The 101,375-nt window shown below is 65.0% G+C and carries 96 protein-coding genes, 2 tRNA genes, 2 pseudogenes and 1 riboswitch; of the genes and pseudogenes, 36 read left to right on the top strand and 64 right to left on the bottom strand.

What is annotated here, in order from left to right; genetic code table 11:
- Positions 1-117: 117 nt before the first annotated feature.
- Positions 118-414 (top strand): hypothetical protein, encoded by a 297-nt coding sequence (locus B0684_RS01560; protein ID WP_018650129.1) that lies wholly within the window; start codon positions 118-120, stop codon positions 412-414.
- Entirely contained in the window at positions 411-689 is a 279-nt protein-coding gene (locus tag B0684_RS01555) for a hypothetical protein (RefSeq protein ID WP_018176776.1), read from the top strand. Before B0684_RS01560 ends, B0684_RS01555 begins: the two co-directional genes overlap by 4 nt.
- A gap of 261 nt (positions 690-950) precedes the next feature.
- On the opposite strand, the gene B0684_RS01550 is transcribed toward B0684_RS01555, so the two are convergent.
- From B0684_RS01550 to B0684_RS01535, 4 genes are all read right to left on the bottom strand, one after another.
- Positions 951-1,712, bottom strand: coding sequence for an adenine nucleotide alpha hydrolase family protein (locus B0684_RS01550; protein WP_018176775.1), 762 nt, complete (start codon positions 1,710-1,712; stop codon positions 951-953).
- A 268-nt stretch (positions 1,713-1,980) separates the two neighbouring features.
- Positions 1,981-2,067: transfer RNA gene (locus B0684_RS01545), tRNA-Leu, on the bottom strand.
- A gap of 58 nt (positions 2,068-2,125) precedes the next feature.
- Positions 2,126-4,093, bottom strand: coding sequence for a M48 family metallopeptidase (locus B0684_RS01540; RefSeq protein WP_018176774.1), 1,968 nt, complete (start codon positions 4,091-4,093; stop codon positions 2,126-2,128).
- A 13-nt stretch (positions 4,094-4,106) separates the two neighbouring features.
- Positions 4,107-4,697: a LemA family protein gene (locus B0684_RS01535; protein WP_018145650.1), complete on the bottom strand. Its 591-nt coding sequence runs from the start codon at positions 4,695-4,697 to the stop codon at positions 4,107-4,109.
- A gap of 121 nt (positions 4,698-4,818) precedes the next feature.
- On the opposite strand from B0684_RS01535, the gene B0684_RS01530 reads away from it, so the two are divergent.
- From B0684_RS01530 to B0684_RS01500, 7 genes are all read left to right on the top strand, one after another.
- Entirely contained in the window at positions 4,819-5,658 is an 840-nt protein-coding gene (locus B0684_RS01530) for a motility protein A (protein ID WP_018145649.1), read from the top strand.
- A 4-nt stretch (positions 5,659-5,662) separates the two neighbouring features.
- Positions 5,663-6,493 carry an OmpA/MotB family protein gene (locus B0684_RS01525; protein WP_018650128.1) on the top strand — a complete coding sequence of 277 codons (831 nt, stop codon included), beginning with the start codon at positions 5,663-5,665 and terminating at the stop codon, positions 6,491-6,493.
- Between the two features lie 204 nt (positions 6,494-6,697).
- Positions 6,698-7,561: an alpha/beta hydrolase gene (locus B0684_RS01520; protein WP_018650127.1), complete on the top strand. Its 864-nt coding sequence runs from the start codon at positions 6,698-6,700 to the stop codon at positions 7,559-7,561.
- Positions 7,558-9,813 carry a putative bifunctional diguanylate cyclase/phosphodiesterase gene (locus B0684_RS01515; protein ID WP_018650126.1) on the top strand — a complete coding sequence of 752 codons (2,256 nt, stop codon included), beginning with the start codon at positions 7,558-7,560 and terminating at the stop codon, positions 9,811-9,813. Before B0684_RS01520 ends, B0684_RS01515 begins: the two co-directional genes overlap by 4 nt.
- Positions 9,814-10,006: 193 nt before the next feature.
- A complete protein-coding gene (locus B0684_RS01510) occupies positions 10,007-10,924 on the top strand; it encodes an HPP family protein (protein WP_026305973.1) in 918 nt (305 codons plus the stop codon).
- A 45-nt stretch (positions 10,925-10,969) separates the two neighbouring features.
- Positions 10,970-11,046, top strand: a tRNA-Arg gene (locus B0684_RS01505).
- A gap of 65 nt (positions 11,047-11,111) precedes the next feature.
- The gene (locus B0684_RS01500; RefSeq protein ID WP_018145644.1) at positions 11,112-11,438 is read left to right on the top strand and encodes a hypothetical protein; all 327 of its coding nucleotides are present in this window, start codon (positions 11,112-11,114) and stop codon (positions 11,436-11,438) included.
- Positions 11,439-11,442: 4 nt separating this feature from the next.
- Here B0684_RS01500 and B0684_RS01495 read toward each other — a convergent pair whose 3' ends face one another.
- Positions 11,443-12,129 carry an arylesterase gene (locus B0684_RS01495; protein WP_018145643.1) on the bottom strand — a complete coding sequence of 229 codons (687 nt, stop codon included), beginning with the start codon at positions 12,127-12,129 and terminating at the stop codon, positions 11,443-11,445.
- On the opposite strand from B0684_RS01495, the gene B0684_RS01490 reads away from it, so the two are divergent.
- Both B0684_RS01490 and B0684_RS01485 read left to right on the top strand, forming a co-directional pair.
- Positions 12,128-12,838, top strand: coding sequence for an ABC transporter ATP-binding protein (locus B0684_RS01490; protein WP_018650125.1), 711 nt, complete (start codon positions 12,128-12,130; stop codon positions 12,836-12,838). The two genes, B0684_RS01495 and B0684_RS01490, sit on opposite strands and share 2 nt — an antisense overlap.
- Entirely contained in the window at positions 12,835-15,117 is a 2,283-nt protein-coding gene (locus tag B0684_RS01485) for an ABC transporter permease (RefSeq protein ID WP_077276941.1), read from the top strand. The genes B0684_RS01490 and B0684_RS01485 overlap by 4 nt, the downstream gene beginning before the upstream one ends.
- A gap of 182 nt (positions 15,118-15,299) precedes the next feature.
- On the opposite strand, the gene B0684_RS01480 is transcribed toward B0684_RS01485, so the two are convergent.
- Together B0684_RS01480 and B0684_RS01475 are read right to left on the bottom strand one after the other, a co-directional pair.
- Complete coding sequence (locus B0684_RS01480) at positions 15,300-16,178, bottom strand: undecaprenyl-diphosphate phosphatase (RefSeq protein WP_018650123.1); 879 nt, start codon at positions 16,176-16,178, stop codon at positions 15,300-15,302.
- A 96-nt stretch (positions 16,179-16,274) separates the two neighbouring features.
- Complete coding sequence (locus B0684_RS01475) at positions 16,275-17,579, bottom strand: methyl-accepting chemotaxis protein (RefSeq protein ID WP_018650122.1); 1,305 nt, start codon at positions 17,577-17,579, stop codon at positions 16,275-16,277.
- A 206-nt stretch (positions 17,580-17,785) separates the two neighbouring features.
- Between B0684_RS01475 and B0684_RS01470 the strand changes: the two genes are divergently transcribed.
- Together B0684_RS01470 and B0684_RS01465 are read left to right on the top strand one after the other, a co-directional pair.
- Positions 17,786-18,223, top strand: coding sequence for an Rrf2 family transcriptional regulator (locus B0684_RS01470; RefSeq protein ID WP_018145638.1), 438 nt, complete (start codon positions 17,786-17,788; stop codon positions 18,221-18,223).
- Positions 18,224-18,239: 16 nt separating this feature from the next.
- Positions 18,240-19,940, top strand: coding sequence for an ExeM/NucH family extracellular endonuclease (locus B0684_RS01465; protein WP_018650121.1), 1,701 nt, complete (start codon positions 18,240-18,242; stop codon positions 19,938-19,940).
- A gap of 34 nt (positions 19,941-19,974) precedes the next feature.
- On the opposite strand, the gene B0684_RS01460 is transcribed toward B0684_RS01465, so the two are convergent.
- From B0684_RS01460 to B0684_RS01445, 4 genes are all read right to left on the bottom strand, one after another.
- Positions 19,975-20,847, bottom strand: a complete 873-nt coding sequence (locus B0684_RS01460; RefSeq protein ID WP_018650120.1) for a mechanosensitive ion channel family protein — start codon at positions 20,845-20,847, stop codon at positions 19,975-19,977.
- Between the two features lie 15 nt (positions 20,848-20,862).
- Positions 20,863-21,672 carry a hypothetical protein gene (locus B0684_RS01455; RefSeq protein WP_018650119.1) on the bottom strand — a complete coding sequence of 270 codons (810 nt, stop codon included), beginning with the start codon at positions 21,670-21,672 and terminating at the stop codon, positions 20,863-20,865.
- Positions 21,673-21,766: 94 nt separating this feature from the next.
- Positions 21,767-22,855: a PA0069 family radical SAM protein gene (locus B0684_RS01450; RefSeq protein ID WP_018169817.1), complete on the bottom strand. Its 1,089-nt coding sequence runs from the start codon at positions 22,853-22,855 to the stop codon at positions 21,767-21,769.
- Positions 22,852-23,226, bottom strand: a complete 375-nt coding sequence (locus tag B0684_RS01445; RefSeq protein ID WP_018650118.1) for a DnaJ family domain-containing protein — start codon at positions 23,224-23,226, stop codon at positions 22,852-22,854. The genes B0684_RS01450 and B0684_RS01445 overlap by 4 nt, the downstream gene beginning before the upstream one ends.
- Before the next feature lie 101 nt (positions 23,227-23,327).
- On the opposite strand from B0684_RS01445, the gene B0684_RS01440 reads away from it, so the two are divergent.
- A complete protein-coding gene (locus B0684_RS01440; RefSeq protein WP_018650117.1) occupies positions 23,328-25,298 on the top strand; it encodes a putative bifunctional diguanylate cyclase/phosphodiesterase in 1,971 nt (656 codons plus the stop codon).
- A gap of 10 nt (positions 25,299-25,308) precedes the next feature.
- On the opposite strand, the gene B0684_RS01435 is transcribed toward B0684_RS01440, so the two are convergent.
- The 6 genes from B0684_RS01435 to B0684_RS01410 all read right to left on the bottom strand — a co-directional run bounded on the left by B0684_RS01435 (position 25,309) and on the right by B0684_RS01410 (position 30,028).
- Positions 25,309-25,788, bottom strand: coding sequence for a hypothetical protein (locus B0684_RS01435; RefSeq protein ID WP_018169820.1), 480 nt, complete (start codon positions 25,786-25,788; stop codon positions 25,309-25,311).
- A gap of 88 nt (positions 25,789-25,876) precedes the next feature.
- The gene (gene pyrC / locus B0684_RS01430) at positions 25,877-26,908 is read right to left on the bottom strand and encodes a dihydroorotase (protein ID WP_018650116.1); all 1,032 of its coding nucleotides are present in this window, start codon (positions 26,906-26,908) and stop codon (positions 25,877-25,879) included.
- A gap of 57 nt (positions 26,909-26,965) precedes the next feature.
- Positions 26,966-27,226 carry a DUF167 domain-containing protein gene (locus B0684_RS01425; protein WP_026313051.1) on the bottom strand — a complete coding sequence of 87 codons (261 nt, stop codon included), beginning with the start codon at positions 27,224-27,226 and terminating at the stop codon, positions 26,966-26,968.
- Between the two features lie 5 nt (positions 27,227-27,231).
- Positions 27,232-27,978 carry a class I SAM-dependent methyltransferase gene (locus tag B0684_RS01420; protein ID WP_018650114.1) on the bottom strand — a complete coding sequence of 249 codons (747 nt, stop codon included), beginning with the start codon at positions 27,976-27,978 and terminating at the stop codon, positions 27,232-27,234.
- 71 nt (positions 27,979-28,049) lie between these two features.
- A complete protein-coding gene (locus B0684_RS01415) occupies positions 28,050-29,078 on the bottom strand; it encodes a chorismate transformation FkbO/Hyg5 family protein (protein ID WP_018650113.1) in 1,029 nt (342 codons plus the stop codon).
- 116 nt (positions 29,079-29,194) lie between these two features.
- Positions 29,195-30,028, bottom strand: coding sequence for an alpha/beta hydrolase (locus B0684_RS01410; RefSeq protein WP_018650112.1), 834 nt, complete (start codon positions 30,026-30,028; stop codon positions 29,195-29,197).
- Positions 30,029-30,127: 99 nt separating this feature from the next.
- Between B0684_RS01410 and B0684_RS01405 the strand changes: the two genes are divergently transcribed.
- From B0684_RS01405 to galE, 9 genes and pseudogenes are all read left to right on the top strand, one after another.
- Complete coding sequence (locus B0684_RS01405; protein ID WP_018650111.1) at positions 30,128-32,320, top strand: RelA/SpoT family protein; 2,193 nt, start codon at positions 30,128-30,130, stop codon at positions 32,318-32,320.
- 174 nt (positions 32,321-32,494) lie between these two features.
- Positions 32,495-33,486 (top strand): annotated as a pseudogene (locus B0684_RS01400) (IS481 family transposase).
- Between the two features lie 36 nt (positions 33,487-33,522).
- Positions 33,523-33,912: a transposase gene (locus B0684_RS01395; protein WP_018650110.1), complete on the top strand. Its 390-nt coding sequence runs from the start codon at positions 33,523-33,525 to the stop codon at positions 33,910-33,912.
- Positions 33,846-35,003 (top strand): IS3 family transposase, encoded by a 1,158-nt coding sequence (locus B0684_RS01390; RefSeq protein ID WP_143592435.1) that lies wholly within the window; start codon positions 33,846-33,848, stop codon positions 35,001-35,003. The genes B0684_RS01395 and B0684_RS01390 overlap by 67 nt, the downstream gene beginning before the upstream one ends.
- Positions 35,004-35,088: 85 nt before the next feature.
- Complete coding sequence (locus B0684_RS01385) at positions 35,089-36,192, top strand: polysaccharide pyruvyl transferase family protein (protein ID WP_077276940.1); 1,104 nt, start codon at positions 35,089-35,091, stop codon at positions 36,190-36,192.
- Entirely contained in the window at positions 36,192-37,136 is a 945-nt protein-coding gene (locus B0684_RS13680; protein ID WP_143592434.1) for a hypothetical protein, read from the top strand. Before B0684_RS01385 ends, B0684_RS13680 begins: the two co-directional genes overlap by 1 nt.
- A 2-nt stretch (positions 37,137-37,138) precedes the next feature.
- Complete coding sequence (locus B0684_RS01380) at positions 37,139-38,209, top strand: N-acetylneuraminate synthase family protein (RefSeq protein WP_158077140.1); 1,071 nt, start codon at positions 37,139-37,141, stop codon at positions 38,207-38,209.
- Between the two features lie 35 nt (positions 38,210-38,244).
- Positions 38,245-38,928: a cytidylyltransferase domain-containing protein gene (locus tag B0684_RS01375; RefSeq protein ID WP_143592433.1), complete on the top strand. Its 684-nt coding sequence runs from the start codon at positions 38,245-38,247 to the stop codon at positions 38,926-38,928.
- Positions 38,929-39,050: 122 nt separating this feature from the next.
- On the top strand, positions 39,051-40,064 hold the full coding sequence (gene galE / locus B0684_RS01370) for a UDP-glucose 4-epimerase GalE (protein WP_018650107.1): 1,014 nt from the start codon (positions 39,051-39,053) through the stop codon (positions 40,062-40,064).
- Positions 40,065-40,311: 247 nt separating this feature from the next.
- Here the strand turns inward: galE and B0684_RS13990 are convergent, their stop codons facing one another.
- Entirely contained in the window at positions 40,312-40,614 is a 303-nt protein-coding gene (locus tag B0684_RS13990) for a transposase (protein WP_143592432.1), read from the bottom strand.
- A gap of 70 nt (positions 40,615-40,684) precedes the next feature.
- Between B0684_RS13990 and B0684_RS01360 the strand changes: the two genes are divergently transcribed.
- Positions 40,685-41,263 carry an IS3 family transposase gene (locus B0684_RS01360; protein WP_077276937.1) on the top strand — a complete coding sequence of 193 codons (579 nt, stop codon included), beginning with the start codon at positions 40,685-40,687 and terminating at the stop codon, positions 41,261-41,263.
- 399 nt (positions 41,264-41,662) lie between these two features.
- Here the strand turns inward: B0684_RS01360 and B0684_RS01355 are convergent, their stop codons facing one another.
- The 7 genes from B0684_RS01355 to B0684_RS01325 form a co-directional block, all read right to left on the bottom strand.
- Positions 41,663-42,049, bottom strand: coding sequence for a flagellar protein FliT (locus B0684_RS01355; RefSeq protein ID WP_018650104.1), 387 nt, complete (start codon positions 42,047-42,049; stop codon positions 41,663-41,665).
- A gap of 41 nt (positions 42,050-42,090) precedes the next feature.
- On the bottom strand, positions 42,091-42,504 hold the full coding sequence (gene fliS / locus B0684_RS01350; RefSeq protein ID WP_018650103.1) for a flagellar export chaperone FliS: 414 nt from the start codon (positions 42,502-42,504) through the stop codon (positions 42,091-42,093).
- Positions 42,505-42,542: 38 nt separating this feature from the next.
- A complete protein-coding gene (gene fliD, locus B0684_RS01345; protein WP_018650102.1) occupies positions 42,543-43,904 on the bottom strand; it encodes a flagellar filament capping protein FliD in 1,362 nt (453 codons plus the stop codon).
- A gap of 504 nt (positions 43,905-44,408) precedes the next feature.
- Positions 44,409-44,834, bottom strand: coding sequence for a flagellar protein FlaG (locus B0684_RS13985; RefSeq protein WP_269844070.1), 426 nt, complete (start codon positions 44,832-44,834; stop codon positions 44,409-44,411).
- 76 nt (positions 44,835-44,910) lie between these two features.
- Positions 44,911-46,125, bottom strand: coding sequence for a flagellin N-terminal helical domain-containing protein (locus B0684_RS01335; protein WP_018650100.1), 1,215 nt, complete (start codon positions 46,123-46,125; stop codon positions 44,911-44,913).
- 121 nt (positions 46,126-46,246) lie between these two features.
- The gene (locus B0684_RS01330) at positions 46,247-48,241 is read right to left on the bottom strand and encodes a 6-hydroxymethylpterin diphosphokinase MptE-like protein (RefSeq protein WP_018650099.1); all 1,995 of its coding nucleotides are present in this window, start codon (positions 48,239-48,241) and stop codon (positions 46,247-46,249) included.
- A gap of 61 nt (positions 48,242-48,302) precedes the next feature.
- Positions 48,303-48,929 carry a YIP1 family protein gene (locus B0684_RS01325; protein ID WP_018650098.1) on the bottom strand — a complete coding sequence of 209 codons (627 nt, stop codon included), beginning with the start codon at positions 48,927-48,929 and terminating at the stop codon, positions 48,303-48,305.
- Positions 48,930-49,031: 102 nt separating this feature from the next.
- Between B0684_RS01325 and B0684_RS01320 the strand changes: the two genes are divergently transcribed.
- Entirely contained in the window at positions 49,032-49,253 is a 222-nt protein-coding gene (locus tag B0684_RS01320; RefSeq protein WP_018650097.1) for a hypothetical protein, read from the top strand.
- A gap of 10 nt (positions 49,254-49,263) precedes the next feature.
- On the opposite strand, the gene B0684_RS01315 is transcribed toward B0684_RS01320, so the two are convergent.
- From B0684_RS01315 to bluB, 8 genes are all read right to left on the bottom strand, one after another.
- Entirely contained in the window at positions 49,264-50,037 is a 774-nt protein-coding gene (locus tag B0684_RS01315; protein WP_018650096.1) for an adenosylcobinamide-GDP ribazoletransferase, read from the bottom strand.
- Between the two features lie 125 nt (positions 50,038-50,162).
- Positions 50,163-50,729 (bottom strand): histidine phosphatase family protein, encoded by a 567-nt coding sequence (locus B0684_RS01310; RefSeq protein WP_018169835.1) that lies wholly within the window; start codon positions 50,727-50,729, stop codon positions 50,163-50,165.
- The gene (gene cobT, locus B0684_RS01305; RefSeq protein WP_018650095.1) at positions 50,726-51,787 is read right to left on the bottom strand and encodes a nicotinate-nucleotide--dimethylbenzimidazole phosphoribosyltransferase; all 1,062 of its coding nucleotides are present in this window, start codon (positions 51,785-51,787) and stop codon (positions 50,726-50,728) included. The genes B0684_RS01310 and cobT overlap by 4 nt, the downstream gene beginning before the upstream one ends.
- Positions 51,788-52,102: 315 nt before the next feature.
- Complete coding sequence (cobU, locus tag B0684_RS01300) at positions 52,103-52,624, bottom strand: bifunctional adenosylcobinamide kinase/adenosylcobinamide-phosphate guanylyltransferase (RefSeq protein WP_018650094.1); 522 nt, start codon at positions 52,622-52,624, stop codon at positions 52,103-52,105.
- A complete protein-coding gene (locus tag B0684_RS01295; RefSeq protein WP_018650093.1) occupies positions 52,621-54,144 on the bottom strand; it encodes a cobyric acid synthase in 1,524 nt (507 codons plus the stop codon). The genes cobU and B0684_RS01295 overlap by 4 nt, the downstream gene beginning before the upstream one ends.
- A complete protein-coding gene (gene cobD, locus B0684_RS01290; protein ID WP_018650092.1) occupies positions 54,144-55,151 on the bottom strand; it encodes a threonine-phosphate decarboxylase CobD in 1,008 nt (335 codons plus the stop codon). Before cobD ends, B0684_RS01295 begins: the two co-directional genes overlap by 1 nt.
- 10 nt (positions 55,152-55,161) lie before the next feature.
- Positions 55,162-56,064: an adenosylcobinamide-phosphate synthase CbiB gene (cbiB, locus tag B0684_RS01285; protein WP_018650091.1), complete on the bottom strand. Its 903-nt coding sequence runs from the start codon at positions 56,062-56,064 to the stop codon at positions 55,162-55,164.
- Positions 56,061-56,834 carry a 5,6-dimethylbenzimidazole synthase gene (gene bluB / locus B0684_RS01280; protein ID WP_018650090.1) on the bottom strand — a complete coding sequence of 258 codons (774 nt, stop codon included), beginning with the start codon at positions 56,832-56,834 and terminating at the stop codon, positions 56,061-56,063. The genes cbiB and bluB overlap by 4 nt, the downstream gene beginning before the upstream one ends.
- Before the next feature lie 94 nt (positions 56,835-56,928).
- A riboswitch (cobalamin riboswitch) is annotated at positions 56,929-57,191 on the bottom strand.
- 219 nt (positions 57,192-57,410) lie between these two features.
- Between bluB and B0684_RS01275 the strand changes: the two genes are divergently transcribed.
- The 5 genes from B0684_RS01275 (at position 57,411) to B0684_RS01255 (ending at position 61,529) form a co-directional block, all read left to right on the top strand.
- The gene (locus B0684_RS01275; protein WP_018650089.1) at positions 57,411-58,247 is read left to right on the top strand and encodes a cobalamin-binding protein; all 837 of its coding nucleotides are present in this window, start codon (positions 57,411-57,413) and stop codon (positions 58,245-58,247) included.
- Between the two features lie 139 nt (positions 58,248-58,386).
- Positions 58,387-59,358 carry a FecCD family ABC transporter permease gene (locus tag B0684_RS01270; RefSeq protein ID WP_018145607.1) on the top strand — a complete coding sequence of 324 codons (972 nt, stop codon included), beginning with the start codon at positions 58,387-58,389 and terminating at the stop codon, positions 59,356-59,358.
- Positions 59,358-60,224 (top strand): ABC transporter ATP-binding protein, encoded by an 867-nt coding sequence (locus tag B0684_RS01265; RefSeq protein WP_018650088.1) that lies wholly within the window; start codon positions 59,358-59,360, stop codon positions 60,222-60,224. The genes B0684_RS01270 and B0684_RS01265 overlap by 1 nt, the downstream gene beginning before the upstream one ends.
- Before the next feature lie 5 nt (positions 60,225-60,229).
- Positions 60,230-60,595 (top strand): hypothetical protein, encoded by a 366-nt coding sequence (locus B0684_RS01260; protein ID WP_018650087.1) that lies wholly within the window; start codon positions 60,230-60,232, stop codon positions 60,593-60,595.
- A gap of 85 nt (positions 60,596-60,680) precedes the next feature.
- Positions 60,681-61,529, top strand: a complete 849-nt coding sequence (locus B0684_RS01255) for a pirin family protein (protein WP_018650086.1) — start codon at positions 60,681-60,683, stop codon at positions 61,527-61,529.
- A 327-nt stretch (positions 61,530-61,856) separates the two neighbouring features.
- Here the strand turns inward: B0684_RS01255 and B0684_RS01250 are convergent, their stop codons facing one another.
- From B0684_RS01250 to rnhB, 16 genes are all read right to left on the bottom strand, one after another.
- Positions 61,857-62,252: a VOC family protein gene (locus B0684_RS01250; protein ID WP_018176741.1), complete on the bottom strand. Its 396-nt coding sequence runs from the start codon at positions 62,250-62,252 to the stop codon at positions 61,857-61,859.
- A complete protein-coding gene (gene ispF, locus B0684_RS01245; RefSeq protein WP_018169848.1) occupies positions 62,249-62,749 on the bottom strand; it encodes a 2-C-methyl-D-erythritol 2,4-cyclodiphosphate synthase in 501 nt (166 codons plus the stop codon). Before ispF ends, B0684_RS01250 begins: the two co-directional genes overlap by 4 nt.
- The gene (ispD, locus tag B0684_RS01240; protein WP_026313048.1) at positions 62,746-63,492 is read right to left on the bottom strand and encodes a 2-C-methyl-D-erythritol 4-phosphate cytidylyltransferase; all 747 of its coding nucleotides are present in this window, start codon (positions 63,490-63,492) and stop codon (positions 62,746-62,748) included. The genes ispF and ispD overlap by 4 nt, the downstream gene beginning before the upstream one ends.
- Positions 63,485-63,892 (bottom strand): cell division protein FtsB, encoded by a 408-nt coding sequence (gene ftsB, locus B0684_RS01235; protein WP_018176739.1) that lies wholly within the window; start codon positions 63,890-63,892, stop codon positions 63,485-63,487. Before ftsB ends, ispD begins: the two co-directional genes overlap by 8 nt.
- Positions 63,893-64,082: 190 nt before the next feature.
- Complete coding sequence (gene eno, locus B0684_RS01230) at positions 64,083-65,360, bottom strand: phosphopyruvate hydratase (RefSeq protein ID WP_018145599.1); 1,278 nt, start codon at positions 65,358-65,360, stop codon at positions 64,083-64,085.
- Between the two features lie 66 nt (positions 65,361-65,426).
- Positions 65,427-66,269, bottom strand: a complete 843-nt coding sequence (kdsA, locus tag B0684_RS01225) for a 3-deoxy-8-phosphooctulonate synthase (RefSeq protein WP_018169851.1) — start codon at positions 66,267-66,269, stop codon at positions 65,427-65,429.
- A 61-nt stretch (positions 66,270-66,330) separates the two neighbouring features.
- Positions 66,331-67,998 carry a CTP synthase gene (locus B0684_RS01220; protein ID WP_018650085.1) on the bottom strand — a complete coding sequence of 556 codons (1,668 nt, stop codon included), beginning with the start codon at positions 67,996-67,998 and terminating at the stop codon, positions 66,331-66,333.
- A gap of 105 nt (positions 67,999-68,103) precedes the next feature.
- Positions 68,104-69,780: a SpoIIE family protein phosphatase gene (locus B0684_RS01215; protein ID WP_018650084.1), complete on the bottom strand. Its 1,677-nt coding sequence runs from the start codon at positions 69,778-69,780 to the stop codon at positions 68,104-68,106.
- Positions 69,780-70,586, bottom strand: a complete 807-nt coding sequence (locus B0684_RS01210) for a GGDEF domain-containing protein (protein WP_018169854.1) — start codon at positions 70,584-70,586, stop codon at positions 69,780-69,782. The genes B0684_RS01215 and B0684_RS01210 overlap by 1 nt, the downstream gene beginning before the upstream one ends.
- A 59-nt stretch (positions 70,587-70,645) precedes the next feature.
- Positions 70,646-71,038 carry a DUF1987 domain-containing protein gene (locus B0684_RS01205; protein ID WP_018169855.1) on the bottom strand — a complete coding sequence of 131 codons (393 nt, stop codon included), beginning with the start codon at positions 71,036-71,038 and terminating at the stop codon, positions 70,646-70,648.
- A complete protein-coding gene (locus B0684_RS01200) occupies positions 71,038-71,628 on the bottom strand; it encodes a SiaB family protein kinase (RefSeq protein WP_018145593.1) in 591 nt (196 codons plus the stop codon). Before B0684_RS01200 ends, B0684_RS01205 begins: the two co-directional genes overlap by 1 nt.
- The gene (locus tag B0684_RS01195; protein WP_018169856.1) at positions 71,621-72,346 is read right to left on the bottom strand and encodes a substrate-binding periplasmic protein; all 726 of its coding nucleotides are present in this window, start codon (positions 72,344-72,346) and stop codon (positions 71,621-71,623) included. Before B0684_RS01195 ends, B0684_RS01200 begins: the two co-directional genes overlap by 8 nt.
- A 98-nt stretch (positions 72,347-72,444) precedes the next feature.
- Positions 72,445-73,641 carry a tRNA lysidine(34) synthetase TilS gene (gene tilS, locus B0684_RS01190; protein ID WP_018650083.1) on the bottom strand — a complete coding sequence of 399 codons (1,197 nt, stop codon included), beginning with the start codon at positions 73,639-73,641 and terminating at the stop codon, positions 72,445-72,447.
- Between the two features lie 76 nt (positions 73,642-73,717).
- A complete protein-coding gene (locus tag B0684_RS01185) occupies positions 73,718-74,683 on the bottom strand; it encodes an acetyl-CoA carboxylase carboxyltransferase subunit alpha (protein WP_018145590.1) in 966 nt (321 codons plus the stop codon).
- Positions 74,684-74,782: 99 nt separating this feature from the next.
- The gene (gene dnaE, locus B0684_RS01180; RefSeq protein WP_018169858.1) at positions 74,783-78,256 is read right to left on the bottom strand and encodes a DNA polymerase III subunit alpha; all 3,474 of its coding nucleotides are present in this window, start codon (positions 78,254-78,256) and stop codon (positions 74,783-74,785) included.
- Positions 78,253-78,861 (bottom strand): ribonuclease HII, encoded by a 609-nt coding sequence (rnhB, locus tag B0684_RS01175; protein WP_018650082.1) that lies wholly within the window; start codon positions 78,859-78,861, stop codon positions 78,253-78,255. Before rnhB ends, dnaE begins: the two co-directional genes overlap by 4 nt.
- Positions 78,862-78,980: 119 nt before the next feature.
- Between rnhB and B0684_RS01170 the strand changes: the two genes are divergently transcribed.
- Genes B0684_RS01170 through lpxB form a run of 3 tightly spaced genes read left to right on the top strand, consistent with a single transcriptional unit; the run spans position 78,981 to position 82,295 of the window.
- Positions 78,981-79,994: a Gfo/Idh/MocA family protein gene (locus B0684_RS01170; RefSeq protein ID WP_018145587.1), complete on the top strand. Its 1,014-nt coding sequence runs from the start codon at positions 78,981-78,983 to the stop codon at positions 79,992-79,994.
- Positions 79,991-81,088 (top strand): DegT/DnrJ/EryC1/StrS family aminotransferase, encoded by a 1,098-nt coding sequence (locus tag B0684_RS01165; RefSeq protein WP_018650081.1) that lies wholly within the window; start codon positions 79,991-79,993, stop codon positions 81,086-81,088. Before B0684_RS01170 ends, B0684_RS01165 begins: the two co-directional genes overlap by 4 nt.
- A gap of 40 nt (positions 81,089-81,128) precedes the next feature.
- Complete coding sequence (gene lpxB, locus B0684_RS01160) at positions 81,129-82,295, top strand: lipid-A-disaccharide synthase (RefSeq protein WP_018650080.1); 1,167 nt, start codon at positions 81,129-81,131, stop codon at positions 82,293-82,295.
- Between the two features lie 67 nt (positions 82,296-82,362).
- On the opposite strand, the gene lpxA is transcribed toward lpxB, so the two are convergent.
- From lpxA to rpsB, 13 genes and pseudogenes are all read right to left on the bottom strand, one after another.
- A complete protein-coding gene (gene lpxA / locus B0684_RS01155) occupies positions 82,363-83,145 on the bottom strand; it encodes an acyl-ACP--UDP-N-acetylglucosamine O-acyltransferase (RefSeq protein ID WP_018169862.1) in 783 nt (260 codons plus the stop codon).
- A complete protein-coding gene (gene fabZ, locus B0684_RS01150) occupies positions 83,142-83,636 on the bottom strand; it encodes a 3-hydroxyacyl-ACP dehydratase FabZ (protein ID WP_018145583.1) in 495 nt (164 codons plus the stop codon). The genes lpxA and fabZ overlap by 4 nt, the downstream gene beginning before the upstream one ends.
- 101 nt (positions 83,637-83,737) lie before the next feature.
- Positions 83,738-84,751, bottom strand: coding sequence for a UDP-3-O-(3-hydroxymyristoyl)glucosamine N-acyltransferase (gene lpxD, locus B0684_RS01145; protein ID WP_018650079.1), 1,014 nt, complete (start codon positions 84,749-84,751; stop codon positions 83,738-83,740).
- Complete coding sequence (locus tag B0684_RS01140) at positions 84,729-85,232, bottom strand: OmpH/Skp family outer membrane protein (RefSeq protein ID WP_018145581.1); 504 nt, start codon at positions 85,230-85,232, stop codon at positions 84,729-84,731. The genes lpxD and B0684_RS01140 overlap by 23 nt, the downstream gene beginning before the upstream one ends.
- Before the next feature lie 44 nt (positions 85,233-85,276).
- A complete protein-coding gene (gene bamA / locus B0684_RS01135; RefSeq protein WP_416200029.1) occupies positions 85,277-87,610 on the bottom strand; it encodes an outer membrane protein assembly factor BamA in 2,334 nt (777 codons plus the stop codon).
- A gap of 73 nt (positions 87,611-87,683) precedes the next feature.
- Positions 87,684-89,045, bottom strand: a complete 1,362-nt coding sequence (rseP, locus tag B0684_RS01130; RefSeq protein WP_018650077.1) for an RIP metalloprotease RseP — start codon at positions 89,043-89,045, stop codon at positions 87,684-87,686.
- Positions 89,042-90,189, bottom strand: a pseudogene (locus tag B0684_RS01125) (1-deoxy-D-xylulose-5-phosphate reductoisomerase). The gene rseP and the pseudogene B0684_RS01125 overlap by 4 nt, the downstream one beginning before the upstream one ends.
- Positions 90,190-90,210: 21 nt before the next feature.
- Positions 90,211-91,047, bottom strand: a complete 837-nt coding sequence (locus B0684_RS01120) for a phosphatidate cytidylyltransferase (RefSeq protein WP_018169867.1) — start codon at positions 91,045-91,047, stop codon at positions 90,211-90,213.
- Positions 91,040-91,789 carry a polyprenyl diphosphate synthase gene (gene uppS / locus B0684_RS01115; RefSeq protein ID WP_026304822.1) on the bottom strand — a complete coding sequence of 250 codons (750 nt, stop codon included), beginning with the start codon at positions 91,787-91,789 and terminating at the stop codon, positions 91,040-91,042. Before uppS ends, B0684_RS01120 begins: the two co-directional genes overlap by 8 nt.
- A 12-nt stretch (positions 91,790-91,801) precedes the next feature.
- Positions 91,802-92,359, bottom strand: a complete 558-nt coding sequence (gene frr / locus B0684_RS01110; protein ID WP_018169869.1) for a ribosome recycling factor — start codon at positions 92,357-92,359, stop codon at positions 91,802-91,804.
- Complete coding sequence (gene pyrH, locus B0684_RS01105) at positions 92,352-93,089, bottom strand: UMP kinase (protein ID WP_018145574.1); 738 nt, start codon at positions 93,087-93,089, stop codon at positions 92,352-92,354. Before pyrH ends, frr begins: the two co-directional genes overlap by 8 nt.
- A 103-nt stretch (positions 93,090-93,192) precedes the next feature.
- Positions 93,193-94,062 (bottom strand): translation elongation factor Ts, encoded by an 870-nt coding sequence (gene tsf / locus B0684_RS01100; RefSeq protein WP_018145573.1) that lies wholly within the window; start codon positions 94,060-94,062, stop codon positions 93,193-93,195.
- A 60-nt stretch (positions 94,063-94,122) separates the two neighbouring features.
- Positions 94,123-94,899 carry a 30S ribosomal protein S2 gene (gene rpsB, locus B0684_RS01095; RefSeq protein WP_018145572.1) on the bottom strand — a complete coding sequence of 259 codons (777 nt, stop codon included), beginning with the start codon at positions 94,897-94,899 and terminating at the stop codon, positions 94,123-94,125.
- A 244-nt stretch (positions 94,900-95,143) separates the two neighbouring features.
- Between rpsB and map the strand changes: the two genes are divergently transcribed.
- Together map and glnD are read left to right on the top strand one after the other, a co-directional pair.
- Positions 95,144-95,929 (top strand): type I methionyl aminopeptidase, encoded by a 786-nt coding sequence (gene map, locus B0684_RS01090; RefSeq protein ID WP_018145571.1) that lies wholly within the window; start codon positions 95,144-95,146, stop codon positions 95,927-95,929.
- Positions 95,930-95,987: 58 nt separating this feature from the next.
- Positions 95,988-98,663: a [protein-PII] uridylyltransferase gene (gene glnD / locus B0684_RS01085; protein WP_018650075.1), complete on the top strand. Its 2,676-nt coding sequence runs from the start codon at positions 95,988-95,990 to the stop codon at positions 98,661-98,663.
- 11 nt (positions 98,664-98,674) lie between these two features.
- Here glnD and B0684_RS01080 read toward each other — a convergent pair whose 3' ends face one another.
- A complete protein-coding gene (locus B0684_RS01080; RefSeq protein WP_018650074.1) occupies positions 98,675-99,442 on the bottom strand; it encodes an OmpA family protein in 768 nt (255 codons plus the stop codon).
- Positions 99,442-100,497 (bottom strand): hypothetical protein, encoded by a 1,056-nt coding sequence (locus B0684_RS01075; RefSeq protein ID WP_018650073.1) that lies wholly within the window; start codon positions 100,495-100,497, stop codon positions 99,442-99,444. Before B0684_RS01075 ends, B0684_RS01080 begins: the two co-directional genes overlap by 1 nt.
- A gap of 391 nt (positions 100,498-100,888) precedes the next feature.
- On the opposite strand from B0684_RS01075, the gene B0684_RS13850 reads away from it, so the two are divergent.
- A partial coding sequence (locus B0684_RS13850) for a PhnD/SsuA/transferrin family substrate-binding protein (RefSeq protein ID WP_233123359.1) occupies positions 100,889-101,375 on the top strand: 487 nt, incomplete at its 3' end.

The raw sequence follows: 101,375 nt of genomic DNA, 5'->3' as shown, positions 1-101,375 counted from the left end.
GAAATCACTTGACCACCACAGGTAATCCCCCTGACGCCATACCTGGCGACCCTGCTCGACGCCCTGCCCCGCCGCAACGATTGGGTTTTCTCGAGCCCCACCTCCAAGACCGGCCGGATGGGTGGGGCGAACCAGGCGCACACCAAGGCCCTGCGCGCGGCCGGCCTGCCCCATATCACCCTGCACGGGTTGCGGCGATCCTTCGGCACGCTGTCAGAATGGGTGGAGTGTCCGGTTGGCGTGGTCGCGCAGATCCAGGGCCACAAGCCGAGCGCGATCGCTGAAAAGCACTATCGTCGCCGGCCGTTGGATCTTCTGCGCAAGTGGCTTACCAAAATTGAGGGCTGGATGCTCGATGAGGCTGGAATCCCGCAGCCCGAACCCGGCGCCGGCCGCCTGCGGGTGGCGAAATGAGCGGCGAGACGGAGTGGGCGTGGTCCTGGTTGCGGGACCGCATGGGCCGTAACGAGCAACAAGGTATCGACTTCGGCGAGACGCGGTTGATTCAGCGCATGCTCGGGCCTGGGGCGGCCGTCGAATTGGAACGAGCCATTGCCGAGATTGGCCGCAAGGTCCCCCACTTTACGCACCCGCAAATTGTCCTGACCGCAATCCTCGACGCCCTAAAGTTTCACGCGCCGGACCAGGTATCGGAGGCGCTGCGCCGTGTGGAGCAATTATCCGCATAAGCGGCGGATGCCCTGCGGACAGCGGCTGACTGCCTCCGCAAGAGATCCGCGTACCGGGCACGGCACTCAATCAATGGGGATGCTGGCCTGCATCCGGTCGAATGGATCGAGGCCGCTTTGCCATTATCCAATCAGGACACGCACTATCGGGCGAAACAATAGTTGGGGTTTTTTGGGTTGGGGTTTTTTGTGCCTACTTACCCCGGCGTTATCAGGCACGCTGACGACTATCCATCGAGGCTACGGACGATCCAGTTTTCTCTAATTCTGCCCCCGGACCGTGCGCAGAAATGCCTGACGGAGACGCCAGCTAGGCAGGTGGCATCCAATCCATTGGTAGAGGTTGGCGCGAAAACGGCGGTCTCCGGGAATGCGGTAACCCAAGCCTTCCTCGATCGTCCAGGTGCAGGGTCCGCAAAATCCACAGGGCCGGCCGTCGAGGGTTGGCTTATTGCAAAACCAGGTTCGGTCCAGAAGATCATCGAAGCCGGCATCCCTTGCCGCCCGCTGCATCCCAATTTTGGACATGTCCAAGATTGGAAAGTGGAACGTCGACAACAGTAGGCCATCCACCGCCTCCACGATCTCCGTGGCTTCTTCACGATCTCTGTGACTCTGCGCCCAGCTAATCGCCTTGTGTGCCTTGTCATCGACATGAACACAGAGTTCAAGCCGACCATCGGTCTCGTTCAAAGAGTATTGCGACAACCAGATGTATTGCGACCCGAGGCGAAACTGCTGGTTCAGGAGACGGAACCATGCCTTGACCTGTTCCGGGACCTCGATATCGGTTCGGTCGCTAAGCTTCGGGGGCAGAATTCGAGACCCGAAGCGGCGATTGGCGTGCTCGCGAATGGCCTCCATGGTTTCAACCTCGAGCTTCCACGATGCGCGATCCCGATCCCGCAGGTAATGCGGCTGGATCGTCCCATCGCACCGGGCCAAAAGGTCCAGCACGCGGAACGTCGAGTCCCATCCGCCTGTCCAGAGGATCTCAGTCGTTGCCGCCTGATCGCAGTTCATAAGAGCCTCCCGTGGCAACAAAGATGCGACGACCGCGATCCCGGCCACCTGCTTAGGTTGCGTGCTTCTCAAGTGCGAGGTAGTAGAATAGGCGCTGGACTTCTCCGCGTACAACAAAGAAGGCCGAAGAACCGTGGTGGTGGATCGTTACGCCGTCACGGGCAAGGGGCATGAGGCCCGAGTCGTTCGCTTGGGTGACACAGCGGTTACACGGAAACCCCGAAGAAACAAGGCTAGCGGTAATGCTAGCATAACGTGTTGTTTTTATTGGTGGGGACGGCCGGAATCGAACCGGCACGGGCTTGCGCCCAGCGGATTTTAAGTCCGATGCGTCTACCAGTTCCGCCACGCCCCCGGACCGGCCGCATCATACCGCGCGGCCCCAATCGTCGCACCCGCGGGAGCGGGCCGCACTATTCCGCGTCGGCGGCGGGCATCTCCGCGACGGGTAACGGCACGTGCAGCGAGGCGGCGATCGCCCGCAACAGCTCCACTTCCGCGACCACCGTCTGGCCGCCATGCGTGATCGTGGCAAGCATCGCCGTGACCAGGGTCTGCTTGTCCGCCGGACGCAGGGCATCCAGTGCCTCCAGCGCCCTATCCAGCCCCTCGGCCCAGACGGCCTCATCGGCAGTCCGCTCCAGAGCCGCGGCAATTGCCTCGTCGGTGGGATCCTCGATCGCCAGGGCCAGAAGGCCCGCGCGCAGGGCTGCCCTGGCCTTGTCGGGGTCGTCCGGGTGTCCGTGATGCGCGAGCACGGCCAGCGTGTCCTGCGCGTGGGCAGCATGGCGAGCCAGCCGGTCGCGTCCGCCCGCGCGGGCACGTTCGGGCTGCTCCAAGTCGCGCAACTGGCGCCGCAACAGACGGCCGGTCGCGTATTCGAACGCCGATACCCGGCCGTCGGCGCGGATCAGTTCGTCAATGAGGCCTTCCAGCTGCCGGCGTTCCTCGCGTGGGCGATGGCGCAATACCGGAAAGCTCATCTCCAGCAGCGGAATGCGCAGGTCCGGGCGCAACTCGGGTTCGGCCTCCAGCAGGGTGCGGACGTGGGACTCGCTCTCCGCCCCCCGCGTGCCGGCGATCCGCAGGAGCTGGTGATCGCGTACTTCCGGATCGTTACTGATCAGCAGGTACAACAAGACATCGACACCCCAGGCATCGGAATGCGCCGCGCGCTCCAGCGGCCCCGGCATCGCCGCCACTAGCAACCCCGCCCCGAGGATCTGCGAAAGCCCCGGATCGCCGATGTTTTCCATCAGCCGCTCCGGATTCAGGAGCAGGCCACCCGGGCGTTCCGTCGAGTCGCGGTCGCGTTCCTCCGCCTCGGCCTGGGCGTCCTTTTCGACACGACGCGTCTCGGCATCCTTCTGCATCTGCTCGCGGATGGTCTCCAGTTCTTCCGGCTTGAACCCCGGCTCGATCGCCTGGATGCGCTGGACCAGCGGTGGATGGGTCGAAAACATCTGACTGACGGCCCCGGAGGCGAACAGCATGTGTCCGACCTCCTCGGTGTCCGCCCCGAGCTCGGTATGGGCGGCGCCGATCTTCTTGAGCGCTCCGGAAATACCCTCCGGCTGCCGGGTGAACTGCACCGCCGAGGCATCCGCCAGGTATTCCCGCTGGCGCGAAACGGATGCGCGGATCCAGCGCCCGAAGAACAGCCCGATATAGCCCACCACGATCAGTGCCACGCCCGCGGCGACGATGCCCCCGGCGTTGCGGTTATTGCGCGACAGGCTCATGGCAAGCAGCACACGCTGGCCAATCAGGGCCATCACCAGGATCCCGAACAGCATGCCCATCAGGCGGATGTTCAGGCGCATGTCGCCGTTGAGTACGTGCCCGAACTCGTGCGCCACCACGCCCTGCAACTCATCGCGGTCCAGTTGTTCCAGGGCCCCGCGGGTTACGGCGATGGCCGCGTCGTCCGGCGAGTAACCCGCGGCAAAGGCGTTGATACCGGCCTCCTGTTCGAGCACGTAGACCTCGGGCACCGGCACGCCGGAAGCGATGGCGATCTCCTCCACCACATTGATCAGGCGACGCCGCAGCGGGTCACGGGTATCACCATCCACCCGCGTCCCGCCGAGTTCGCGGGCCACCGCCCCGCCGCCATCGCGCAGACCGAGCGTGCGGTAGAGACTGCCCAGGCCAATCAAGCCAACCGTCAGCACGGTCGTCCAGACCATCACGGCGACATTGCTGGCAAGGAACTCACGTGTCAGCCAGGGTTCGCCCGCAGCGACAGGCTCTGCCTGACCGAACACCACCAGCACGATGGCATTCATCACCAACACGATGGCGAGTACTGCCAGGCCGAACAGAAACAATAACCAGCGCGTCCGGCGCTGCGCCCGGTCCTGCTGCTCGAAAAAATTCATGACGCCCCGGGTATCAGGAGAAGTTCACTTGCACGGGCTCGCGCTTCTGCGGGTCCTCGATCTCCAGCAGCTGCCCCGGGCGGAACCCAAGGTTGTTGGCAATCAGGCTGTTGGGGAACATCTCGCGCAGGATGTTGTACTGCATGACGGCATCGTTGAAGGCCTGACGGGCATAAGCCACGCGGTTTTCGGTACTGGTCAGTTCTTCGGACAGCTGCATCATGTTCTCGTTGGCCTTCAGGTCGGGATAGCTCTCGGACAGCGCGAACAACCGCCCCAAGGCCCCCGACAACCCCTGTTCCGAGCTCGAGAGCTTGCGCACGGCCTCGGTGTTGGTTGGATCACCGCCGACCTCCTGCAGGCTTTCCTTCGCATTGTTACGGGCCTGGATGACCGCCTCGAGGGTGTCGCGCTCATGACTCATGTAGCGTTCCGCAACCTTGACCAGGTTGGGGATCAGGTCATAGCGGCGGGTCAACTGCACGTCGATCTGGGCAAAGGCGTTCTTGTACCGGTTGCGCGAGGTCACCAGGCGGTTGTACGTCCACACCCCCCAGATCACCAACAGAACCAGGATCCCCAGTACCACCCAAGTCATATCCATCCCGCCACACTCCTTGATCGTCGACGAGCCGAGTGTACGCCGGAATGCGGGTAGCACGACAAGGCAGACGCTCACGATGGCGGTGTTTTATGCTGACCCCGGTCTCCTTCCGGAAGTACGCATGAATCTCTCCACCCTCCTCGGCATCCTTGGCAGTCTGCTGGTGTTCGGCAGCGTCATCGCGTTTTCCTCGCAGAATATCGACGCCTTCCTGAACTTGCCGGGCCTCGGCATCGTGGTAGGCGGCACCATCGCGGCCACGCTGATGAGCTACCCCTTCCACGAGGTGATGCGCGTGTTTCGCGCCGGCGCCAATGCGATCCGCGAGGAACGCTACGACGTCACCCAGGATCTCGAGGAGATCGTGCAGGTCTCGCGCTACTGGTTCTCGCAGAACCTGCGGCGCATCCAGGATCGCCTGGACCAGATCCGCAACCCGTTCCTGCGCACCGGCATCCAGCTGGTGATCGACGACACGCCGATGGACGATGTCTCCGACCTGCTGAACTGGCGCATGGCGCGCCTGCGTGCCCGCGAACAGGCCGATGCGCAGATGTTCCGGACCATGGCCACCTATGCCCCGGCGTTCGGGATGCTCGGCACGCTCATTGGCCTGATCAACCTGCTGCTGACCACCGAAAACGACGATTTCACCGTCATCGCGGTGAACCTGGGCATCGCCCTGATCACCACGTTCTACGGCATCCTGCTCGCCAACCTGGTCTTCCGGCCCATCGCCATCAAGCTGGAGCGCCGGACCGAGGAGCGCGTGGTGCTGATGACCATGGTGCTGGAGGGCATCATGCTCATGCGCAAGGGGCGCTCGCCGGGCTACATCCGCGAGACCCTGCGCTCGTTCATGGAGAATCACAGCGACGAGATCCGCCAGGCGGCCCCAAATGGCGAGGAAGAACCCGAGGCGGACGAACGCGCCAGCGGCGAATCCACGGAGCGGCGCTGAATCCATGTCCGGACCCAGCCCCTCCACCGCCGAACGCGCCGCGCTGCAGGCAGAGATGGATGCCCACGCCGCCACGCGCCCGGAGCAGGCCTTTCTCGGCTCCTACCCGGGCGAACGCCAGCGCGACGACGAGCACGCCTGGATCCTCACCTATCTGGACGTTCTGACCCTGGTTATCGTGGTGTTCGTCATCATGCTCACCTTCATGGACCCGCGTGACGATGATCCGAGGGCGGTCTCGGCCAGCCCGATCGCCCTGGCCCACCCGGACCGCAGCGCCCTGATTGAACCCCTGGTCCATTCCTCTCTGCTGGGTCGGCCCGCCCTGGACGAGGCGCCGGTCGGTGAGCGCTCCGGCCCGGAGGTGGTCGCCGAACAGCCCCCGGGCCGCGAGGCCGACCGATTACGCGCGCGCACCCCCGAGGGCGTGGACGTCGTCGAGCAACCCGGGCGGATGGAGCTGCGCATCCGCGACGACATCCTGTTCGGGACCGCCGAGGCGGACCTGCGCCCGGATGGCCAGTCGCTGCTCCAGGATCTGCTCCCCATCCTGGAAGACCACCCGGGCACCATCACCGTGGAAGGCCATACCGACAACATCCCGATCGCGACCGAGCGCTTCCCGTCGAACTGGGAGCTATCCTCGATTCGCGCCAGCGGCGTCGTGCGCTACCTGGTGGCCCGCGAGCTGGACGCAGCCCAGCTCCGCGCGGTCGGGCTGGCCGACACTCGTCCGGTTGCCGACAACGCCAGCCCGGAAGGCCGCGCCGCCAACCGTCGTGTGTCACTCATGCTGGAGACCGATGCGGTGCCACACACGGATCCCGGCCAGTAGGCTCGGCTCAGGCAACGTTGCTCGACCGCGACGAAAAAGCGGGTCTTCGCCGGTGCGGCGAGCGCGCGACAGCGCGGTACGATCCACGCGTGTTTATTAGCCAACGCATGCCGCCGCAGCAGGATGCTGGTACATTGCGATCAGGGATTTTCGCTAGCGGTTTGCGTGTCAGGACAGGGGGATACAAGGATGTCTAGATGGTTCTTGCGAAGTGCGGCTGCGGTTGCGACCGTGATCCTCCTGAGCCTGAACACGGTTGCAACCGCCAAGGAAACATCCGTGATCCTGGAGATGTCGTCCGGGGATTCGGCTGAAGCGGCGTACTGGGCGGGCGAACCGGACATGCCCGCGATCCTGATCCAGCACGGTTTCCTGCAGACCCGTCACTTCCCCACCGTGCGCCGCCTTGCCTTGGCGTTAGCGGACTCGGGGTTCACGGTCCTGACCCCCACACTGACACTGGGGATCGATCGGCGCACGGCGAGCCTGCCATGCGAGGCCGTACATACCCACACCATGGAACACACCCAGGAAGAGATCGCGATCTGGGTCGACTGGCTGCACGCAAAGACCGGCCAGGAACCCGTCGTCATCGGACACAGCGCCGGCAGCATCAACCTTCTCGACTATCTTACGCACTCCCTGGGCAGCCCCGTCGCCCACGCCATCTTCATTAGCGTGACCTATTTTGGGCACGGCGAGGCCGCGTTCGAATCCCCCGAACATGCCGCTCGTGCCCGCGCTGCCCTTGCCCGTGGTGAGGCCGGGCTGGCGGAGTATGCCCTGGGTTTCTGTCGCCAGTACGTCACCACGCCCGCGGCGTACCTGTCCTACTACGACTGGGACAAGCAACGTACCAACCGGGCCTTCCAGTCGTGCGGTGTGTCTTCCACCCTGATCGCGGGCAGCGCCGATGACCGGATCGACCTGGAATGGATCGAGACCCTGCAACAGCATGGCGCAGAGGTCCGCATCGTGGAGGGTGCCAACCACTTCTTCGATCAGTTTCACGAATTCGACCTGCTGGACGAGATCGAGCACGTCCTCCAGGGATACCGCGCGCAATGATTTTCGGCCGAACCCCGTCAATCACGCACTATGCCCTGCTGCTAGCAGCGATCGCCCTGGTCACCCTCGCCAGTTTTGGCCTCTACACCTGGTACAAGGTCGACCAGCTACGCGGCGAGATCCAGGAAAGTGGCCGCGAGGCCGCCCGCCAGGAGCTTGCCGGCACGCTCGAGCACGTCCTCACGCAGGCGGCAGAACAGGCATCCAGGTTCGCCCGCTGGGAGGAAGTGCGCCAGCAACTGGGCACGCCGCACTACTATGCCTACTGGAAGAATCATCGCATGCACCAGGCGGGGATCCTGACCGACAGGATCCTGGACGCCGGGATCTATGATCACCACGGAATGACCTTGCCCGGTTCGGACAGCGACCACTTGCCCGGGAGACTCGAGCTCCCGCCACCCGCTCCACGGGCGGTACGGGGCGACACCGAGCCCTTCCTGATGGTCATCGAGCCGATTCCCGCGCCGGACGCAGCCCAGTCCCCACCCGGCTTCGTCGGTCTGAAGAGCCGGTTCCTGGATGCCCTCCGCGAGGGCCGTGTCTACCGCCATGTCGATCCCGAATCGATCCGATTCGACCTCGGCGAGCGGAACGCCATCCCCGCGAGGGAACTTCTGCAGCATGCTCAGTTCGATCTGCGCCCCAATCCCATGGCCGATCAGGTGGAGGACTTGCTGTCGGGCGCGGTGGTCAATCTCGGGGCCATCCTGGGTGTGATCACGCTTGTCCTGTTCTCAACGTTGGCCTATTTGATCGTCCGCCCCCTGCGCGACATCTCCGGCCACGTCGACCGGCTGCGCGAAAGCGCCGGGGGCCTTGTGCTGGAACGCGTCGGCGGGCTGCTGCCCGTCGCGGAGACGGAAAAGATCCGCGAATCGCTGAATTCCTACCAGGCACGGCTCCAGGACGTCCATTCCAGCCTGGAGGAGAAGAACCGCGAATTCTGGCGCATCGCGCATCACGATGCCCTGACCGGCGTGCGCAACCGCCGGGCCTTCGATGAATACTGGGACACCCTTCCGCGACTGGCCGCCCGCCACAGCTATCCTGTGTGCTTTGCCCTGTTCGACATCAATCACTTCAAGGCCATCAACGACAGCTACGGCCATCAGACGGGCGACGCAGTCCTGCAGAGTGTGGCGCGCAGCATCGACGAGGTCTTGCGGGAGGGGGAACACCTGTTTCGCATCGGCGGCGATGAATTCGCCGCGATTCTCCTCAACTGCGACGAATCGGGCGCCCAGCGCCTGGGCGAGCGTTGCCAGGAGCGGATCCGGGCCACCGATTTCACCCAGCACGGGGTGCGGGAACCCATCAAGATCAGTATCGGCCTGGCCGTTGCACCCGGCAACAACGGCCCGGCCATGCTTGCCCTGCAGTGGCAGGCCGACGTTGCCATGTACAAGGCCAAGCGCCCGGGATCCTCGCCGGTTGTGCTGTTCACCCCGGAACTGGAGAAGGATACCCAGAGCCTTTATTCGAACTGGATCAACAATGCCGTGTACGAGGCCATCACCCGGGGAACCGGGATCCGAATGGCCTACCAGCCAGTGGTTGCGCTCAACGAGCACCATCCCTCGTATGTCGAGGCCCTGCTGCGTATCGAACACCAGGGCGAGGTTATCGGACCCGCGGATATCTTCCCCGTCGTCGAGGCGCGCCGCCTGGAGATCGACCTGGACCGGGCCGTACTAACCCGCATCCTCGGCGATCTGCGAGCCTCCCTCATCCCGCCTGAGGTCGGTATCTCTATCAACCTGTCGGGCCCCACCATCGTGAATGCCGGGGTTACCCAGTGGCTGGAGGCCTTCGTCCCCTTCCTGCAGGACCGGTCAATCATCCTCGAGGTCACGGAGACCGCCCTGATCACCGAGATCGGACTGGCGACGGAAAATCTCCAGCGACTGCGCCGGAAAGGGTTTCTCGTCGCCCTCGACGATTTCGGCAGCGGCTACTCTTCCATCCGCTATCTGGCCTCCATGCCCGTGGACACCGTCAAGTTCGATATCACCCTGATACGTAGCCTGGATATCCCGGACCAGCACCACATCCTCGAGGGTCTGGCCCGGATGATCCGCGATGTGGGCTACACTACCGTGGCGGAAGGGATCGAGACCGCGGAACAACTCAGCCGGGTACGCGCCCTGAAGTTCGACTTCGCACAGGGCTATTATCTCGGACACCCCACCCCGGTTTCGCAAGGCCTCCAGCCGGTCCTGCAGGCTCATGCAGGCATTTCCCGGATGTGATTGCTCGCTCGCTGGCCGCATAGCGGAAACTGGATCTCCGGAGAAACATGCGATTAGCGTTTCCCGGGTGCGGCCGCGTTATTGACCTGCCCCGCTGACATCCTCCGCCAGTCCGTGTCAAAGCGATGCCATTTGACCCGGAGACGCCGCACGCAGAACATATACTCCGTTTTCCACTTACGAGGAGGCCGGTTTGCGCTCTGGACGCGGATCCCTGTTGGGCGACTGGCTCGATACCACCGACCACAAGGACAAGCTGATTGCCCTGATTGGCGGTGTGATCGGCCTCTACCTCTCGCTGGAAGTCGCAGCATCGGTCACCGAGAACGGGATCAACGGCTTGATCCTCGCGTCTCTGGGTGCCACGGCCGTGCTGCTCTTCGCTGCACCCCACGCGGCGATGTCGCAGCCCAGGAACGTGCTCGGTGGTCATGCCGTCGCCGCCATCGTGGGGGTGCTGGTGCGCGACGTTCTGCCCCACCCGTTGCTGGCTGCAGCGGTCGCCGTCGGGCTCGCAATCTGGCTGATGCACTACCTGCGCTGCCTGCATCCCCCCGGCGGCGCCACCGCGCTCTATGCGGTGCTCGGCGGTGACTCGGTGCAGGCCCTGGGCCCCTGGTTCCTCCTGCATCCCGTGTTGACCAGCGTGGGGGTCATGCTGGTTGTCGCGGTAATCATCAACTACCCGTTCCCCTGGCGGCGCTACCCGGCCAGCCTGACGCCGACGCCCGAAGCCCCAAAGCAAGGTCCCCTGGCTGCCCTGGAGCGAGCAGGACTGGGCCAGGACGACCTCGAATACGCCATGCGCGAAATGAACCTGTATCTCGACCTCACGGAAGACGACCTCGCACGACTGTACCTATTGGCCCGGCGCCATCACCAGCACCCCGACCCCATCACGCCGGACGCGATCCAGCCGGATCACTGTTTCAGCAATGGCGAGAGCGATGCCGACTGGGCCGTGCGGCGCGTATTACGCATCGACGACGGGCAAGTGACCTACCGCAACCTTGCAGGGCCGGACACCCCCGGCGAGGACCGCGCCACGCTGGAGGAATTCTCCGCCTGGGCCCATCACCAGCTCGACCCGAAATCCGCCCCGGGCGACTGAACCGTTTGGGGCTGCCCCTGCCCGGCGCTTATACTCTCGCGCCAGGTCTCCGTAGCTCAGCTGGATAGAGCAGCCCCCTCCTAAGGGGCAGGTCGCAGGTTCGAATCCTGCCGGGGACACCACATTCATGAGGCCGATGCCGATTTTCGATCTGGCGCCGTGCCCGCATCGGTCGTAAGGTAGGCGGATGGCCATGCTGACGACCGAACAGTCCACCCGCATGATCGACCTCCTCGCCCCGCTGATCGGCATTCAGGGCGAGGTGGACGGCTGCATGGTGGAACTGGTCGAGGTCCTGGACGAGGGGCCTCGGGGTTTGCCCGGGGTCGCCTTGATGAGCATGGGCGCCGAGCGCAGCATCCAGGCCAACCAGTACGGCAACCCCCTCTGTCGCCATTCGGAAATTCGCACCCTCTCGTTGCTGTCAGAGGTTGAACGCGACCTGCACCCGGTCCTGCGACAGCTGCTCCCGGAATCCGTCGTGGCCGAACTGCGGGGTTTGCTGACGGAGTGAGGGTTTACCCGGCTCCGTTGCATGGGCGCGATCGGGCTTCGGCCTCCTCCACCATGGGTTCCAGCCGCGACCACACAGCGTCCAGCAGATGGGGTTGAGCGGCCTCGCTGGGGTGGATGCCGTCGTCCATCAACATGCCGTCTTCCAGCAGGATGTCCTCGAGGAAGAATGGCTCGAATGCCAGCCCCCGCTCCTCGGAAAGATCGGCGAAGACCGCCTCGAAACGCTCGGTATAGCGGCGGCCGTAGTTCGGCGGGATGCGTATACCCAGCAACAGGGTGTTGGCGTCGACGGCCTCGATCGCATCGACCATGGCCTCCAGGTTTTCGCGCATGGCCTGCGGCGGCAGGCCGCGCAGGCCATCGTTGCCGCCCAGGGCCAGGATGACGACTTCGAACGCTGCGCGTTCCAGCACGTCGGGCAAGCGACTCCGTCCACCGGCAGTGGTATCACCGCTGATGGATACGTTGACCACTTTCCAGTCCTTCTCTCGCTCGGCCAGCCGTTCGCCCAGCAGGGCCGGCCAGCTGGCGGAATCGGGCATGCCGTACGCGGCACTCAGCGAGTCCCCGAACACCAGGACCCGGAGCGGCTCGGCCGAACGATTTTCGTCCGGTAGGGAATTCGCAGCCGCAACAGGACTCCATAGCAACGCGATCAAGCCCATCACGACCAACGGAATACGCAACATGGATGCATCCTCGTCATTTGTACTGGAGGCCCGGGACCTCGAGCAGCGGATCAACGGACCCAGCGGCCCGCTGGACATCCTGCGCGGCATCTCACTGGCGGTCCAGGCGGGCGAGACGGTGGCCATTCTCGGCGCCTCGGGTTCCGGCAAGTCCACCCTTCTCGGGTTGCTTGCAGGTCTGGACGCCCCGAGTGCGGGAGAAGTTCGGCTGCTCGGGCAAACCATCAGCGAACTGGACGAGGATGGCCGGGCCGCCCTGCGCGCCGGCCGGGTCGGGTTTGTATTCCAGTCCTTCCAGCTCCTGCCGGCACTGACAGCGATGGAAAACACCCTGCTCCCGCTGGAGCTCAACCCGGCCCATGCGCAAGAGAGTCAGGAAACCCTGAACCACTGGGCCTCACAGGCCCTGGAACGCGTGGGTCTGGGCGAACGTTCCGCACACTACCCCCATCAACTCTCCGGTGGCGAGCAACAACGCGTGGCGATTGCCCGCGCCATTGTGGATCACCCGGCGGTGCTGTTCGCCGACGAACCCACCGGGAACCTCGACGGGCGGACTGGGCACCGCATCATCGAGCTGCTGTTCAGCCTCGCGCGCCACTCCGACAATGATGGGCCGGCAACGGCCCTGGTGCTGGTTACCCACGACCCCGAGCTGGCCGGACAATGTGATCGCATTATCTCGATCCAGGATGGTGTGCTCGAATGATCGCAACCCGGGGAACCGACCGCAGCCATCTACGCGCCCTGCTGCGTGGCACCTGGCGTGAATGGCGCTCGGCCGAGCTGCGCGTCCTCGCCGCCGCCCTGGTCGTCGCCGTCGCAGCCGTCGCGGCGGTGGGCTTCTTCACCGATCGGGTGGATCGGGGCATGGCCCAGCAGGCGACCGCGCTGCTGGGGGGTGACCTGGCAGTCGTCAGCGACAACCCGCTGCCGGAAGGCTGGCCTGCCGAAGCGGCGAGCTACGGACTGGAAACGGCGCGTACGGCCTCCCTCCCCAGCGTCGTCTTTACCGCCGACGACGAATCGCGACTGGCCGCCCTGCGCGCGGTCGAGGCGGGCTGGCCACTGAAAGGCGAGGCGCGTATCCGTCCTGGCCGCGAGGCGGACGAGCGGGTCCGAGACCGCGGTCCGGAACCGGGTACGGCCTGGCTGGAGCCGGCGCTGCTCGAGGCCCTGCGACTGGAGGTCGGGGACCGGGTGGAGGTCGGGGACCTCGATCTGGAGGTCGCCGCGATCATCACGCACGAACCCGATCGCGGCAGCAACCTGCTGNNGATGGCGGTGCTGCTGGCCGGGGCCGCGATCGCCGTCGCGGCCCATCACTTCGCCCAGCGCCGCGCCGACCCGGCGGCGGTGATGCGCGCGCTGGGAGCCAGCGGACGCCAGGTCCTGCTCACCTACTTCGGCCGCGTTGTGCTGGTCGCCCTGCTGGCCAGCGGGGTTGGGCTCGCGATCGGCTTCGCGGCCCAGTTTGTCCTGGCGGCCCTGCTGGGCGACTGGCTCGCCGGGGACCTGCCTCCGCCCGGTTCACGCCCGGTCATCGCCGGCCTTGGGGTGGGGCTGATCACGGCCGTGGGCTTTGCCCTGCCCGCTCTGTTGCGGATCGGCCAGGTCTCGCCGCTGCGGGTCCTCCGGCGCGATCTGGGTCTGCCGCCCACCTCGGTCTGGCTGTCCGGCGCACTGGCACTGCTGGCGTTCGGCGGCCTGCTGTACTGGCAGGCCGCCGATCCCCAACTGGCCGCCTGGGTGCTGGTAGGCACGGCCGTTGCGATCGCGGTGCTGGCCGCACTCGGGATGGCGCTGGTGCTGGCCCTGCGGCCCCTGCGCAACCGCGGCGGCATGGCGCTGCGCTTCGGCCTGGCCAATCTATCCCGTCGGGGTGGCCTGAGTGCCGTGCAGCTCGTGGCCTTCAGCGTAGGCATCCTGGCACTGCTGCTGCTTGCCATTGTCCGGGTAGACCTGCTGGAGGCCTGGGATGCCAGTATCCCCGAGGATGCCCCGAACCAGTTCTTCATCAACATCCAGCCGGGACAGGAGCAGGCCTTCGCCAACCGCGTCGAGGCGGCCGGTCTCGAGCGTCCGCAACTGGACCCGATGATCCGCGGCCGACTGATCGAGATCAACGACGAGCGCGTGCGTCCGGATGATTTCGACGATGATCGCGACCGCAGGCTGGTGGATCGCGAGTTCAACCTGTCCTACGCCGAGTCGCCCCCGGACCATAACCCCATCGTCGAGGGCGACTGGTTTGGCGAGCAGGGGCAGGACCCCGATAGCGGATGGTCGGTCGAGGCCGGGCTGATGGAACGCTTCAACCTGGCACTCGGGGACCACCTGACGTTCCGTGTAGGCGGTCAGGCTATTCGCAGCCCGATCACCAGTGTCCGCGAGGTCAACTGGGACAGCTTCCAGGTGAACTTCTTCGTCATTGGGCCGCCGGGGTTGCTGGACGAGCAGCCCAGGACCTTCATCACGGCCATGCACGTCCCCGAGGCACAGCGCTCCGCCCAGAACCAGTGGTTGCGGGAATTTCCCGCGGTATCGGCAATTGACGTCAGCGCGATCCTCGCGCAGGTGCGCGACGTCATGGATCAGGCCACTCGGGCGGTGGAGTACGTCTTCCTGTTCACGCTGATTGCGGGTCTGACCGTGCTCTATGCGGCGGTGCAGGCGACGCGCGATGTACGCCGGCGCGAGGCCGCGCTGCTGCGCACCCTGGGTGCACGCCGCGACCAGATCCGCAACGGGTTGCTGGCCGAATTTGGCGCCCTGGGGCTGCTCGCCGGGCTGCTGGCGTCCGTCATTGCCACGGCGGTCGGCGCCCTGCTCGCCTGGCAGGTCTTCGAGTTCGACTACAGCGTGAACCCACTGACCTTCGTCTACGGCATCGGTGGCGGTACGCTGGGGATTGCCCTGGCAGGCTGGCTGGGCACCCGACGGGTGCTGGATCAGGCGCCCCTGGCGGTCCTGCGCGGACCGGAGTAAGCAGAGGAATCCAGGGAGCGGCTGATTCACTCACCCGTCCGCGTGGGTACCCCATTTTTTTCGAGACAAGGCGCGGTGCGCAGCGCCTTGGTCACTCTCCGGTCTCGCGTCGATCATTGGGACGCCACGGAGAGTCGGGGAAAATGGGCCCCCCTCGTGAGACTCCACACCCGGGGATCCTGTCATTTTCCGTACATGATCTCCACGTCGAGGAATCCGAACAGGACCAGCAGCGCCAGCGCCCAGAGGTAGAACGAGAAGACCTTGAGGTTGGCGCGATACAGGAAGAACAGGACCATCTTCAACGAGACGATCCCGACCAGGGCGGACACCACGAAGCCCACCGCGAGCGCCGTCCAGTTCAGGTTCCCCAGCCCGTCGCCATTGAGCACGTCCAGCGACTGCACGGCGGTGGCGGCGAGGATGGTCGGAATCGCGAGGAAGAAGCTGTACTCCGCCGCCCAGCGCCGCTTGAGCCCGCTGAACAGGGCGAAGGTGATGGTCATGCCGCTGCGCGAGAGCCCCGGGATCAGTGCAAAGCCCTGGGCCACGCCGATGATGGTGGCAATCTTCGGACTCAGCTGGCGCAGCCCCAACGGGCGCCGTTGCAGCCGGTCCGTCCACCACAGCAATACCCCGGTCAGGCTAAGCGTGCCCGCGATCAGTGTCGGGTGGGCGAACACCTGCTCGAAGCCCGCCTTCAGGGTGAACCCGACCACCGCAGTCGCGAACACCGAAAGCACCACCAGCAGGGCCAGACGCAGGAACAGCATCTCGCGCCCGGCCGACCCGCGGGCCGATGCCCATTGCAGGCTTTCGCGGGCAATGCCACCGGTCAGCCGGGTCAGGCTCTTGCGGAAGACGAAGACGATCGAGACCAGGGTGCCCACGTGCACTACCAGGTCGAACAGGATCATCTCGGGGCTCTCGGGCGCCGGTAGCGGTTCGCCCTGACGGATCAGCCAGTGCTGGGTCAGGACCAGGTGCGCGGTCGAACTGACCGGCAGAAACATAAAGATGCCCTGAACGATCCCGAGGAGGGCGGCGACCCAGACTGTCATTGCAGATACGGCTCCGTGAACCCGAGGCGGGCCGCAGTATACGGAAAACGCCAGGGAGGCGCCGGGACCCCGGTCGCACGCCCAGCCAGGCGTGGATCAGACCCGGAACTGGGTGGTCAGTCCCCGCAGCCGCTCGATCCGCCCCACTAGGGCGTCCGTCTCGCTGGCCGTGGCTTCGGCATTCCCCGCGGTGATCTGGGCCCCCTGGCTAACCTCCGTGAGGGTGCCATCCACCTCGCGCGCGACCTCCGCCTGTTGCGATACCGCCCCGGAGATCTCGTTGTTGAGATGACGGATGCGTTCCACCGCTGAACGGATCGCCTGCAGGGCGTCGCCCGCACCAGCGGCCTGGTCCACTCCGGCCTCGCCCCTTTCGCGGCTGCGCTCCATCGCGCTGGCCGCCGCCCGGGCCCCGGCCTGCAGGCGTTCGATCATGGCCTGGATCTCGGTGGTGGAGTCCTGTGTACGCGTGGCGAGGGTCCGAACCTCGTCCGCTACGACAGCGAATCCCCTTCCCTGCTCCCCCGCCCGCGCGGCCTCAATGGCCGCATTGAGCGCCAGCAGATTGGTCTGCTCGGCAATGCCGCGTATCACGTCAAGCACCGAACCGATGCTGTCCGACTCGGACTGCAGGCGCGCCACCTGCTCGTTTGCGGTGCCAATCTCGCTCGCCAGTTCGCGCATCGTGCGGACCGAGGCGTCCACCACATCGGACCCGGTACGCGTCTCGCTCTCGGCCTGATCTGCGGCTTCCGACGCGGTTTGGGCATTGCGCGCGATCTCCTCGGCCGAGGCCGTCATCTGGTTCATCGCGGTAGCAACCTGGCCGATCCGGGCTTGTTGCTGCTGCACCTCCTGGTTGGTCTCTTCCGCCACGCGGTGAAGGGTGCCGACGGACTCCCCCAGTTCCCGCGCATGTTCCACCATCTCCGAAACCATCCCCTGCAAGCGCTCGATAAATGCGTTGAACAGACGCGCCAAACGATCAATCCCGTCATTGCGCGGGGCATCGATCCGCTGGCTCAGATCGCCCTCCCCCTCCGATACCCCGCGAAACTGCGAGGCCAGCTGCGCCAGGCGCCGCCGAATCATCAACACGAACAGGAAATACACCACGACGACCACGCCGATCGCGACACCCAGCATCATCGCGTTGACCTGCCAGGCCGCAAGATCCAGCAGACGATTGATCTCGAGCGCCACCTCGGCCTCCAGTGCCGGGGTCGTCTCGTGGCCCTGCATGACGCCCGTCAACGTCGCCTCCATACCCCCCTTGAGCGTTGCGGTGTGCCAGAACACCGCGGCAGCGGCAATTAGAAAGAACACCCCTACGATCGCGCTCAGGGCCAGCGAGAACCGTCCGGCGAGTGACAGCCGGCCCAACCCCTTGATCGACTCCATTGAATTCCCCTGTATTTCGGCTTCAGAAGCCTTGTTATTAATGGCATGTAACGGCCGGGCTGTGCGGTTTCTGAACCCCGAGCACGCCCCGGCCTTCACTCAGCGGCAACGACCGAACTTGTGACGGGTGTCCGGAGCGATTAAGGTTCCAAGACATATGCGCGCATGCATATCCTTCAAAACCGCGAACCGACGATTCCTTCCCTATGCAGCTCACTCGCTATACCGATTTCTCCCTTCGGGTCCTGATGTACCTCACCGTGCAACCGCGCGACCAGCGCGTGACCGTGAGCGATATCTCCGAGCAGTTCACGATCCCGCGCAACCACTTGGTAAAGATCGTTCACCAGCTCGGCCAGAAGGGCTACATCATCACCCGGCGTGGCAAGGGGGGCGGCATCTCGCTCGCCTGCGAGCCGAACGAGATCAACGTAGGCAGTGTCATCCGCGACATGGAGCCGAACCTGAACGTGGTGGACTGCGAGAATCCCGTCTGCCCGATTCTCCCCGGTTGCCAGTTGCGTGGGGTCCTGAACGATGCGCGCGATGCCTTCCTGGACGTCCTCGACCGTTACACCATCGCCGATGTCACCCAGGCGCCGGATTATCTCTACGAACTGCTGAACCCCAGCAAGAGCGCCTGATTCTTCTCATGCGGCCATGGATCGGCTGACGCACCCCCGCCGCCACGCCAACCCGGCCCCGTGCGTGCGCCGCACGCTGGGGGGCGCACTGGTGGTTCTGCTATTCGCAGCCTCCCCGGTCGATGCCCGGGTGACCTGCCCCTCCCCCGGGGCCGAGGTCGCCCCTCTCGCCGAGCTCCGCGCCGGCGCGGTCGCCGAGGGGGATGCCGTCATCGCGGAGGGCATCGTCACAGGCGTGTTTATGGGGCCCGATCAACTCGGCGGGTTCTATCTGCAGCAGGGCGCCGGGCCCGACTCGGCCGGTATGTTCGTGTATGCCCCGCGTCGCGCTCCGGTCTCGACCGGCGAGCATGTGCAAGTACACGGGGTGTTTAGCCGCCACCGCGGACGCCCGCAGATCGCTCGGCTGGACCGCATCCAGGGTTGCGGGCGCGGCGAACTGCCGGCGCCGCTGGAGGTGCGCCTGCCTGACGACGCCAGCCGCCTCGGCGAGTACGCCGACCTCCGTGTTCGCTTTGCGCAGACGCTGGCGGTGACCGCCAACCACGAACTCGCGCGCTATGGCAGCCTGACGCTCTCGGCCGGGGGGCGGCTCATGCACCCCGGCCAAACCGGGGCCGCGGGAACCGCCCGGGACGAGAAGCGCCGGATCATCCTGGATGATGGCAGCTATCGCGCGAACCCCGACCCGATCCCCTATCGCGACGATCATGGCACGCGCCGGGTGGGCAGCACGCTGGAAGGCCTGACCGGGATACTGACCCACGCCTTCGGCGACCATCGCATCCATCCCACCCACTCGCTGGACTGGCTCGGCGGCGAGCGCCCCGAACCGCCGTCGACGCCGGGAATGGACCACCTGCGCATCGCCACCGCCAATCTGGAGAACGACTTCGTGACGCTGGGCGAGCGCGGCGCACAAAACCGGGCGGAACGCGAGCGCCAGACGGCCAAGCTGGATGCCCTGCTGCAAACGCTGGACGCCGACCTGCTGGGCGCGGTCGAACTGGAAAACGCCAAGGCGGCGCGCCGGCAGCTGGTCGAACGACTGAATGCCGTCCCTCCGCCGCGCGGCGACTATGCGGCCATCGCCCACCCGGGGCCGGGCGACGACGCGATCAAGGTGGCCCTGCTCTACCGTCCGGACCGATTGCAACTCGTTGGGTCCGCCACCGATCGAGATGCCGTGCATCATCGCCCGCCATTGCTCGGCTGGTTCCAGCAACCCGGGAGTGGCAAGCGTTTCGGGGCCGTGGTGGTGCACTTCAAGGCGAAGAGCGGTTGCCCCGACGCGGGCGATATTGACCGCGGCCAGGGTTGCTGGAATGAACGGCGCACGGCCCAGGCCGAACGTCTGGAGACATGGATCCGGGAACAACAACGCAATGAATTCGCAAATGTTCCCGTACTGATCCTCGGCGACCTGAACGCCTACGCCGCCGAAGACCCGGTGCGAACGCTGGCCGCGGCCGGCAAGCGGGACCTGGTGCATGACGATCCAGCGTCCGCCCATACCTATGTCTTTCGCGGCCGGGCCGGACAGCTGGATTACCTGCTGGGTCCCGATGCCTTACGCGACGCCGTGCACGACGGGGCGGCCTGGCCGGTCAATGCAGACGAACCCGGCTTCCTCGGCTTTGACGGTCGCGCGCCCGCCACGGGGCCCTGGCGCGCCTCGGATCACGACCCGGTCTGGGCGGATCTCCGCCTGGATTGAGGGACGGCCCAACCCCGCTCCGGCGGCCTGCCGGTCAGTCGCGCGCGGACGCTTCCGCCTCGGCCTCCGGCACGTTGTCGACGATGCGCACGGGTAACGGGCTTCCATCCAGGCTACCCAGCGTGCGCTGCGGGAACGGGATATCAATCCCCGCCTCGTCCAGCGCGGCCTTCACACCCTCGTGCATGGAATTGCGCAGGTCCAGGAACTTCTCCCGCCGCGCCCACACCGAGAGCTGAATCTTCAGCGCGGAATCACCGTACTCGAGGAAGATAAACAGCGGCTTGGGCTCCTCCAGACAGACTGGATTGCGCTCGGCCACGCCCATGAGCACGTCGCGCAACTGCTTGAGATCGGTCCGGTAGCCCACCCCGATTTGCATGTCCAGGCGGCGGATGGGGAAGCGGCTGAGATTGGTCAGTTGCGTCTTCACCAGGGTCTCGTTCGGCACGCGCACCATCAGGTTGTCGAAGGTGCGCAGCTTGACCGACAGCGGGTCGATCGACAGCACCTCGCCCGTGGCATCCCCGACCTTGATGACATCCCCCACGGAGAACGGGCGTTCGCCAATCAGGAACAGCCCCGAGATCAGGTTCGAGGCCGAGGTCTGCGATGCAAAGCCAAGCGCGACCGTCAGGATGCCGGCCGCGCCCAATAGCACGGTGAGATCGAACCCCAGCTCGCGCAGCGCCGAGGCCAGCACCAGCAGAACGATCAAGTAAAAGCTGATGCGGCGGGTGAGCATGACCTGCTGCGCGTCGAGCTTGTCCTCCAGCGCGCGCGCCAGACCGCGCGACAGCAGGCGCGCCAGCAGCAGGCCCACCAGCAGGTAGACCGCGGCGCGGATGGCGGCGAGAAAGGCCTCGCTGGTCACAAAGGTCTGAGCGGTTTGCAGCCATTCATTCATCGCGCCGGATGCTCCCTACTGAAACAGGGCGGTGAACGCCCTGACCATCAAATGCCGCCCCCCGGCCTGGCGGGGTTCGGCGATGCGCTGGGCCCCGCCGGCCACACCGGGGGGACCGGAGTCGATCTTCATGTCCGCCATGTCGCGATCTTCCTCGCGCTCCATGCGCACTGCCGGGGTCCACAACCGGTGGTGCTCGTCGGCGAATACCGGAAGGCGCGGCACCGGCAGGTTCACGCGTTCCAGGAACAGGGCATCCGAAGCCTTGTTCTCGATGGTCAGCGGCGTGATGACGCGGTGCGGGCGCATGGGCACGTCGGCCAGGTCCAGGCGAGCCTGGGTGCGGGTGGCATAACAGAGCTCCCCGTTCACGGTATTCGGGCCGAACCAGGTATCGGACGGCGTATAGACCGGAAACTCCTGCACCATGGCCTCGCCCAGATGCAGCTGCACCCAGGCCGGGGAACTCAGGTAAAGCGTGACCTGACCGCGGGCTGGCACATAGAAGGGGTTTTGCGGCCGGCTGACCATCGGCCGATCCGCCAGGGCCACCCGCAGCTCCGGTACCGAATCCGCCGGGGATCCGGCAAAACGCAGCAGGTCGTTCGCGTCGGCAGGGAACGCATCGGCGCAGGGAACATCGATCGCCAGTGTGGCATCGGCGGGGTCGCGCGGGCGTTCCAGCACCATCTGCCATTCCTGCTCGCCGTGCAGCAGCCAGAGGTCCAGGGGGCCGATGGACCAGCGTCCATGTTGCCCCGATGCAAGTGCCCGGCGCCCCCACCAGGCCGCAGCGTCGGTACTCATGGTTGGATTCTGCGGCATCGTCCGCCCTGTCGTGGTGTTGGCGTCACTGTAAACCAGAACACCCCGTCCGCGGGAGAAGCATCCTCAGGACAATGGCGCCATTCGCCGAGCGTCAGAAGAGATCGAGCTGCCCTTCGGACCGCGTCTTCTGCGGCCGCGCGGGCGGGGCAAACTGGTTGCAGTCCAGCTCCACGAGACGTCCGGCCAGCCCCGCCCGGCGCCGCGCCAGCCGGAAGCGCTGCCGCAACAGCTCCGCATACGGCCCGGCCCCGCGCATACGGTGACCGAACGTGGAATCGTAGAGCTTGCCCCCATGCGCCTCGCGCAGGCGCTGCAGTATGTGCTCCGCCTTGAGCGGGTGATGGGTGCGTAACCAGTCCTCGAACAGTGGGGCCACCTCACGCGGGAGCCGGAGCAGCACATAGCCGGCGGCCACTGCGCCAGCCGCCGCCCCGGCATCCAGCAAGACCTCCAGCTCCCCGTCCGTGAGCACGGGGATCAACGGCGCCACCAGCAAGCTGACGGGGACACCCGCCGCCGTGAGCCGCTCCACGGTCTGCAAGCGCCGTTGCGGGGCCGCCGCGCGCGGCTCCAGATGTCGCGACAGCCCGCGATCCAGGGTCGTCACCGAGATCGCCACCTGCACCAGTCCGCGCTCCGCCATCGGACCCAGCAAATCCAGGTCGCGCTCGACCAGTGCGGACTTGGTCACAATGGATACGGGATGCCCGGTCTCGGCCAGCACCTCCAGCAGCTCGCGCGTGATCCGCCATTCACGTTCGATCGGCTGGTACGCATCGGTGTTGATCCCGAGCGCCAACGGGGTCACCCGGTGGGACGGTCGCGCCAGTTCGCGCCGCAGGCAGTCGGCCGCGCCGACCTTGGCGAACAGCCGGCTCTCGAAGTCGAGCCCCGGCGAAAGGCCCACATAGGCATGGGCCGGCCGCGCAAAGCAGTAGGCACAGCCGTGCTCGCAGCCACGATAAGGGTTCAGGGACAGCTCGAATGGCACATCCGGGGACTGATTCCAGGACAGGACGCTGCGCGGGTGCTCGACCGTCACCTCGGTGCGCAGCGGCGCCGGTGCCTCGCCATCACCGACCCACCCGTCGTCGAAGGGTTCGTGGCGGGTCGACTCGAAGCGGGCATGGGGATCGATGGTCGCGCCGCGGCCCTTGGTCGGTCCATGGACCGGTTTCATTGGCTGGGGCCATCCATGCGCTCGCACAGCTGTCGGAAATAGCCGGACTCGGAGAGCATGCCCCGACCCGCATCGCTGCGGTTCAGCCGGTCGAGCAGCAAGCGCAGGCGCTTGGCCGCCTGCTGGCGCGCCGCCTCGTCGTCCGCCGCCTGCAGCAGCGCCTCCGTGGAGGCGATCTCGCCTCGCAGTTGCACGGCCTCGGGGACATAGCCGGCGTTCTTCATCATCCGGAAGGCCATGCGCAGCTCTTGCGGCACCGCGCTGTCGTCATCCAGTTCCAGGGGTCGACCCGCCCCCGGGCGGTCATCGAACTCCCCGCGGCGCGCCGCATCGGCCAGCCGGGCCTCGATCTGTAATTCGGTCAGCAACATCCCGTAGTCCGTTGTTCATGCGCCGGGCCGCGCTTGTTGAGCCCCCGCCCGATTTACCGTAACGTCCAGCCCTTCCACAAACCGTCCCCGTCTGGACCCCGATGGCACTCACCCCGCGAGACAATCCACCGGCGTCCAGCGTACGCGCGCTTGTTCCGGCCCGCGAGGCATTACGCGCCGATCCCCAGTTCGACACCTATCTGACGCGCCAGATCCCGGTGCTGGTGGCGCTGTCCCTGGTCCCCGGCCTGGGCTACATCCTGCTGGGTGCGCTGCACGGGGCCTTCACCGCGGCTGCTGCCTGGTACAGCGTGATGCTTGCCGCATCGCTCTGGGGCCTGCAGCTGTATTGGCGTTATCACCGCTCACCCTTGTCGCCGGAGCAACGGCTCCGCTGGCGGCTGCACCTCACCCTCTTCCTGTATCTCTACTTGGCGTTGTGGACCGCGATCTTTCTGATCTTTGTGCGCCTGGACTCGCACAATCTCCACTACATCGCCATTTTCACGCAGATCGGCGCCACCACGGTGGTTGCGGCGCTGCTCTATCCGGCCCCCTGGGTCTTCCGGCCGCTGATCCCGGCCATGATGGCGCCGCTGGCCGGATACTTCCTGCTGATCGGGGACTGGTACAGCTATGTCCTGGCGGCCTTCTCGGCCACCCTTGCCCTGGTCCTGTTCTACGCGGCCAACAGCAGCTTCGGGTTGCTCCGCAACAGCTTCCATCAGGCCTCCCACGATGCCCTGACCGGACTGAACAATCGCGCCGCCTTCATCGAGCATCTCGAACAAAGCCTCGAGGTCCTGCAGCATCACGGACAGCACTCGTACCTGCTGCTGATCGATCTGGACCATTTCAAGACGGTCAACGACCTGCTGGGGCACGACATCGGCGACGAATTGCTGAAGTCCGTGACGCGCGACTTCGCCAACGCCCTGCCCCCGGGCCACCACCTCGCCCGCCTGGGCGGCGACGAGTTCGTCATCGTGGCCCCCGGCAAGGAAGACCGTCAGACCTGCGAGCGCGCCGCCCGCCGCCTGGCGCATTCGCTGCTTCAGGTGGTCAAGACGCCCTCCATTATCCGCAACCATCACCTGCACGTGAGCGCGAGCATCGGGATCCGCCTGATCGAGCCCGCGCAGCCGGTCGACTCGCATCAGCTCGTGCGCGAGGCCGATATCGCCATGTACGAAGTGAAGGACCGCGGGCGCGACGGCGTGGTGGTCTTCAGCGACGAGTTGTCGCGGGCGGTGGAGCGGCATCTGCAGATCGAGCGCTGCCTGCACTTTGCGTTGCACAATCGCGAGATCGAGGTCCTGTTCCAGCCTCAGGTGGATACCACTGGGCGGATCCGCAGCGCCGAGACCCTGATTCGCTGGCACAGCGCCGAGCTGGGCGCCGTATCACCCGCCGAGTTCATCCCCATCGCCGAACAGACCGGCTATATCAGCGAACTGGGCGACGCGGTGATCGCGCGAGCGTTCCAGGCCTTGCGCGACTGGGATCGCGCCGGGTTCCCCCTGGAGCAGCTCGCAATCAACATCAGCCCACGCCAACTGGTGCACCTGAACTTCGTCCACCGCATGCAAGACCTGATCACCCGCTATCTGGGCCGTGAACATGCCCACCGCATCACGCTCGAGATCACCGAGCACGTGGTGGCGGAGGATACCGACCGGGTGATCCACATCATGCAGGCCCTGCGGCAAATGGGCCTGCGCTTCTCCATGGACGACTTCGGGACCGGCTTTTCCTCGCTCAGCTACCTGAAGCGTCTCCCGTTCGACGAACTCAAGATCGACCGGAGCTTCGTCCGCCAGGTCGACCACGACACGGACGACCAGGCCATGGTGCGCACAATCTGCGACATCGCACGCCAATTCGGTCTGGCGGTGGTGGCCGAAGGGGTCGAGACCGAGGCCCAGTACCGTTGGCTGACCACCCACGGTGACCTGCTCTTTCAAGGCTTCCTGTTCGCCCGGCCCATGGATGCCAATGCCTTTTTCGATCACTCCCGCCGCGCGCCAGCGTTGAAGCCGGACACCAATCAAGCGGCGCCGGCTGCCGGATAGGAATCCGGCCTCAGGCCCCGCCGGTCGCGGCCGGCAGCACCCAGAGCGTCAGCGACAGCAGGATCGCCGTCAGGCTGACCCCGATCAGCGGCAACATCATCACGCCGGCCAGGGCCTCGCGCCGGAACAGGCGCACGGCCATGCCACCCAGGGTCAGCGCCCAGCCCAACGCCACGAAGAACGCCAGCGCGTTCAGTTCGGCCCGCCACAGCAGGATCAAGGCCACCGGGAGCCCAAGGTTGAGGATCACCACCCCCATCTCCTGGCTGCCCGCGGCTCGTCCGGCAGACAGCGCATAGGCATACGCGGCCCAGACCATCAGCAGACCGAAGCCCAGGGCACCGGCGGCCGGCGAGCTGAGCGGCGCGCGCAGGATCGGCGCGCCGGCCGGCTCCAGCCCGACCCCAAGCGCCACGATCAGCAACGCCACCCCCAGGCTGATGGCCATCCAGAACAACAAAGTCCCGCGTTGCACATTGGGTTCGGTCATGTCTCCATCCTCGTCTTGTCCTGTTTCTCTAACTTGCTGACCGCCCGCGCGTCACAGCGTTCGCCGTGCCGGCCGCTCCGCAGATTAACTACGCCAGCTGCCAGGCGACGGTCTCGCCCGCGCGCAGCGGCACCCCGGGATCATGCCCGAACAGCACCGCCTCCGGCACGGTCCACGGGGAGCGCTCCAGCGTCAGGGTGTCGGTGTTGCGCGGCAGCTTGTAGAAATCGGGGCCGAAATGACTGGCAAAGCCCTCCAGCCGGTCCAGTGCATCTGCCGCGGCAAAGGCCTCCGCGTACAGCTCGATGGCCGCGTGCGCGGAATAGATCCCGGCACAGCCACACGCCGACTCCTTCGCGTGGCGTGGATGCGGAGCACTGTCGGTCCCCAGAAAGAAGCGCGGGTGGCCACTGGTGGCCGCCTCCAGCAGCGCCTTGCGATGGCGTTCGCGCTTCAGGATCGGCAGGCAGAAGTGATGCGGCCGCATGCCGCCCGCGAACAGCGCATTGCGGTTGTACAGCAGGTGCTGGGGCGTGATCGTGGAGCCGACATTGGCCGGCCCGTCCTGGATGAACTGCACGGCCGACTCGGTGGTGATGTGTTCCAGCACCACCCGCAACTCCGGAAAATCGCGGATCAGCGGCTCCAGGTGGCGCTCGATAAACACCGCCTCGCGATCGAAGATGTCCACGTCCGGATCGGTCACCTCGCCGTGAATCAGCAACGGCAGGTCCACCCGCTGCATCGCCTCGAACACCGGATAGCAGCGGCGGATATCGGTCACGCCACTGGCCGCATTGGTGGTGGCACCCGCGGGATAGAGCTTGACCCCGTGCACGAACCCGGAGGCCTTCGCCGCGTCGATCATGCCCGGTGTCGTGCCCTCGGTCAGGTACAGCGTCATCAGGGGCTCGAAGTCCGCTTCCTCCGGCAGCGCCGCCAGGATGCGGTCGCGGTACTCGGCGGCGGCCTCCACCGTCGTCACTGGCGGTTTCAGGTTGGGCATGATGATGGCGCGGCGGAAGCGACGCGCCGTGTCCGGCAGTACCGTCGCCAGCACATCGCCATCGCGCAGGTGCAGGTGCCAGTCATCCGGTCGAGTCAGGGTCAGGCGGTTCATCCGTAGTTCCCTTCGCAGGGGGGCCGTCCGGTACTGGGCCCCGTCACAGTGTATGAGTCATGAGGATAACGCGCGGTGCAACTCGGCCTCGGACCAGCCCTCGACCACCACGGTCTTGCTGCGCGAGGTCGCGCCGGCCACCACCTGCACGGACGACTTCGAACACCCCAGTTCCGCGGCCAGCAAGGCCACCACGGCCTCGTTCGCACGGCCCTTCTCCGGCGGCGCCTGCACCTGCAGCTTGAGGGTGTCACCCATCCAGTCACCAATGGCGTTGCGCTTGCTGCCGGGCGCCACCTTGACCTTCAACCGGCCCAAAAACCCTACCCGGCCGGGCGCGTCGCCATGTAGGCGCTGAAGACGCCGAGCTGCACATTGCGCTGCACGTCCTCGAAACCGACCGATCGCAGGGTTTCCAGGATGTCCTCCGGGGGGACGCACTGATCGATGGTGTCCCAGAAATAGCGCATCAGCAGTTGCCCGTCCGGGTCGCGGGTGAGCACCTTGCCCACGAACGGCACGAAATCGCGGAAATAGAAACGCGCCAGGCCAAACTGGAACTTCGTACGTGGCCGCGAGACCTCGAGAATGGTGCAGCGCCCGCCCGGCTTCAGCACGCGGAAGTACTCGCTGAACAACTCGTGCAGGTCGCGCACATGGCGAAGCCCATACCCCATGTACAGACGGTCGTACTGCTGGTTGCGCAAGGGCATCTGTTCGCCCAGGCTCTGGACGAACGTGGCATCCATCTTGGTTCGGGCCACATCCATCATGCCGCGGCTCGGGTCCACGCAGGTCAGATGGTCATCGCCCACCACCTTGCGGATCTCCTCTGCAACCGGGCCGGTGCCGGTGGCCACGTCCAGCACCTCCATGCCGGCCTCGAGACCGGATTGTTTCAGGACAAACCGGCGATACGACTGCCCGGTGCCGAAGAAGCCGACCCGCAGGATTCGGTCGTAATACGGGGCAGTCCGATCGAACAGGTCGTCGACGTAGGCGCGCCGACTGGCTTCATCCCCGTAGTAGTCCTTCAGGACCGGGTGTGGCTTCTTGGTGGTTGGCTGCATTGCGTGTACTCCCCAGGCAAGGGACCGGCGCCACCGCAAGTCGGCGGCCTGACCGGCCCGGCATCAATCCTTCATGGTGTCGCGAACGTCGCGGTCAGACGCTCCGAATAAAGTCCCTCGATCTCCACCAGCAATTCCTCGCGGCAGATATCCCCGTGCAGCAACAGGTACGGCACATCGTGACCGAGGCGCGCGCGCAAATGACGTTCTACGGCCGATGCATCGGCGGCATGGCGCAGGTACACCTTGAGCAGCGACAAGTCGCGCGGCCTCTCCACCCGAACCGGGTGATCCGTGGCGGCCTGTTCCAGCAGGACACCGATATTGCGCAGGCTTTCGTCGATCTGCGCCTCGAGATCGCCAACATGCCGGCTTTCATGACCGACAATACTGGCGGTGCCCGAGATGAACAGCTCGGCCGATTCCGGCCCCGACTGCCACAGACTGGCGCGGGCAAACGAAGGGCTGCGCGGCCCGTACTGAGGCGGGTAGCGATAGGCGCTGACCTGGCGCGGATTCTCGATACGCGCGGCCGCCTCGCGGGTGGCAATGAAATAGATCAGCAAGCCGTCGGAATGGGTGCCAATCGCCGTCGCCGCCGGCAGGAACTGTTCGTACTCCGGCAATGCCTCGAACACCCGCGCCCGCCCGCTACAGAAGCCACGGTAGCGCTCCTGGCCGGCGACCGGGTCATTGATCGCGGGAAGATAGTTCCACACCCGCACCAGGTGCTCGAAACCCAGCGAACGGCAGCCAGCCAGGATCTCGCGGTACGCGCGCTCGGTCAGCGGATCCGGGTCGCCTGCGGCATCCAGCGGCTGAATCCAGCAACCGATCAGGCAATCCTTGTGGCGAAGGTAGCTCAGCGAGCCTTCCACCCCGGTCTCGCCCTCGGCGCCGTCCGGCAGCGACCAGCATTCCGCCCAGTCCGACTCGACGCCCACGGGCTCCAGCCCCACGCGGATCTCCAGACGCCCGGGCTTGCATTCCACACCGCTCGCCCCGCCAAAGCGGATCACCACCGGCGCCGACGCGCATTCCGGCTGCTCATCACGACAGTAGGTAACCGTCAGGGGGGCTTTTGCGGCAGATTCGCTCATTCCGGACGCCAGGGAGATCCATTCCAGCCAAAACAGCCGCGGAGTCTACCAATCTCCCACGATCGAAACACGGGTTCTCCCCTCGACCTGCCCCATCCAGTCTCTTTGTCCGTTCGTCATTGAGGGCCGTCGACCGCCACGCCCGCATCGCGGAGGAATGCCCGCAGGCCCTCCGTGTAGTCGTGCCCCGTGGTCAGGAAGGCGTCGTTGTGGCCACCCTCCATCTCCAGCACTCGCGCATTCGTAGCGGCGGCCCGCAGGCGTTTGGCATGCTCGAATGGCACGATCTCGTCTTCGGCACTATGAGCCAGCAGGATCGGCGCGGAGATCGCGCCCACCCGGCCCAGGGTGTCGTATTGGTGCCGCAGCAGCGCCCGCACCGGGAGCCAGGGGTAATGGCGCGCCCCCAGATCGGCAGCCGAGGTAAAGGCGGACTCCAGGATCACCGCCCCCGGCTCCACGCCCGTTGCCAGTTCCGCCGCGACCGCCGCCCCCAGCGAACGGCCAAACAGCACGATCTCCTGCGGCGGAATCGAACGGTCGTCGATCAGGTACTGCCAGGCGGCGCGCGCATCCGCATAGGTGCCGGCCTCGTCCGGGCGCCCCGCACTCCGCCCGTAGCCGCGGTAATCGATGATCAGCACGGCCAGTCCCAGCTCGTGGAACTGGCGTAGGGAATGCAACCGGTGGCCGATGTTTCCGGCATTGCCATGCAGGAAGAGCAACACGGGCGTGTCGCCCCCGGGCCCCGGCAGGAACCAGCCATGAATCCGAACCCCATCTTCGGTGACCAGCTCGACATCCTCGTAGTCCAGCCCAATGCGCTCCGGCGTGCTGGTCACCGTGCTCGACGGCAGATAGATCAGACGATCCTGAGTCACGAAGATCAGCGCGGTTACCAGGACATAGCCCAGCCCCACGAGCAGCAGGATCTTGAACAAGTTGGCCATATCCCGATCCTGATCCCGGTCACCCCCGTTCGCAAGCCTCTCGCCACCTTCTGCGCTCCCGTACAATAGGGCTCTCGCTCTGTTTCGACGATTGCCTCCATGCGCCATTCGCTGCTGACCAATACCGATCTGCAGGGGCTCGACCGCGACGCGTTGCTGCGCCATTTCGCGGGCAGCCAGCCCCTGGACGACGCCACCGGCCTGCAGCTGGCCGAGGCACTGGATCAAGCACTGGAGGCCGTCGATACCGCCGGGCTCGAATCGCATCCACTGGACGTGGCCGAGATCCTGCGCCATCTCAACGTCGATCGGCAGACGCTGATTGCGACCTTGCTGGTACCCGTGTATCTGGCGGACCTGATCAAGCCGGCCGAGCTCGAGCAGCGCTTCGGTGCCGCGGTGGCCCGGCTGACCACCAACGTCGCCGCGCTGGTGCGCCGCCGCTTCGAGGCCCCGGCCGGGCGTCCGGAACAGGCCGAACGCCTGCGCCGCATGCTGATGGCCATGGTGGACGACGTGCGCGCCGTGCTGATCAAGCTGGCGTTTCGGGTGCAGCACCTGCGCCAGCTGGTCCGTGAGCCCGACGAGGGCGCCCGCATCCTCGCCCAGGAGACCCTCGACGTCATCGCACCGCTGGCCAACCGCCTCGGGGTGGGCCAGCTCAAGTGGGAGATGGAAGACCTCGCCCTGCGCATCCTGGAACCCGAAACCTACCGCGACATCGCCGTCGGCCTCGAGGAAAACCGCACTGAAAGAGAATCCTACGTCGAAGAGTTCGCCCGCACACTGAAGACGCGCCTTCAGGCGGACGGCATCGAGGCCCGGGTCTTCGGCCGGCCGAAGCACATCTACAGCATCTGGAAGAAGATGCAGCGCAAGCGCACCTCGCTGTCCGAACTGTACGATCTGCGCGCCACCCGCGTGATCGTCGACCAGCTGGCCACCTGCTACACCGTGCTCGGCATCGTCCACAACGACTGGCGCCACCTGCCCAGCGAGTTCGACGACTACATCGCCAACCCCAAGGACAACGGCTACCAGTCCCTGCACACCGCCGTGGTCGGACCGGAAGGCAAGGTCGTGGAGGTGCAGATCCGCACCCGCGAGATGGACGACTTCGCCGAGCTCGGGGTCGCCGCGCACTGGCGCTACAAGGAAGGCGGACGCGAGGATCAGGCGCTCAACCGCGCCATCAACAGCCTGCGGCAGCTGCTGGAGGCCACCGACAACAACGACCAGAACCTGCTCGACGAGATCCAGAGCGAACCGCTGCACCAGCGCGTGTTCGTGCTCACGCCCCAGGGCGAAGTGCTGGACCTGTCCCAGGGCGCGACCCCGCTGGACTTCGCCTACGCGGTCCACACCGAGGTCGGCCACCGCTGCCGCGGCGCCAAGGTCGACGGCCATATCGTCCCGCTCACCTACAAGCTGAAGTCCGGCGAGCGTGTGGAGATCCTGACCACCCGCGAAGGCGGGCCCAGCCGCGACTGGCTGAGCCCCGCGCTGGGATATCTCAATACCGCCCGCGCGCGCTCCAAGGTCCGCACCTGGTTCCGTCAGCAACACCAGGACGAACACCTGGCGACCGGCAAGCACCTGTTCGATCGCGAATGCCAGCGCCTTGGCTGCGGCCACAACCTCGACCGCCGCGCGCTGGCCGAGGCAATGAAGTATCAGACCTTCGACGAACTCCTGATTGCCCTGGGCGCGGGGGATGTCACCACCGCCCAGATCGCCGGACGCATCTCCCACCAGCTGCGCGACGCCGGAACTGGGGAACAGGCGGCCACCACCCCTGCGCCCCAGCGGTCGCGCCGCCACGAGGGCGAAGCCAAACCGGACGACATCCGAATCCGCGGCGTCGGCGGGCTGCTAACCACGCGCGCCCAGTGCTGCAATCCGCAGATCGGTGACCCGATCATCGGCTTCATTACCCGCGGCGCCGGCGTCTCCGTGCACCGCAGCGACTGCGTGAACATCCTGCACATGCCGGAAGACAAGCGCGGCCGCCTGATCCCTGTCTCCTGGGGTGAAGAGCCCGAACGCGAGGCGATCACCCTGGAGGTGGATGCCCACGACCGCCCCGGCCTGCTGGGCGAAGTCGGCAACGCCTTCTCCGAATGCGGCATCAACCTGCTGCGCGTGAATACCGAAACTAACCGCGAAGACCGCAGCGTCCGCATGGAACTGGAAGCCGAATTCAGCGACCTCGGCGAACTCAGCCACCTCTTCGACCGCCTCCAATCCCTCAGCAGCGTCCAAACCGTCCGCCGCCTGCCCCCAATCCCCTGATACCAGCCCGCCCACCGCGCCGCCCTCCCTGTCTGTCAACCTGAAGGCATACAGCCCCTGTATGGGTTAATTATCAGGTCTCAGGTGATTACCTACCGTCGGAGAAGGAGCCGCTGTTTCGAGCTCGGGAGTGGCTGACTACCCTGTTAGCAGAGCCCCACCGGAGGTGATTCGATGTCCAGTGCGATTCACGTGAACGCCCGTACCACCCCGCGGACCCGGCGCGAGATCCAGCAAGCACCGCCGTCGGTCCGTCACCGGGACCTGGCACGCCGCCTGGGCATCAGTCGCCATACGGTGATGAAGTGGCGCCACCGGGAAGACACCGAGGACCGTTCTCACCGCCCGCGCCGGATGAAGACGGCCCTGACGCCCGGAGAGGAAGCCATCCTCATCGCGGTACGCGAGTGGCTGTGGCTGTCGCTGGATGATTTGCTGGTCGTGGCCCGCGAGTTCGTGCAGCCGGACCTGAGCCGCGCCGCCCTGGACCGCTGCCTGCGCCGCCACGGCGTAGCCAGCCTGAAGGCGCTGCGGCAGCAGGCCGAGGGGGAGCCGGCGCCACCCCGCAAGGCCTTCAAGGCGTACGTCCCGGGCTTTGTGCATGTGGACGTGAAGTACCTGCCGAAGCTGGCTGAAGAGTCCTCGCGTCGCTATCTGTTCGTGGCCATCGATCGGGCGACCCGCTGGGTCTACCTCGAGGTTCGTTCATCCAAGTCCGGGGCGGCCGCGCGAGGCTTTCTGAAGCGGCTGCTGGATCGGGCACCGTTCTACATCACGCATGTGCTGACCGACAACGGCAAGGAGTTTACCGACCGTTTTGTGGTCACCGGTGAGCGCCAGCCGACCGGCCGTCACCCATTCGACCGGCTGCGCGCCGAACACGGCATCCAGCACCGCCTGACCCCGCCCAAAAGCCCCAGACGAACGGGATGGTCGAGCGCTTCAACGGGCGCATTGCCGATCTCCTGCGCACGTACCACATGGACTCCAGCGAGCAGATGCAGGACGCCCTGTACCATTACCTGTACTTGTACTTGTACAACCACGCCATCCAGCAAAAGGCCCTGGGTCACCGAACGCCCGTAGCAGCCCTCAAGGCGTGGCAGCAAACCCACCCCGACTGCTTTCGAAAACGCGTTTATAACCAGCCGAGACCTGACAGTTAATGTAGATTACGGGGTCGCGACAGCAGGAGCCGACTGATGCCGAAGGCACCGAGTGAGTTACCCGAGTCTCAGGTGAGCCCGGACCCGAAACAAGAGCAGCGGACACGCCGCCATTTTACCACCGAGTACAAGTTGCAGATAATCGCCGAGGGCGACCAGTGCCAGCGTGGCGATGTGGGCCAGCTACTGCGACGCGAGAGCCTGTACAGCAGCCAGCTCAACCGTTGGCCCCGCGAACGGGCCGCCGGTGGCCCGGAGGGGCTCGCCAAGTCCGCTCCCGACCCGACCACGAGCACGACCTCGGAGCAGCTGGAAAAGGAGAATGCCAAGCTGAGCAAGCGTCTGCAGACCGCCAAGGCATGCATCGATCTGCAAAAAAAAACGTTGTCACCGCTCGATCACGTGAACAATGGGAGCTCTGTGTGAACCAGGTCGTCACCGAACGGCCCGAGGGCCTGTCCGTGACGGCTGCCTGCCGGGCCCTCGGACTCAATCGCTGCACGGTCTACGCGCGACAGCGAGAGGGCCTAAGTGAAGAGCAACGGATCGCCAACCGCTCCCGCACGGAGTCCGTCCAACCGCGCGCCCTGAACGCCAAGAAGCGCCAACGTGCCCGGGACGTGCTGTACAGCGAGGCGTACCAGGACCAGCCGCCGGATGAGATCTACTGTGACCTGCTGGAGCAGGGTGAGTACATCGGCTCCGTCCGCACGCTCCACCGCATTTTGGCCGAGGACAGGGCCGCCCGGGAGCATCGCCACCAGCGGACGGCTCAGCACCACGCCATCCCCCGCCTGCTGGCCACGGCCCCCAATCAAGTCTGGACCTGGGACATCTCGAAGCTCCCGACCGCGGGCCAGGGACCCTACCTGTCTCTCTGCGTGGTCTTGGACCTGTACAGCCCCTACGTGCTCGCCTGGATGGTCTCACGCAAGGAGAACAGCACCCTGGCTCAGCAACTGATGACCGAGGGTGCCGCCCGCTACGCCATCGTCCACGGTTCGCTCACCCTGCACCAGGACCGGGGAGCCCCCATGACCGCCCATGGCTATCTCGATCTATTACATGAGCTGGGCATCGTCTGCAACCACAGCCGCCCGCGCACCAGCAACGAAAATGCCTTCAACGAGGGCCAGTTCAAGACGTTGAAGTACCCGCCGGACTATCCGGGCCAGTTCGAAAACGCGTCCCACGCCCGTCAGTGGTACGAGGCGTACTTCGACTGGTACAACTTCCAACATCACCACAGCGGTATCGGCGGCTACCCCCCGGAGCAGGTTTTCACCGGACGCCTCGAGCTCGTCCATGAACAGCGCCAGCAGGTGCTAGACACCCAATACCGCCGTCACCCCGAGCGCTTCGTCCAGGGTGCCCCTGTCGCCCCACGACCACCCGAGTGGGTGACCATCTCCCCGGTAACGCCCGAAGCCGCTGACACCGGTGAGTCGTTGGGCGTGAACTTCCCAACCCTGAGCGCCGCCAGGGCACCGGTCGACAACACGTCATCCTCCACGTGAGGTGTTCAAAACGGGTTGACCGGTTCCGGATTTAGAAGCGGTAATGCCGTCGCTCCCTTTGTTCTACGGAAAAGGCTAAACATTAATGTATACAATCGCAAATATCCGCCCTTTGGGTCACAATGTTGGAAATCACGCTATCCATTTCGCATTGCGGCAAATGCTGCATGACACTTTCGGGCGTTTGGTGTCAGTGATAGATTATCCTGCGACGAGCAAACATGAAAGCACAGCAAAAGCAGGCCTTACTCCAGAAACGGTACACGAACTCAATCGCTACGCGGATGGGGTCATAGTAGGCGGTGGAAACCTGTACGAAAACGACGAGATCGCTGTAGATTCTCGTGCATTAGCGGCCTTACAGCCACCGTTGTTGCTATTTTCTAATTCGCGTGGACGGATCTACGACCGGAATGGAGTTCTATCGGACCGTTCGGACGTAATTCCTGACCAAAAGATAAAAACGCTATTGACGCGAGCTAACATGTCCCTGTCGCGCGATAGTGCGACACATCGCTACCTGAGACATTTCGATGACCGCGATAAGATCGCCTGGTGTCCAACAATCAACATGGCGCGCTATACCCACCTGTTACCGGCGCTCCCTGAAAACGAGAATGTTGGGGTTCTGATATCTGTTCGGACCCCTGAGCTAATGAATCTTCCTTACCGGTTTCAAAGCCGCATACAAAGCCATCTCGAATCAGCTATAGACCACCTAAGGGCGAGTGGTCACAGCCGGATAAGACTCCTGTGTAACGACAGCCGAGATCTGGACTTTGCAACTTCCTTTCGTTATTCAATGAATGTGGATTCGATATATACCAACGATGTCTATCAGTACCTTTCATTGCTCCAATCTGCAGACTTGGTTGTAAGTTATCGTCTTCATGCTACGCTCCCCGCCGTTTCCTTTGGAACGCCTACCATTAATATCATATACGACGAACGTTCCCAGTCATTGATTGACGATCTCGGCATGACAACGGCAAGTCTCAACGTTGTGGAACTCGATAACGAGTTCATTCCAGAAATGAAGACATGGATCGATAGAGGGGGTTACTCTTCATTGGATCACGCACCACTACAAGACGACTGGAAGTCCAAAAGCGATATTCAGTTTGCGAAGCTTCAGGAATTCAAGTCCCTAATGGATACCTTTATGAAAAATGGAGTTCACCTCGATTGATGGGCTGTGCCGAACAACCGCCCGTCGTTGCATTCCACGTGCAAGCAGGCTCTAGGGTTGGGATGGGCCATTTAGCGCGCACGAGCTCGGTGATAAAAACCCTTAGTTTACTCGGAGTTGAAACAGTTCTTCACCTCGACGCTGATCGGTTAGGGTATCAAGAAGCCCGATTCCGAGGGCTCTCGCCGGTTGAAACACTTCCTGAATTACCTTCGGTGTTAGTAATTGATGCTGTGGAAGTAGATTCGGACCTGGCGAAGCAGATCCAACAGTATGAGATGCGCGTCTTGATATCTCCGGTTTTTAACCACCCAGAATTGGCTAGTCACATACTAGTTAGGAATAACCCTGAATGGCTTGATGCAAATAACCTGCCGGAAACAAAGGTTGTTGTTGACCCCGATTATTCATTCGCTACGGCGTATGGCTTGCAGATTTCTGGCCAAGACTATAAAACTTTACGGGTCGGTGTTTGCCTATCCGGGGGCGATGATGACCTAGATCTTGAACAAATAATCGACGCCATAGCGCGTGCGCCTCTTGTTTCTGAGATCAGGCTGATCGATCGGCGCACACCGGCGAAGAGCAGTTACCATGGGGTGACTGTATCTCATCAAACTCCGGACCGAGAACCCTGGAGATATTTTCAGCATATCAATATATTTGTCGGTGGGGACGGTGTCATGTTATCCGAAGCCGTAGCGCAGGGAATACCCGCTCTTTCACTCACAACGCCGGCGCTAAGCTACAAGAATCATGCGTTGATGGACGGAGGCGCGCTCCGGAACATCTCGCGTTCTCCCTTTGAATCACGTAAGTTAATCCGGATATTGTCGGATAGGTATGTCGCTCAGAGGATGCATGAGTCAGCGTTATCTCTACATGGGGTGGAGCGTTCTGATAAGTTGGCTAAACATATTATACAAATCGTAAGAGGCATGTAGTGGTGGCGCAGAGACCCGAGGTTATTGCGGAGGCTGGAAGCAATCATAATGGCGATCCGGAGAGAGCCAGACAACTTGTTGATGTAGCGGTCGAATCCGGGGCTTCGTCAGTAAAATTTCAGTTTATTTTCGCGGATGGATTGTACCTGCCAGAATTTTTCGATGGTGAGCGGAAGGTGCGTAACCCTGTATTTGATCAGCGTAAAAAAGAAGAGTTAACAGAAACTGAATGGTCTAGTATATGGGAGTATGCGCATGGGAAAGGTATACCTGTTTCCGCTTCGGTATTTTGTGAGCGTGGGGTCCAGCTTTTATACCGGCTGGGATCCCCTTACGTAAAAATTGCATCTACTGATCTTACCAATCACAATCTAATCGGAAAAGCATGCCAATGTTTTCAGCGAGTGATCGTTTCCACGGGCATGGCGAGTCTATCGGAAATTGATGGAATGGTAGCTTTCGTTAGGGAATCGTATCCAGAGACGGACTTGCAACTAATGCATTGCGTCTCGAGTTATCCATGTCCTTTGAATGAGGCGAATACTCAAAGAGTGTCGCTTTTGCGCCATTCTTTTGACCTCTGTGTTGGGTATTCGGATCATACTGAGGGTACAGAATCGGCCGTTATGGCCTTGGTTCAAGGTGCGACTTTCTTCGAGAAGCATTTTACAGTGGACCGTAATCAACCTGGCTTTGATCATGCCCACGCTATGGAAAGTGCCGAGCTTATGAACTACGTTCGCACACTCGCGGATTCAATGATCAGTTTGGAAAAACCAGCCAATCAATCATCGTCCGAGGAGCTGGTATCTAAGATACGCGCTCGCCGTGGGATTTATGCTGCGAAGGATCTACCAGCCGGGCACATCTTGACCAAGGAAGATTTGCTCTTTGTGAGGCCGAGTTCTTCGTTCTCTGGAAAAGATGTATCTTTATTGGTCGGCAAAGCTCTGGCGCAGGATGTGCCACAATATGCTGCACTAGGCGAGGGGGGTCAAGCCATGGTTGTGGAATCAAATTGGCGGGATGCTTCTGCCTATTGGAAAAATGAGATGGACGCGAAAAACATGTAAATGCGGGTTGATGAAGAGTTGAGGTGGTTTGGGCCATGAGTCGGTTTGTTTTTGTCTATGCACGGAGTGATTCATCGAGGCTGCCTGGAAAACCTATGATGACGCTTAGCGGCAGAAAGGTAATCGATATCGTATTGGAACGCGCCTCCCGAGTGGGGGCCGATGAATTTGTGCTTCTGACTAGTCAAAGAGAAGTTGATGATGTTTTGGCTGCGCATTGTACTCGGCAGGGAGTTCCAGTAGTAAGGGGGCATCCGACTAACTTGGTCTCACGTAGTCTTCAGGCAATAGAGGAAACGGGCGCGAGATTTTTTTTGCGAGTTAACGGTGACTCACCTTTTTTTGAACCTGAATTAGCAAGGCAGGCGATGGCCCACACAGAGAACGTCCAAATGATAAGCAACATCATTACTCGCTGTTTCCCGTATGGTGTGTCAGTGGAGTGGATCGAAGCAGAATTCTACAAAACGCAGGCGAGCTTTTCGACAGAAGAAGAGAATGAGCACGTGACCAGCCATTTGTATCGCCATGTTGACCCTATGCGCGTCCTTTCACTGACACAAAGTAGAGATGATAGCTGGTTACGGTTGGCTCTTGATACTCCCGAAGATTATGCGTTCCTCTCAGGGGAAATAGGAGAGTCTGTCGTGTCAGGTGTTCCATACTGGGATGCATTTGATTTAGATCATCCGGAATTGAGTGTCGGTTTTTCGGTTTAGTGTGTTAGGTAACTGTTCGAATTGCCGGAGGCTCGAAAGGTGGAATTGTTAGCCTGCACGCGTACACCAATTGCTGGAAGGTGGAACAAGGGATGTAGCGCTTTCAGCGTGCTGGGGTTTGCATGACTATTCTCGTCACCGGTGGTACCGGCTATATTGGCTCCCACACCTGTGTGGAACTCCTCGAGGGTGGCCACGATGTGGTGGCAGTGGATAACTTCAGCAATTCGCATCATGAGGTAGCCGAACGAGTGGAGCGGGTCACCGGCCGCCCACTGCCGATCATCGAACTGGACCTGCGTAGCCGCGATGGGCTGCGCGCCGTCTTTGCCGCCCACGGCATTGAGGCGGTAATCCACTTCGCCGGCCTCAAGGCGATGGGGGAATCGGTAGCCCAGCCGCTAACCTACTTCGACGCCAACATCTGCTCCATTTTGGTGCTCGCTGAGATCATGGCGGAATTTGCTGTGGAGACCTTGATCTTCTCCTCCTCTGCGACTGTCTACGGCGAACCGGATGAGCTCCCCATCCCAGAGACAGCACCACTCAAGCGCCCCACTAGCCCCTATGGTCGCTCCAAGTTCTTCATCGAGGAGATCCTGCGCGACCTACGCGTGGCCGATCCGGGCTGGAAGGTGGGACTGCTTCGTTACTTCAACCCGGTAGGCGCCCACCCCAGCGGTCTTATCGGCGAGGACCCTTTGGGGGTGCCCAATAACCTCATGCCCATCGTTGCGGCAACCGCCGCAGGCCGGCGAGAGTCGGTGTGCGTCTTTGGCGAGGATTACCCGACCACCGACGGAACCGGGGTCCGCGACTATATCCATGTGGTTGACCTCGCCCGCGCCCACGTCGCCGCCTTGGATTATCTACGCAAGAAGCCCCACGGTGAGGAGCTGACGGCGAACCTGGGAACGGGCCGGGGCTACTCAGTCCTGGAGGTCATCCGCGCTTTCGAGGCGGCCAGCGGGCGGCCTATTCCCTACACCATCAGCGACCGTCGTCCCGGCGACGTCGCCACCTGCTATGCCGACTCCGGTCTGGCCGAGCGCCTTCTAGACTGGCGTGCGGAACATGGGCTGGAACGAATGTGCGAAGACGTATGGCGCTGGCAGACATACCTAGAACAAGACTAGGCAAGCGAGAGTGTCGCTGAGCTATAACCGTCGGGCCTCGAGACTTAGGGAGACACTGATCAATTGGCCGGCATCCGGCTCCGTGCCCCGCCGAAGCTTTTTTGGAAGGGCACTGGGGCCATTACGGCCGGCCTGCCCTGTGTGTCAACCTGAATCCATACAGGCCCTGTATGGGTTAATGTAGATTTCAGGGTCGCGACAGCAGGAGCCGACTGATGCCGAAGGCACCGAGTGAGCTACCCGCGTCTCAGGTGAGCCCGGACCCGAAACAAGAGCGGCGGACACCCCGCCGTTTTATCACCGAGTACAAGTTGCAGATCATCGGCGCGGTCTCCAGGACCACCCGGAACTTGTCCTTGCTGCGCCACTGCTCCGGAGCCGATCCTCGTGATGGCAAAACCTCACCTCGCTCGCGAGCCTGTTTACGCCAATCGTACAAACTCGCCGTGGAGATCCCTTCGGCCTCCGCCACCTCGGGCACCGTCAGGTTCATCGGAGGCGCGAGCTTGCGCAGCACTGCCTCCTTGCGCTCCTCGGAATACTGCTTTATACGTCATCACCTCTGAGCTTGGATCAGGTGACAACTACGTTGACTGATAGGGCGTTCCCGATACTACTACATGCCAGCCGGCGAATCGCCGGAGAACCTGGCACAGATGCGCCGGATCGACGACCAGTACCTGCAGACGCCGTTCTTCGGCTCGCGCCAGACGACCCACTGGCTGCAGCGCGAAGGCTACCGAGTCAATCGCAAGCGGATCCAGCGTCTCATGGCGCTGATGGGTCCCCAGGTGACGGTTCCGGGTCCGCACACGAGTCGGCCGCAGCCGGAGAACCTGGCCTACCCGCACCTGCTCCGGCGGCTAAGTCTGACGCACAGCCACTTGGTCTGGTGCGCCGACATCACCTACATCCCGATGCCACGCGGCTTCATGTACCTGATGGCGGTAATGGACTGGTTCAACCGCCACGTGGTGTCTTGGTCGCTCTCCAACACTCTGGACACCCGGTTCTGCATGGAGGCGTGGAGATGGCTCTGGACCACGGCACGCCGGTCATCTTCAATACCGGCCAGGGGGCCCAGTTCACCAGCACCGAGTGGACCGAGCGACTCAAGCGCGCCGGCGTTCTCATTAGCATGGATGGCCAAGGGAGCGCCCTGGACAACGTCTTTGTCGAGCGCCTGTGGTGCACCGTGAAGTACGAGGACATCTACCTACGGGGCTATGAGAGTCCCTTTGAACTGGAGCAAGGGCCTGGAGGAGTACCTGCCGTTCTACAACCACCAGCGGCCCCACACAGCCCTTGACCGACAAACCTCGGATAACGTCCACTGGACCTGCAGGCCGGAAACATAAAACTCGACCGACAGGCCCGGGATTTTTACTTCTCATAGGCCGTCAGTGATCCAACGATCGGGGCCCACCCCAATCCCGCCCCCAGCGCAGAGCCGAGATCTCCGGCGCTGGCTCGATCTAAACGCTTGGGCGAGCCACAACGTGTAAATCCCGGATATCCGCAATGCAGCTTCGCGGAAGGCGAAGTCGGAGCATTCGGGTTCTGGTGGAAGCGAAATCGCCGACCGGGTACGGGGATCGTCAGCCGCCCGAATTAAGCGGACCGGTGCGCATGGAATGCCGGCGGGTGGTCTCGTAGGCGCTAGTACCCTTGCGGCCGGACTTCAGTTCGCGGATCTGCTGCGCGACCTCGCCGCGGCGCTGCGACAGGTCCCTTATAGATGTCTCGTAGAACCGGACGAGGTCTTCGAAGGCCGCGCGCAGAGCCGCCCCAGAATCATCACGTAGAGGCACTGGCTCGCCTCCGAAAGCTCGCTCGACGACGGCCCTCGCCTGCCGGTCCAGCTCCTGCAGTCCTTCCCAGTCTTCCTGGGCAACAGCGCGCACCATGTAGGCATGAATCGCCTCCACAGAGTCTTCCAATGAGGTGGCCGCCGTCTCCTGAATATCGATGTCGTTCATCACCATCAGGCGACTCGGGGCTTGGCGGGACAGACGATCAAGGAATTTCAGCCTGCACGGGCGGCGCGCTGTTCGGACGGGATCTCGTCCCACCCAGCCTTGATTTGGCGCAGCAGCCCTGTAACCTCGTCCAGTGCCGCCGGATCGTTTTTCGCGTTCGCCTCCAGCAGGCGGCGAGACATGTATTCGTACAGTGCATCCAGCCGCCCCGCGAGTTCGGGATTCTTGTCGTGGTCCAGTAGCGCCCGCAGGGACTCGACGATGTCGATCGCCTTACCGATCTTTTCGCCCTTCAGGCCCACGTTACCCTGCTGCACCGCACCCTTGGCCACGGCGATCCGCTCCAGCGCCCCTTCAAAGAGCATCTGGATCAGGCGGTACGGGTCCGCCACCTGGGCCTCGGCCAGTGCGCCCGACTGCCGGTACTGGTTCACCGCTCGATTCATGCCCGGTCCGTACATGCTTGGTCTCCGTTATCCGTTCGCCCAATACGGGGCGACTATCGACGAGAATTGTTCTGGGCCAGCGGCATGTTCGCCAGCTGCCCCATGAGAAAATCACTGGTCCCCTGCAACTGTGCAACAGTGCTGTCCATGCGTCCGAACTGGCGTACCAGCCGCGACTCCAATTGCTCCAGGCGCACATTCAGATCCACGCGCTGCTGACTAAGCCGCTCCAGATCGTTCTGCAGGCCTTCGGTGCGCACGCCAATCAGACCATCGGGGCCGGTGAAGCTGCTGGCCACCCCCTCCATGCGCTCGCCGATCTCCCGGACCACCGCTGTGACGTTGTCGAAACCGTCGTTCTCCAGTGCCTGGTTGAACCGGTCACTGTCGAAACCGAGCGTACCGTCGCGGTTCGACACCACCCCCAGCGATGCGAGGGTACGCGCATTCACATCCGGGATTTGCGCCGGCTCCACCAGGGCGTTCCCCAACCGGCTCCGGATGCCGCGCACCGTGCTGTCACCGGTTAGCACCGAGGCCTGCTGCTCCTCGGCGTTGTAGGCCGTCAGGTTGCTTGTCTGCCCGATCAAGCCATTGTAGGCCTCGACAAAGCCCTCGAGCGCACGCTGCAACGCACCCTGATCCTCGCTGACCGAGACCGTCACCGGGGAGTCGGAAGTGCCCCGAAGCTCGATCGACAGTCCCTCGACCGTGTCCTCTAGGGTATTCGTCGTGCTGGTTACCGTCAGGCCGTTGATCACCGCCTCGGCATCCTGTGCAGCCCGGGTCTGCACCAGGTTGGCCCCATCCAGACGAGCCAACCCGCTACCCACGGGATCCTCAGTCGCAGTGACGTTAATGGTATTGGCCTCACCGGTCGTGTTCGCCGTCAGCACCAGGCGCGCACCATCCCCATCATTCACGATTGAGGCCGTGACGCCACCCTCCGCGTCGTTGATCGCATTACGCACGTCGCGCAGCGTGTCGCCTTCCTGCACGTTGACCGTGAATGCATCGCCATCGCCCACTTGGATCGCGAGCTGCCCAGCCCCCACCTCAGCGTCCGCATCCGCGAATTCACCTGGGGCTGAGGCTAGGGCTTGCGCTTGCGCAAGCTTGGTTACCTCCAGCGAGAAATCCCCGTTCGCGGCCGTGCCATCCGCGGTAACCCGGGCCACATCGCGATTGGAGACCGACGCGTTCTGCGACAACTCGAACTCGGAAAGCTGCGAGAGCGCTCCCTTGGCCTGATCAATGGCACTCGTCAAGTTCCCGTAGGCAGAGATCTGCGCTTCAAGCCGCTGTTCCCGCTGGTTAAAACGAGTCTCTTTGGGTACTCGTTCCGCATTCACCAGATCGTTGACGATTTGGTTCAGATCCAGACCGGAGCCGATCCCCAGTGAACTAATGGCCATGATGACTTTGCTCCTCGGCGTTCGACGTCTCGAACCGTTTGCACGTGCGATATATCCCTTTACGGCAGACTAGCCGAAATCTTGAGTCCACCACAGAAAATACCGCTCAAAACCGCCCTTCAGTCCCGGCCCTCCGCGGCCCAGGCTGCCCCCCGACCTTGCACGCGCAGCAAAGCCATCTCCAACACCTGGCACCAATCCGGAAATCCTTCCGAACACCGCCATCCCGCAGCCCGTCCTCCCGAAAACTGCGCTGCAGGAATGCGGATCTCCAACGTAACAGGTGCCCCTTTCGCATGGGCATTTCCAGCAGCGGGAGATCCCGGCTCTCCGCTTCGCTGCGGATGGGACAACCGCAGCGCGGCTACGCGAAAAAATGAGGCTCCAGCGTGGCGGAAGTGGCGCTGGGGTTAGCTCGCGTTGGCACAACGAAAAAAGCCGAACCCGCTACCGGATCCGGCTCAATGAAACATACCGCGTTGAGGTGCAGTCTCGATAGAGCCCTCAGGCCTTGTCCGCCAGCCCCGTACCGCCGAGCTCCTGCTCGGTCTGGAACTGTTCCACCAGGGCCAGTACGGCCTCCGGAGGAATCTGGCGGATCACCTGTTCGCGTTCTCCGTCCATCACCGTAATCACCGTGCGGCCGCTGCTGTCGTCCACGCTAAACTCCAGCGCCCGCTTGGTGGATTGCAGGTAGGAATTGATCGACTCGACCACCTGATTCACCTCGGCCATGTCCATGGCCTCGATCGCCGGTCCGGTGGCACCAGGAGCCGTTGATTCCGAACTACTGTCCGAACGAACTACGGCCTCGGGCCGTCCCTCGCCACGAACAAGACCCGCGCCGGGACCGGGCGCCTTCGCCCCCTCGCCCCCGCGCGGGCTCACTGCAACCAGCGGTGATGTGATACTGCCGATTCCATCACTCATATCGCTGTCCTCTTCAGAAGAGGTGGATGGCAACCTCGCCATCCACCTTCAACCACAGAAGCCCGAGTGATCGAGCTTACTGCAGCAGGGCCAGCACGTTCTGCGGAACGGCGTTGGCCTGAGAAAGCACCGAGGTACCCGCCTGCTGCAGGATCTGCGCCCGCGTCAGTTCCGCCGTCTCGGCCGCAAAATCCGCGTCCTGAATCCGCGAACGCGCCGCCGACAGGTTCTCCGACGAAATCTCCAGGTTGGCGATGGTGTTCTCGAACCGCACCTGCACCGCACCCAGCTCGGCCCGCAGGCTGCTGATCTGGGTCAGCGCCCCGTCCATCGTGGAGATCGTCTGGAAGGCCTCTTCGCGGGTGCTAACACCCACCTCCGTCAGGTTCACCTGCGTACTCTCAGCAGCCGTGCCAAACAAATCCACCGCGGGACTTAACGCGGCACCGTCTGAATCCTCGATGGCACCACCGGATACATTGAACTCGGCGTCGAACGCCCCGTTGATCACGATCCCGGTGTTGCCGTCATTATCCACCCGGAGGGCCGCGGTCAAGCGCGCGCCGGAGACCTCCTGGTCATCGGAACCTGCGGTCTGGATTGCGCTGTTGATCTCGCGCACCGCATCCTCAAGGGAAGTCACTCCCTCGAGATTGACCGTGATTTGCGCCGACCCGGCACTGGCTACGTTGATGGTGATATCGCCCCCAGTAGCAGCAAATTGAATGCCGTCGTTAATCTGCGTTTGAGTAAGCGAGCCCGAGGACATCTGCTCGGCAGCCCCCAGTTCGGACGAGAGGGCGTTCACGCCACTCACTGCGATCATCTGGCCCTGGTTCGCACCCACCTGGAAAAACAGGTCATCCAAACTGCCGTCCAGCACCCGCTGACCATTGAATTCGGTCTCGTTGGCCACACGACCGACTTCCGCAATCAACTGCTGCACCTCGTCGTTCAGCGCCTGACGGTCGGACGGGGAGTTCGAATCGTTCGCTGCCTGCACCGACAGCTCGCGCGCGCGCTGCAACGCATCGCCGATCGTCCCCAGGGCACCCTCGGCCGTCTGGGAGAAAGAGATCCCGTCGTTCGCATTGCGAACCGCCTGATTCAGACCGCGAATCTGGGTGGTAAAGCGCTCGGAGATCGCCAGCCCCGCCGCGTCATCCTTCGCACTGTTGATCCGCAAACCCGTCGACAGCCGCTCCAGCGACGTCTGCAGGGCACCCTGGGAGTTATTCAGATTGCGCTGGGCATTCAGCGACAAGATGTTGGTGTTAATTACCTGGGACATGGTCATTCTCCTGAGCTATGCTGACGCCACCCTTCGGGCGGCTCTTTCGGCGGTACTCGTCCGCTCTCAGGGCCTTTAACGACCGTCCGCACGCTTCCTTTAGTCCTGCACTAGAATTTTTTCACCGATTGTCCGGTTTCGCTTCTGCCGACCCTGGGTCGCAATGCTCGCGCATGTACTGTTCCGCAATCTCCGGCCATTCGAGCGAAGCCGCCAGTTCAAGCAGACGCGCCCGTCCCTCCCGGTACAGGTCGGCCTGCGCTGCACCCGGCGCGCGCAGCATCAGTTGATACCAGCGCAACAGGACGTGCCCCATGAGACTGGCAAACACCTCGAGGCGACGGTCTTCCGGATCCCTCCGCACAATCGGACCCGAGACCTCCCACCAGTACCGGTCCAGGGCCCCCACGAAGCGGGTCCAGTCGAGCGTGTCCGGAAATTCCTGCAACGGCTCGCACAACCGAACGAGCAATTCGCGCGGGCAGGTGGCGAACGGCCGAGGGGGCACATCGCTACCGAACGCTGCATGGATCTCAGCCAAGCGTTCGGCCACCCCGGTCACGGGTGGCGGCTCGATTTTTTCCGGATAGTCCGGTATTGCCCCCTCGATCAGGGCCCCGTGCGAGAGATTCCGTACCGGGATGTCGCAGCCGACAATTGCCCGTTCTGCCGATTGTCGCGCGTTGTTCAGATACGGCGTGCTCACCCAAGTGCGCTCGGATGCCGGATGGTTGGTCTTCACCAAAGGTGCCCCAGTATCTTCACCAGAAGCTCGGAAGTGGTGGTGAGTTCCCGAAGCATGGCTGCGGTCCTCCTGCGGAAAGGCCAGGTCCAGCCCCACGAGATAAACTTCCGCCGCACGGAAACGCAGTGCCGCTGCAAGCGCCAGGTTCCCGGAGGTCGGGCCAGTGTGCTGCCACGAACAAGGAAACGATGCGACATTCGGTGTCGCCGAATCGGCGAAAAGCAGCGGCTTGTTGAAGCGAATGAGTAGATCCGGCGCTGCGTTGATCGACGCAATTAATGGGACATCAGGATCCAGAGCCATTCGTTCAAGCGAGGCATCCGAATATTCATAGTCCAGGCCACACTGAAAGTCCGGACGAATACCCGCAGCACGCAATGCCGAAACCGCGGATACCGCGCAAATGATCACCATCCGGTCGCGATACCGCTTGAGCCATTCGATTGCATCGTCCAGCGATGGCCCTGCCCCGATCACCGCCACCGGCACCTCGCCAAGGCCCTGGCGGTCATCGCTCCAGATCGCCCGTCCATCCTGCAGATTCCGGACGGCGGAATCCATGCCGCGTAACTGACGGTCCATCGGGAGATAGGTGTTTTTGCGGAAGTGCAGACGTGCGCGATCGGCAAACAAGGTGAATTCCGGAGCGTCGTAGCCCCGAAGCATTCGCACCCATCCCTGGCTAGACACCGGGAAGGCCCCCGAAACAGTCCCCAGCACCCGGTCCTTATCGGCCTCGCCCACGAACAGGTACAGGTGGCCCAGGCGTTCGTGCAGCGCGGCGTAGTCGAGGAACAGGCAGGACAGCGCGAACCGTTCCGGATCGGGTTCCAGCAGCACCAGATCCTGTACCCGAGCCCGCGTCAGGTAATACTCAATGTGCAGGCCGGTGTTTAGGCCAAGAAAGAACACGAGCGGGGAGAACACCCGAGCCTTGTCCGACGCTGGTAGTGCAAAGCGTGTCTGCGCGCCCGTCTCCGAAATTTCCGGAACCAGCCCCTCCAGCTGGTCCACCCAGTCCTGCACGATCCGCTGATGTTGCGTCTCGATTGTTGCCGATATCCGGGTGCTGGTAAGTTGGTATTCCCACCAGCCGCCATGGTTGACCTCACCCAACTGGCTCGCAAACTCCGCCAGCTTTCCCGGCGGATGCAGCAACGTACCCGCCGTCTTGTCAGTCACCGCCACTAGCGCCGCGTCCGGCTCCACCTGAAAGCGGCCGATCCCAACGCGGGAAACGTATTGGGCCAGTTCGGGAAACTTCTTTTCCAGAAACGCCACGTTCCGCCGATGCTGCCGCTTGAGGATTTGCGCGCGCTTGTGCGGCTTGGCCGCCCGTAACTCCCTAACGATCTTGGGCTCCACTGCCATAAAACACGTCCCGTTTTTCGTGGCCCCCGATTGTACGTCACCAAACGCGGACGGAGCCGTTTCAGATCAGCCAGGTGGTCCCTATACGGTGCTCGGGCGTGGCGCCGGGGATCAGGTCCATCAGGAGCCAGCCGAAGATCAGGGTAATGAAGGCGCCGCAGAAGATGGTGGCCACGAACAGGCCGATGCGGTTGCCGCGGCGCAGGCCGATGATCTCGCGCAGGGCCCAGTAGAGCAGCCAGAGGGAATACAGGATCAGCAACAACGCCGTGCCGTTGCCCCAGGGCCAGGGGAACGCGGCGACCACCTTGCCGACCCAGGCGGGCAACAGCCCGATCGTGACGGCGAGCATCGCACGGTCCGGGTGCGAGTAGCCCTGGAACAGCTCGGTTAGGTAGTGCGCGGACCAGGCCATCCCCAGCACCCCGATGCTCATCGCCATCACGCTGTAGACGCCAAAGCCCCAAGCGCCCGGCATGGCCTCGGGCGGCAGGCCGGTCGGGATCACCTGGTAAAGCCATTGGCTCGCGACCACGCTCACCAGCAGCACCGGCAACGCCAGCCCCAGGAACGTCTGCCACCACGGCGGGGCCGGTTTGATTGATCGCGCATCGCGCACCGCCCCAAGCGGGTTTACGAGCGCGCGCAGGGTCATGCGGGCCGGATTGAGTTTCGCGGGAACGTTCATCGCCGAAGTATGTGGCAATTACGTGACCATTCGATGACAGCTTTTGCTAGCTTCAGGCATGCATCATCTGGTCCTGAGCGCGGAGACGCTGCATTGGCTCGATTGACGATTCGTTTTCCGGACGACAAGTACGAACGGCTGAAGGCGTTGGCCCGCGAGCGTGGGACCAGCGTGAACCGCCTTGTGGACGAGATGGCCACGCTGATGATTGCGGAGCACGATGCCGAGACCCGTTTCCGGGTGCGCGCCCAGCGTGGTCAGGGTCGGGAGCAAGAAGGTCTGGCGCTGCTGGACAAGGCGATGGGGAACACCTCGCCTCATTGAGCGGCAGCTCCTAATGCAGGGCGAGCACTAGCGCCATGACGGTAATCGCCATCATTTCCACCAGTTCCAGGGCGGCGCCGGCGGTATCGCCGGTGAAGCCGCCGAGCCAGCGGCGCAGGAAGGCGGCGATGGCGAATACCAACGCCAGCGCAACGGCCAGGCCCAGGATCAGGCCCCAAACGCCGGTGACCAGCGCCACTAGCAGGATCAACACGCCGGTGGCCACCAGCACCATCTGGGCGGGGCTGCGCGGCAGGTGTGCGGCCATCTCGGCGCCCAGGCCCTGCTCCCGCACGTAGGGCACCAGCAGAAACAGCCCGGTGAGCGCCGCGCGCCCCAGCACGATGGCGACCAGCAACGCGATCCAGGCACCCGTCTCCACCACGGTTACCAGGGCTGCGAACTTGATCAGCAGCACCAGGATCAGCGCTGCCACCGCCATCGGGCCGCTGGTCGGGTCCTTCATGATGGCCTGGGCGCGCTCCGGGTCCTGATGGCTACCGACCCAGGCATCCATCGTGTCCGCCAGCCCGTCCAGGTGCAGCGCGCCGGTCAGGGCGACCCATAACGCGAGCACCAGCGCCGCGACCAGTAGCGGCGGCGCGCCGGGTATGGCCGCCAGCGCGATACCGACCAGTACCACGACCAGGCCCAGGATCAGGCCGACCAGCGGATAAGCCAGCACCGAACGCCCCAGGTCGGCCGGTTGCGGGTCGAGCGCGGGGGTTGGCAGGCGGGTGAGGAACTGGAGGGCCAGCCAGAAGGGTTTTAGCGCGACGCTCATTTGGGTGCCCGGTCGGACTTTGGCGGGAGGTATTCGCGGCCAGGGCCGCTCCCGCAGGGGGCTAGGCCACCGAAGGTCCTCGACATAGTTGTGGGAGCGGCCTTGGCCCACCAAGGGCAGGAGATTCATCGATAGGGCTGCCATGGCTCGACAATATGCAGGGAGGCGAGCGGGACGTCGATTCCGAGCAGCTTCTCCAGCGGCCAGCCCTCGTGCAGGGCACGGATCAGGCGGATGACGCCGCCGTGGGCGATCACGAGCACCCGGTCGCCTTCGTTGGGCGCCAGGTCGTTCCAGCCGGCGACAACGCGCTCGCGAAAAGCCTGGAGCGACTCGCCGTTGGGCGGCTGATGATTCAGCGGATCCTGCCAGAAACGGCCTAGTGCATCGGCGTCCGTCTCCATCAGCGCCGCCGCCGTGCGGCCTTCCCAGTCGCCGAAGTCGAGTTCGGCCAGGCGGTCGTCGACGGCGAGCGGTACCCCCGCCTCCTCGGCAAACACCTGTGCTGGAGCGCGGCAACGCGTCAGCGGCGAGCAGACGATGCGATCCCAGGCGGTATCTCGCGCCAAAGCGTCGCGCATTGCGCCCCAGCCGGCCTCGGTCAGCGGGACATCGCTGCCCCGGCCGCAGAACCCCTGGCCGGTGGTCTCGCCGTGGCGCAGCAGGCCGATTCGGGCCGAGCCGACGCTCACGCCTCCTCTCCGCTGACGCCGGCCTCGGCGAAGGTGGCCATGCCGGAGTGCAGCTCGCAGGCCAGGCGCAACAGGGGCACCGCCGTGGCCGCCCCGCTCCCCTCGCCCAGGCGCATGCCGAGATCGAGCAGCGGCTCGGCCTCCAGCGCCGCCAACAGGCGCTGGTGACCCGGCTCCGCCGAGGTATGTGCGTAGAAGAACCAGTCCGCCGTACCCGGGCACAGGCGCTCGGCCACCAGCGCCGCCGAGGTGCTGATGAAGCCGTCCACCAGCACCGGCAGGCCGATCTGCGCGGCCGCGATATACGCCCCGGCCAGCCCCGCGATCTCGAAGCCGCCCAAGCAGCGCAAGCTGCCCAGCGCGTCGCCCCGCACCTCGCCGTGGGTTTGCAGGGCCTGTTCGATTACCTCGGCCTTGTGCCGCACCCCATTCGCGTCCAGCCCTGTGCCGGGGCCGGCCAGCTCGACGGGCGGAAGATCCAGTAAGGAACACGCCAGCGCAGCAGCGGCGGTCGTGTTGCCAATCCCCATCTCGCCGCCAACGAATAGCTGCGCCCCACCCCGACGCGCCCGCTCCGCGCACTGGCGGCCGACGTTCAGGGCGCGTTCCAGCTGCGCTGGCGTCATGGCCGGCTCGCGTGCGAGGTTCGCGGTGCCGGGGCCGAGGTTCAGTTGCTGCACACCGCTGACGGCGGGCGGCTCCGCGACCGTGCCCAGGTTGATCACCTCGATAGAGGCGCCCAGGTACCGCGCCAGCACCGAGATTGCCGCCCCGCCCGTCGCGAAGTTCGCAACCATCTGTGCGGTAACCGCTTGCGGAAAGCGCGAGATCCCCTCGGCCACCACGCCATGATCGCCGGCAAACACCGCGATGTGGACGTTCTCCAGGCTGGGCTTTTCCTGGCCCTGCATCCCGGCCAGGCGTTCGGCGATCGCCTCCAGTTGCCCGAGCGACCCGGGCGGCTTGGTCAGCTGGGCCTGCCGTTCGGCGGCGGCCTGGCGCGCGGCGGCGTCCAGGGTCGCCGGCGGCACCTGCAGCCAGTCACAGTCTTCGGTCACTTGTTGATCCTCATTGGTCTCTCGTGCGTGCTTTGCCACTTTCCTTCATCCCGACCCATGGCTCGTCGCCATCCCGGCCGGCTACTTCCCGTCATCCCGGCCGCAGCGAAGCGGAGAGCCGGGATCTCCACGCGCCAGGGATACCCCCCCGACATCCGCCAACGATGGAGATCCCGGATAACTGCTGCGCAGTTTCCGGGATGACGAGGGTTAGGTGGCAGGGGTGACGGTTGGGGGCGGGATGCTGCGGTGGTGCCGGCCTGCCGGCGTGCTTGTCTATGGGCCTGGAGGGCGAAATGCATGTTGGCCGGTTTGTCACAGCGGGTGTCCCTTCAGGACGTGCGGGAGGCCGGCGACGGTGAGGACGACGCGGTCCATTGCCGGGGCCAAGCGCTGGTGGAGCCAGCCGGCCTCGTCGGCGAAGCGACGGGACAGTGCGTCCATGGGCGTGATCCCCATGCCGGTTTCGTTGGAAACGAACACGAGAGTGCCTGGCAGGCGGGGAACCGTCTCAATCAGGGCCTCGCGCTCGCGCTCGATCCGGCCCTCGTCATCGGTGCACAGGAGCTGGGTCAGCCACAGGGTCAGGCAGTCCACCAGCAGGCACTGCTCGGGTCCCGCGGTCTGCTCCAGCGCCCGGGCCAGGCCCGTGCCCGCCTCGACGAGGCCCCAGTCTCCGGGCCGGTCGGCGCGGTGGCGTTCGATCCGGCGTGCCATTTCGGCATCGTCCGCGCGCGCCGTCGCCACGTAGGTCACGGGCAGGCCGCTGGCCGCCGCCAGTTGTTCTGCCAGCCGGCTCTTGCCCGAGCGCACGCCACCCAGTACCAGGGTCTTCATGCGACTGGCTCCTTCGGTTCGGCTTGCAGAAGGGTCAGTATGCAATTCATATCCAGGTGTTCTTCCAGAGAATCGGCCAGGCGCTCCAGGCCGCGCTCCCGCGCCGTTGCCAGGTCTTCCCCTTTCTCCATCCCGCTACGCATTCCCGCCCATTGCAGCAAGGCCTCGCCGGCGTCCGATGTATCGAACACGCCGTGGACATAAGTTCCGGCCACCGTGTCATCCTCGCTGCGCGCGCCATCCGGGCCGTGTTCCAGCTGCAGCAGCGGCCGCTCCAGGCCCGGCCCGGTTGTCACGCCCGCATGGATCTCGTAACCTTCTACGCCGGCTTCTCGGTCCAGTACGCGATCTCCGCGAACCCGCTCCAGGTGCTTCTCGGGTGCGAGCCGGGTCTCGATATCCAGCCAGCCCAGCCCCGGCGTGGAACCCGACTGGCCTTCGACGCCATCGGGATCGTGCACGGCGTGGCCCAGCATCTGGAATCCGCCGCAAATCCCCAGCACCTTGCCGCCATAGCGCACATGCCGCTGAAGCGCGGCCTCCCAGCCCTGTTCGCGCAACCAGGCGAGATCGGCGCGCACGGACTTCGAGCCCGGCAGGATGACCAGATCCGCCGGTTGCAGGGCTTCGCCTGGACCGACAAAGCGCAGGTCCACTGCCGGATGCAGGCGTAGGGGGTCGAAATCGGTGTGGTTGGAGATGCGCGGCAATGCCGGCACGGCCACCTTCAGCGCGTCCGCGGACTTTTCCGGCATCGCCTCGCGCGGAAGGGCGTCCGCGGACTTTTCCGGCATCGCCTCGCGCGGAAGGGCGTCCTCGGCATCCAGATAAAGCCCGTGCAGGTACGGGATCACGCCGAGCACCGGCTTTCCGGTTTCCTGTTCCAGCCAGTCCAGCCCGGGTTGCAGCAGGCCGATATCGCCGCGAAAGCGGTTGATCACGAAGCCCTGCACCCGGGCGCGCTCCGTCTCGCTCAGAAGCGCCAGCGTGCCCACCAGATGCGCGAACACCCCGCCCCGGTCTATATCCGCGACCAGGATCACCGGACAGTCCACCGCCTCGGCAAAGCCCATGTTGGCAATGTCGCCGGCACGCAGGTTGATCTCGGCTGGCGATCCCGCGCCCTCGACGAGGACGTGGTCGTACTGTGCGGTCAGGCGGCCATGCGATGCCAGCACCGCCTCGCGCGCCACTGGCTTGTAGTCGTGATAGGCGCGGGCATCCAGTTCCGCCGCCGGCCGGCCGTGGATGATGACCTGCGCCCCCTGATCCGAGCTGGGCTTGAGCAGTACCGGGTTCATGTCCGTGTGCGGCTCCAGGCCGCAGGCCGCAGCCTGCAGGGCCTGGGCGCGCCCGATCTCGCCACCGTCGGCCGTGACCGCGCTGTTCAGCGCCATGTTCTGCGGCTTGAACGGCACCACCGACAGCCCGCGCCGGTGCAGCACGCGCGCCAGCCCCGCGACCAGCACGCTCTTGCCGGCATCCGAGGTTGTGCCCTGCACCATCAGCGTCGTACCCATCAGGACGCCCCCAGTGCCTGTTCCAGGCGCTTCCATTCGTGTTCCGGCCCCGGCAGGCCAAAACGAAGGCTGCCCGGCTCATCAAACCGCCGCACGAGGATGCCCTGCCGGCCCAGGTGATCTTGCCAGCCCGCGGGATCGTCCACGCGGCACCACTGAAACAACGCGGTGCCGCCGGCGGGTTCCAGCCCCTGGTCGCGCAGCAAGTCCGCCAGGCGCTGGCCACGTGCCTGGAGCATGCCGCGCGTCCCGGCCTGCCAGGCCCGGTCCGACAGCGCCTGGGTGGCGATCCAGCGGGACGGTCCGGCAAGACCCCACGGCCCCATCCGGGCGGCCAGCCGCGTGCGCAGCGAACCCTCCGCGATGACAAATCCCACACGCGCCCCGGCCAGGCCAAAGAACTTGCCCAGCGAGCGCAGCACCACCAGCCCGTCGCGCGGCGCGTCCGTCGCCAGGCTCGCCTCCGGTGTCACGTCCATGAACGCCTCGTCCACGATCAGCCAGCCGCCGCGGGCGGCCAGGGCCGCGTGCCACGCCAGCAGGTCCGCCCGGTGGAACCGCTGTCCGGTCGGGTTATTGGGGTTGACCAGCAGCAGCACGTCCAGGCCGGGCAATGCGGCCTCGATCGAATCCCCATCCAGCGGGACGACGTCGTGCCCGGCCCCGTGCCAGGCCCGGGCGTGCTCGTTGTAGCTGGGCTCGAGGATGCCCACGCGCGAAGGACCTTCCCGTAGCGCGGGCAGCAGCTGTATCGCGGCCTGGGAACCGGGCACCGGCAACAGCGCCCCGGTCCCGTAATAGGTGGCGGCCGCGGCCTCCAGTCCGTCGTCCGGTTCCGGCAGGCGCGCCCAGGCCCCTGGCGGCAGCTCGCCCGCGGGGTAGCCATGCGGGTTGATGCCCGTGGAAAGATCCAGCCAGTCGGCCTCGGGGATCCGGTAGCGCGCGGCCGCCTGACGGATCCCACCCCCGTGCACCTGGATCAGCGCCTGCGGCTCCGGCGTCTGCATCGATTGGGCCTCAGAACAGGACAACGACAATCACTCCAGCCACAATGAAGGCCATCCAGATGGCCAGCGCACGATCCAGCAGCTCAACCGCCTGGCGAATGCCCGCCGCGTCCGGCATGCGGCCCATCCCCAGACGGGGTCGCCACTCGCGCTGCCCGCCATAGGGCGCCGCTCCGCCCAGGACCACGCCCAGCGCACCCGCCCCTGCGGCCATCACCGGCCCCGCATTCGGGCTCTTCCAGCCCGCGGCCTGCTCGCGCCAGCACTGCAGCGCGTCCCGGCCGCGCCCGGCCAGGGCATAGCCCAGCGCCGTCAGGCGGGCCGGGATCAGGTTCATGGCATCGTCCAGGCGCGCGGCGGCCCAGCCAAACGAGCGAAACCGGTCATTGCGATAGCCCCACATCGCGTCCAGCGTGTTCACCAGGCGATAAGCCACCACGCCCGGCGCGCCCGCCACCAGGAACCAGAAGATCGTGGCGAACAGCGCGTCGTTGCCGTTCTCCAGCACCGACTCGATGGTCGCGCCACTCACCCCGCGCGCGTCCAGGGCCGCCGTGTCGCGACTGACCAGCATGCCGACACCGGTGCGCGCCCCAGACAGGTCATCCTTTTCCAGGGCCTCGGCCACCACCTCCGCATGCTCGTCCAGGCTGCGCCAGCCAATCGCCAGCGTCAGGATCGCCAGCGTCAGAAGCCAGCCCCAGGCCAACGAGGTGCCCAGTGCGGCCAGCACCACCCAGGGCAGGACCAGCGCCGCGAGAAGGAGCGCTCCGCGTACACGACTGGGCGCATGCCAGCGGGATTCGGCCCAGGCCGCGAGCTGGCCGAATCCGGCGAGCGGATGGAACCGCCGTGGGTCACCAAACAGTCGGTCCAGGATCAGGGCGCCGATCAAGATCAGAAAGGTACTCATGTGTCGCCACCCCCGGATGGCCCATCCGGACGCGCAGCGGATTCCCGCACAACCGTGGGCAAGGCCAGCTCGCACGGCGCACCCCAGCGATCCTGGTACACCAAGTCTTCCAGTGGGCGCCGGCTGTCCCAGCCCGCGGTCTCCAGCATCGGCCGGTCATAGAAGCGCTCCACATGCCCCAGGCACAGCACGGCGATCGGGTACCCGCCTTCGGGCATGTCCAGCCGATTGGCCAGCCAGTCCGGATCGAACAGGGAAACCCAGCCCATGCCCAGGCCCTCGGCGCGGGCGGCCAGCCACAGGTTCTGGATCGCACACGCGGCCGAACAGAGGTCCATCTCGGGGAGCGTCCGCCGGCCCAGCACGTAGCGCTCGCGGCCATCGGTCAGGGCCACGACCAGCAACTCGCCCGCCTCGCGGATGCCCTCCAGCTTCAAGCGATGCACGTCGGCCGCGCGCTCGCCACAGGCCTCGGCGGTGCGCGCCTGTTCATCCGCCGCGTGGGCGTGGAGCGCCTCGCGCACCGCCGGGTCGGTAATGCGCAGGAAGCGCCAGGGCTGCATATAGCCCACGCTCGGCGCGCGATGCGCCGCCTCGAGCAGCCGCCGCAACACCGCTGGATCGACCGGGTCCGGCCGAAAATGGCGCATATCCCGGCGTTCCGCGATCACGCGATAGACGGCCGCAAGCTCATCTTGGGCAAATCCCGAACCCCCGGCATCAGCGCCCGGGCAGGAAGGGTTCTCATTGGCGGGCAACTCGGACTGCATCGGCTTACCGTCAGGGGGACACGACGCGGATGCAGAGGGATCGGGGTGTGGCCACAGGGGCCCGCACCTACCGACCCTCGCCCACCGCGCGGTCGCAGAAACATCGTCCAGGCCGGTCTCCGGGCTCGCGAGGCCCCGGCAACCCGGGGCGGCAAGTCGCCTTCCCGGGCCGCGTTCGGCCCAGTGGCTTTCGACTTGTCGAGGTCCGAGCGGCCTGCGGAAGCACCCCTCGAACCCACTCGCTTACCGTTGCGGGGGCAGCGTCGGAATGGGGCTGCGGAGGATCCCGCGCCTGCACCGACTTCCCGTTTAACCCGCGCGATCAGTCGCCCGGGCACCTGGTAGCAAGCCGCCAATCATACGCGGCAAGCCCACTGCCGACCAATTGACGCTCCGAGGCGCCCCAGGCTTGCTGCTATGATGCCCCGCTAGTCCAGCGCCAGGTGGCGGCTCCCCAGCCGGCTCGAAGGCGCTTGAACAACCAATCCAATGCGACTGTAAACAATGCAATTTTGGACTTCCCGAACTCCACTGCTCGCTTGCCTCCTGGGCGTGCTCTCAACCCCGCTGATCGCAATGGCGGACTCAATCACGGTCACCGACGACGATGACCGCGAGGTCCATCTGGAGCAGCCTGCCGAGCGCATCGTCAGCCTGGCGCCGCACATCACCGAGGTGCTGTTTGCCGTGGGTGCGGGGGACCGCATCGTGGGCGCAACGCAGTACAGCGATTATCCGCCCGAGGCGGAGGCCATCCCGCGGATTGGCGGTTACAGCCGGATTGACCTGGAACGGGTACTGGAAAGGGACCCCGATCTGGTGATCGCGTGGAAGAGCGGCAACTCCGCCTCCCAGGTCGAACGCCTGCGCGAACTGGGACTGCCGGTGTACGTATCGGAACCACGCAGCTTCGAGGGTGTGGCCTCGAGCATGCGGCGCATGGCCACGCTGGCCGGCACGCATGACCAGGGCGAGGCTGCGGCAGAGGACTTCCTGGGCCGAATGGACGCGCTGCGCGCCACGTACGGCGACCGGGACCCGATTCGCGTGTTCTATCAGGTGTGGGAGCAACCGTTGATGACGGTCAATGACGACCACCTGATCGCGGCGGCCATCGCCGTCTGTGGCGGCGTGAACGTGTTCGGCAATCTCGACCGCCTGGTGCCACGCATTGGCCGCGAAGCCGTACTGGATGCCGACCCCGAGGTCATCATCGGCGGCGGCATGGGCGAGGACCGCCCCGACTGGGTGGTCGCCTGGGGCCAATGGGAAGATATGACCGCGGTCCAGCGCGACAATCTGTTCTTTATCCCGCCCTCGCTGCTGCAACGCCATACCGGACGCATCGCCGAAGGCACTGCCCTGATGTGCGAAGAGCTCGAACGCGCCCGCGCACGCCGTCCCGCCCCATGACCATGACGGTCCGCCTGTCAGTCTCTCGGAAAGGATATCGCGGGACACCAATGAAGGAGCGTTGTACGTACGCTGAAGGCAGCGCTCCCGCCGTTCCGGCAACCTACCGCTTCGCCCGCCTGGAGCGGAGGGCTACCGCTTGACCCGTTCGTTCCTCCTGGCCCTGGGCGTGCTGTTGCCCGCGTCTGTGCTCTCCGTTCTGGTGGCACTGGCCTACGGCAGCGTGCAGATTCCGTTCCCTGACCTGCTGAGTGTCTTCTTCGGCGAGGCCTCGCGACTGCACAGCACCTTGGTACTGGATCTGCGCCTGCCGCGCGCGCTGGCCGCGTTCGCCGCCGGCGGGTTGCTAGGCCTGGCCGGAGCGCTGATGCAGGTCCTGCTACGCAATCCACTGGCCGATCCCTACGTGCTGGGGCTCTCCGGCGGCGCCTCGGTGGGCGCCTTGCTGGCGATGCTCGCGGGGCTGTCCATGTTCTCGGTCTCGGCCGCGGCCTTCGTGGGCGCCCTGCTGTCCACCATTCTGGTGTTCGGCCTGGCCCACGGCACGGGCAGCTGGACCCCGACCCGCCTGCTGCTGACCGGTGTCGTGGTGGCCGCCGGCTGGGGCGCGATGATCAGCTTCATCCTCGCGGTCAGCCCCACCGCGGAGCTCCCGGGCATGCTGTACTGGCTGATGGGCGACGTCTCCCATGCCCGCAACCCCTACCCGGCCTGGGGCGTACTCGTGGTCGTCGCCCTGCTCGCCCTGCCATTTGGGCGCACCCTGAACGTCCTGGCGCGCGGGCCGATGCAGGCCGCGGCCCTCGGAGTGGCCGTGCGCCCGGTGGAATGGACGATCTACGTCGTGGCGGCCCTGATCACCGCGACTGCGGTCACCCAGGTCGGCGCCGTCGGCTTTGTCGGGCTGATCGTGCCGCACATGCTGCGTCTGATCTTTGGCAACGACCAGCGCGTGATCCTGCCGGCCTCGGCCCTGGGCGGGGGCATCCTCCTCACCCTGGCCGACACCCTGGCCCGGACGATCATTGCCCCGGAACAATTGCCGGTGGGCGTCATCACCGCGATGCTGGGTGTCCCGGTGTTCCTGTTCCTGCTCTACCGGAGCCGCTGATGCCGCGTACGCCTCCCCCAGCCCCCGCGGCGACCCAGCCACACGACACGCCGGGCCTGGGCGCACGCAGCGTCCACCAGGAACCGGGGCCCAAGACCCTGCTCGCGACGCATGACCTCGTCATCGACGTGCCCGAGCGGCCGCCCGGTTCGCCGCTGGACCTGACGGTGGATCCGGGCCAGTGCTGGGGCATCCTGGGCCCGAATGGGGCCGGCAAGAGCACCCTCCTGCAGACCCTCGCCGGCCTGCGGGCCGCGCGTGCCGGAACCATCAAGGTCAAGGGACAATCCATTGCGACCCTCGCCCGCGCAGAACTGGCCCGTCGCCTGGGCCTGGTCTTCCAGACCCACCACGACGGCTTTCCCGCCACGGTGCTGGAGACGGCCCTGATCGGACGCCACCCGTATCTGCGGCCCTGGGATATCGAGTCTTCCGAGGACTACGCCCGCGCCCGGGCGGCGCTCGCGGCGATGGATCTCGCCGACCTCGAGGACCGCATGGTGGACACCTTGTCCGGCGGGGAACGCCAGCGCCTGGCGATCGCAACCGTGCTGACGCAGGACCCCAGCCTGCTCCTGCTGGACGAGCCCACCAGCCAGCTGGACCTGCATCATCAGGTGGCCGTGCTCAACCGCGTGCAGGCCATCGTCGGGCAGGAAAACCGAGGCGCGGTGTTGGTCCTGCACGACGTCAACCTCGCGGCGCGCTACTGCGATCACTTGCTACTGCTGTTTCCTGACGGACAGGCATGCTGGGGGCCCACGGCCACCATGCTGGTGCCCAGCGCACTGGAACGCCTGTACAACCAACGCCTGAGCGTGGGTGAGGTGGACGGCCTGCCCGTCTTCCTGCCCCGCAACGAGTAGTCCCCATGGAATTCTTCCGCACCCTGCATTCCGACCTGGATGCCGAAAACCTGCAGCGAAGCCTCACCGTGTCCGCATTACCCGACACCAGTGCCGCGATCGATACGCTGATCGCCGACGAGGGCCCTGATGCCGGCGTCGTGTACTGCCTGTGGGGCGAGTTTCGCGTCCATCGGGAAGTCATCAACGGTGGCGTTCGCTTTTCCCTGCCGGAATGCCCGAATGGCCTCGCCTGGACGTTGACCACGGGTCATCCGCCCGCCGCGCACGCCGTCATCCTGCACCTGACCATCAATCGCCAGGAGCACGACCCGGACTTCGTCGAGAGCCTCGAGGCGTTTGTCGATTCCTGGGAGCTCCCCGTGCCCTGACAGAAGGCTCCATGAAGGGAAACGATGCAATTTTCTTTTCGTTTCATGGTCGGTATGGTGCAGATCTGTTGCGAAGGAGAACGCCATGAACCCGACACCGCCGGACAGCGTGAAGACCTCTCATCCCACCCAGGACGGGGCCGGGGTGAAGATTCGGCGCATCCATGATTTTAGTGGCGGGCTGGATCCCTTCCTGATGCTGGACGAACTGAAGGCCAGCGCGCGCGAGGACTACATCGGCGGCTTCCCCTCGCACCCGCACCGCGGTTTCGAGACGCTGACCTACCTGGTCCACGGCGGCCTGACTCACGAGGACTCCATGGGCAATCAGGGCCGCGTCGAGGCCGGCGAGGCCCAGTGGATGAGCGCCGGCCGCGGTGTGATCCACTCCGAGATGCCGCTGCTGGATGCCGACGGCCTGCACGGCTTCCAGCTTTGGGTAAATCTGCCCGCCGCGCGCAAGATGGACCCGCCGCGTTACCGCGACGTGCGCGCCGACGCGATGCGCCACCTGCCGGAAGACGACGATTCGCTGCGCTTCAAGGCCATTGCCGGCTCCTGGCAGACCAGCGCCGGGGACACCGAAGGCGCGCTTCCGCAGATCGGCGAAGGCGCCGCCATGGCCGATCTCACGCTACCGGCCGGCTATCGCCTGTCGCTTGCGGTGCAACTGGAAGATCGCGTGCTGGCCTACGTGTTCGACGGCGAGCTGACCGGCCTCGGCACGGGCCAACTGGGCGTCTGGCACGGCCACACCCAGGTCCACCTGATCGCGAAGCAGGATGCCCGGGTACTGCTGTTCAAGGGGCGGCCGCTGGGCGAACCGATCGCCCACTATGGCCCGTTCGTGATGAACACCTCCGACGAGATCGAACAGGCCATCAGCGACTACCAGTCCGGCCAGCTCGCCGCCGAACCGGCCAGCATGGACTGAGCTCGAGCCAGCCCATCATCCCGTAAGTTCCTCGCGCGAATCCCCCTCTCCGTCATCCCGGAAACCGCGCAGCGGTTATCCGGGATCTCACTGCGTGGAACGAGCCCCGACCCGCTGTCTCGCACCCACGCAGAAGACCCCGGCTCTTCGGTTCGCTACGGCTGCGGTGAAGGGGCTTTGGGAGCCAAGGTCGCTATGGATGGCGTCGCGGGCCACCCAGCTAGGCTTGGGAGTGGATCCGGTGATCCCACGATTCGTTCCGTGGCGAAGGATGGCCCCGCAACGGGTGCAGGGGCGCTGGGTCGTGACCGGCCCCCGGGTCCGGCCTCAGCCGCCTTCCTCGATCAGCTCGATGGCGTTGCCGTCGGGATCGCGCACGAATGCGGCCGGGCGCCCGGAACGACTGCGCTCCACGGCAATCCCCGCCCCTTCCAGACGCGCTGCCAGCGCCTCCAGGCCACGGACGCGCAACGCCAGATGACGGTCCTGACCGCAGCGCACGCCGCGCTCGGTCGGATCGGGGTTCGGCACCTGCAACAGATGCAGAGCCTGTCCGCTCCCCAGGTCATACCACAGACCGGGAAAGTCGAGATCCGGGCGTTCCAGTGGCACCAGGCCGAGCTGCTCCCCGTAAAAGGCCGCCGCCACCCGCGTGTCCGCAATCACCAGGCTTGCATGATGCAAACGCAGGATGCCGGGTTCTACCCGCTTCGCCGAAGTCATACCCGCATCACCCCCGAGGCCGGTTCGAGCAACACAATAGCCTGGGCCGCCACCCCTTCCTTGCGCCCGGTGAAGCCGAGGTGCTCGGTGGTGGTCGCCTTCACGCTGACATCGGCGATATTCAGTGCGGTATCGGCTGCCAGGTTTTCGCGCATCGCGCGGACATGCGGTGCAAGCTTGGGCGCCTGCGCGATCACCGTGGTGTCGATGTTAACCGGGCGCCAGCCGGCCCCGGCCACTCGTTCGAGCGTCTCCCTTAGCAGGACGCGGCTGTCCGCCCCTCGAAACGCCGGATCGGTATCCGGAAAGTGCAGGCCAATATCCCCCAGCGCCGCGGCGCCCAGCAGGGCGTCACACACCGCGTGGATCAGCACGTCCCCATCCGAATGGGCCACGAATCCACGCTCGAACGGGATGCGCACGCCACCGAGTACCAAGTGGTCGCCTTCGCCGAAGGCGTGTACGTCGAAGCCCTGGCCAATCCGCAAGCCGCTCATGCGCGAAACCCGCCTTCCAGGCGTCCCTGCTGCATCAGATACAGGCGAGCAAGCTCAAGGTCTTCGCTGCGGGTGATCTTGATGTTCATCGGGGAGCCCTCGATCAGCCGGGGTGCCTGGCCCAGGAACTCGATGGCGCTGGCCTCGTCCGTCACCGGATGCCCCTCGGCACGCGCCTGCGCGTTGGCCGTGCGGAGCATGCCCAGCCGGAACATCTGCGGGGTCAGGGCCCGCCAGACCCGTTCGCGATCCAGCGTCCGTTCGACCTTCCCGGCACCATCGCTCCACTTGATGGTATCGGTGCTGGGACTGGCGAGCAGCCCACCCACCGGATCGTCACGCAACTCGTGCAGCAGCCGGTCCACATCCGCTAGCGGCAGACAGGGTCGTGCCGCGTCATGCACCAGTACCCAGTCGTCCTCGTGCGCCCGTTCGGCAAGGAAGTCGAGCCCGTTCTGGACCGAATCCGCGCGCTCCGCCCCTCCGGCCGCACGGAACAGCCGCCCGCCGGCCAGCGGCAGGTCCAGGGCATCCGGGTCGACGTCCGGACCGAGTACCAGAACCACCCCGCGAATCCGCGGGTGTTCGAGAAAGATCGACAGGGTGTGGGACAGGATCGTGTGCGATCCGAGTGTCAGGTACTGCTTCGGACGGTTGGATCCCATGCGTCGACCGATGCCAGCCGCCGGGATCAACGCCCAGTACGCTGGCTCCCGAGTCGGCACGTGTTCCGCGTCAGCCATCAAAGGGGTCCTCGGGTGGCAGGGTGTCGGTGGCCGGCTCGGCATCCTCCGGGACTTGCGAATCCGGGCCCGGATCGGTCTCTCCGGCCGGGCCCGGTAGCGGCTCGACCTTCAGTCTCGCTGGCTCGTCCTCGCCCACCACGAAGAAGAAGATCTCGTCCTCGCGGATCATCCCCAGATCGCGACGCGCTCGCTCCTCGACCGCCGCGGTACCGCCGCGCAAATCGCGCACCTCGGCCTCCAGAGCCTGGTTGCGTTGTTCCAGCTCGGCATTTGCGGCTTGCTGTTGCGCAACCTGATCGCGCAGATCGCGAACATCGCGCCAACTCCCCTCGCCCAGCCACAGGGGCCATTGCAGGGCCAGCAGCACGAGGGCCAGACCGATCAACAGGCCGCGCATCACCCGCACTCCGTATGGTTGAACAGAGAAAGCCCTCGCCCGCGCAGCGCGACAGACGCGACAACGTGGAGACGAGGGCTTTCGCAAGTGGCCGGCATGCCCGGCATTCTACGAGCCCCTGACGACCGGGGACAGGAACCGCGCCGCAGGCTGAGGACTGCGTGGTGACCAAGGCCGTCCCGGGTCTCGATCAGCGCCCGAAGGTGAACGCCGACATGCCCGGATAGGTCGCCCGCGAACCCAGGTGTTCCTCGATACGGATCAGCTGGTTGTACTTGGCGACCCGATCGGAACGCGACAACGAACCGGTCTTGATCTGGCCGGCGCGCGTGGCCACGGCCAGGTCCGCGATGGTCACGTCTTCGGTCTCGCCCGAGCGATGCGAGATCACTGCAGTGTAATTGGCCTTGCGCGCCATCTCGATGGCTTCCAGCGTCTCGGTGACCGTGCCGATCTGGTTGAGCTTGATCAGGATGGAATTCGCAACGCCCTTGTCGATGCCTTCCTGCAGGATCTGGGTATTGGTCACGAACAGGTCGTCACCCACCAGCTGCACGCGATTGCCCAGGCGCTCGGTCAGCGTCTTCCAGCCGTCCCAGTCATCTTCGGCCATCCCGTCCTCGATGGTCAGGATCGGGTACTGGTCCACCCAGTGGGCGAGATACTCGGAGAACTCGTCGGCAGAGAAGGCCTTGCCTTCGGAATCGAGGTGATAGCGCCCATCCCGGTAGAATTCGGAGCTGGCGCAGTCGAGGCCGATCCAGATGTCCTCGCCCGCCTTGAAGCCGGCGTTGTGAACCGCTTCCAGGATCACCTCGATCGCGGCGGAGTTGGACGGCAGGTCGGGCGCAAAACCGCCCTCGTCGCCCACCGCCGTCGCCAGCCCGCGCTTGGACAGCACCTTTTTCAGCGCGTGGAAGACCTCGGCGCCGTAGCGCACGGCCTCGCGTACCGAGTCCGCCCCCACTGGCAGGATCATGAACTCCTGCATGTCCACGCTGTTATCGGCGTGGGCGCCGCCGTTGATGATGTTCATCATCGGTACCGGCAGCAGCGTGGCGTCGTCGCCGCCCAGGGTCTCGAACAGTGGCTGTTCGCGATCCGCGGCCAGGGCATGCGAAGTGGCCATGGACACGGCCAGCAGGGCATTGGCGCCCAGGCGTGCCTTGTTGTCGGTCCCGTCCAGTTCCAGCATGCGGCGATCGACCGCGGTCTGATCCAGCTCCATCCCACGCAGTGCGTCGCGGATCTCGCCGTTCACGTGGCTGACGGCCTTCAGCACGCCCTTGCCGCCGTAACGCTTTTCGTCGTCGCGCAGTTCCAGGGCCTCGCGGGCCCCTGTGGAGGCACCGGAGGGCACCGCCGCTCGCCCCATGGCGCCGGAATCCAGGACAACATCGGCCTCGACCGTCGGGTTGCCCCGAGAATCGATGATCTCGCGGGCGTGAATCTCCGCAATCTTGGACATGCTCTCTCCTTGAAAATACCCGCCCGGACGGGCCCGTCCGGGACGTTTTATCGATTCTTTCGGTCGTTACCCGAGACCGTACTCCGCTTCCGCAAACGGCTGCGCCTTGGCGGCGGCGTCCAGCGCCTTGAGCGTCTGCAACAGCTCGGCCATCTTCGGCAGCGGCCAGGCGTTGGGGCCGTCGGACAGGGCCTTCTCGGGATCCGGATGGGTTTCCATGAACAGGCCGGATACGCCAGCGGCCACCGCCGCCCGTGCCAGCACCGGCACGAATTCGCGCTGCCCGCCGGAGCAGGCGCCCTGCCCGCCCGGTTGCTGCACCGAGTGGGTCGCGTCGAAGACCACGGGGCAGCCGGTCTGACGCATCTGGGCCAGGCCACGCATATCGGAGATCAGCGTGTTGTAGCCAAACGAGACCCCGCGCTCGCAAACCATGATCTGATCGTTACCGACCTCGCGGGCCTTGTCCACGACATTGCCCATGTCCCAGGGTGCGAGGAACTGGCCCTTCTTGATATTCACCGGCCGGCCCTGACGCGCAACGTTCTGGATGAAGTTGGTCTGCCGACAAAGGAAGGCCGGGGTCTGCAGCACATCAACAACACTGGCGACTTCGTCCAGCGCAGTGTCCTCGTGGACATCCGTCAGGATCGGCACGCCGATCTCCGACTTCACTTTGTCCAGGATGCGCAGGCCCTCTTCCATGCCCAGCCCGCGGAAGCTCTTCGTCGACGACCGGTTGGCCTTGTCGAACGAGGACTTGTAGATGAACGGAATGCCGAGATCGTCCGCCATCGTCTTCAGCGCGCCAGCCGTCTCCAGGGCCATGGCCTCGGATTCGATGACGCAGGGGCCGGCAATCAGAAAAAAGGGCCGATCAAGGCCGACTTCAAAACCGCAAAGCTGCATGCTCTGTCCTGTCTGGTGGCCGCCACCCTCCGGGTGCGGCCACAAAAAAGCGAACGGGCGCCTATTCCGTCAGCGCCGTGGTGGTTTCCGGTTCGCGGGCATCCTGGTAATCCCGGGCGGCACACACAAACGCGGTGAACAGCGGGTGGCCATCCCTTGGCGTCGAGGTAAATTCCGGATGGAACTGGCAGCCCACAAACCACGGATGGTCGGCCAGCTCCACAGCCTCTACCAGTTCGCCGGATTCCGAGACCCCGGAGAGTCGAAGACCTGCGGCCTCCAGGCGTTCACGATAGGCGTTGTTGAATTCGAAGCGATGACGATGGCGTTCTCCCACCACTTCGCGACCATAGGCCTCGGCAATGCGTGACCCCGGGGTCAGGCGCGCGCTCTGGGCGCCGAGACGCATGGTGCCACCAAGGTCACTGTCGGCATCGCGCCGCTCGATGCGGCCTTCCTTGTCCTGCCACTCGGTAATCAGCGCGATGACGGGATGCGGCGTGTCGGGGGCGAACTCGGTACTGTGCGCACCTTCCAGCCCCACCACATCCCGCGCAAACTCGATGACCGCCACCTGCATACCCAGGCAGATTCCAAGATAGGGCACATCGTTCTCGCGGGCGTAGCGCACCGCGGCAATCTTGCCCTCCACGCCGCGTTCACCGAAGCCACCCGGAACGAGGATGGCATCCAGGCCCTCGAGTTCGCGAACGGCCTCGTTCTCGGCCCCTTCCAGCTTTTCCGAATCGAGATAGCGAATCCGGACCCGGGTACCCGCCTGGATGCCCGCGTGGGTCAGGGCTTCGTTCACCGACTTGTACGACTCGGTCAGATCGACGTACTTGCCGATCATGCCGACCGTCACCTCGGACTCCGGGAACTCCATGGCATTGACCACGTGCTTCCAGTCCGAAAGGTCGGCTTGCGGGACCTCGATATGGAGTTTGCGCAGCACGATCTCGTCGAGCTTCTGCGAATGCAGCCACAGCGGGATCTTGTAGATGTTGTCCACGTCCACTGCAGAGATGACCGCCTTCTCCTCGACGTTGGTGAACAGCGCGATCTTGCGCCGTTCACCCTCGGGGATCGCCTGGGTGGAGCGGCACAGCAGGATATCCGGCTGGATACCGATGGAGCGCAGTTCCTTGACCGAGTGCTGGGTCGGTTTGGTCTTGATCTCGCCGGCCGCCTCGATATAGGGCACCAGCGTCAGATGCATGAACAGGGCGTTGTCGTGCCCCAGCTCCACGCCCATCTGACGGATCGCCTCGAGAAACGGCAGGGATTCGATGTCACCGACCGTGCCGCCGATCTCGATCAGGGCGATGTCGGCGTCGCCGGCCCCCTCGTGGATCGAGCGCTTGATCTCGTCGGTGATGTGCGGGATGACCTGCACCGTGCCGCCGAGATAATCCCCGCGACGCTCCTTGCGGATCACGTTCTCGTAGATCTGCCCGGCGGTGAAATTGTTGCGGCGCGAGGTGCGAATGCGCACGAAGCGCTCGTAGTGCCCGAGATCCAGGTCCGTTTCGGCGCCGTCATCGGTGACGAACACCTCGCCATGCTGAAACGGGCTCATGGTGCCGGGATCCACGTTGATGTACGGGTCCAGCTTGAGCAGCGTCACCTTGAGGCCACGCGCCTCCAGGATCGCCCCCAGCGAGGCGGATGCAATACCTTTGCCCAGAGACGAGACCACGCCTCCGGTAATGAAAACAAAACGCGTCATGCGGGAAACCTGGCTGGGAGCTGACAAGCACCCTGCCCCGGTTCGCACACGCAATCCGGGGCAGGCGGAAAACCCCTGAGAGAGTACCAGAGCACCCGCCCCCGCTCAATCGGAAGGTGGGGGCAGTGCCTCGTTTCCAGCCCGGGATGACAACGGCCGGAAGGCCACCAGGGTCATATCGTCACGCCGCGGCTCGCCGTCGCGATAATCTTCCAGCACCCGGACCACGGCATCGATCTTGGCCGACAGATCGCGGCCACTCTTGTCCGTCAGCACCTGGCGCAACCGCCGCCGACCAAACAATCGCGGCGGCTCTCCGCCGACATGATCGTGCACGCCATCGGTGATCAGGAAGAATTCGGTGCCCGGCTCCACGTCGACCTCGTGGTCAACGGGCTGGGCCGGTTCCAGGCTGCGGTAGCCAAGGCCGCCGCGTACGCCCCGGATCTCCTCGACCTCGCCGCCGCGGTCGATCAGCAACGGCAGCCCGACCCCGGCAAAGGCCAGCTTGCGGTCCTCCGGACGATACACGCAGACCGCGGCCTCCAGCCCGTCGTCCGAGTCGGAGTCATAGCCATCCTGACGCAACCGCGAGCGTACCAGTCGGTCCATCTCGCGCAGGATGGCCGAGGGCTCCAGCAAGCGGTGTTCGTGCAGGATGCGATCCAGCGCCGAGGCCACCACCAGGGTAATGAATGCACCCGGTACACCGTGGCCGGTGCAGTCCGCCACCACCAGGATGCTGTGTCCGTCGATGGCCTCGACCCAGAAGTAGTCGCCACCCACCAGGTGCAGAGGCTCCCAGTAGATCTGCACCTCGTCCATGTGACCATCGAGGGAATGCTTGTCCGGCAGCATGGCGGTCTGGATGCGGCGAGCATAGCGGATGCTCTCCACCACCAGGCGATTACTGCGTTCAAGCTCACGGTTGGCCTCGTCCACCTTAGCCAGTGCCCGTTCCGTCTCGGATTTCTCGGCCTCCAACTGCCGGGTGCGGTCCTCGACGCGCCGCTCGAGGTCCGCATTCAGGGCCTTGAGCTCGCCCCGGGCCCCGTCGCGCGCGTCCAGCCCCGCCTGAAAGGCCCGCAGCAAACGATCCAGCGAACGCCCCAGCGCCCCCAGCTCGTCGTTTTCGTGATGGCCCAGGCGCGGCATCGGCCAGTGCGCGGGCTGCTCCGGATCGGTGTCCGCCACCGCACGCGAAATCTTCAACATCGGACGGAGCATCAGCAGATAGAACAGTACAACCACCACCAGAGAGACGATCACCGCCTGGGTCACACTGGTAACGACCCCGGTCTGCAGCCGGTTGACGAAGGCCCGCCCCAGCACGCCGGGGTCCAGTTCCACGCGCAGGACGCCCACGCCCTGGATATTTCCGCGGGTACCAGGGTGGCGCAGCTCACGCTCATGGGTTTGCAGATCACCGAAGAGCCAGTGCGCCCATTCGCCACCGGTCTGGGTGCGTTCCTGGGCATCCTCCGCAAGGGTGTTGCCAAAGTCGTCGAGGATCTCGACCCGCCGGATCTTATCGAATACCAGCAGGCCCTGGACCAGGGAATCGGCCTGGGCGGCGCTCAACTGGAAGGCCGCCTCGGCGGCGGGTGGTTCTACCAGGCGTTGCAGACGGTCGATCTGTTCCCCGGTCTCGGCCCGGAAGGCATGCCAGTCTGAGGCAATGACATAGGCGCTGCTGAGAAGGCTCAGCGCCAGCGCCGCCAGCAGCGTGGCGACGGCCAGCTTGGCGACAAGGCTACGATTCCGGCGGGTGCCGCCCGCCATCACCCGCGTTCGCCGTGCATTTGCACGATGACACGGTTGCGTCCCTCGTTCTTGGCCCGATAGAGCAGGTCATCGGCCAGAGCCACCAGCTCGCCCGCGTCCGGCCACGGGTTCGTGGTGATAACCAGACCAATGGAAACCGCCAGCGCGAGCGGTTCGTCCTTCCAGTGCAGCGATGCATTCTCCACCGACGAGCGAATGCGCTCGGCCAGCGCGACTGCCGCTTCGGAATCCAGATCCGCCGCCACTACCAGGAATTCTTCCCCACCCATGCGCCCAGCGTACTGTTCCGCCCCCAGCTCGCCCCGCAGGATGTCGGCAAAGCTCTCGAGGGCGAAATCGCCGGCGGCATGGCCGTGGGTGTCGTTCAACGCCTTGAAGTCGTCGAGATCCAGCATCATCACGGTGAGCGAACGCGATTCCTCACCGACGCTATCCGCCATGCCCTCCACGCAGTCAATCACCCGGCGACGCGAGAACAGGCCGGTCAGGGCATCCTCCAGCGCCAGGCGCTCCAGCTCGGCCGTCAGGCGCTCGCGCTCGCGCACCTCGTCGGACAATGCATTGTTGAGCTGTGCCAGGTGCTCCGCCTGCTCGCGCAACTGGCGGTTGGCCTCCTGCAGATCCGCCTGCATGCGGTCGCTCATGCGCATCATGCGACGCTGCGCCCGATAGCTCTCGGAATAGGCCTTGGCGAGCACCTTCACGCCATCGCCTACCGCATCCAGCGCCTCGAGCATCTGCTCGGAGCGCTGCATGACGGACTTTTCCTGCTCGAACAGGGAGAAGTCCGCGAGCCTCTCCATTTCCTGGCCCTCCCGTGGCCGGGTAGCAGGATTCATCGGGTCCTCTCGGGAGGGGGCCTTCATGTCAGCGGACACATTCGATAGTCAGCGTGTTCGAAATCCTCGGAGAAGTCCTCGCCGAACTCCTCCATGGTCTCGTCGTCATCGTGGTAACACCAGTTGATCCGCACCTTCAGACCCGACTCGGCGCCCTCTTCCAGGATCTGGAACATGTTCATCAATGCCTTCGCAGTCGAACTGTTGAAGTAGATCATTTCCACGGTGAACTCCACCTCGTCGCTGGCCCGGTCCTCGATCGCCTGCCGCAACCCCTGAGTCAGCGGGCCGTAGAAGTTCGCGGCATCTTCCGGATACGACTCGCCGGACAGCCGGTACTGCCCCGCCGCGAAATCGAAAACGACGGCCGGGGTGCGGTCGGTTGCCTTGTGTTCAATGGTCTCGACGACTGCCATCAGATATAGGCCTTCAGGACAAAATAGGATTGCGCATCGGAGAGATGCTGAAAGTCGAACTGGATTGGCTCGCTTGCCCGGCGTGCGATCTCGATCAGGCCGATGCTGCCGCCCTTGCTGCCTTCGTCCGGTGGTTCCCGCAGCTTTTCCTTGTAAAAGCGGCGCAACTCATCGCTGTCCATGCCCGCGAGCTCACGCAGGCGCACGGCCAGGGTGTCGGCATCCTTGCGCCCGATCACGTTGCCGCAAATGACGAAGAAGCGGCCGTTTTCCGACCCGACGGTAATCATCCCGGAGCTCAGCTCGACGGGGGGCTCCGCGTCGTGCTCGATACGCTCCGCCGAATAGCGAATCACGTTCTGCACCTGTTCCACGAATACCGAAAAGACGCGGTTCACGGTCTTCGTATCGGTGGACTCCAGTCGGATTTTCTGCCGCAGTGCATCCCCCAGGGCCTTCAGGATGCCCTCGGAAATGTAGCCAGTGAACGAAAAGATGATCCCGCGCCGCGTCATGTTGCGCTGAAAGCCCAGCACCTCCTCGGCGATCAGGGCCGACGATTCCGTCCGGGCCTCGGCTGCGTCAGTCATTGCGCTCTCCATTGCTGTCCAGGACATCCTCCACGATGGCCGCATAGCGCCCGTCCGCACGCATCGCATCCAGTTCCTCCTGCATGCGATCCAGCGGGGCTCGCGCGGTTTCCGGGTGGCAGGCCAGGGACATCACGGTATCGTTGAAGGCGAACAGGGACCGGAGTTCACCGATCCCCTCCTGACGGGCATACCACGGGGCCAGATGTTCACCGCTGACCCATACATCGATCCGGTTGGCCGCAAGCTTGCGCGCATTCAGCCGGTCATTCGGTGCGGTATCCACGGGGATGCCCCGGCCCTCAACGAAGAGCGCCACGGCATCGTCTCGATAGCCCCCGACGCGGTAGCGTTCCAGATCCTCCAGAGACTGCGCGTCCACATCGGACCCCTCCAGCACGAACGCATGCCACTGGTTTTCCACGAGAGGACCGACCCAGGTGAACAGGTCTTCACGTTCGGAGGTGCGCGTGGTGGAAAAGACGCAGGTACCAGGGTCCGACTGAGCCTCGGCGTAGGCCCGACTCCACGGCAGCAGGCGGATCTCGGCGTCCACCTGGGCGACATCCAGCAGGGCATCCATCACCCGGATGGAGATCCCGTCCAGCTCGCCGGTTTCCGTCTCGAAATTGAACGGGGGGTAGCTCTCGGTCGTGAGCATCAGCGAGTCCGCGGCCAGAGGCGCGGCCAGCAACATCCCGGCCGCCAGCACCCCCATGCCCGTACGTCGTCCGCATTGTGCCGCGAAACCTGTCACGTACCGCTCACCCGCACCCCTGAATACGACCCAAGAATTGTCCGATTTGGACAGGCGCGTCAACTCCCAGCGTGAACCAACCCGGGCCAGAGCACCGCCACAATCGCTCCATCCAGCTGACACAAAAGCGGAACCCGGTTGCGTTCCCAGGGGGCGATCCCGCGCTCCTGCATCAGCTTTTTCAGGGATCGGCGCCCGGCGGGGGTGGCGACCACCTCGCCCCCGCTTCGATAGCTAACGGTGAGGGCGGCCTCGCGGTCAACGCCGAGCCGCGGCAGCATCTCCCGGGTCAGGCGGCGCCCGTCTGCCAGAATCAGTTCCGGCTGACCGGCCGGCCAGGGCTGTTCGGGCGGCGGACCCGCAGCCTCCTCCTTCGGCCCGGCGTGCAGCTGATCGCGATAACGCCGCATCCATCCGCCATCCCATTCCACGGCGGGGGAGGCCTCGGGGTTGTCCACGAGGACCTGGCGCAGGAATTCACCCAGGCGGTCGTGGCCGGGCGGCCGAAGGCCCTGCTCGCGCAGCCAGTACCGTAGCAGGCCACGCTGGTTATCCGCGTCGAGCCCGCGCAAACCCTGAAGGTCCAGGCTGCCGGTCAGCCGATCCCGCACTTCTTCCAGAAGCTCGCCGAAATGCTGACGGAGCTGGCCGACCGCCTCCTGCTGCCAGGCAGCAGCGCGCGCCAGCCCGGCCGCGCCATCAAATCGCTCCCGCAACAAGGGCAGCACCGACTGGCGCAGGAAATTGCGGTCGAATCGGGGATCTTGATTGCTGGGATCGTCATACCAGTCGAGGCCCTCCTGCTCCGCCAACGCGGCCAGTGCCTCGCGGGGCAGGCCCAGCAAGGGTCGCCCCAGCCAGGTCTCGCCCTCGCGGCGCAGCGGCCGCATCGCCTGCAGCCCTTCGGGCCCGCTGCCGCGCAGGGCGGCCAGCAGGAACGTTTCTGCCTGATCGTCCGCATGCTGCGCGGCCAGGATGATGCCCGTAGCGTCCAGCCCTTCGCGCAGCATCGCATAGCGTGCCTCGCGCGCCGCGGCCTCCACGCCGGAGCCACGGGTGTCGAGTGAGCCGAGGGTACGGAGCCGGAACGGGCAGTTCAGTGCCTGTGCAAAGGCGCGGCAGTGCTCGACCTGCTCGCCGGAGTCCGGACGCAGGCGATGATCCACGTGCATGGCCTCGAGGTTGGGGATACCCAGGCGCACCGCGGCGTGGAGCAGCACGGTCGAGTCGAGACCGCCGCTGAAGGCGATGCGCACCTGGCGATAGCCGGGATGCGCCTGGAGGAAGTCCCGCAGCGCCGCGGCTACAGGATCGAGCGCCCCGGCACCGGGATCAGGAAGCGGCTTCCTGGAAGGCACCGTAATCCATCAGCCGGCGATAGCGCCGCTCCAGGCGCTTGCCCGGGTCCAGCCCTTCCAGGCCGTCCAGGGTTTCCAGAAGCGCGGCGCGCAGACTGGAGGACATGGTGTCGGGGTCGCGGTGGGCACCGCCCAGGGGTTCCGGCACGATGCGGTCCACCAGCCCCAGCTCGCGCAGCCGTTCCGATGTGATGCCCAGGGCCTCCGCGGCCTCCGAGGCCTTTTCGGCGCTCTTCCAGAGGATGGAGGCACAGCCCTCCGGCGAAATCACCGAGTAGGTCGAGTACTGCAACATCAGGGTGGCGTCGCCCACCCCGATCGCGAGGGCCCCACCGGAGCCGCCTTCGCCGATCACCGTGGCGATGATCGGCGTGTCGAGGCGCGCCATCACTCGCAGGTTGCGCGCGATGGCCTCGCTCTGGCCACGTTCTTCCGCCCCGACCCCCGGGTAGGCACCCGGCGTGTCGATGAAGGTGAGCACGGGCATGCGAAAGCGCTCGGCCATCTCCATCAAGCGCAGGGCCTTGCGGTAGCCCTCCGGACGCGGCATGCCAAAGTTGCGGTAGACCTTGTCGCGGGTCTGGCGTCCCTTCTGGTGCCCGATCAGCATCACCGGCCGTCCGTCCAGGCGCGCCACGCCGCCCACGATCGCCGGGTCGTCGCCAAACGCCCGGTCGCCATGCAGTTCCTCGAACTCGTCGAACAAGTCGGGAATGTAATCAAGGGTGTAGGGTCGCCGCGGATGCCGCGACATCTGCGAGACCTGCCACGGGGTCAGCTTGGCGAAGATGCTCTCGGTCAACGACCGGCACTTGCCTTCCAGGCGCTGGATCTCTTCCTGGATGTTGACCTCGGCATCGTCGCCGACATAGCGCAGATCGCGGATCTTCGCTTCCAGTTCGGCAATGGGCTGTTCGAAGTCGAGAAAGTCCGGATTCATGCAGGGTCCCGAAGACTTGGTTGTGGATACCGACGAAGGACGCGAATTGTAACCAATTGCGGCGATCCCCGCTCCCGGACCGGTGATGCCTTGCTCCACCTACCGGCCGTAGAGCACCTCGGCCTCGCAACCCGGACCCAACGACTGCTGAATGCCGCGCAACAGCCGCTCGTCCGGGCGGATGGTCCATCCCTCCGGCAGGCTGATATCCGCCTCCAGCCCGTCACGGCGATAGCACAGGTGCACGCGGCAAGGCCCCTCACGATGCGGCTCCATCAGCCCGCGCAAATGGGCCACCTGCTCGGGAACCACCCCTTCCAGGCACAGGTGCAGCGCGCGGGCCCACTGGACCCGCGCTTCGTCCAGGCTGTACACGGTACGGGCCCGCATACGGATCCCGCCGGCATAGTCGTCAAGCGTGACCGTACCCTCCGCGACCAGCAGGGCATCCGGCTCCAGGCGGTCCTTGTAGGTAGTGAAGTCGTCGTTGAACAACACTACCTCGGCCCGCCCGCTGCGGTCGTCCAGGGTGACGATGCCCATGCGCCCGCTCTGCGTGTTGCGCACTCGCACCCCGACGATCAGACCGGCGATGCGCACGGTTTCCTGCTTGCCCCGCCATTTCTGGCCCTGGGGCTCGTCCGGGCGATCCTCCAGCTTGGCCTCCAGCGCCTGCAGCGTGGTGCCGGTCAGGCGCAGCATCTCGGCGCGGTAGCGCTCCACCGGGTGGCCGGTCAGATAAAGCCCCAGGGTGTCCTTCTCGCCGCGCAGACGATCGTCGTCCTCCATCTCGGCCAGGGTCGCACTATCCGGGATCACGGCCGCAGCCGGATCCCCGAACAGGTCCACCACACCCAGATTGGCATTGCGCTCGCTCTGTTCGGCTGCCGCGACCGCCATCGGGATGTCGTTCAGCAGCGTCGCACGGTTGGCGCCGATCCGATCCATCGCGCCGGCGCGCACCAGCGTCTCCAGCACACGCTTGTTCAGCTTGCCGAGATCCACCCGCTGGCACAGGTCCACCAGCCCGTGGAATTCACCGCCCTCGCCGCGCGCCTTGAGCAGGGTGTCGATGGCCGACTCCCCAACGCCCTTGATCGCGCCCAGGCCGTAGACCACGGTCTGCGCGTCGTGGCAGGTAAAGCGGTAGTCCGACTGATTGACGTCCGGCGGCAGGACCTCCAGGCCCATATTGCGGCATTCCTCGATCAGCCCCACCACCTTGTCGGTGTTGTCCATGTCCGCGGACAGCACCGCCGCCATGAACGGCGCCGGATAATGCGCCTTGAGCCAGGCGGTCTGGTAGGCAACCAGGGCATAGGCCGCGGAGTGCGACTTGTTGAAGCCGTAGCCCGCGAATTTCTCCATCAGGTCGAAGATGTAGGTCGCAACCCCTTCATCCACACCGCGCCCCAGTGCACCCTCGAGGAAGATCTCGCGTTGCTTGGCCATCTCCTCGGGCTTCTTCTTGCCCATCGCGCGGCGCAACAGATCCGCACCACCCAGGGTGTAATTGCCCAGCACCTGGGCGATCTGCATCACCTGCTCCTGATACAGGATCACGCCGTAGGTGGGCTGGAGAATGGGTTCCAGATCCGGATGCGGATATTCCACCTGGGCACGACCATGCTTGCGGTCGATGAAGTCGTCCACCATGCCCGACTGCAGCGGGCCCGGGCGGTAGAGCGCCACCAGCGCGATGATCTCCTCGAAGCTGTCCGGCTGCAGGCGGCGGATCAGGTCCTTCATGCCACCGGATTCCAGCTGGAACACGGCGGTGGTCTGATAGTCCTTCAGCAGCCGGAAGGTCTCGGGATCATCCAGCGGGATGGCGTCGAGATCGACCTGTACCGCGGCATCCATCTTGCGGATGTTGTCCACCGCCCAGTCGATGATGGTGAGCGTGCGCAGACCGAGGAAGTCGAACTTCACCAGGCCGACCGCCTCGACGTCATCCTTGTCGAAGTGGGTCACCAGCGAGCCGCCGTCGTCCTCGCAGTACAGCGGGGAGAAATCCGTCAGTGCGGACGGCGCAATCACCACCCCGCCGGCATGCTTGCCCGCGTTCCGGGTGAGGCCCTCGAGTTTCTGCGCGAGATCGATGATCGCGCGCACCTCCTCGTCTTCGTCGTACTGCGTCTTGAGGTCCGCGCTCTCGGTCAGGGCCTTTTGCAGGGTCATGCCCAGCTCAAACGGGATCAGCTTGGCAATGCGGTCGACGAAACCGTAGCCATGGCCCAGCACACGCCCGACGTCGCGCACCACCGCCTTGGCGGCCATGGTGCCGTGGGTGATGATCTGCGAGACCTTGTCGCGCCCGTAGCGCTCGGCGACGTAGTCGATCACGTCGTCGCGTCGCTCCATGCAGAAGTCGACATCGAAGTCGGGCATGGAGACACGTTCAGGGTTGAGAAAACGCTCGAACAGAAGATCGTAACGCAATGGATCCAGGTCGGTAATGCCCAGCGCATAGGCCACCAGAGAACCCGCACCGGAGCCACGACCCGGGCCCACGGGGATGCCATTGTCCTTGGCCCACTGGATGAAGTCCGCCACGATCAGGAAGTACCCGGGGAAACCCATCTGGCAGATCACGTCCAGCTCGCGCTGCAAGCGCGCCTCGTAATCCGCCGCCGGCGCGAAGCAGAAGCGCTCCAGGCGCCCCGCCAACCCCTGCGCCGAGGTCTCGCGCAGGTGGTCTTCGACCGTATAGCCCTCGGGAACCGGGAAGTCCGGCAGGACCGACTCGCCCAGGGTCAGGCTCACCGAACAGCGCCGCGCGATCGCCACACTGTTGGCCAGGGCCTCGGGGATATCCGCGAACCGCTCCGCCATCTCCTCGGGTGTACGCAGATACTGCGCCTCCGAGTAACGGCGCGGGCGTCGCGGGTCGTCCAGGGTCACGCCGTCATGGATGCAGACGCGCGCCTCGTGGGCCTCGAAGTCCTCGGGCCGCAGGAAGCGAACATCATTGGTGGCCACCACCGGCAGATCGAAGGCCTCGGCCGCGGCCAGCGCCTGTTCGATCCAGGCCTCTTCGCCCGGGCGGTCGCTACGCACCAGTTCCAGATAGAAGCGACCCGGGAAGCGCTGCATCCACGGCTCGAGATCCTCGGCCAACAGCGCGCGCGCAGCCCCCGAACCGTTCACGAATAACCCGTCGATCCCGCCAGACAATGCGATCAGGCCCTCGGCGGCCGCATCCAGCCAGGCGCAGTCCACCCGCGGAATGCCCTTTTCCTGGCCTTCCTGCCAGGCGCGCGAGATCAGCCGGGTCAGATTGCGGTAACCCGGATCGTTCTGCGCCAGCAGGGTCATGCGCGCCAGGCTGCCGTCGGCGCGGGCATCGCGCACCAGAACGTCCGCACCGATGATGGGCTGCACACCCTTTGCGATCGCGGCACGGTAGAACTTTACCAGCCCGAACAGGTTGCAGTGATCGGTTACCGCGACGGCCGGCATCCCGCCCTCGACCACCGCGTTCACCAGTGGCTTGAGGCGGACCAGCCCGTCGATCAGGGAATACTCCGAATGCACCCGCAGGTGTACGAAACCGGGATGGCCTTCGCTCATGCCCCCATCTCCTGTTCACGGGCCGCCAGCGCACGCGCTACCGGGCCGAAACTACGGCGGTGTTGCGGGCACGGCCCCAACCGTTCCAGGGCCTCGCGATGCGCCACCGTGGGGTAGCCGGAATGGCGATCGAAGCCGTAATCGGGGTAGTCGTGATGCAGATCGCGCAACCAGCCGTCGCGCGCCACCTTCGCGACGATGGAGGCGGCGCTGATCGCAGCCACCGAGCCATCCCCGCCGGCGATCGCCTCGGCAGTCCAGGGACCCTGCGGTGTGAAGCGCCCGTCCACCAGCAGATGTGCCGGCGCGATGGCGAGCCCGGCCGCCGCCCGCTGCATGGCGAGCAGCGTCGCATGATGGATGTTCAGTTCATCGATCTCCGCCGCCTCGGCCCGGCCCAGCGACCATGCCAGCGCGTCGGCACGGATCTGCACGTCCAGCGTCTCGCGGCGTTTCGCGCTGAGCTTCTTGGAGTCGGTCAAGCCGGGGCAGGTGTAGCCTTCCGGCAGGATGACGGCGGCCGCCACGACCGGCCCGGCCAGCGGCCCGCGCCCCACTTCGTCCACGCCGGCGACGTAGCGCTGCGCTGCCTCTAAATCGGACATGGAGTCTCCACCACGGTGAACTGCGGGCAATCGCCCAAACGCGAACATGCGCCGCGCCGGGGATCCGTTACAATAGCGCCGAAAATCCTAGCACACCCCCTCCGGATCCGAGCCTACTCATGTCCCAATCTCCGTTACGCTGCGCCGCTATCGGCGTGGGCCATCTTGGCAAATGGCATGCCGCCAAATACGCCGCGCTGCCGGACACCGAACTGGTTGCCGTGGTCGATGCCGATTCCGAAACCGCCAGCCGCGTCGCGGCGGAGCACGGCTGCCGCGCGGAGACCGACCATCGCGCCCTGATCGGTCAGGTCGATGCGGTCTCCATCGCCGCGCCGACCACCCTGCACTTCGACATCGCCCGGGACTTCCTCGAGGCCGGTTGTCATGTCCTGGTCGAGAAGCCGATTACGGCCACCCTGGAGCAGGCCGAGACGCTGAACCAGATCGCCGAGCAACAGGGCGTCGTCCTCCAGGTCGGGCACCTGGAACGCTTCAATGCCGCGCTACGCCGACTGACCGAGACCCCGTTGCACCCGCGGTTTATCGAGTCGCACCGCCTGGCGCCCTACAAGCCGCGCGCCACCGACGTGTCGGTCGTGCTCGATCTGATGATCCACGACATCGACATCATCCTGTCGCTGGTGGATGCCCCGCTGACCGACATTCGCGCCTCCGGCGCCCGCGTGCTGACCGGCGACATCGACATCGCCAATGCCCGACTGGAATTCGCGGACGGCTGCGTAGCCAACGTGACATCCAGTCGCATCAGCACCAAGTCCGAGCGCCGCATGCGCATCTTCCAGTCACATGCCTACGCCTCGGTGGACTTCCAGAACCGCATCCTGTCACTGAACCACATTGGCGAACCCGATCCGGAGACGGGAGCCCCTGCGATTCACCGCACGGAGAGTGTCTTCGACGAGGCCGACGCCCTGCTGGCCGAGATCCAGGCCTTCGTGGCCGCCGTGCGCGGTCAGGGACCGGTCGTGGTCAGTGGCCGCGACGGCCAGCGCGCCCTGGAGACGGCCAGCCGCATCACCGACCTGGTCTACGAGAACCTGAACATCATGAGCCGGGCCGACGGCCCGCACAGCCACCTCGACGCGAACCCCACAGGAGTCAAGCCGTGATCCCGATGGTCGACCTGCAGCGCCAGTACCAGACCCTGCGCCCCGAAATCGATGCCGCGCTACAGGAGGTGCTGGCCGGTGCGCGCTTTATCCTCGGCCCCAACGTGCAGACCCTGGAGCAGGAGCTCGCCGAGTACCTGGGCGTGGAACACGCGATCACCTGTGCCTCCGGCACGGATGCCCTGCATCTGGCGCTGGCCGCAGCCGGCATCGGCCCGGGCGACGAGGTCATCACCACCCCGTTTACCTTCATTGCCACCGCCGAAGCCATCCGTTATGTCGGGGCCGACCCGGTATTCGTAGACATCGACCCACGGACCTTCAACATCGACCCGGACCAGGTCAAGGCGGCCATCACCGAGCGCACCCGCGCGATCCTGCCGGTCCACCTGTTCGGCCAGCCGGCCGACATGCCGCGCCTGCAGGCCATCGCCGAGAAACACAAGGTGTTGATCGTCGAGGATTGCGCACAGTCCTTCGGCGCGACGGTCGATGGCGTACAGACCGGCGCGGCCACCGCCTTCGGCTGTTTTTCGTTCTTCCCCAGCAAGAACCTCGGGGCCTTCGGCGACGGGGGTCTGGTGACCACCAACTGCCCGTCTGCCGCCGATACCTTGCGCCGATTGCGCAACCACGGTTCCAGCGTGCGCTACTACCACGACGAGATCGGCTACAACAGCCGCCTGGACGAGATGCAGGCGGCGATCCTGCGGGTGAAGCTGCCGCATATCGACACCTACAACGCCGAACGCCGCCGGGTGGCGGCACGTTATCGCGATGGCCTGGCCGGGCTGCCGGTCGAAGTGCCGTTCGAGGACGGCATCGGGGTCCACGTCTACCACCAGTACACGCTGCTGACCGATCATCGCGACGCGATCATGGAGGCCCTCAAGGCTGCGGACGTGGCCTGCGCGATCTACTACCCGGTACCCCTGCATCAGCAAAAGGCCTTCGCCGATCTCCCGAACCGGCCGGAATCGCTGCCCGTCACCGAAGACGTCGCCGCGCGCTGTCTGTCCCTGCCGGTGTTCCCGGAACTCGAGGATGCGACCATCGACATGATCTGCGGGAAGATCCGCGCCGCCCTCGCGTGACGCCACGCCACATCGCTTACACAGGGGGCCTCAACCGGTCATGACGCAGCATGTCGTGATCTGCGCCGGCGAGAGCTCCGGTGACGCACTCGGGGCGGGGCTGGTCCACGAACTCTCGGCACTGGAGCCCGGTCTCCGCTACACGGGCATGGGCGGGACGCAGATGCGCGCCACCGGGGTCGACACCCTGATCGACGTCTCCGAACTGGCCGTGGTGGGCCTGGTCGATGTGCTGGTCAACTACCCGCGCCTGCGCCGCCTGTTCCGGCGCATGTGCCAGCATTTGGAGACCCACCGCCCGGACCTGCTGGTCCTGGTGGACTACGTGGAGTTCAACCTGCGCCTGGCTGCCCACGCCCGCCGCCTCGGTATCCGCGTGCTGTTCTATGTCAGCCCGCAACTGTGGGCGTGGCGTTCGGGCCGGATCAAGCGCATCCAGCGCAGCGTGGACGCGATGGCGGTACTTTTTCCCTTCGAGACCGACGTCTACGAGAAGGCCGGGGTGCCAGTACGCTATGTCGGAAACCCGCTTGTGGACCGGGTGCAGCCGCCCAAACAGCCGATTCGCGAACAGCTTGGCCTCGCGGCCAATACGCGCCTGGTCGGTCTTCTCCCCGGCAGCCGCAACGGCGAACTGAAGCGCCACTGGCCCATGCTCGTGGACACCGCCCGCCGCCTCCACGTATCGCACCCGGACATCCAGTTCGTGGCCTCCATGGCGCCGGGAGTCACCACCGAACACTTGGGGGCCCTAGCCGCGTCTGACGGCCTGCCCCTGCATTTCGTGGGCGGGGACGCAGGAACCCATTCCCTGATGGCCGGGGCCGACCTGCTGCTGATTGCGTCCGGCACCGCAACCCTGGAGGCCGGTCTGCTCAGGGCCCCCATGCTGGTCTTCTACCGCATGGGGGCCCTGAGCCACGCGGTCTTCTCGCGGCTCGTACGGGTCGAGAATATCGCCCTGGTCAATATCGTGGGCGGCGAGCGCCTGGTGCCCGAGTACCTGCAACACGATGCCACCGCCGAACGTCTGGCGCGCGATGCCGCGGATCTCATCGACCGGCCCGAGGCCCTGGAAGCGATGCGTGATCGCCTGGCGCAGGTGCGCGTTCGCCTGGGCAATGGTGGAGCCGACCGCCGCGTGGCCGAAATGGCGCAAGAGCTCCTGCACCACGGCCAACTAAGCGACAACGAGAAGTCGATTTAAGGGCGACGGTTCGTTTGGGCAGCAAACGCTTGGGCAGCACGCAGGGTCCTGCCCAGCGGCGACTGCGTCAGTGCGGACGACCGCCGCGCAGGATACCGCGGCGACTGCCGCGCACGAATGCGATCAGGTTGCGCACCTCGGGCACCTCGGTCTCCTCGAACATGGCGTCCAGATGACTCTCGCGTCCGGCGCGTCCACGCATTCCCTGGATGAATACCCGGTGGAGCGCCTGGATGGCGTCATTGGAGAAACCGTTGCGCTTGAGGCCAACCTTGTTGATCCCGATCAGCCGCGCATAGTTGCCGCTCGCCAGGCAATACGGCGGGAGGTCACGGTTCAGCGCCGCACCCATGCTGGTGAAGGCGTAGGTACCCACGCGACAGAACTGATGCACCAGGGTGAAACCACCCAGCGTTGCGTGATCCTGGATCTCCACGTGCCCGGCAAGCGAAGTGGCATTGGAGAAGATGATGCCGTTCCCGATGGTGCAGTCGTGCGCGATGTGGACATACGCCATGATCAGGTTATCGTGCCCGATGACCGTCTCACCCAGCCCCTTCTCGGTTCCGCGGTGCAGCGTTACCGACTCCCGAATCACGTTGCGATCGCCGATGATCAGCCGCGTGGGTTCACCCCGATAGCTGGTGTCCTGAGGCTCCTCCCCGATCGAGGAGAACTGAAAGATTCGGTTTTCCCGCCCGATCTCGGTCGGTCCGTTGATCACCACATGCGGGCCCACCCAGGTATCCGCGCCGATCTTCACATTGGCACCGATGACCGAGAACGGCCCGATCGTCACCGAGCTGTCGATCTCGGCGCTGGGGTGGACGTCCGCGCGCGGATCGATCACGCCGGGATTTCCTGACCGGAACACATGAGCTGCGCCGTCGCGCACACGTCGTCGCCCACCTTCGCGACCGCGTCGAAGCGCCAGATGCCCCGCACCGTACGCTTCAGATCCACCCGCAGGTGGAGTTGATCCCCGGGTACCACCTGGCGCCGGAAGCGCGCCTCGTCGATCCCGACAAACAGGTACAACTGCTGCTTGTCCTGGTTCTCGTTACGCGCCTCTTCGGTCTTGAACGCAAGCAGGCCGGTGGCCTGTGCCAGGGCCTCGAGGATCAGAACCCCGGGCATCACCGGCTTGATCGGGAAGTGCCCCTGGAAATACGGTTCGTTGATGCTGACGTTCTTGATCCCCGTCAGATAGCTGCCCGCCTCCCACTCCAGCACCCGATCCACCATCAGGAACGGGTAACGATGCGGCAGGTAGCGCATGATCTCCTGGACATTAAAGTCATCCACGCCGGTGTCCTTTCTCTTGATCTTGTTGTGCCGCATCCGGACCGCTGCGCGGGACGTGCAATACGACGTTCGACTCGGCCTCCCCACACGCGGCAAGGCCAGTTACTACCAGGGCCGATCGATCGCCCCTCGATCGCCTAACGCGCCAGACGGCGCAGTCGGGCCAGCATGCGATTCCACAACCGGGCCTCTTGATGCGGGACTCCAGAGGCGTAGTGACCCGGCCGCGTAATGGAGCGCGTGACCAGGGTCATCGCGTGAATGGTGACGTGATCCACAATGGACAGGTGACCCAGGATCCCGGCGCCGCCCCCGATTGCACAATGCGCGCCGATCCGGGCACTGCCCGCGATCCCCACACAGCCGGCAATGGCTGTATGGTCGCCAATCTCGACGTTATGGGCAACATGAACTAGGTTGTCGATCTTTACACCCCTCCCGATCCGCGTTGCGCGCAACGCCCCGCGATCGATGGTCGTGTTCGCTCCGATTTCCACATCGGAACCGATCACGACATGGCCCAGCTGTTCGATCTTCTCCCAACCCTGGTCGCCCGCGGGGGCGAATCCGAAGCCATCGGCCCCGATCACGCAACCACTGTGCAGGATGCAGCGATCCCCCACCTCGACCCCTTCAAGCAGGGTCACCCGGGGGTGCAGGAAGGTATCGGCCCCCACCATCACCCCCTCGCCCACCACGCAGTGCGCCTCCACGACGCTCTGGCGCCCCACCGAAGCCCCTGCCCCGATCACCGCCCCAGGTCCCACGAATGCGTCGGGAGAAACCGACGACTCGGGATCGACAAACGCACCCGGATGGACACCCGCAGGCCGTGCCCGACGCGGCCTGCCCAGGCACTGACTCGCTCGCGCATAGCCCAGATAGACATCATCCAGGTGGATCAGGGTTCGGGAAGACGTCGCTTGCAGGCCCGCGGCCTCCGGCACCAGGACCACACCCGCGGCACTCGCCGCCAGGGCCTCGGCATGACGCCCGGCGTCCGTCACAAAACTCAGATCGCAGGGGCCCGCGGTGGCCAGCGGGCTCAACCCGCTGAAGCGGCGTTGGCCATCTCCCGTGAGCTGCCCGCCCAGCGCCTCGGCCAGCTCGCGGGCCGAATACCCGCCGTCAGTCTCGCTGCATTGTGGCAAGGATGTCGTCCGTGATGTCGATCCGGTCGCTGGCATACAGCACGTTGCGCTCGGTCAGGATCAGATCGATGTCGCGTTCCCGGGCGAGATCGACGATGGCATCGTTGATCCGTCGCTGCAGTTTGGCCAGCTCCTCGTTGCGGCGTACGTTCAGGTCTTCGCTGAAGCTCTCCTGCGCCCGCCGGAATTCGCGCGAACGTTGCGAGAACTCCCGCTCCAGGTCCGCCCGTTCCGATGGGTTCATCAGGTCCCCGTCACGTTCCAGCCGGTCACGCAGCCGCTGCAGCTCCTCACGCTCCGCCACCAGCTCCGAATCGCGCGGCGAGAACTCGCGCTCCAGTTCGCGCATGGCCTCTTCGGCCTGCGGCGAATCCTCGAGAATCCGGTTCATCGTCACGAATGCGACGTTCTGCGCCCCGGCGACAGCGGGTACCACCAGCCATCCGCTGACGACGAGAATCACCGCCGCGAACCAGGCCATCCCGGATCTCATGACGCCTCCCGATGCGCTTGCATCGATCATCCTCAGAAACTGGCCCCCAGCAGGAACTGGAAGCGCTGCAGCTCGTCACCCGGCTGATCGTTGAACGGCTCGGCCACGCTGAAGCTCAACGGCCCCACCGGCGAGAACCAGGTCACCGCCACACCCGCCGATGCCCGCAACTCGCTGGTATCAAAGTCCGACACATCATGGAACACATTCCCCGCGTCCACAAAGGTACTCATGCGGACTGCATCGTTGTCGGCCGCAAACGGCATCGGGAAGAACAATTCCGCGGACAGCGTAGTCCGGAACCGCCCACCGTAGGGATCATCATTGGAATCGCGCGTCGCCACCTGACCATCGCGGATCGGTCGCAGATCGCCCAGCTGGTTGTCCTCGTAGCCGCGGACCGAGCGAATGCCCCCGGCAAACAGCCGTTCGTAGAACGGAACGTCATCCCCTCCGTAGCCATCCGCATACGCGAGTCCGGCGGAGAGGCTGAAGGAGTACCGTTCGGACAGCCGGAAGATCTCCTGGCCCGAATAGGTGAGCTTGTAGAACTCGCGGTCACTGCCCGGCACCGTGACTTCCAGGCCGACCCGATGGCGACGGCCTTCCGAGGCGAAGGTCGTGCTGTCCCGCGTATCGTGGACATAGCTGGTCTCGAGCTTGTAGAGGTTCGCGGAATCGCCAAATTCGTCCAGCTCGTCGATGATCTCGTCCGGGGTTCCGATACGAGTGTCGGACCGTTCGACCGTCTCGATTTCGATGTTCTCGAAACCCGGTCGCACCTGAATCCGGTCGAACTCCGACAGCGGAATTCCGTAGGTCACGTCGAAGCCAAAGCGGTTGGATGAATACCGCGAGATGTTGGCCTCCTCGGCGTCGATCTTGCGATAAAACACGGAGAACCCGCGACTCGCACCGGAGGGGGTGAAGTGCGGATTGGTGACGCTCATGCGGAACAGCTGGTTGACCTTGCTGGTACTCACCTCGGTGGAGAAGCGATTGCCGGTCCCAAGGAAGTTGTCCTGTGTCAGGCTCGCGGTCAGCAGCAGCCCCTGGTTCTGCGAGAACCCGGCGCCCAGCGACAAGGCCCCGGACTGCTGCTCGGTCACGGTGATATTCAGGTCCACTTCGTCATCGGTGCCGGCGACCCGCTCGGTCTCCACGTTCACGCTCTGGACGAACGGCAGCCGCTGGACACGCACCCGGGAACGTTCGACCAATGCCCCGTTGTACCAGGCACTCTCCATCTGCCGCATCTCGCGGCGATACACCCGTTCCTCGGTGTTCTGATTGCCGGTGATCCGGATGTTCCGAACATAGACGCGCGGGCCCGGGTCGACGAAGAACGTGATCGCCACTTCGCGGTTGTCCTCGTCCACGTCGGGCACCGGGTTCACGTTGGCGAATGCGAAACCCTCCCGAGTCAGGCGCTCGCTGATCCGTTCGGCGGATTCGGTCACCTGGCTGCGCGAAAACGGCGCATCGATGTCCACGTCAATCAGGCTCTCCAGCTCCTCCCGCGGGATCACGAACTCCCCGGCGAGATCCACACCGGTCACCGTATAGCGATCGCCCTCGTCGACGTTAATCGTGATGAACAGATCCCGCCGATCCGGCGTCAGCGTCACCTGAGTGGAGTCGATATCGAACTCCAGGAAACCCTGATCCAGATAATGCGAACGGAGCTGTTCCAGATCCCCGGACAGCTTCTCGCGCGAGTAATTGTCCCGCCGGCTGAAAAAGGCCCACCAGCGTGGCACGCCGGACTCGAAACGCCGGGTCAGTTCACGACCCGAGTAGCTCTCGTTACCCACCACATTGACCTGGCGGATTTTGGCCACCGGCCCTTCGGTAATGTCGATCTCGATGTCCACGCGGTTACGCGGCAGTTCCACGATCTCCACATCGACCTGCACGTTGTAGCGTCCGCGCGCGAAATACTGCTGGCGCAGCTCGCTCTCGATGCGGTCCAGCATCGTGCGGTTGAATACCCGCCCGGAACGCAGGCCGGCCGAATCCAGCGCCTCGCGCAAGCCCTCGTCGGGGATATCCCGGTTACCGGAAAAATTGATCTCGTTGATCGCAGGGCGTTCAGAGACGATCACAACCAGGACATCCCCGCGCCGGGCAATCTCCACATCGTCGAAGAAGCCGGTCTGGAACAGCTCGCGGATCACCTCCGGACTGCGATTGTCGTCGAAGGTATCCCCAACCTGCACGGGCAGATAACTGAGCGCGGTACCGGCGGTGATCCGTTCCAGCCCCTCGATCTCGATATCCTCGATCTCGTAGGCCTGGCCCCAGGCCGTCCCCGCCAGGCCCAGCAAACCGACCAGGGCCATTCCTCTCAAGCTGTTTCGCGCCATGCTCTCCGCCAAAAAATAGGCCGTTCGGTGGGCTGATCGAGGCACCCGGGATGCCGCTCCAGAGTGCCCTCGCCTAACCGAACAGTCGTGTCAAATCATTGTACAGGGCCAGTACCATCAGCCCCGCGATCGCCAGCAGACCCACCTGCTGACCGATTATCTGGGTGCGCTCCGACACCGGGCTGCCCTTCACCGCCTCGGCGGCGTAATACAGCAAATGGCCGCCATCCAGCATCGGGATCGGCAGCAGATTGATGATCCCGAGCGACACGCTCACCAGCCCGAGAAATCCCAGGAACGCCGAAATCCCGATCAATGCCGAGACCCCCGCAAACTCGGCTATGGTAACCGGTCCGCTGATATTTTTAACCGACGCATCCCCGGTGATCATTCGCCAGAGGATGCCCAGTGTCAGGACGGTCACATCCCACGTCCGCTCCGCCCCCGAGACAAATGCCGATCCCGGACCCTGGCGCACCAGTACGGCCATGTCCCGTGCCGCCGGTTGATCCGTATCCACGCCCGCGCCGATACGGCCAATGGCCACCCCCTCGTGATCCGTCGCCTCCGGCGTCATCCGTAGTTCGAGGGTGCGCCCGTCGCGCTCCACGGTGACCCGCAGATCGGCTTCTGGATGCGCACGCACCACCTCGACCCAGCGATTCCAGTCCGCGACCGGCTCGCCGTCCACCGCCAGCACGCGATCCCCGACCTCCAGTCCGGCCGCCGCCGCCGGGCTCCCACCCTCGACGGTACCGATCCGCGGTTCCAGCATCGGCCGATAGGGCTGCAATCCCAGCTTGTCGAGGAACTGCCCCTCTGCCAGCAACGCCTGACGATCCCGCAGGTCCACCTCCCGCTCGATCTCTCGACCGTCCGTGCCCCGCAGCAGCAGGGTGACCACCTCGCCGCGAACCGCATGGTCCAGCAGTCGCAGGTTGGCCTGCTCCCAGTCCGCCACTTCACGATCGCCCACCCGCAGGATCTCCTGCCCCCGCTCGAGGCCCGCCTCGGCGGCCGGCGTATCCGGCGCCACCTCGCCCAGAATGGGCTTGATCCCGCCCACGCCCACCATGAACATCACGGCGTATACCAGGATCGCCAGCAGGAAATTCGCCGCCGGACCGGCCGACACCACGAACGTACGGGCCCCAAGACCTTTCTGGTTGAAAGCCCGCGTGACCTCCTCCTCCGCCACCGGACCCTCGCGCTCGTCGAGCATCTTCACGTAGCCACCCAGCGGCAATGCGGCAATCACGAATTCCGTCCGGTCCCGCCCGAAGTAGCGCTTGAAAATCGGCCGGCCGAAACCCACCGAGAAGCGCAGCACCTTCACCCCCACCAGACGGGCGGCGAGGTAGTGCCCATATTCGTGCACGGTCACCAGTACGCCAATGGCTACCGCAAACGCCAGCAGGCTCGTCAGGAACGTCATGACAGGACGGGTCGTGCGTTCGCGACATACTCGCTCGCGACCTCGCGAGCTCGCCGGTCCGCACCCAGGACGCGCTCAAGCGAATCGGCCGCCTCCGCCTCGATCGCCTCCAGGGTCGTGGCGATCACCGCCGGGATCTCGCTGAAGGCCAGACGCTCTCCCAGGAAGGCATCCACCGCCACTTCATTGGCCGCGTTGAGAACCGCGGTGGCCGTCCCTCCACGCTCCAGTGCGGCATAGGCGAGACCGAGCGCCGGGAAACGCGCGGCTTCCGGCTCGGAGAACTCCAGCTTGCCCATAGTGAGCAGATCCAGCGGTTCAACGCCCGACTCCATACGCTCGGGCCAGGCCAGCGCATGGGCGATCGGTGTGCGCATGTCGGGGTTGCCGAGTTGCGCGAGCACCGACCCGTCATCGTAGGCCACCATCGAATGCACGATGCTCTGCGGGTGAAGTACCACCTGAATCGTCGCGGGCGCCACGGCAAACAGCCAGCAGGCCTCGATCACCTCGAGCCCCTTGTTCATCATCGTCGCCGAGTCCACCGAGATCTTGCGCCCCATATCCCAGTTGGGGTGGGCGCAGGCTTCGTCCGGCGTAATCCCGGCAAAGCTGTCCAGCGGACGGTCGCGAAACGGCCCCCCCGATGCGGTGAGCCAGATCCGGCGTGCCCCGTGCGGTGTCACCGACTCGGCACAGACGTAGCCAGTGGGAAGGCACTGAAAGATCGCGTTGTGCTCGGAATCGATCGGCAACAGACAGGCACCGGAGCGGCGCACGGCATCCATCAGCAAGGCCCCGGACATGACCAGCGCCTCCTTGTTGGCGAGCAGCACCCGTTTGCCCGCCTCGGCCGCGGCCAGCGTCGGCAACAGCCCGGCTGCGCCCACGATCGCCGCCATCACCGCGTCGACCCGGGGCTCCCGGGCGACCTCCGCCAGGGCCTCCGCACCCGCCCGCACCTCGGTACGCGAGCCGACCGCCGCCAAAGCCGCGCGCAGNNCTGCGCGCGCATGCGCTCCACATTGCAATGCGCCGTCAGGGCATACACGCGGAACCGTTCCGGCTGACGCGCCACGACATCGAGCGTACTCAACCCGATGCTGCCGGTTGATCCGAGAATGGTGATCTGCGTCGTCTTCATGGGTACCTGCGTCCGTTCGCGCTATGCCGCCACCGGCGGGGCCGGAATCAGCGCCAGCCACAACAACCCGGCCAGGAAAACCGGAGCCGCCGCGACCATGCTGTCGAACCGGTCCAGAATACCCCCGTGGCCCGGCAGCAAGGAACCACTGTCCTTCTCGCCAGCCTGTCGCTTCAGGATGCTCTCGAACAGGTCCCCCACGACCGAGACCAGCCCGATCAGCACCGACAGCAGCAGGAATACCATCGCGTCCATCGGCTCGAGGCCCCAAACGGCCGCCACCACGATCGCGAAGGCCAGCACCGTCAGTAGCCCGCCAAGCAAGCCCTCGCGGGTCTTCCCCGGACTGATATGCGGCGCCAACGGGTTGCGCCCGAACGCCTTCCCGGCGAAATACGCCCCGGTGTCGGCCAGGCCAACCAGCACCACCAGATAGACCACCAGCAAAGGCGCCAGGGCATGCAGCCAAACCAGGCCCATTCCCGCCGGCACCAACGTCATGATCGCGGCCACCGCAAAGAGGGTCCGACTGGATGCCGGTGCGGCCTTCTCGCGTTCGCGATAAAACGGCAACAGCAACAGGATCACCAGCCACCACAGCAACACCAGACCCAGGATCAGGTAGTGCAACCCCGCAACCGGCGCCAGACCAAGCGCAACCACGGGAACCACCACGGCCGCCACCAGCGCACCGCGTGCCAACGGGTTTTCGAGCCCGGCCAGTCCGCCCCACTCCCAGGTCGCCAACCCGAGGACCAGCGCGACCAGCGCCAGCACCGCCCAGTTCGGGCCCCAGGCCACCAGAGCCAGCGCCGGCAAACCCAGCGCCGCGGCCGTCAGAATCCGTTGTTTAAGCACTCGGCACCTCCCGCGCACTTGCCTCGGCGGCTCCGGTCACGCAGCCGAAACGCCGCTGGCGACTCGCATACCACGCCAGCCCCTGTCGCAGATCATCGGCTGTGATGTCCGGCCAGAACGTCTCGACGAAGAGCAACTCGGCATACGCCGCCTGCCACAGGAGGAAATTGCTGATGCGGCGTTCGCCGCCGGTGCGGATCAACAGATCGACGTCGGGCATCCCGGCCGTGCTCAAATAGCCGGCGAAAGAAGTCTCGGGATTCGCCCCTTCGTCGCCGGCGGCCACCCAGCGGCGGGCCGCCTGCAGGATGTCCCAGCGGCCACCGTATCCCAGTGCCACGACAACCCGCATACCCTCGTTGGCGGCAGAGGCCTGCTCGGCTTCCGCCATCCGCGTCTGCAGATCCGACGGGAAGCTTGCGCGATCGCCAATAAAGGTGAGCGCGATCCCGCGCTCGATCAGTTCCGGGAGTTCCGCCTCGATGGCGGACACAAACAGATCGAACAGTGCCTCGACCTCTTCGCGCGGGCGGCCCCAATTCTCGCTGCTAAAGGCGAACAGCGTCAGGGTGCCCACGCCTTGTTCGGCGAAAAACCGCACGGCATGCCGCGTCGCCTCCAGCCCCGCCCGGTGGCCTTCGGAACGACTCAGACCTCGGGCCTCGGCCCAACGCCCGTTGCCGTCCATGACGATGGCCACGTGCGCAGGGAGCGCCTCGCTGGGTGAAGTAGTAACCGGCATCGCCTGCGCCGGTCAGACTTCCATCAACTCGGCTTCCTTGTCCGCAAGCATCGCGTCGACCTTGGCGATGTGGTCGTCGGTCAGCTTCTGGATCAGCTCCTGCGCCTTGTGCTCGTCGTCTTCGGACATCTCCTTGTCCTTGACCAGCTGCTTGAAGGCGTTGTTGGCATCCCGCCGGATATTGCGCACGGCCACCCGCGCGTGCTCGGCTTCGGCCCGGACGACCTTGACCAGGTCACGCCGACGCTCTTCGGTCAGCGCCGGCAGCGGCACACGGATCGTCGTCCCCATGCTCGCCGGATTGAGTCCCAGATCCGAAGTCATGATGGCCTTCTCGATCTTGCCGACCATGTCCTTCTCGTACGGGACCACGGAGAGCGTGCGTGCGTCCTCGGCATTGATGTTCGCGACCTGGTTGATCGGCACATCCATGCCGTAGTACTCCACATGCACATGTTCGAGCAGCGTGGGGTGCGCACGGCCGGTTCGAATCTTCGATAGCTCGTTGCGCAACGCTTCCAGGCTCTTGTCCATGCGTTCGCGCGCATCTTTCAGGGTGGCGTCACTCATTACGGGCTCCCTCGACCAAGGTGCCGACCGCCTCGCCCATCACGAGCCGCTGCAGGTCGCCCTTGGCAAACATGTTCATTACACGGATCGGCAGGCCATTGTCTCGGCACATCACCAGGGCCGTGGTATCCATTACGCCCAGACGCTGTTCCAGCGCATCGTCGAAGGTCAGCCGCTCGTAGCGTCGGGCATCCTTGGTGGTCATCGGATCGGCATCGTAGACCCCGTCGACCTTGGTCGCCTTGATCATGATGTCGGCGTTGATCTCGATCGCCCGCAGGCTCGCCGCGGAATCCGTGGTGAAGAACGGATTGCCGGTTCCGGCCGCAAACACCACGATGCGCCCCTTTTCCAGGTGCCGTACCGCACGCCGGCGGATGTAGTCCTCGCACACCTGGTTGATGCGGATCGCCGACATCACCCGCGAAAAACGCCCGGCGCGCTCGATCGCATCCTGCAGCGCCAACGCATTGATCACCGTTGCCAGCATGCCCATGTGGTCGCCGGTCACCCGGTCCATGCCGCCTTGTGCCAGCCCCGCACCACGGAAGATGTTGCCGCCACCGATCACGATGCCGACCTCGACCCCCATGCGGGAGAGCTCCGAGACCTCTTCGGCCACCTGCGCCAGGACATCCGGGTCAACCCCATAGGATTGCTGACCCATCAGGGCCTCCCCACTCAACTTCAGAAGGATGCGCCGGAACGCGGGCTGGCTGTCCTGACTCATGGGGTTCCTTATCTCGGGCTCGGTTGTTCTCGCTTGCCAGTTTTTTCTGGCCCTTTTATCCGGAAGCGGCCGCATCAAGCGGCCGCCCCGGAGTCCTGCTGGATCAGGCGCCGCGCGCCTGAGCCATTACCTCTTCGGCAAAGTTCTCGGTCTTCTTCTCGATCCCCTCGCCCACCTCGAAGCGGATGAAGCCGGAGACCGAAGCCCCCTTGCTTTCCAGCAGCTGTGCGACCGTCTGATCGGGATCCTTCACGAACGGCTGGCCCACCAGGGTGATCTCGCCCAGATACTTGCGGATACGCCCCTCGATCATCTTCTCGATGATGTTCTCCGGCTTGCCCGATTCCTCGGCCTGGGCCTTGAAGATCGCACGTTCCTTGTCGAGCATCTCGGTCGGCACCTGACTCTCGTCGATGCACACCGGATGGCTCGCCGCGATATGCATCGCGATATCCTTGGCCAGCTGCTCGTCACCACCGTTCAGGCCAACCAGCACGCCAATCCGGGCACCATGCTGATAGAAACCCAGCGCACCTTCCGCGGTCATGCGTTCGAAACGGCGGACCTGGACGTTCTCGCCGACCTTGGCGATCAGCTGAGTACGCTGCTCTTCCAGGGTCTGACCATCGACGGTCTCGGTCATCAGGCCTTCCACCGAATCGGCGGCGGTGTTCAGCGCCACATTGGCGCAGGCGCTGGTGAAGGCACGGAAGTTGTCGTCATTGCCGACGAAGTCCGTCTCGCAGTTGATCTCGACGATCACCGCGCGCGAACCGTCGCTGGCAATCTCGACGCGACCTTCGGCCGCGACACGATCCGCCTTCTTGTCGGCCTTGGCCATGCCGGACTTGCGCATTGCCTCGACCGCCGCTTCCAGATCGCCGCCGGTTTCGGTCAGGGCCTTCTTGCATTCCATCATGCCGGCGCCGGTGCGCTCGCGCAGTTCTTTTACTTGTGCAGCAGTAATCTGCATCGTTGCTTGCTCCTGAATCATGCTCGAGTCGGCCGCCAGCGTGGCGACCGGCTCCTGTTATCAAGCGGGGTTGGCGGGCGACGCGGTGTCGGGGGCGTCAGTCGTTGCAGCGGCCGGCTCGGCGGCTTCTGCTTCGCCCATGCCACCCGTGGTCACCGCACCCTTGGCCTCGATGATGGTATCGGCGATCGCAGCCACATAGAGCTGAATCGCACGCATCGCGTCATCGTTGCCCGGGATCACGTAATCCACGCCTTCCGGGGAATGGTTGGAATCCACCACGGCGACGACCGGAATGCCGCGCTTCTTCGCCTCGGCCACCGCAATCTTCTCGTAGCCGACGTCAATCACGAACATCGCATCGGGCATGCGGTTCATGTCCTTGATACCGCCCAGGCTGCGATCCAGCTTGTCCTTTTCGCGGCGACGGCTCAGGGCCTCGCGCTTGTTCAGGACCTGGAAGCTGCCATCGGCGTCCATCGTCTCGAGGTCCTTCAGGCGCTTGATCGACTGCTTGACGGTGTTGAAGTTGGTCAGCATGCCGCCCAGCCAGCGGTGGCTCACGTGCGGCATGCCGCAACGGTTTGCCTCTTCGGCCACCACGTCGCGGGCCGAGCGCTTGGTGCCGACGAACATGATCTGGCCACCATCGGCAGCGATCTTGCCGAGGAAGTTCAACGCATCGTTGAACATCGGCAGGGACTTCTCGAGGTTGATGATATGAATCTTGTTGCGTTCCCCGAAGATGTACGGGGCCATCTTGGGATGCCAGTAACGCGTCTGGTGGCCGAAGTGCACACCGGCCTCCAGCATCTGTCGCATAGTCACGAGGGACATGAGTTTTCTCCTGTAACGGGTTGAGCCTCCACGCATCCCGATCTGAAACCCGAACCGAATCTTCTTCGAGGGCGGGCACCCGACAGATCGTGCCGATGCGTGTGTGGATTAAGGTTTCGGGAGTCGCCCCGCAAAAGGCGGCTTCCGGCCCCGCCGAATTGCCAGCGAGGCGCGCGCTTTATAGCATAGGACACTTACCCGAACCAAACGCCGAGCCCCTCCGGGCGCCGCGGCGGGAGCCCCCATGTCCGTTTCCATCAAGACCCCCGAAGAGATCGAACACATGCGCGTCGCCGGCCGCCTGGCCGCCGAAGTCCTCGAGATGATCGAGCCCCACGTGCAAGCCGGCGTGACGACCGGGGAACTGGACCGGATCTGTCACGACTACATCGTGAACACCCAGGACGCGATCCCGGCCCCACTCAACTATCGCGGCTTCCCAAGGTCGATCTGTACCTCGGTGAACCATCAGGTCTGCCACGGCATCCCGGGGGATCGCAAGCTGAAGAACGGCGATATCCTCAATATCGATATCACCGTGATCAAGGACGGCTTCCACGGCGACACCAGCCGCATGTTCGTGATCGGCAAGGCCGGTATCCAGGCCCAGCGGGTGATCGACGTGGCACGTACCAGCATGTACCTCGGCATCCAGCAGGTTCGCCCGGGCGCAACGCTGGGCGATATCGGCCACGCGATTCAGGTGTACGCCGAGGCACAACGCTGCTCCGTGGTGCGCGAGTTCTGCGGCCACGGGATCGGGCGCGGCTTCCACGAGGATCCGCAGGTCCTGCACTATGGCAAGCCTGGCACCGGCATGACCCTGAGAGAAGGCATGTGCTTTACCATCGAGCCGATGATCAATGCCGGCCGCCGCCACACCCGCATCCTGGCGGATGGCTGGACCGCCGTGACCAAGGATCACAGTCCGTCGGCGCAGTGGGAACACACACTACTGGTCACCGCCGACGGATACGAGATCCTGACCCTGCGCAAGGACGAAACCCCACCGCAGGAGATCGCGGCCTGATCGAACGCCATCACGCCTGTTCCCCGCCGATTCGAACCGCCCACTCCACGGAGCCCCAATGAATCCTGCGGGCAGCACCCCCGGCGAACTCGATACTCCGGCCTTCACCCCCGGCTGGGGCGAGGACTACCAGCGGCTGAGCCGCAACCCGGGGAATATTGCGCTGTTTCGGGACCGGCGCCGCGCCATCCTGGAACAGCAATACCAGGGCTTTCGCGACGGCATGCCGATCGCCGAGCTGATCCATGGCCACGCCCGGCGCATCGACGAGCTTCTCAAGCTGATCTGGGCTCAGAAGGGCCTCGCGGATGACGACCAGCTATGCCTGATCGCGGTCGGTGGCTATGGCCGCGGCGAACTGCACCCGGCCTCCGATATCGACATCCAGATCATCCTCGAGGGCGAACATGACCCCGCCCTCTTCGACCGGATCAGCGACTTCGTCACGTTCCTCTGGGACATCGGCATCGAGGTCGGGCACAGCGTGCGCAGTATCGACGACTGCACCCGCGAGGCGCGCGACGACATCACCGTCGCGACCAACCTGATCGAGGCCCGCTACCTGGCCGGCCATCTCAGCCTGTTCAACGACTTCCGTGGCGCCATCGAGCCCGACCGCATCTGGGACTCGCGCAGTTTCTATGCCGCCAAGCTGGCCGAACAACAAGCCCGCCATCGACGCTTTGGCGAGACCGCCTACCGCCTCGAGCCGAACGTCAAGGAAGGCCCCGGCGGCCTGCGCGACATCCAGATGATCGGCTGGGTCACCAAGCGTCATTACGGCGCCGAGCGCATCGAGGAGCTGGTATCACTGGGCTTCCTGCGCGAGGGTGAGTTCCGCGAGATGATGGAGGGCCAGAACTTCCTCTGGCGGGTACGCTTTGCCCTGCACATGCTCGCTGGCCGCCGCGAGGACCGCCTGCTTTTCGATCTGCAGCGCCAGCTGGCCAACACCTTCGGCTTTGTCGACCAGAACCACAACCGGGCGGTCGAGCAGTTCATGCAGCGCTACTTCCGCACCATCAACGATCTCGAGCGGCTGAACGAATTGCTGCTGCAGCACTTCAACGAGGCCATCCTCGACGATCCGGAAGCCCTGCAGGACCCCATACGCATCCACCAGCGTTTCCAGGTCCGGGGCGGCTACCTCGAGGCGGCGCACGATCAGGTCTTCATGATCTATCCGCCGGCGCTGCTGGAGGTCTTCCGCCTACTCCAGGAACACCCGGAGATCCAGGGCATCCGCGCCTCCACCATCCGCCTGATCCGGGCCCACCGCCACCTGATCGATGGGCACTTCCGCCGCAATCCGGTGTGCCGCGAGCTCTTCATGGACATCCTGCGCGCCCCGCGCGGGATCACCAGCCAGCTGCGCCGCATGAACCGCTACGGCGTGCTGGGCAATTACCTGCCGGCCTTCGGGCGCATCATCGGACGCATGCAGTACGACCTGTTCCACGCCTACACCGTGGACGAGCACACCCTGAACGTGGTGCGCAACGCGCGCCGCCTGGCGCTGCCCGAGTTCGCGCACGAACAGCCACTGGCGCACCAGATCTACTCCGGACTGGTGCGCCCCGAACGTCTGGTGCTGGCCGCCCTGTTTCACGACATCGCCAAGGGCCGCGGGGGTGATCATTCCGAGCTGGGGGCCCACGATGCCCTGCATTTCTGCCAGCATCACGGCCTGTCGGACGCGGATGCCGGCCTGGTCGCCTGGCTGGTGCGTTCCCACCTGCTGATGTCGCTGACGGCCCAGCGCAAGGACATCTCCGACCCCGAGGTCGTCATGGGTTTCGCCCGCGAGGTGGTCACCCGCGAACGCCTGGACTTTCTCTATCTGCTGACCATTGCCGATATCCGCGGAACCAATCCGGAGCTGTGGAACAGCTGGAAGGATTCCCTGCTCCAAACCCTTTATCACGCCACCCGCAATGTCCTGGACCGGGGTCTGGATACCCCGCCGGACATGGACGAACAGATCCGGCAAACCCGCACCGAGGCACTCGCGTTAATCGAACAACAAGGCTTCGATACCGATCAGGCCCGGAAGTTGTGGGACGAACTGGACGACGAATACTTCCTGCGCCATTCCGCCGACGAGATCGCCTGGCACGCCCGGGCCCTGCTGCCACTCCCCCCGGACGCCCTCCCCCTGATCCTGGTGCGCCCGAAGACCTCGCGCGGGAGCACGGAGATCTTCGTCTACGCCAGCGACCATCCCCGGATCTTCGCGCGCATCACCAGCGCCCTGACCCAGTTGGGACTGGACATCGTGGACGCACGGATCATCACGACCGCAGCCGGCCGCACGCTGGATACCTTTCTGGTTCTCGAAAGCGGCGGGGGCCAGACGGTGGATGCCGGTTATCGCTCCGAAGAGATCCGCCAGAGCCTCGAACGTGAACTCGAACGCGAAGGGACCATCCCCAACCCGGCCTCACGCCAGCTTCCACGCCGCCTCAAGCACTTCGACGTGGATACGCAGATCGAATTCGAACCCGCTGCGGGCGGCCAGGCAACGCGCATGCGGCTGCGCGCTTTGGACCGACCCGGCCTGCTGTCGACCATCGGGCATGTCCTTGCCGAGCAGGGAATCGACGTGCGGACTGCACGCATCGCCACGGCCGGGGAACAGGTCGAGGACAGTTTCCTCCTCAGCCGCCCCGACCACGCGGCGCTCGACGACGAGGATCAGGCCCGCCTGCGCAAGGCCCTGCTCGGCGCCATCTGACGGCAACCGGGTCAGCGGACGCGCGCCTCCAGAGGTCGAGGCCCTGCCTCGTCCGACGCCGTCCCCGCGCCCAGCAGGCGCGCCTCGAAATCGGTCAGGACACTGAACTCGACTCGGCGGGATGCCCGACGATCCTCCTCGCCGCGCTCGTCCAGCACCCGGCGCGAAGAGGACAACCCCACGGCCGCGACCCGCGAGCGGAACCAGTCCGCGTCCTGCAAGGGCTCCAGCTGATAGGCATATTCCAGCACCGCGCGCGTGCGGCGCTGGCTAAGATCCATGTTTCCGAAATAGGCCTCCAGCGCATCGTCGCTGCCGGCCCACTCGCTGGAGGTGTGGCCCTCGATCCGCACCTCCCGAATGACCTCGGCGAACGGACGCAACTGTTCCGCGTAGCGCGGCATGAAGTCCTCGAGAATCGCCTCGAAGCGGGGCCGGATGCGTGCCGAACTGCGCTCGAACAGGACCTCCGGCTCGCGAAAGCGCAAGGTCAGGCTGTCGCGGTCCAGTTCCGCATTCCAGCGCGGCAAATCCTCGCGAAACTCCTCCTCCAGAACCGAATAAATCGCCGCGCGCAAGGCGGCCGCCTCGTTGCGAACCTCGGTATGCACCGCGCTCTCGCGCTCCACCTGAACCATGTGCAGCAGCGCGAGGAACAGGAAGATCATCATCAGCGCGGCCATCAGGTCCGCCACCGCCAGCCAGTGCGAACCCTGGTCGGCCTCGTTTCCCGCGGCCACACCTTGTCGCCGACGGCGTCGCGCCAACCAGGAAAACATCAGTTACGCCCGCCCGCGGAGGCGATGGCGGCGGAACGTTCCCCACCCCAGCGCGTCTCCGCCGCGAGCCCTGCCTGGACGGCATTCTCGATACTCTCGAGCATCGCCTCCAGCCGTGCGTCCATCGCCGGGAAGGCCTCGGTGGCACGATCCCGCAGGGCCGCGATGCTCCCCAGCAGGGCCTCCAGTTCCACCGTCTCGCGCCGCAGACTGGAGAGCGTCGATTCCTGATCCTCAACGTGCCGGGTGATCTGCAAGGCCTGCCCGGTCATGCGCTCCAGGGTCTGCTCGGTCTGTTCGACCCCGGCACGGGCCTGGTCGAAGGCCCGATGCAGGGTGTCCATCTGCTCGCGATACTGATCCTGCCACTCCACCAGGCGAGCGACCGAGTCATCCAGACGCCGGAAGTTCTCGCCAAACTGTTCACCCAGGCGATCGTTGAAATCGTGGATCACCCGCTCCAGGGCCTCTACCAGGTGCCCGCTGCTCATCTCGGTGATGCGCTCGGCCATGCCATCGAGCGCGCCGGTCAGTTCGCGGTGCTGTTGCTCCAGCCGGGCATCCAGGCGCTGGTGGAGGGCCCGCACGGCCTCCACTACGGCGAGCGAGGCATCCCGTTGTTGTGCCGCCAGGTGCGCATTATCCAATGGTGCATCCGACGCACCCTCCGCAGACGGTTCGGGGGATGCCACCGGGGCGGGTACCATCACCTGAACCATACGCAACACCGCCGCCAGCAAGATGCCCACGATACTGGTCACAAAGGCCAGCTTGAGCCCCTCCAGCAGGGCCGGGATACTGGCCTCCACCCGTCCAGCATCAAAATCCAGCAGCCCAATGGCGACCCCGAGGAAGGTGCCGAGAATCCCCACGGTGGTCAGCAGCGCGGGCGCCGCTCCCTGCAAGGACTCGGCGCGGCGCAATGCCGTCGCCGTCAACGCCGCCAGGAACAGCCCAAACAGCAACAGCGCGAACAAGCCAATCACGCTTAATGGACTGAGCCCCTGTAACGTGGCTAACAGCGCCTCGGCGACCCGATCGAAAATTCCGGTCATGTGCTTCCTCCGTCCCGCGGCGCCGGTAGCGCCCGCGCGGTCGTGCGATTCGTAAGACCCGGATGCAAGCAAAAACAACGCCAGACCCACCAAAGACCGGTGGAACGGGGCTTTCAGGCACGACCGGACCGGGCGCGCCACAAGATGACGACGGATTCCCGACACCCACGGACCAGGCGGCCAAGCCCAACCAAAGCCCAATCGTCCATTCTTTGACGCCCCGGAACGGGACGAAATCGCGCGCCTGCCCCGTCTTACCTAGTGAAGCCCAATAGACGGTGGCTCCATGCCTGCGACGGTCACGCCTGCTGCGAACGTGTCATGCAAGCCCATCGGCCCGCGCCGGCGGCGGCCGGCGCTCGTCTGGCTGGCATTCGCCATCCTGCTCTGGTTGCTGAGCACCCCGGCTCAGGCACAAGCCCCATTCACCTTCGGGATTCAGCCATTTGCCAGCCCGCCAGCGCTGTTCACACGCTACGCGCCCCTGCGCGACTGGCTGGGAACGGAACTCGGCCAGCCGGTACGGCTAGAGTCCGCACGCGACCTGCCGACGCTGCTCGAACGCACCCGAGAGGGCCGCTACGACTTGATCCTCGTGGCACCGCAGGTAGTGCCGCTCCTCACGGAAAACGGGCCCTACCGCTTACTGGTACGCAGCGAGGAAGAGCTGGCGATGGTCCTCCTGGTGCGGCCCGGGGGTGGCATCGATTCGCTTGCCGGCCTCGCAGGCCGATCCCTCGCAGTCCCGTACAAGGAAAGCCGCGCCGCGACCCTCGCACGCAGCCTGACTGACGCCGAGGACTGGCCCGACCCCCCCCCCCCCCCCCCCCCCCCCCCCCCCCCCCCCCCCCCCCCCCCCCCCCCCCCCCCCCCCCCCC

It is taken from the genome of Thioalkalivibrio versutus (genome assembly GCF_001999325.1).
Classification (GTDB): domain Bacteria; phylum Pseudomonadota; class Gammaproteobacteria; order Ectothiorhodospirales; family Ectothiorhodospiraceae; genus Thioalkalivibrio; species Thioalkalivibrio versutus.
Note: the sequence above shows the minus strand (reverse complement) of the source record. Positions and strands in the feature narration are given on the sequence as shown.

What these genes read in the sequence shown, in the direction of transcription:
- tsf (WP_018145573.1), bottom strand. Translation starts at nt 94,062, where the DNA reads ATGCAGATTACTGCTGCACAAGTAAAAGAACTGCGCGAGCGCACCGGC.
- bamA (WP_416200029.1), bottom strand. Translation starts at nt 87,610, where the DNA reads ATGGCGCGAAACAGCTTGAGAGGAATGGCCCTGGTCGGTTTGCTGGGC.
- uppS (WP_026304822.1), bottom strand. Translation starts at nt 91,789, where the DNA reads ATGCCGGTTACTACTTCACCCAGCGAGGCGCTCCCTGCGCACGTGGCC.
- B0684_RS01405 (WP_018650111.1), top strand. Translation starts at nt 30,128, where the DNA reads ATGCGCCATTCGCTGCTGACCAATACCGATCTGCAGGGGCTCGACCGC.
- B0684_RS01210 (WP_018169854.1), bottom strand. Translation starts at nt 70,586, where the DNA reads ATGGAGAGGCTCGCGGACTTCTCCCTGTTCGAGCAGGAAAAGTCCGTC.
- B0684_RS01220 (WP_018650085.1), bottom strand. Translation starts at nt 67,998, where the DNA reads ATGACGCGTTTTGTTTTCATTACCGGAGGCGTGGTCTCGTCTCTGGGC.
- B0684_RS01200 (WP_018145593.1), bottom strand. Translation starts at nt 71,628, where the DNA reads ATGACTGACGCAGCCGAGGCCCGGACGGAATCGTCGGCCCTGATCGCC.
- B0684_RS01205 (WP_018169855.1), bottom strand. Translation starts at nt 71,038, where the DNA reads ATGGCAGTCGTCGAGACCATTGAACACAAGGCAACCGACCGCACCCCG.
- B0684_RS01555 (WP_018176776.1), top strand. Translation starts at nt 411, where the DNA reads ATGAGCGGCGAGACGGAGTGGGCGTGGTCCTGGTTGCGGGACCGCATG.
- B0684_RS01495 (WP_018145643.1), bottom strand. Translation starts at nt 12,129, where the DNA reads ATGTTGCGTATTCCGTTGGTCGTGATGGGCTTGATCGCGTTGCTATGG.
- B0684_RS01325 (WP_018650098.1), bottom strand. Translation starts at nt 48,929, where the DNA reads ATGAACGTTCCCGCGAAACTCAATCCGGCCCGCATGACCCTGCGCGCG.
- B0684_RS01170 (WP_018145587.1), top strand. Translation starts at nt 78,981, where the DNA reads ATGTCCCAATCTCCGTTACGCTGCGCCGCTATCGGCGTGGGCCATCTT.
- B0684_RS01540 (WP_018176774.1), bottom strand. Translation starts at nt 4,093, where the DNA reads ATGAATTTTTTCGAGCAGCAGGACCGGGCGCAGCGCCGGACGCGCTGG.
- B0684_RS01275 (WP_018650089.1), top strand. Translation starts at nt 57,411, where the DNA reads ATGGCGGACTCAATCACGGTCACCGACGACGATGACCGCGAGGTCCAT.
- fliD (WP_018650102.1), bottom strand. Translation starts at nt 43,904, where the DNA reads ATGGCCATTAGTTCACTGGGGATCGGCTCCGGTCTGGATCTGAACCAA.
- map (WP_018145571.1), top strand. Translation starts at nt 95,144, where the DNA reads ATGTCCGTTTCCATCAAGACCCCCGAAGAGATCGAACACATGCGCGTC.
- ispD (WP_026313048.1), bottom strand. Translation starts at nt 63,492, where the DNA reads ATGGCTGACGCGGAACACGTGCCGACTCGGGAGCCAGCGTACTGGGCG.
- B0684_RS01435 (WP_018169820.1), bottom strand. Translation starts at nt 25,788, where the DNA reads ATGACCGAACCCAATGTGCAACGCGGGACTTTGTTGTTCTGGATGGCC.
- B0684_RS01550 (WP_018176775.1), bottom strand. Translation starts at nt 1,712, where the DNA reads ATGAACTGCGATCAGGCGGCAACGACTGAGATCCTCTGGACAGGCGGA.
- B0684_RS01515 (WP_018650126.1), top strand. Translation starts at nt 7,558, where the DNA reads ATGATTTTCGGCCGAACCCCGTCAATCACGCACTATGCCCTGCTGCTA.
- pyrC (WP_018650116.1), bottom strand. Translation starts at nt 26,908, where the DNA reads ATGAACCGCCTGACCCTGACTCGACCGGATGACTGGCACCTGCACCTG.
- pyrH (WP_018145574.1), bottom strand. Translation starts at nt 93,089, where the DNA reads ATGAGTCAGGACAGCCAGCCCGCGTTCCGGCGCATCCTTCTGAAGTTG.
- B0684_RS01530 (WP_018145649.1), top strand. Translation starts at nt 4,819, where the DNA reads ATGAATCTCTCCACCCTCCTCGGCATCCTTGGCAGTCTGCTGGTGTTC.
- cobD (WP_018650092.1), bottom strand. Translation starts at nt 55,151, where the DNA reads ATGCAGACGCCGGAGCCGCAGGCGCTGATCCAGGTGCACGGGGGTGGG.
- B0684_RS01525 (WP_018650128.1), top strand. Translation starts at nt 5,663, where the DNA reads ATGTCCGGACCCAGCCCCTCCACCGCCGAACGCGCCGCGCTGCAGGCA.
- glnD (WP_018650075.1), top strand. Translation starts at nt 95,988, where the DNA reads ATGAATCCTGCGGGCAGCACCCCCGGCGAACTCGATACTCCGGCCTTC.
- rseP (WP_018650077.1), bottom strand. Translation starts at nt 89,045, where the DNA reads ATGACGTTCCTGACGAGCCTGCTGGCGTTTGCGGTAGCCATTGGCGTA.
- ftsB (WP_018176739.1), bottom strand. Translation starts at nt 63,892, where the DNA reads ATGCGCGGCCTGTTGATCGGTCTGGCCCTCGTGCTGCTGGCCCTGCAA.
- B0684_RS01315 (WP_018650096.1), bottom strand. Translation starts at nt 50,037, where the DNA reads ATGAGCGTCGCGCTAAAACCCTTCTGGCTGGCCCTCCAGTTCCTCACC.
- B0684_RS01260 (WP_018650087.1), top strand. Translation starts at nt 60,230, where the DNA reads ATGGAATTCTTCCGCACCCTGCATTCCGACCTGGATGCCGAAAACCTG.
- B0684_RS01460 (WP_018650120.1), bottom strand. Translation starts at nt 20,847, where the DNA reads ATGAATGAATGGCTGCAAACCGCTCAGACCTTTGTGACCAGCGAGGCC.
- B0684_RS01420 (WP_018650114.1), bottom strand. Translation starts at nt 27,978, where the DNA reads ATGCAGCCAACCACCAAGAAGCCACACCCGGTCCTGAAGGACTACTAC.
- lpxB (WP_018650080.1), top strand. Translation starts at nt 81,129, where the DNA reads ATGACGCAGCATGTCGTGATCTGCGCCGGCGAGAGCTCCGGTGACGCA.
- B0684_RS01535 (WP_018145650.1), bottom strand. Translation starts at nt 4,697, where the DNA reads ATGGATATGACTTGGGTGGTACTGGGGATCCTGGTTCTGTTGGTGATC.
- B0684_RS01215 (WP_018650084.1), bottom strand. Translation starts at nt 69,780, where the DNA reads ATGGCGGGCGGCACCCGCCGGAATCGTAGCCTTGTCGCCAAGCTGGCC.
- fabZ (WP_018145583.1), bottom strand. Translation starts at nt 83,636, where the DNA reads ATGCGGCACAACAAGATCAAGAGAAAGGACACCGGCGTGGATGACTTT.
- B0684_RS01330 (WP_018650099.1), bottom strand. Translation starts at nt 48,241, where the DNA reads ATGGCAGTGGAGCCCAAGATCGTTAGGGAGTTACGGGCGGCCAAGCCG.
- B0684_RS01375 (WP_143592433.1), top strand. Translation starts at nt 38,245, where the DNA reads ATGAGTCGGTTTGTTTTTGTCTATGCACGGAGTGATTCATCGAGGCTG.
- B0684_RS01255 (WP_018650086.1), top strand. Translation starts at nt 60,681, where the DNA reads ATGAACCCGACACCGCCGGACAGCGTGAAGACCTCTCATCCCACCCAG.
- rpsB (WP_018145572.1), bottom strand. Translation starts at nt 94,899, where the DNA reads ATGTCCCTCGTGACTATGCGACAGATGCTGGAGGCCGGTGTGCACTTC.
- B0684_RS01560 (WP_018650129.1), top strand. Translation starts at nt 118, where the DNA reads ATGGGTGGGGCGAACCAGGCGCACACCAAGGCCCTGCGCGCGGCCGGC.
- B0684_RS01470 (WP_018145638.1), top strand. Translation starts at nt 17,786, where the DNA reads ATGCAGCTCACTCGCTATACCGATTTCTCCCTTCGGGTCCTGATGTAC.
- B0684_RS01440 (WP_018650117.1), top strand. Translation starts at nt 23,328, where the DNA reads ATGGCACTCACCCCGCGAGACAATCCACCGGCGTCCAGCGTACGCGCG.
- B0684_RS01140 (WP_018145581.1), bottom strand. Translation starts at nt 85,232, where the DNA reads ATGGCCTGGTTCGCGGCGGTGATTCTCGTCGTCAGCGGATGGCTGGTG.
- B0684_RS01490 (WP_018650125.1), top strand. Translation starts at nt 12,128, where the DNA reads ATGGATGCATCCTCGTCATTTGTACTGGAGGCCCGGGACCTCGAGCAG.
- B0684_RS01185 (WP_018145590.1), bottom strand. Translation starts at nt 74,683, where the DNA reads ATGAATCCGGACTTTCTCGACTTCGAACAGCCCATTGCCGAACTGGAA.
- B0684_RS01455 (WP_018650119.1), bottom strand. Translation starts at nt 21,672, where the DNA reads ATGCCGCAGAATCCAACCATGAGTACCGACGCTGCGGCCTGGTGGGGG.
- B0684_RS01390 (WP_143592435.1), top strand. Translation starts at nt 33,846, where the DNA reads ATGCATCGATCTGCAAAAAAAAACGTTGTCACCGCTCGATCACGTGAA.
- B0684_RS01250 (WP_018176741.1), bottom strand. Translation starts at nt 62,252, where the DNA reads ATGACTTCGGCGAAGCGGGTAGAACCCGGCATCCTGCGTTTGCATCAT.
- galE (WP_018650107.1), top strand. Translation starts at nt 39,051, where the DNA reads ATGACTATTCTCGTCACCGGTGGTACCGGCTATATTGGCTCCCACACC.
- dnaE (WP_018169858.1), bottom strand. Translation starts at nt 78,256, where the DNA reads ATGAGCGAAGGCCATCCCGGTTTCGTACACCTGCGGGTGCATTCGGAG.
- B0684_RS01385 (WP_077276940.1), top strand. Translation starts at nt 35,089, where the DNA reads ATGTATACAATCGCAAATATCCGCCCTTTGGGTCACAATGTTGGAAAT.
- eno (WP_018145599.1), bottom strand. Translation starts at nt 65,360, where the DNA reads ATGTCCAAGATTGCGGAGATTCACGCCCGCGAGATCATCGATTCTCGG.
- fliS (WP_018650103.1), bottom strand. Translation starts at nt 42,504, where the DNA reads ATGTACGGACCGGGCATGAATCGAGCGGTGAACCAGTACCGGCAGTCG.
- B0684_RS01265 (WP_018650088.1), top strand. Translation starts at nt 59,358, where the DNA reads ATGCCGCGTACGCCTCCCCCAGCCCCCGCGGCGACCCAGCCACACGAC.
- B0684_RS01450 (WP_018169817.1), bottom strand. Translation starts at nt 22,855, where the DNA reads ATGAAACCGGTCCATGGACCGACCAAGGGCCGCGGCGCGACCATCGAT.
- B0684_RS01080 (WP_018650074.1), bottom strand. Translation starts at nt 99,442, where the DNA reads ATGTTTTCCTGGTTGGCGCGACGCCGTCGGCGACAAGGTGTGGCCGCG.
- frr (WP_018169869.1), bottom strand. Translation starts at nt 92,359, where the DNA reads ATGAGTGACGCCACCCTGAAAGATGCGCGCGAACGCATGGACAAGAGC.
- B0684_RS01075 (WP_018650073.1), bottom strand. Translation starts at nt 100,497, where the DNA reads ATGACCGGAATTTTCGATCGGGTCGCCGAGGCGCTGTTAGCCACGTTA.
- B0684_RS01395 (WP_018650110.1), top strand. Translation starts at nt 33,523, where the DNA reads ATGCCGAAGGCACCGAGTGAGTTACCCGAGTCTCAGGTGAGCCCGGAC.
- cobU (WP_018650094.1), bottom strand. Translation starts at nt 52,624, where the DNA reads ATGAAGACCCTGGTACTGGGTGGCGTGCGCTCGGGCAAGAGCCGGCTG.
- cbiB (WP_018650091.1), bottom strand. Translation starts at nt 56,064, where the DNA reads ATGAGTACCTTTCTGATCTTGATCGGCGCCCTGATCCTGGACCGACTG.
- ispF (WP_018169848.1), bottom strand. Translation starts at nt 62,749, where the DNA reads ATGAGCGGCTTGCGGATTGGCCAGGGCTTCGACGTACACGCCTTCGGC.
- B0684_RS01355 (WP_018650104.1), bottom strand. Translation starts at nt 42,049, where the DNA reads ATGGTGATGAACGACATCGATATTCAGGAGACGGCGGCCACCTCATTG.
- B0684_RS13985 (WP_269844070.1), bottom strand. Translation starts at nt 44,834, where the DNA reads ATGAGTGATGGAATCGGCAGTATCACATCACCGCTGGTTGCAGTGAGC.
- B0684_RS01335 (WP_018650100.1), bottom strand. Translation starts at nt 46,125, where the DNA reads ATGTCCCAGGTAATTAACACCAACATCTTGTCGCTGAATGCCCAGCGC.
- B0684_RS01195 (WP_018169856.1), bottom strand. Translation starts at nt 72,346, where the DNA reads ATGGGGGTGCTGGCGGCCGGGATGTTGCTGGCCGCGCCTCTGGCCGCG.
- rnhB (WP_018650082.1), bottom strand. Translation starts at nt 78,861, where the DNA reads ATGTCCGATTTAGAGGCAGCGCAGCGCTACGTCGCCGGCGTGGACGAA.
- B0684_RS01295 (WP_018650093.1), bottom strand. Translation starts at nt 54,144, where the DNA reads ATGGGTACGACGCTGATGGTGCAGGGCACAACCTCGGATGCCGGCAAG.
- B0684_RS13680 (WP_143592434.1), top strand. Translation starts at nt 36,192, where the DNA reads ATGGGCTGTGCCGAACAACCGCCCGTCGTTGCATTCCACGTGCAAGCA.
- B0684_RS01480 (WP_018650123.1), bottom strand. Translation starts at nt 16,178, where the DNA reads ATGACAGTCTGGGTCGCCGCCCTCCTCGGGATCGTTCAGGGCATCTTT.
- kdsA (WP_018169851.1), bottom strand. Translation starts at nt 66,269, where the DNA reads ATGCAGCTTTGCGGTTTTGAAGTCGGCCTTGATCGGCCCTTTTTTCTG.
- B0684_RS01360 (WP_077276937.1), top strand. Translation starts at nt 40,685, where the DNA reads ATGCCAGCCGGCGAATCGCCGGAGAACCTGGCACAGATGCGCCGGATC.
- B0684_RS01500 (WP_018145644.1), top strand. Translation starts at nt 11,112, where the DNA reads ATGGCCATGCTGACGACCGAACAGTCCACCCGCATGATCGACCTCCTC.
- B0684_RS01415 (WP_018650113.1), bottom strand. Translation starts at nt 29,078, where the DNA reads ATGAGCGAATCTGCCGCAAAAGCCCCCCTGACGGTTACCTACTGTCGT.
- B0684_RS01445 (WP_018650118.1), bottom strand. Translation starts at nt 23,226, where the DNA reads ATGTTGCTGACCGAATTACAGATCGAGGCCCGGCTGGCCGATGCGGCG.
- bluB (WP_018650090.1), bottom strand. Translation starts at nt 56,834, where the DNA reads ATGCAGTCCGAGTTGCCCGCCAATGAGAACCCTTCCTGCCCGGGCGCT.
- B0684_RS01465 (WP_018650121.1), top strand. Translation starts at nt 18,240, where the DNA reads ATGGATCGGCTGACGCACCCCCGCCGCCACGCCAACCCGGCCCCGTGC.
- B0684_RS01475 (WP_018650122.1), bottom strand. Translation starts at nt 17,579, where the DNA reads ATGGAGTCGATCAAGGGGTTGGGCCGGCTGTCACTCGCCGGACGGTTC.
- B0684_RS01410 (WP_018650112.1), bottom strand. Translation starts at nt 30,028, where the DNA reads ATGGCCAACTTGTTCAAGATCCTGCTGCTCGTGGGGCTGGGCTATGTC.